The organism is Candidatus Nomurabacteria bacterium (assembly GCA_023898625.1).
Taxonomy (GTDB): Bacteria; Patescibacteriota; Saccharimonadia; order Saccharimonadales; family JAGQNJ01; genus HK-STAS-PATE-36.
Genome location: CP060231.1, coordinates 634,385 through 749,727 on the forward strand (window position 1 = coordinate 634,385; position 115,343 = coordinate 749,727).

Annotated in this window: 108 protein-coding genes and 7 tRNA genes (2 of these 115 running past the window's edge); 92 read left to right on the top strand and 23 right to left on the bottom strand. The window is 40.3% G+C overall.

The features are described from left to right. Positions 1 to 708, bottom strand: the 5' portion of a protein-coding gene (locus H6793_03215; protein ID USN95317.1) for an EamA family transporter. 231 nt of this gene lie to the left of the window's left edge; 708 of the gene's 939 nt are visible here — the first part of the coding sequence; it begins with the start codon at positions 706 to 708; its stop codon lies off the left edge, out of view. Positions 709 to 793: 85 nt separating this feature from the next. Between H6793_03215 and sbcB the strand changes: the two genes are divergently transcribed. Continuing rightward, on the top strand, positions 794 to 2,227 hold the full coding sequence (gene sbcB, locus H6793_03220) for an exodeoxyribonuclease I (GenBank protein USN95318.1): 1,434 nt from the start codon (positions 794 to 796) through the stop codon (positions 2,225 to 2,227). A 238-nt stretch (positions 2,228 to 2,465) separates the two neighbouring features. Here sbcB and H6793_03225 read toward each other — a convergent pair whose 3' ends face one another. Continuing rightward, positions 2,466 to 2,957 carry a hypothetical protein gene (locus H6793_03225; GenBank protein USN95319.1) on the bottom strand — a complete coding sequence of 164 codons (492 nt, stop codon included), beginning with the start codon at positions 2,955 to 2,957 and terminating at the stop codon, positions 2,466 to 2,468. Between the two features lie 196 nt (positions 2,958 to 3,153). Between H6793_03225 and H6793_03230 the strand changes: the two genes are divergently transcribed. The 3 genes from H6793_03230 to uvrA all read left to right on the top strand — a co-directional run bounded on the left by H6793_03230 (position 3,154) and on the right by uvrA (position 8,866). Next, complete coding sequence (locus H6793_03230) at positions 3,154 to 4,998, top strand: hypothetical protein (protein USN95320.1); 1,845 nt, start codon at positions 3,154 to 3,156, stop codon at positions 4,996 to 4,998. Between the two features lie 294 nt (positions 4,999 to 5,292). Next, entirely contained in the window at positions 5,293 to 6,012 is a 720-nt protein-coding gene (locus H6793_03235; protein ID USN95321.1) for a hypothetical protein, read from the top strand. 43 nt (positions 6,013 to 6,055) lie between these two features. After that, positions 6,056 to 8,866, top strand: a complete 2,811-nt coding sequence (gene uvrA, locus H6793_03240) for an excinuclease ABC subunit UvrA (protein USN95322.1) — start codon at positions 6,056 to 6,058, stop codon at positions 8,864 to 8,866. Here the strand turns inward: uvrA and H6793_03245 are convergent. Then, positions 8,863 to 9,516, bottom strand: coding sequence for a VTT domain-containing protein (locus H6793_03245; GenBank protein USN95323.1), 654 nt, complete (start codon positions 9,514 to 9,516; stop codon positions 8,863 to 8,865). The two genes, uvrA and H6793_03245, sit on opposite strands and share 4 nt — an antisense overlap. 89 nt (positions 9,517 to 9,605) lie before the next feature. Here H6793_03245 and H6793_03250 point away from each other — a divergent pair, with 89 nt between their 5' ends. Both H6793_03250 and H6793_03255 read left to right on the top strand, forming a co-directional pair. After that, positions 9,606 to 12,227: a hypothetical protein gene (locus tag H6793_03250; GenBank protein USN95324.1), complete on the top strand. Its 2,622-nt coding sequence runs from the start codon at positions 9,606 to 9,608 to the stop codon at positions 12,225 to 12,227. A 182-nt stretch (positions 12,228 to 12,409) separates the two neighbouring features. After that, positions 12,410 to 13,066, top strand: a complete 657-nt coding sequence (locus H6793_03255; GenBank protein USN95325.1) for a 50S ribosomal protein L25 — start codon at positions 12,410 to 12,412, stop codon at positions 13,064 to 13,066. Positions 13,067 to 13,171: 105 nt separating this feature from the next. On the opposite strand, the gene H6793_03260 is transcribed toward H6793_03255, so the two are convergent. Next, positions 13,172 to 14,950 carry an ABC transporter ATP-binding protein gene (locus tag H6793_03260; protein USN95326.1) on the bottom strand — a complete coding sequence of 593 codons (1,779 nt, stop codon included), beginning with the start codon at positions 14,948 to 14,950 and terminating at the stop codon, positions 13,172 to 13,174. A gap of 232 nt (positions 14,951 to 15,182) precedes the next feature. On the opposite strand from H6793_03260, the gene H6793_03265 reads away from it, so the two are divergent. Next, positions 15,183 to 16,070 carry a rhodanese-related sulfurtransferase gene (locus tag H6793_03265; protein USN95327.1) on the top strand — a complete coding sequence of 296 codons (888 nt, stop codon included), beginning with the start codon at positions 15,183 to 15,185 and terminating at the stop codon, positions 16,068 to 16,070. Between the two features lie 136 nt (positions 16,071 to 16,206). On the opposite strand, the gene H6793_03270 is transcribed toward H6793_03265, so the two are convergent. After that, entirely contained in the window at positions 16,207 to 16,812 is a 606-nt protein-coding gene (locus tag H6793_03270) for a hypothetical protein (GenBank protein USN95328.1), read from the bottom strand. Between the two features lie 146 nt (positions 16,813 to 16,958). On the opposite strand from H6793_03270, the gene H6793_03275 reads away from it, so the two are divergent. From H6793_03275 to H6793_03310, 8 genes are all read left to right on the top strand, one after another. Further along, complete coding sequence (locus tag H6793_03275) at positions 16,959 to 18,629, top strand: glucosaminidase domain-containing protein (GenBank protein ID USN95329.1); 1,671 nt, start codon at positions 16,959 to 16,961, stop codon at positions 18,627 to 18,629. 18 nt (positions 18,630 to 18,647) lie between these two features. After that, positions 18,648 to 20,159: an excinuclease ABC subunit UvrC gene (locus H6793_03280; protein USN95330.1), complete on the top strand. Its 1,512-nt coding sequence runs from the start codon at positions 18,648 to 18,650 to the stop codon at positions 20,157 to 20,159. Positions 20,160 to 20,181: 22 nt separating this feature from the next. After that, positions 20,182 to 21,396 (top strand): aminopeptidase P N-terminal domain-containing protein, encoded by a 1,215-nt coding sequence (locus H6793_03285; protein USN95331.1) that lies wholly within the window; start codon positions 20,182 to 20,184, stop codon positions 21,394 to 21,396. Positions 21,397 to 21,423: 27 nt separating this feature from the next. Then, positions 21,424 to 21,786 carry a phage holin family protein gene (locus tag H6793_03290; protein ID USN95332.1) on the top strand — a complete coding sequence of 121 codons (363 nt, stop codon included), beginning with the start codon at positions 21,424 to 21,426 and terminating at the stop codon, positions 21,784 to 21,786. Beyond that, positions 21,783 to 21,995, top strand: a complete 213-nt coding sequence (gene secG, locus H6793_03295) for a preprotein translocase subunit SecG (protein USN95333.1) — start codon at positions 21,783 to 21,785, stop codon at positions 21,993 to 21,995. Before H6793_03290 ends, secG begins: the two co-directional genes overlap by 4 nt. A gap of 6 nt (positions 21,996 to 22,001) precedes the next feature. After that, the gene (locus tag H6793_03300) at positions 22,002 to 23,786 is read left to right on the top strand and encodes a hypothetical protein (GenBank protein USN95334.1); all 1,785 of its coding nucleotides are present in this window, start codon (positions 22,002 to 22,004) and stop codon (positions 23,784 to 23,786) included. A 70-nt stretch (positions 23,787 to 23,856) separates the two neighbouring features. Then, positions 23,857 to 25,491 carry an FAD-binding oxidoreductase gene (locus tag H6793_03305; GenBank protein ID USN95335.1) on the top strand — a complete coding sequence of 545 codons (1,635 nt, stop codon included), beginning with the start codon at positions 23,857 to 23,859 and terminating at the stop codon, positions 25,489 to 25,491. A 53-nt stretch (positions 25,492 to 25,544) separates the two neighbouring features. Further along, a tRNA-Leu gene (locus tag H6793_03310) sits at positions 25,545 to 25,631 on the top strand. Positions 25,632 to 25,643: 12 nt separating this feature from the next. Here H6793_03310 and H6793_03315 read toward each other — a convergent pair. After that, the gene (locus tag H6793_03315) at positions 25,644 to 26,351 is read right to left on the bottom strand and encodes a hypothetical protein (protein ID USN95336.1); all 708 of its coding nucleotides are present in this window, start codon (positions 26,349 to 26,351) and stop codon (positions 25,644 to 25,646) included. A 131-nt stretch (positions 26,352 to 26,482) separates the two neighbouring features. Between H6793_03315 and H6793_03320 the strand changes: the two genes are divergently transcribed. The 9 genes from H6793_03320 (at position 26,483) to H6793_03360 (ending at position 34,054) form a co-directional block, all read left to right on the top strand. Beyond that, positions 26,483 to 26,559, top strand: a tRNA-Val gene (locus H6793_03320). 37 nt (positions 26,560 to 26,596) lie between these two features. After that, a tRNA-Phe gene (locus tag H6793_03325) sits at positions 26,597 to 26,672 on the top strand. Positions 26,673 to 26,981: 309 nt separating this feature from the next. Then, positions 26,982 to 27,057 (top strand) — tRNA-Gly (locus tag H6793_03330). Positions 27,058 to 27,137: 80 nt separating this feature from the next. Further along, positions 27,138 to 27,710, top strand: a complete 573-nt coding sequence (locus tag H6793_03335) for a hypothetical protein (protein ID USN95337.1) — start codon at positions 27,138 to 27,140, stop codon at positions 27,708 to 27,710. Between the two features lie 327 nt (positions 27,711 to 28,037). Next, complete coding sequence (locus H6793_03340) at positions 28,038 to 28,616, top strand: hypothetical protein (GenBank protein USN95338.1); 579 nt, start codon at positions 28,038 to 28,040, stop codon at positions 28,614 to 28,616. Between the two features lie 283 nt (positions 28,617 to 28,899). Then, the gene (locus H6793_03345) at positions 28,900 to 29,184 is read left to right on the top strand and encodes a metal-sensitive transcriptional regulator (GenBank protein USN95339.1); all 285 of its coding nucleotides are present in this window, start codon (positions 28,900 to 28,902) and stop codon (positions 29,182 to 29,184) included. Positions 29,185 to 29,189: 5 nt separating this feature from the next. Next, positions 29,190 to 31,256, top strand: a complete 2,067-nt coding sequence (locus H6793_03350; protein ID USN95340.1) for a heavy metal translocating P-type ATPase — start codon at positions 29,190 to 29,192, stop codon at positions 31,254 to 31,256. Positions 31,257 to 31,592: 336 nt separating this feature from the next. Then, a complete protein-coding gene (locus tag H6793_03355; protein USN95341.1) occupies positions 31,593 to 33,416 on the top strand; it encodes a hypothetical protein in 1,824 nt (607 codons plus the stop codon). Between the two features lie 95 nt (positions 33,417 to 33,511). After that, positions 33,512 to 34,054 (top strand): hypothetical protein, encoded by a 543-nt coding sequence (locus H6793_03360; GenBank protein USN95342.1) that lies wholly within the window; start codon positions 33,512 to 33,514, stop codon positions 34,052 to 34,054. 238 nt (positions 34,055 to 34,292) lie between these two features. Here H6793_03360 and H6793_03365 read toward each other — a convergent pair whose 3' ends face one another. Then, positions 34,293 to 34,766: an alpha/beta hydrolase gene (locus H6793_03365; GenBank protein USN95343.1), complete on the bottom strand. Its 474-nt coding sequence runs from the start codon at positions 34,764 to 34,766 to the stop codon at positions 34,293 to 34,295. 62 nt (positions 34,767 to 34,828) lie between these two features. On the opposite strand from H6793_03365, the gene H6793_03370 reads away from it, so the two are divergent. Further along, positions 34,829 to 34,916 (top strand) — tRNA-Leu (locus tag H6793_03370). Positions 34,917 to 35,066: 150 nt separating this feature from the next. On the opposite strand, the gene H6793_03375 is transcribed toward H6793_03370, so the two are convergent. After that, on the bottom strand, positions 35,067 to 35,414 hold the full coding sequence (locus H6793_03375) for a hypothetical protein (GenBank protein ID USN95344.1): 348 nt from the start codon (positions 35,412 to 35,414) through the stop codon (positions 35,067 to 35,069). Between the two features lie 66 nt (positions 35,415 to 35,480). On the opposite strand from H6793_03375, the gene H6793_03380 reads away from it, so the two are divergent. Next, positions 35,481 to 35,557 (top strand) — tRNA-Arg (locus H6793_03380). Between the two features lie 158 nt (positions 35,558 to 35,715). Here H6793_03380 and H6793_03385 read toward each other — a convergent pair. Continuing rightward, complete coding sequence (locus tag H6793_03385; GenBank protein ID USN95345.1) at positions 35,716 to 37,368, bottom strand: S8 family serine peptidase; 1,653 nt, start codon at positions 37,366 to 37,368, stop codon at positions 35,716 to 35,718. A gap of 109 nt (positions 37,369 to 37,477) precedes the next feature. On the opposite strand from H6793_03385, the gene H6793_03390 reads away from it, so the two are divergent. The 4 genes from H6793_03390 (at position 37,478) to ligA (ending at position 42,016) form a co-directional block, all read left to right on the top strand. Then, positions 37,478 to 38,032 carry a LemA family protein gene (locus tag H6793_03390; GenBank protein USN95346.1) on the top strand — a complete coding sequence of 185 codons (555 nt, stop codon included), beginning with the start codon at positions 37,478 to 37,480 and terminating at the stop codon, positions 38,030 to 38,032. 167 nt (positions 38,033 to 38,199) lie between these two features. Next, complete coding sequence (locus tag H6793_03395) at positions 38,200 to 39,069, top strand: M48 family metallopeptidase (GenBank protein ID USN95347.1); 870 nt, start codon at positions 38,200 to 38,202, stop codon at positions 39,067 to 39,069. Positions 39,070 to 39,245: 176 nt separating this feature from the next. Continuing rightward, positions 39,246 to 39,989 carry a hypothetical protein gene (locus H6793_03400; GenBank protein ID USN95348.1) on the top strand — a complete coding sequence of 248 codons (744 nt, stop codon included), beginning with the start codon at positions 39,246 to 39,248 and terminating at the stop codon, positions 39,987 to 39,989. Then, a complete protein-coding gene (gene ligA / locus H6793_03405; GenBank protein USN95972.1) occupies positions 39,980 to 42,016 on the top strand; it encodes an NAD-dependent DNA ligase LigA in 2,037 nt (678 codons plus the stop codon). Before H6793_03400 ends, ligA begins: the two co-directional genes overlap by 10 nt. Positions 42,017 to 42,192: 176 nt before the next feature. Here ligA and H6793_03410 read toward each other — a convergent pair whose 3' ends face one another. Next, positions 42,193 to 43,227: a hypothetical protein gene (locus H6793_03410; GenBank protein USN95349.1), complete on the bottom strand. Its 1,035-nt coding sequence runs from the start codon at positions 43,225 to 43,227 to the stop codon at positions 42,193 to 42,195. A 7-nt stretch (positions 43,228 to 43,234) separates the two neighbouring features. Continuing rightward, positions 43,235 to 43,311: transfer RNA gene (locus tag H6793_03415), tRNA-Ala, on the bottom strand. A gap of 77 nt (positions 43,312 to 43,388) precedes the next feature. On the opposite strand from H6793_03415, the gene H6793_03420 reads away from it, so the two are divergent. The 15 genes from H6793_03420 to H6793_03490 all read left to right on the top strand — a co-directional run bounded on the left by H6793_03420 (position 43,389) and on the right by H6793_03490 (position 57,878). Then, positions 43,389 to 44,294, top strand: a complete 906-nt coding sequence (locus H6793_03420; GenBank protein ID USN95350.1) for a hypothetical protein — start codon at positions 43,389 to 43,391, stop codon at positions 44,292 to 44,294. 34 nt (positions 44,295 to 44,328) lie between these two features. After that, the gene (locus H6793_03425; GenBank protein ID USN95351.1) at positions 44,329 to 45,084 is read left to right on the top strand and encodes an alpha/beta hydrolase; all 756 of its coding nucleotides are present in this window, start codon (positions 44,329 to 44,331) and stop codon (positions 45,082 to 45,084) included. Further along, complete coding sequence (locus H6793_03430; GenBank protein USN95352.1) at positions 45,081 to 46,517, top strand: hypothetical protein; 1,437 nt, start codon at positions 45,081 to 45,083, stop codon at positions 46,515 to 46,517. Before H6793_03425 ends, H6793_03430 begins: the two co-directional genes overlap by 4 nt. A 39-nt stretch (positions 46,518 to 46,556) precedes the next feature. Beyond that, positions 46,557 to 47,723 (top strand): D-alanine--D-alanine ligase, encoded by a 1,167-nt coding sequence (locus H6793_03435; GenBank protein USN95353.1) that lies wholly within the window; start codon positions 46,557 to 46,559, stop codon positions 47,721 to 47,723. 12 nt (positions 47,724 to 47,735) lie between these two features. Further along, entirely contained in the window at positions 47,736 to 48,647 is a 912-nt protein-coding gene (locus tag H6793_03440) for an aminotransferase class IV (GenBank protein USN95354.1), read from the top strand. A 43-nt stretch (positions 48,648 to 48,690) separates the two neighbouring features. Then, positions 48,691 to 51,507, top strand: coding sequence for a leucine--tRNA ligase (locus H6793_03445; protein USN95355.1), 2,817 nt, complete (start codon positions 48,691 to 48,693; stop codon positions 51,505 to 51,507). 81 nt (positions 51,508 to 51,588) lie between these two features. After that, a complete protein-coding gene (locus H6793_03450) occupies positions 51,589 to 51,750 on the top strand; it encodes a hypothetical protein (GenBank protein ID USN95356.1) in 162 nt (53 codons plus the stop codon). Positions 51,751 to 51,794: 44 nt separating this feature from the next. After that, on the top strand, positions 51,795 to 52,247 hold the full coding sequence (nusB, locus tag H6793_03455) for a transcription antitermination factor NusB (GenBank protein ID USN95357.1): 453 nt from the start codon (positions 51,795 to 51,797) through the stop codon (positions 52,245 to 52,247). A 15-nt stretch (positions 52,248 to 52,262) separates the two neighbouring features. Next, positions 52,263 to 52,757 carry an NUDIX domain-containing protein gene (locus H6793_03460; protein ID USN95358.1) on the top strand — a complete coding sequence of 165 codons (495 nt, stop codon included), beginning with the start codon at positions 52,263 to 52,265 and terminating at the stop codon, positions 52,755 to 52,757. 3 nt (positions 52,758 to 52,760) lie between these two features. After that, positions 52,761 to 53,462: a ribonuclease III gene (rnc, locus tag H6793_03465; protein USN95359.1), complete on the top strand. Its 702-nt coding sequence runs from the start codon at positions 52,761 to 52,763 to the stop codon at positions 53,460 to 53,462. Between the two features lie 81 nt (positions 53,463 to 53,543). Then, positions 53,544 to 53,951, top strand: coding sequence for a 30S ribosomal protein S16 (gene rpsP, locus H6793_03470; protein ID USN95360.1), 408 nt, complete (start codon positions 53,544 to 53,546; stop codon positions 53,949 to 53,951). Between the two features lie 52 nt (positions 53,952 to 54,003). Next, a complete protein-coding gene (locus tag H6793_03475; protein ID USN95361.1) occupies positions 54,004 to 54,396 on the top strand; it encodes a KH domain-containing protein in 393 nt (130 codons plus the stop codon). Positions 54,397 to 54,453: 57 nt separating this feature from the next. Beyond that, positions 54,454 to 55,857: a metallophosphoesterase gene (locus tag H6793_03480; GenBank protein ID USN95362.1), complete on the top strand. Its 1,404-nt coding sequence runs from the start codon at positions 54,454 to 54,456 to the stop codon at positions 55,855 to 55,857. A 75-nt stretch (positions 55,858 to 55,932) separates the two neighbouring features. Beyond that, complete coding sequence (gene trmD, locus H6793_03485) at positions 55,933 to 56,541, top strand: tRNA (guanosine(37)-N1)-methyltransferase TrmD (protein USN95973.1); 609 nt, start codon at positions 55,933 to 55,935, stop codon at positions 56,539 to 56,541. 62 nt (positions 56,542 to 56,603) lie between these two features. After that, complete coding sequence (locus H6793_03490) at positions 56,604 to 57,878, top strand: D-alanyl-D-alanine carboxypeptidase (GenBank protein ID USN95363.1); 1,275 nt, start codon at positions 56,604 to 56,606, stop codon at positions 57,876 to 57,878. Positions 57,879 to 57,904: 26 nt separating this feature from the next. On the opposite strand, the gene H6793_03495 is transcribed toward H6793_03490, so the two are convergent. Next, positions 57,905 to 59,584: an FAD-binding oxidoreductase gene (locus H6793_03495; GenBank protein ID USN95364.1), complete on the bottom strand. Its 1,680-nt coding sequence runs from the start codon at positions 59,582 to 59,584 to the stop codon at positions 57,905 to 57,907. A 164-nt stretch (positions 59,585 to 59,748) separates the two neighbouring features. After that, complete coding sequence (locus tag H6793_03500) at positions 59,749 to 62,046, bottom strand: Ig-like domain-containing protein (GenBank protein ID USN95365.1); 2,298 nt, start codon at positions 62,044 to 62,046, stop codon at positions 59,749 to 59,751. 369 nt (positions 62,047 to 62,415) lie between these two features. On the opposite strand from H6793_03500, the gene H6793_03505 reads away from it, so the two are divergent. The 4 genes from H6793_03505 (at position 62,416) to H6793_03520 (ending at position 67,279) form a co-directional block, all read left to right on the top strand. After that, on the top strand, positions 62,416 to 64,575 hold the full coding sequence (locus H6793_03505) for a right-handed parallel beta-helix repeat-containing protein (GenBank protein ID USN95366.1): 2,160 nt from the start codon (positions 62,416 to 62,418) through the stop codon (positions 64,573 to 64,575). Between the two features lie 79 nt (positions 64,576 to 64,654). Then, positions 64,655 to 65,566, top strand: coding sequence for an ABC transporter ATP-binding protein (locus H6793_03510; GenBank protein USN95367.1), 912 nt, complete (start codon positions 64,655 to 64,657; stop codon positions 65,564 to 65,566). Next, a complete protein-coding gene (locus H6793_03515; protein USN95368.1) occupies positions 65,563 to 66,366 on the top strand; it encodes an ABC transporter permease subunit in 804 nt (267 codons plus the stop codon). Before H6793_03510 ends, H6793_03515 begins: the two co-directional genes overlap by 4 nt. Before the next feature lie 118 nt (positions 66,367 to 66,484). Further along, positions 66,485 to 67,279 carry a hypothetical protein gene (locus H6793_03520; GenBank protein ID USN95369.1) on the top strand — a complete coding sequence of 265 codons (795 nt, stop codon included), beginning with the start codon at positions 66,485 to 66,487 and terminating at the stop codon, positions 67,277 to 67,279. 147 nt (positions 67,280 to 67,426) lie between these two features. On the opposite strand, the gene H6793_03525 is transcribed toward H6793_03520, so the two are convergent. Then, entirely contained in the window at positions 67,427 to 67,729 is a 303-nt protein-coding gene (locus H6793_03525; protein ID USN95370.1) for a two pore domain potassium channel family protein, read from the bottom strand. A gap of 73 nt (positions 67,730 to 67,802) precedes the next feature. Between H6793_03525 and H6793_03530 the strand changes: the two genes are divergently transcribed. The 3 genes from H6793_03530 (at position 67,803) to H6793_03540 (ending at position 70,375) form a co-directional block, all read left to right on the top strand. Beyond that, positions 67,803 to 68,321 (top strand): hypothetical protein, encoded by a 519-nt coding sequence (locus H6793_03530; GenBank protein USN95371.1) that lies wholly within the window; start codon positions 67,803 to 67,805, stop codon positions 68,319 to 68,321. A gap of 161 nt (positions 68,322 to 68,482) precedes the next feature. Further along, positions 68,483 to 69,250 carry a ZIP family metal transporter gene (locus tag H6793_03535; protein ID USN95372.1) on the top strand — a complete coding sequence of 256 codons (768 nt, stop codon included), beginning with the start codon at positions 68,483 to 68,485 and terminating at the stop codon, positions 69,248 to 69,250. Positions 69,251 to 69,310: 60 nt separating this feature from the next. After that, complete coding sequence (locus tag H6793_03540; protein USN95373.1) at positions 69,311 to 70,375, top strand: DNA recombination protein RmuC; 1,065 nt, start codon at positions 69,311 to 69,313, stop codon at positions 70,373 to 70,375. A 160-nt stretch (positions 70,376 to 70,535) separates the two neighbouring features. Here the strand turns inward: H6793_03540 and H6793_03545 are convergent, their stop codons facing one another. The 3 genes from H6793_03545 to H6793_03555 are packed head-to-tail and all read right to left on the bottom strand — an operon-like array spanning position 70,536 to position 72,976. Further along, positions 70,536 to 71,912, bottom strand: coding sequence for a glycoside hydrolase (locus H6793_03545; protein ID USN95374.1), 1,377 nt, complete (start codon positions 71,910 to 71,912; stop codon positions 70,536 to 70,538). Between the two features lie 31 nt (positions 71,913 to 71,943). Continuing rightward, complete coding sequence (locus H6793_03550; protein ID USN95375.1) at positions 71,944 to 72,477, bottom strand: histidine phosphatase family protein; 534 nt, start codon at positions 72,475 to 72,477, stop codon at positions 71,944 to 71,946. 1 nt (position 72,478) lies between these two features. After that, positions 72,479 to 72,976 carry a YajQ family cyclic di-GMP-binding protein gene (locus H6793_03555; GenBank protein ID USN95376.1) on the bottom strand — a complete coding sequence of 166 codons (498 nt, stop codon included), beginning with the start codon at positions 72,974 to 72,976 and terminating at the stop codon, positions 72,479 to 72,481. A gap of 101 nt (positions 72,977 to 73,077) precedes the next feature. Here H6793_03555 and pheS point away from each other — a divergent pair, with 101 nt between their 5' ends. The 12 genes from pheS to H6793_03615 all read left to right on the top strand — a co-directional run bounded on the left by pheS (position 73,078) and on the right by H6793_03615 (position 84,075). Beyond that, positions 73,078 to 74,061, top strand: a complete 984-nt coding sequence (pheS, locus tag H6793_03560; protein USN95377.1) for a phenylalanine--tRNA ligase subunit alpha — start codon at positions 73,078 to 73,080, stop codon at positions 74,059 to 74,061. After that, complete coding sequence (locus H6793_03565) at positions 74,061 to 74,399, top strand: hypothetical protein (GenBank protein USN95378.1); 339 nt, start codon at positions 74,061 to 74,063, stop codon at positions 74,397 to 74,399. The genes pheS and H6793_03565 overlap by 1 nt, the downstream gene beginning before the upstream one ends. Further along, on the top strand, positions 74,392 to 74,706 hold the full coding sequence (locus H6793_03570) for a hypothetical protein (protein ID USN95379.1): 315 nt from the start codon (positions 74,392 to 74,394) through the stop codon (positions 74,704 to 74,706). The genes H6793_03565 and H6793_03570 overlap by 8 nt, the downstream gene beginning before the upstream one ends. Beyond that, positions 74,703 to 75,131 carry a pyridoxamine 5'-phosphate oxidase family protein gene (locus H6793_03575; protein USN95380.1) on the top strand — a complete coding sequence of 143 codons (429 nt, stop codon included), beginning with the start codon at positions 74,703 to 74,705 and terminating at the stop codon, positions 75,129 to 75,131. Before H6793_03570 ends, H6793_03575 begins: the two co-directional genes overlap by 4 nt. Then, complete coding sequence (gene pheT, locus H6793_03580; GenBank protein USN95381.1) at positions 75,121 to 77,610, top strand: phenylalanine--tRNA ligase subunit beta; 2,490 nt, start codon at positions 75,121 to 75,123, stop codon at positions 77,608 to 77,610. Before H6793_03575 ends, pheT begins: the two co-directional genes overlap by 11 nt. A gap of 171 nt (positions 77,611 to 77,781) precedes the next feature. After that, positions 77,782 to 78,483 (top strand): collagen-like protein, encoded by a 702-nt coding sequence (locus H6793_03585; GenBank protein USN95382.1) that lies wholly within the window; start codon positions 77,782 to 77,784, stop codon positions 78,481 to 78,483. A gap of 425 nt (positions 78,484 to 78,908) precedes the next feature. Beyond that, a complete protein-coding gene (locus tag H6793_03590) occupies positions 78,909 to 79,136 on the top strand; it encodes a hypothetical protein (protein ID USN95383.1) in 228 nt (75 codons plus the stop codon). A 638-nt stretch (positions 79,137 to 79,774) separates the two neighbouring features. Then, complete coding sequence (locus tag H6793_03595) at positions 79,775 to 81,544, top strand: ABC transporter ATP-binding protein (protein USN95384.1); 1,770 nt, start codon at positions 79,775 to 79,777, stop codon at positions 81,542 to 81,544. A gap of 45 nt (positions 81,545 to 81,589) precedes the next feature. Beyond that, a complete protein-coding gene (locus tag H6793_03600; protein ID USN95385.1) occupies positions 81,590 to 82,045 on the top strand; it encodes an NUDIX domain-containing protein in 456 nt (151 codons plus the stop codon). 90 nt (positions 82,046 to 82,135) lie between these two features. Next, entirely contained in the window at positions 82,136 to 82,675 is a 540-nt protein-coding gene (locus H6793_03605; GenBank protein USN95386.1) for an FKBP-type peptidyl-prolyl cis-trans isomerase, read from the top strand. A gap of 170 nt (positions 82,676 to 82,845) precedes the next feature. Further along, on the top strand, positions 82,846 to 83,094 hold the full coding sequence (locus H6793_03610; GenBank protein ID USN95387.1) for a glutaredoxin family protein: 249 nt from the start codon (positions 82,846 to 82,848) through the stop codon (positions 83,092 to 83,094). 48 nt (positions 83,095 to 83,142) lie between these two features. Further along, the gene (locus tag H6793_03615) at positions 83,143 to 84,075 is read left to right on the top strand and encodes an FAD-dependent oxidoreductase (GenBank protein ID USN95974.1); all 933 of its coding nucleotides are present in this window, start codon (positions 83,143 to 83,145) and stop codon (positions 84,073 to 84,075) included. On the opposite strand, the gene H6793_03620 is transcribed toward H6793_03615, so the two are convergent. Beyond that, on the bottom strand, positions 84,076 to 84,744 hold the full coding sequence (locus tag H6793_03620; protein ID USN95388.1) for an FAD-dependent oxidoreductase: 669 nt from the start codon (positions 84,742 to 84,744) through the stop codon (positions 84,076 to 84,078). Next, the gene (locus H6793_03625; protein ID USN95389.1) at positions 84,741 to 85,418 is read right to left on the bottom strand and encodes a glycerophosphodiester phosphodiesterase; all 678 of its coding nucleotides are present in this window, start codon (positions 85,416 to 85,418) and stop codon (positions 84,741 to 84,743) included. The genes H6793_03620 and H6793_03625 overlap by 4 nt, the downstream gene beginning before the upstream one ends. Positions 85,419 to 85,507: 89 nt before the next feature. Between H6793_03625 and H6793_03630 the strand changes: the two genes are divergently transcribed. The 15 genes from H6793_03630 (at position 85,508) to uvrB (ending at position 98,268) form a co-directional block, all read left to right on the top strand. Then, positions 85,508 to 86,038, top strand: a complete 531-nt coding sequence (locus tag H6793_03630) for an inorganic diphosphatase (protein USN95390.1) — start codon at positions 85,508 to 85,510, stop codon at positions 86,036 to 86,038. Continuing rightward, entirely contained in the window at positions 86,039 to 86,974 is a 936-nt protein-coding gene (locus tag H6793_03635; GenBank protein ID USN95391.1) for a hypothetical protein, read from the top strand. A 36-nt stretch (positions 86,975 to 87,010) separates the two neighbouring features. After that, positions 87,011 to 87,292: a hypothetical protein gene (locus tag H6793_03640; GenBank protein ID USN95392.1), complete on the top strand. Its 282-nt coding sequence runs from the start codon at positions 87,011 to 87,013 to the stop codon at positions 87,290 to 87,292. A gap of 52 nt (positions 87,293 to 87,344) precedes the next feature. Then, positions 87,345 to 87,725 (top strand): hypothetical protein, encoded by a 381-nt coding sequence (locus tag H6793_03645; protein USN95393.1) that lies wholly within the window; start codon positions 87,345 to 87,347, stop codon positions 87,723 to 87,725. A 70-nt stretch (positions 87,726 to 87,795) separates the two neighbouring features. Beyond that, positions 87,796 to 88,809 (top strand): type I glyceraldehyde-3-phosphate dehydrogenase, encoded by a 1,014-nt coding sequence (gap, locus tag H6793_03650; GenBank protein USN95394.1) that lies wholly within the window; start codon positions 87,796 to 87,798, stop codon positions 88,807 to 88,809. Between the two features lie 10 nt (positions 88,810 to 88,819). Further along, the gene (locus tag H6793_03655) at positions 88,820 to 89,485 is read left to right on the top strand and encodes a hypothetical protein (GenBank protein USN95395.1); all 666 of its coding nucleotides are present in this window, start codon (positions 88,820 to 88,822) and stop codon (positions 89,483 to 89,485) included. Beyond that, positions 89,482 to 89,925, top strand: a complete 444-nt coding sequence (locus H6793_03660; protein ID USN95396.1) for an RpiB/LacA/LacB family sugar-phosphate isomerase — start codon at positions 89,482 to 89,484, stop codon at positions 89,923 to 89,925. Before H6793_03655 ends, H6793_03660 begins: the two co-directional genes overlap by 4 nt. Positions 89,926 to 89,936: 11 nt before the next feature. Then, on the top strand, positions 89,937 to 90,566 hold the full coding sequence (locus tag H6793_03665; protein ID USN95397.1) for a hypothetical protein: 630 nt from the start codon (positions 89,937 to 89,939) through the stop codon (positions 90,564 to 90,566). A gap of 21 nt (positions 90,567 to 90,587) precedes the next feature. Next, positions 90,588 to 91,466, top strand: a complete 879-nt coding sequence (locus H6793_03670; protein USN95398.1) for a transketolase — start codon at positions 90,588 to 90,590, stop codon at positions 91,464 to 91,466. Beyond that, complete coding sequence (locus H6793_03675) at positions 91,463 to 92,455, top strand: transketolase family protein (GenBank protein ID USN95399.1); 993 nt, start codon at positions 91,463 to 91,465, stop codon at positions 92,453 to 92,455. Before H6793_03670 ends, H6793_03675 begins: the two co-directional genes overlap by 4 nt. Before the next feature lie 2 nt (positions 92,456 to 92,457). Next, positions 92,458 to 93,369 carry a class II fructose-bisphosphate aldolase gene (locus tag H6793_03680; GenBank protein USN95400.1) on the top strand — a complete coding sequence of 304 codons (912 nt, stop codon included), beginning with the start codon at positions 92,458 to 92,460 and terminating at the stop codon, positions 93,367 to 93,369. An 8-nt stretch (positions 93,370 to 93,377) separates the two neighbouring features. After that, positions 93,378 to 94,343: a carbohydrate kinase family protein gene (locus H6793_03685; protein ID USN95401.1), complete on the top strand. Its 966-nt coding sequence runs from the start codon at positions 93,378 to 93,380 to the stop codon at positions 94,341 to 94,343. Positions 94,344 to 94,399: 56 nt separating this feature from the next. Next, a complete protein-coding gene (locus H6793_03690; GenBank protein USN95402.1) occupies positions 94,400 to 95,629 on the top strand; it encodes a hypothetical protein in 1,230 nt (409 codons plus the stop codon). Between the two features lie 59 nt (positions 95,630 to 95,688). Then, positions 95,689 to 96,291, top strand: coding sequence for an LOG family protein (locus H6793_03695; protein ID USN95975.1), 603 nt, complete (start codon positions 95,689 to 95,691; stop codon positions 96,289 to 96,291). An 18-nt stretch (positions 96,292 to 96,309) separates the two neighbouring features. Beyond that, positions 96,310 to 98,268, top strand: a complete 1,959-nt coding sequence (uvrB, locus tag H6793_03700; GenBank protein ID USN95403.1) for an excinuclease ABC subunit UvrB — start codon at positions 96,310 to 96,312, stop codon at positions 98,266 to 98,268. Here the strand turns inward: uvrB and H6793_03705 are convergent. Continuing rightward, positions 98,265 to 99,206, bottom strand: coding sequence for an alpha/beta fold hydrolase (locus H6793_03705; protein USN95404.1), 942 nt, complete (start codon positions 99,204 to 99,206; stop codon positions 98,265 to 98,267). The genes uvrB and H6793_03705 overlap by 4 nt on opposite strands. A gap of 90 nt (positions 99,207 to 99,296) precedes the next feature. Between H6793_03705 and gatC the strand changes: the two genes are divergently transcribed. From gatC to H6793_03750, 9 genes are all read left to right on the top strand, one after another. Then, positions 99,297 to 99,590 (top strand): Asp-tRNA(Asn)/Glu-tRNA(Gln) amidotransferase subunit GatC, encoded by a 294-nt coding sequence (gene gatC, locus H6793_03710; protein USN95405.1) that lies wholly within the window; start codon positions 99,297 to 99,299, stop codon positions 99,588 to 99,590. 3 nt (positions 99,591 to 99,593) lie between these two features. Next, entirely contained in the window at positions 99,594 to 101,018 is a 1,425-nt protein-coding gene (gene gatA / locus H6793_03715; protein ID USN95406.1) for an Asp-tRNA(Asn)/Glu-tRNA(Gln) amidotransferase subunit GatA, read from the top strand. After that, a complete protein-coding gene (locus H6793_03720) occupies positions 101,019 to 101,426 on the top strand; it encodes a hypothetical protein (GenBank protein USN95407.1) in 408 nt (135 codons plus the stop codon). It begins immediately after the preceding gene. Beyond that, on the top strand, positions 101,423 to 102,883 hold the full coding sequence (gene gatB / locus H6793_03725; protein USN95408.1) for an Asp-tRNA(Asn)/Glu-tRNA(Gln) amidotransferase subunit GatB: 1,461 nt from the start codon (positions 101,423 to 101,425) through the stop codon (positions 102,881 to 102,883). The genes H6793_03720 and gatB overlap by 4 nt, the downstream gene beginning before the upstream one ends. Continuing rightward, a complete protein-coding gene (locus H6793_03730) occupies positions 102,880 to 103,764 on the top strand; it encodes a UTP--glucose-1-phosphate uridylyltransferase (GenBank protein USN95409.1) in 885 nt (294 codons plus the stop codon). Before gatB ends, H6793_03730 begins: the two co-directional genes overlap by 4 nt. Positions 103,765 to 103,777: 13 nt before the next feature. Continuing rightward, entirely contained in the window at positions 103,778 to 104,041 is a 264-nt protein-coding gene (locus H6793_03735) for a hypothetical protein (GenBank protein USN95410.1), read from the top strand. Continuing rightward, positions 104,041 to 104,448, top strand: coding sequence for a YtxH domain-containing protein (locus H6793_03740; protein ID USN95411.1), 408 nt, complete (start codon positions 104,041 to 104,043; stop codon positions 104,446 to 104,448). Before H6793_03735 ends, H6793_03740 begins: the two co-directional genes overlap by 1 nt. Positions 104,449 to 104,460: 12 nt before the next feature. Continuing rightward, positions 104,461 to 104,730 (top strand): hypothetical protein, encoded by a 270-nt coding sequence (locus H6793_03745; GenBank protein USN95412.1) that lies wholly within the window; start codon positions 104,461 to 104,463, stop codon positions 104,728 to 104,730. A gap of 63 nt (positions 104,731 to 104,793) precedes the next feature. Then, complete coding sequence (locus H6793_03750; protein ID USN95413.1) at positions 104,794 to 108,402, top strand: DNA polymerase III subunit alpha; 3,609 nt, start codon at positions 104,794 to 104,796, stop codon at positions 108,400 to 108,402. Positions 108,403 to 108,425: 23 nt separating this feature from the next. Here H6793_03750 and H6793_03755 read toward each other — a convergent pair whose 3' ends face one another. Next, positions 108,426 to 109,301, bottom strand: coding sequence for a CAP domain-containing protein (locus H6793_03755; GenBank protein USN95414.1), 876 nt, complete (start codon positions 109,299 to 109,301; stop codon positions 108,426 to 108,428). A 20-nt stretch (positions 109,302 to 109,321) separates the two neighbouring features. Then, positions 109,322 to 109,816: a TrmH family RNA methyltransferase gene (locus H6793_03760; GenBank protein ID USN95415.1), complete on the bottom strand. Its 495-nt coding sequence runs from the start codon at positions 109,814 to 109,816 to the stop codon at positions 109,322 to 109,324. A 68-nt stretch (positions 109,817 to 109,884) separates the two neighbouring features. Here H6793_03760 and H6793_03765 point away from each other — a divergent pair, with 68 nt between their 5' ends. Next, complete coding sequence (locus H6793_03765; GenBank protein USN95416.1) at positions 109,885 to 111,489, top strand: type II/IV secretion system protein; 1,605 nt, start codon at positions 109,885 to 109,887, stop codon at positions 111,487 to 111,489. On the opposite strand, the gene H6793_03770 is transcribed toward H6793_03765, so the two are convergent. Then, a complete protein-coding gene (locus tag H6793_03770) occupies positions 111,486 to 112,619 on the bottom strand; it encodes an NADP-dependent malic enzyme (protein USN95417.1) in 1,134 nt (377 codons plus the stop codon). The genes H6793_03765 and H6793_03770 overlap by 4 nt on opposite strands. Positions 112,620 to 112,781: 162 nt before the next feature. On the opposite strand from H6793_03770, the gene H6793_03775 reads away from it, so the two are divergent. From H6793_03775 to H6793_03785, 3 genes are all read left to right on the top strand, one after another. Next, positions 112,782 to 114,698, top strand: coding sequence for a hypothetical protein (locus H6793_03775; protein ID USN95418.1), 1,917 nt, complete (start codon positions 112,782 to 112,784; stop codon positions 114,696 to 114,698). Positions 114,699 to 114,783: 85 nt separating this feature from the next. Then, positions 114,784 to 115,236, top strand: a complete 453-nt coding sequence (rplS, locus tag H6793_03780; GenBank protein ID USN95419.1) for a 50S ribosomal protein L19 — start codon at positions 114,784 to 114,786, stop codon at positions 115,234 to 115,236. Between the two features lie 63 nt (positions 115,237 to 115,299). Further along, a protein-coding gene (locus H6793_03785) for a ribonuclease HII (protein USN95420.1) crosses the window boundary here: on the top strand, positions 115,300 to 115,343 show its 5' end (the start). Its footprint extends 517 nt past the window's final position; 44 of the gene's 561 nt are visible here — the first part of the coding sequence; it begins with the start codon at positions 115,300 to 115,302; the stop codon falls past the right edge of the window.

Genomic DNA, 115,343 nt, shown 5'->3' on the forward strand with positions numbered 1-115,343 from the left:
TATGGCAGTTACAAAAATTCCAGAATAGACGATCGGTATTATGATAGAGGGGCTAGAAGTAATACCGATCGATAACGTAAGTTGACTTGTGGATATACCCCAAATAAAAGATAGAATTGCCACAACAATCGTTTGGATAAATATGATGGCAGTTAAAGGAAGTTTTTTGCGCTCTTCGTTGGCTTTTCGGGCAAAAATTACTGATAGCGGGTAAGCAATTACAATTAATAAAATAAAGAATGTGGCAAGCGGGTAAAACTCAAGCGAGGCGTTTTCTGTCTTTATTAATGGTCCAGCAATTATTATTAGCGCCCCAAGCAGTGCTATGCTAAATCCCGCAATCTTTCTAATATCAACCTTATCCTTAGTCATTTTTAACGAAAACAGTACTAGCATAATTGGACTTAGAATTGTTAATAATGCTACGTAATTTGCGGTGCTATGATCCAGGGCTATTACTAGGCAAGCTGAAGATACGAATATGGCAATGCCCGATAAAACTGAGTATCGAAGGTTGTTTTTGTTTAGTTTATGAATATTTTTGAAAAAATATGGAAACGTTACTAACGCGCCAAAACTGTACCTCAGGGCGTTAATTGTTGCTGGATTGGTTGATTCGGTGGCGTATTTCATTAGTGGTATATTCAGAGATCCTAGTAACATTGCCAAAAATCCATACCAAAAATACTTTTTGTTTGTTTTTGCCATAAGCTATATAAATCATATAACGTTTTGGTAATTTTTGCGAGTCATATCATCAGCATCAGATATAAAAAGTGGTACACTATTCGGTATGCAGGAGACATTCTTTTTCTATGATTTAGAGACTAGTGGCATAAATCCTAGGGAACAACGGATTATGCAATTTGCTGGCCAGCGTACAGATTTGTCAATGAATCCAATCGGCGATCCGTTTAATATCCTAATAAAGTTAACAGAAGATGTCTTGCCAGATCCAGATGCAATTTTAGTAACTGGCATAACCCCTCAGCAGACTATCGATGACGGATTAACAGAAGTAGAATTTTTGAAGCTATTTCATAAAGAAATTACCTTGCCTGGAACAATATTTGTTGGCTTCAATACTGTAAGGTTTGATGACGAGTTCATGAGATACTTGCACTACCGTAACTACTACGATGCTTACCAGTGGCACTGGCAGAACGGATGTAGTAGATGGGACTTGTTAGATTTGACAAGAATGACTAGAGCATTACGCCCAGAAAACATCATGTGGCCAGTTGATTCAGAGGGTAAACCGACTAATCGGTTAGAGTTACTAACTAGTATTAACAATTTAGATCATCAAAATGCCCATGATGCATTGAGTGATGTTCGAGCCACCATTAGTGTGGCTAAAATGTTAAACGAAAGGCAACCACGACTCTTTAAGTATTTACTAAAGATGCGTGACAAAAATGAAGTAGAGCGTCTTGTAAAATCGGGCGATCGATTTGTGTATTCTAGCGGTAAATATAGTGGTGATTTTGAGAAAACAACAATAGCAGTCTATCTGGCGGATAACCCTAAATCTGGCGCATTGGTGTATGATTTGCGATTTGATCCGACTCCTTGGTTGAACATGCCTGCTAATCAGCTAGTAGAGGCCTGGAAATGGAAGAAAGACAGTCAAGAACCAAGACTGCCAATTAAAACACTGCAATATAATCGATGCCCTGCTGTTGCTCCTAGCGCTGTGTTGGATGATCAGTCAAAACAACGATTGAAATTCGATATGGACGAAATAGTCAAACATCATCAAATACTCAGTAATAACAAAAAATTTGTAATTTCAGTACTGAAGGCTTTAGAAATAATGAATAAACAGCAACAGTTGGCGTGGCAAGCAGACCAAAAGCTTGTTGATGGCCAATTGTATGATGGATTTTTTAAGCCGATAGATAAGCCCAAAATGGAACAGATTCAAAAAATAGATAGTTCATTAATTAACAATAAACCACCAGACTTTAGTGACAATAGACTTAACGCATTGTGGCTACTATATAAAGCACGAAACTTCAGCGACAAATTAGATGCTCAGGACATACAGCAGTGGGACGAGTACAGAAAGCATAAATTTTTTGATGGAGACGAGCAAAGCCGTGTAAGTAAGTACTTTTCGCGTATCGAGGAGCTTGCAAATAACAAGACACTAATTAAAAAGCAAAGGTATCTACTAGAAGATTTAAAGCTTTACGGAGAGAGTATATTACCAGACCTTAGCTAAAAAGCTGTAATTGAGTCGATTCTTTATTACGGCGCTTTGTTGAATGGGTTTTATGGTAAAACACTAACACGCTAATAGAAAGTGCTAGCCCAACAAGCAAGTACCAAAATAATGTAATTTCTAAGTTTGTGCCAGGGATATGCCCCAATACTAAGAACTCCAACATAAGTCCACTCCTTTTGAGTGTATTCTACACCTAGTTGTAAAAAAGTCAAGTATATTGTAAAACGCTAATGATTTATTTTTGGCGCTTTTGTTTAATTTGTTTTGAAATTCTCTGTAACCTCTTGCGGTTTCCAATGAACAGCCAAATACTCGTAAACATCAAGCCAGAAAACAAAACTTTAAAAAACGTTGATCGAGTGGTAGAAATAACATAACAGCTAAGCGTGAATAACAGAAAAGATATGATATCAAAAATTAATTGTACTCTAGGTTTTTCGCTAAAAATAATCTCAGACAAACGATTGCCGTGATGCCCTAGACTGTTGATGAGTCTTTCTGCCCATTCATGATTGCTGGCAAGCAGTGCCAGGCCACCTAAGAATAATGGTATGCCACCAGGACCGGGAAGCCATCCAACCAACCCCGACGCAATAATTAGAAGCACTCCAAGAATATCAACCCCAATTTTTTTTGGCAGAGATCTTTCTTTATGGAGCGCCTTCTTAATATCTTTGTGCTCAAGTTGCATGTCTATATATTTTATCAAATCAGTGGTTAATGGCATAAACTAAAGGCCACATGGTTATAAATGAAGCAAATCAAAAAGATATAAATTTTATTTGACTAGAGAAGCACAATGTATTACCATAAACACTATAAATATAAAGTGTATATTATTTACTAAGTAGCACATTAAGCAAACTATTAAATAATTAAGTTAACAAAACTTTACTAAGAGGGGTGTAATAAATAAACTAACCATGAAAAACCTTCTAACGAAACTATCTATATCAACAAACAAACTAAAAACTATAAACTACCTAATACTATCCCTACTATTCACCATAACCACCCTAATACCATTAACTACCAGCACAGCCAACGCCACACCACTACCTACTGATGTGCCAGAACATGTTTGGACTAAGGGTAATGGAGATGGAGTATTCAGAAGCCCTAGAGGCATCACCACCGACTCCGCTGGCAATGTCTATGTGGCCGATAAGGGCAACAACCGTATTCAAAAGTTTGATAGCTCCGGTACCTTCCTGGCCAAGTGGGGCAGTTATGGTTCGGCTGATGGTGAGTTTGATGGCCCTTCTGGCATCACCACCGACTCCTCCGGCAATATCTATGTAGCTGAAATGTATAACAACCGCATCCAAAAGTTCAATTCCTCCGGCACCTTCCTAGCCAAGTGGGGCGCCTCTGGCTCAGGCGATGGGGAATTTGATCGTCCTTACGATATAACAACTGACTCTTCTGGTAATGTCTATGTAGTCGAAATGTATAACCACCGCATCCAAAAGTTCGACTCTAATGGCACCTTTCTTGCCAAGTGGGGCAGTAATGGCTCAGCCGATGGTCAGTTTAGCTATCCTGACGGCATTACCACCGACTCCTCCGGTAATGTCTATGTAGCCGATGCAGGTAACAGCCGCATCCAAAAGTTTGATAGCTCCGGCACCTTCCTAGCCAAGTGGGGTAGTAGTGGCTCAGCCGATGGGGAGTTTAGCTATCCTTATGGCATCACCACCGACTCCTCTGGTAATGTCTATGTAGCAGATGCTGGCAACCACCGCATCCAAAAGTTCAACTCCTCCGGCACCTTCCTAACCAAGTGGGGTAGTAGTGGCTCAGCCGATGGGGAGTTTAGCTATCCTTATGGCATCACCACCGACTCCTCCGGCAATGTCTATGTAGCTGATTCTGGCAACAACCGTATCCAGAAGTTCGATGCTAACGGCACCTTCCTAACCAAGTGGGGCAGTAATGGTTCAGCTGACGGGGAGTTTATTATTCCATATGATATAACCACCGACTCCTTTGGCAATGTCTATGTAGCTGATACTGGCAACAACCGCATCCAAAAGTTCGACTCTAATGGCACCTTCCTAGCCAAATGGGGCACCCTTGGCTCGGCTGATGGTGAGTTTATTATTATGTATGGCGCAGGGCTACACATAGATAATTTTGACAATTTATATGTCTCCGAGTTCCTCAACAGCCGCATCCAAAAGTTTGCCTATCCTAGCGAAGAACCTGAAACCCCAGAAGAATCTTCCTCCGACTCCGACGGTATCCCCGACACCATCGAAAACTCTGCCCCCAACTCTGGCGATGCTAACAATGATGGTATAGCCGATAGTACTCAAGCTAATGTAGCTAGCTATGTTAACCCAGTAACCAATAGCTATGTAGTACTCCAAACATCCAGTGAATGTAGTATCACTACCACTACTACAACTAGTGAAGATAACCTAACTATAAAAGACTCTGGCTATAACTATCCAGTAGGACTAACTAACTTCACTACTGACTGTAATACCCCGGGCTTTACTGCTACCATAAATCTCTACTACTACAACCTAGATAGTACTAACTATGTACTAAGAAAACATAACCCTAACAATAACTCTTTCCTTACTATAGCTAACCCTACACTAACTAACCTAACTATAGACAATAAACCAGTAACCAAAGTAACCTACCAAGTTACTGACGGACAACAACTAGACATAGACAACACCACTAACGGAACCATAGTAGACCCAGTAGGCCTAGCTACACTAGCTGTAGGAAGTCCTAATACGGGGTTGAGATAGAGCAAGATAAAACCATAAAAAGCTATTCTCTGAGGACTGTCCTCATAAAGAGGGAAAATATAGTCTCTGAGGACTGTCCTCATAAAGAGGGAAAATATGGTGTAGTATGTTTTTGGTGGATTCCTGAGAGATTGGTCTCTGAGGACTGTCCTCATAAAGAGGGAGAATATGGTGTAGTATATTTTTTTGGTGGACTACTGAGAGATTGGCGATATAAATGTCAATACGGGTTTGTATTGTAGAGTAAAGTACACTATGCAGATAATCCAGAAAGCTATTATAATAATGCTTAACATGGGGAGAAAAAATACACAACGCTCAAGTTTGCGTCATGAACGTTCATTTTACCCAGAGTTTGGAGCAAGACACATTGCGACAGATTGTGATACTTTGGCTTTTTTCTTTGATGACATGAAACATGCGCTCAGGAATATACTGCCGAGTGTAGCAGTGTTTGACGAAAGAACTGGCGAGCCAAAGTTTGATAGTTTTGGGGAGCCTAGAACTAAAGATTTATTTAGATTATACGATCATGTTGATAAAACTGGCATTAGCGTACTAGAAAGACGCTTGGCTTCTGATTATGCCAAGAAACATCGAATTCGCTGGACAAAACAAGATGTTGGGAGAATTCGGGGCAGAATACAGGATGAGATCGGCAGATTAGATCTGGCAGACAGAAACTTAACGATAAACTTCAGTAACGTCGTAAGAGTCGGTGATGCAGACGCCGAAGGGGAAAATGCTCGCAAGCTTGCATTAATTCCAGATCAAGCAACTGACGAGGCAGAGTTTTTGGTTAGAGAGCACGCTATTTGTGTGGACGGGATAAGCACTAGTCTAAGCAGATTTAGATACCCATATAGTACATATATTCCACACATGACGGTGGGACGAATCTTTCGTGATGTACCAAAAGAGTCTATGAATGAGGTTGTTGAGTCTGTTCAAGAACTTTTACCTATTGAGGTAGAGCTTAACCCGATAAAATTTACACTCCAACAAGAAATATAACACTAGAAAAAATATCAATTTTAGCGTATAATTTATTGACTTTATGCATAACGAAATTGAAGTTAAAGGTGCACGAGAGCATAATCTAAAAAATATCTCACTAAAGATTCCGCGAGATAAATTAGTGGTGATTACAGGTCTGAGTGGTTCTGGAAAATCAAGCCTAGCTTTTGATACGATCTATGCCGAAGGCCAGCGTCGTTATGTTGAATCGTTAAGCTCTTATGCCAGGCAATTCTTAGGTTTAATGGAGAAGCCAGATGTTGATCAGATTACGGGGCTTAGTCCGGCAATTAGTATCGACCAAAAGTCAACTAGTAGAAATCCACGTTCGACAGTTGCAACGGTCACGGAGATTTATGATTATCTGAGATTGTTGTTCGCTAGAATTGGAACACCTCATTGCCCAATATGTGGTAAGCCGGTCACGAAGCAGACTATTCAGGCGATTGTCGACACAATTAGCTCGAATAACCGTGACCAAAGATTAATTGTGCTTGCGCCGATTGTAATTGATAAAAAAGGTGCTTTTGAACATATTCCCGAGCAATATCAACGAGCAGGTTTTGCCAGAGTGCGTGTTGATGGCGTTATCTATTCTTTAGATGAGTTCCCAGAGCTAGACAAGGCCAAGAAGCACACTATTGAGATAGTTGCAGATAGATTGATTTGTAATGACGCAAATCAAGGACGTATGAGTCAATCTATTGAGCAGGCGCTAGACATTGCAGACGGGAAGGTTAAGGTCTTCAATGCTGATACCGAGACAGAATCTACTCATACTCTGATGTATGCTTGTGTTGATCATCCTGAAGTTCTTATTCCAGAGCTAGAGCCTCGCACCTTTAGCTTTAATAGTCCGCATGGGGCGTGTTCGGTTTGTACTGGACTGGGCTCAAGGTTAGAAGTTGACCCAGACTTAGTTATTCCAAATGGTCGGCTAACATTAGCAGAAGGTGCAATAAGACCTTTTAACCGAATAAATGTTGACGCTTGGTATATGAAGAAGATACAGGCAGTTGGCGAGGAATACGATTTTAGTATCCATGTACCAACAGGTGAAATTTCTCCAGCTAATATTCAAAGGATTTTGTACGGTACTGGCAATAAAAAATATAAGATTGCGCTTGGTGGCGGACGATTTTATGAATCTGTTTTTGAGGGCGTAGTTCCAAACCTCGAGAGACGACATAAAGAAACAGAGAGTGACTTTATTCGGCGTGATATTGAAAGATTTATGCAGGAACGTCCTTGTCATGCCTGTCAGGGTAAACGACTTAAACCAGAAGTGTTAGCGGTGACCATCAACAAAAAATCAATTATGGATATATGCGAGCTATCAATTGACGATGCTTGTAACTATTTTTCTAACATTAAACTAAATGAAACGGATTTGCATATTGCACAACAAATACTCAAAGAAATTCGTTCAAGATTAGAATTCTTAAGAGATGTCGGCCTAAATTATCTTAATTTACTGCGTAGTGCAAATACGTTGTCTGGTGGTGAAGCGCAAAGAATCAGGTTGGCGACGCAAATTGGGTCGGGTTTGATGGGTGTACTGTATGTGCTTGATGAGCCATCGATTGGTTTGCATCAGCGTGATAATGAACGGTTGATAAAAACCTTGATGCATCTGCGCGATCTTGGTAATACCGTTATTGTTGTTGAGCATGATGAAGATACAATTCGCACAGCTGATTATTTAATTGATATCGGTCCCGGGGCTGGCCTTAATGGAGGGAAAATTGTCGCTCAAGGAACGCCACAAGAAGTAGCAAGTAATTCAGCAAGTATAACCGGGCAATATTTGGTTGGAAAAAAGAAGATCAATACACCAAAGAAGCGACGCCCTGGAAACGGAAAATCATTAATCATTAAGGGCGCAAAAGAAAACAATTTGAAAAATCTTCAGGTTGAAATTCCACTCGGAGAACTAGTTGTAGTGAGTGGTGTTTCTGGATCCGGAAAGTCAACCTTAATTAATGATATTCTAGCCAAAGAATTGCTTGCTAGATTGCATCGAGCCAATACGGTTGCTGGCAAGCACGACGATATAGAGGGTATTAAACAGTTAGATAAAGCAATTATTATTGATCAATCGCCAATTGGTCGAACGCCTCGGTCAAATCCAGCAACCTACACCGGTGTTTTTACTCCAATTAGGGAATTATTTGCCAGTGTTCCAGAAGCTAAATTGCGGGGTTACAACCCAGGAAGGTTCAGTTTTAATGTTAAGGGTGGGCGGTGCGAAAATTGTGCGGGAGATGGAATTATTAAGATAGAAATGCACTTTTTGCCTGATGTGTATGTGCCATGTGAAGTTTGCAAGGGCAAGCGCTACAATCGTGAGGCACTAGAAATTCATTTTAAAGGAAAAGATATTAGTGATGTTCTGGATATGACCTGTGAAGTAGCCTTAGATTTTTTCAGCAATATTCCTGCTATTGCGCGCAAGCTCCAAACGTTAGTAGATGTTGGGCTAGGTTATATTACGTTGGGACAATCAGCCACAACATTATCTGGCGGAGAGGCACAGCGTATTAAGCTTGCTAGCGAACTTTCTAGAAGGCCAACCGGCAGAACTTTGTATATTCTTGACGAGCCAACAACGGGACTACATATTGCCGATGTTGATAAATTACTAGGTGTATTGCACGCCCTTGTTGATGCTGGCAATAGCATGATTATTATTGAGCATAATTTGGATGTTGTTAAGTCTGCAGATTATTTGATTGATATGGGGCCAAATGGCGGTGCTGGCGGGGGGCAGATAATTGCCAAGGGTACACCAGAACAGGTCGCTAGGGTTAAAGAATCATATACCGGACAATTCTTAAAGCAAATACTCTAGTTGGATTTTTTTAACTTTATACTATTCAGCGCAAGTTTAACTTTTAACATAAATAATTGACGAGTTCCGGGCTTTTTAAATAAATGAGCCATAGATGCCAGGAGACTAATAGCGATAATACCAATAAGAACAATATCTATATATTCTTGTATCCAGGGCATTCTGTTGCCCAAAAAGTAGCCAAATAAAGTTACGCCACCACCCCATAGAACTCCTCCAATAATATTGAAGGCTAAGAACCGTTGCCTGGACATATTACCCATACCAGCAACTACTGGCGCAAAAGTTCGTACCATGGGCACAAAGCGAGCCAGTATAATCGTCTTGCCTCCGTGTTTTTCATAAAACCTTTCGGCTCGCTCAATATGCTCTTTTTGAAACAATATACTGTCTTTCTTTTTGAGCAACTTTTTTCCGGTGCTATGTCCAATCGAGTAGCCAACATTATCGCCTAATATTGCACAAACAATAACCACTATTAGCAACCAGCCTATTGGTAAGCTACCTTGTGATGCTAAGATACCGGCACCAAGGAGCAAGGTATCGCCGGGCAGAAAGAATCCAATCAATAGTCCAGACTCTGCAAATACTGTCGCCCCAATAGCAATTAGGCCACTACCCAAAATTGCACCATCAATGTCTAAAGCCATATATATAAGGTTATCTTTTTATCATGATTTAGTCTAGTAATAACATGCATTACTCCACACGTATCTCTCCCCATGCTAATATATACCTAATGTCAGAAAATCATTTATCTCGCCAAGGTGCTCAATTCCTCCATCAGCAATACAGTACACTACATCAATCAGACCCAGTCAATCAAGAACAAATAAGAAGAGCTAGAAGACTAAGCCATGATCTAGAGGATTCCTTTCTACCAGAAGATATAACTGAGTCTGAAGCTGTAAGTACTATTCCAGCTCACGAACTAGATTCAGAAGTACACACCAAGCCTATAGATAAAATAGATGACTGGATGAAAGTACTAGAACGTACTCATCAAGGTCATCGTGATGACCCAAGAGTACTAGAACGTATTAAGAATAGTTACCATAGACAATATGTTATCAAGCCAGAGCAAGTTCCAGAGTCTGCCTTTGCACTAGAAGCTCAAATAGCCAGGAATATGGGTTATGGTGATATACCAATAACCGATGAGTTCAGACAAGCTAAAACAAAAGAAATTATCTCTAACCAAGAAGAAAGCCTAGATCGTTGGGTAGACTATCTTTCCAGTCCTGATGCTGTCTACCCAATGTGGCTTAAGTACTGGGCATTTACTAGCATTACTAAAATGGGCAAACTAGAAAAGAACACAACAACTGATGAACATGGAGTAGAACACGAAACAACTCGCTTTGCTAGACGAACAGAAGATACTGTATCTCCATTCCCACCACTCAACCCCAGAGCTCTAGCTTTAACCCTTTCAGCTATTGAAGCTAAGGCTAGCCAAAGAGGAATACCTAAGAAAGAAAGACAGCCAATCGACAATACTAGTACTAAGCTAAACGACAGTGACTTTGCTCAACTAGTATCTTCTGAAAGCTTCTCTAAGTTGTATGCTCAGTTCTTATCTGAACTACCAGCCTATTCAACTGAAGGACTTAGAGAAACCAGAGGACAATGGGTTAAGTATGATCAAGGTAGTGATGCCCAACCCTTAGTAGATAGCCTAGAAGGTCACCCCCTAGAGTGGTGCACAGCAGGTATAGAAACTGCCAGGAATCAACTATCTACAGGTGACTTCTATGTTTACTATTCTATTGACCAAGACGGTAACCCAACAATACCTAGAGTAGCTATTAGGATGCAAGATAGCTCTATAGCCGAAGTAAGAGGCATAGCCCCCGACCAAGAAATAGATCCATTCATTGCTGATGTGGTAAGCGAAAAGATGCAAGAATTCCCAGACGGTGAACAATACCAAAAGAAAGCTAGCGATATGAAGCGACTCACCGAAATCGATGAACGTAAGGCCGGTGGTAGTGAACTAACAACAGAGGACCTAAGATTCCTCTACGAAATAGACAATCCAATTAATGGCTTTGGCTATGAAAAAGACCCAAGAATCGAACAACTACTACAAGACAGAGACACTCGCGCTGATCTTTCAATGCTTCTTGACATACCACCACAACAAATTAGCTTAACCCGGGAAGAAGCCCTCAGTGGAACACCAGAACAACCAATCGTTTACCATTATGGAGGCCTTGATCTCTATAGCCTGACCAGTGCCGAAGGACTAACCCTACCAAACAGTGTTGGTGGATACCTTGATCTCCACAGCCTGACCAGCGCCGAAGGACTAACTCTGCCAAACAGTGTTGGTGGAAGCCTTGATCTCTATAGCCTGACCAGCGCCGAAGGACTAACCCTACCAAACAGTGTTGGTGGAAACCTTGATCTCCACAGCCTGACCAGCGCCGAAGGACTAACTCTACCAAACAGTATTGGTGGAGGTCTTAATCTCTCTGGCCTGACCAGCGCCGAAGGACTAACCTTGCCAAATAGTATTGGTGGAGGTCTTAATCTCTCTGGCCTGACCAGCGCCGAAGGACTAACCCTGCCAAATAGTATTGGTGGAGGTCTTAATCTCTCTGGCCTGACCAGCGCCGAAGGACTAACCCTGCCAAACAATATTGGTGGAGGTCTTAATCTCTCTGGCCTGACCAGCGCCGAAGGACTAACTCTGCCAAACAGTGTTGGTGGAAGCCTTGATCTCTATAGCCTGACCAGCGCCGAAGGACTAACCCTACCAAACAGTATTGGCGGAAGCCTTAATCTCTCTAGCCTGACCAGCGCCGAAGGATTAACCTTGCCAAACAGTATTGGTGGAAGCCTTGATCTCTATAGCCTGACCAACGCCGAAGGACTAACCTTGCCAAGCAGTATTGGCGGAGGCCTTTACTTCCATAGGCTGACCAGCGCCGAAGGACTAACCTTGCCAAGCAGTATTGGTGGAAGCCTTAGTCTTTATAGCCTGACCACCGCTGAAGGATTAAACTTACCAAACAGTATTGGTGGAGACCTTAGTCTTTATAGCCTGACCACCGCTGAAGGATTAACCTTACCAAACAGTGTTGGTGGAAGCCTTGATCTCTCTGGCCTGACCAGCGCCGAAGGACTAACCCTACCAAACAGTATTGGTGGAAGTCTTTATCTCACTAACCTGACCAGCGCCGAAGGACTAACCCTGCCAAGCAGTGTTGGTGGAGACCTTGATCTCTATAGACTGACCAGAGCCGAAGGACTAACCCTACCAAACAATATTGGTGGATACCTATATTTGAAGAGTCTGACCTACACTGAAAATGAATCTCTCCGCCAAGCCAGACCAGACCTAAGGATTATCTAGAAGACGTATTTCTTAAGGTATCAATATCCTTAAAGTCCTCATTGTTCTTCTTAATGCTTAAGTTGTAATAATTCAATCACCAAGTTATAGCTTTTCATAAGTATTATATATAGAAAAGTACGTATAGAAAAACACAAGCAATTAGGGTATAATAACTGATACATAAAAGAACGGAGGGATTGATGAGTTCAGACACTATCGCGCTAACTTTAGGTGAGCGGAAAGTGGTGGGTAAACAAGTAAGAGCCTTACGACGTGAAGGTAGGGTGCCGGCAGTAATCCACAATCATGGCAAAGATTCGATTATTGTTGATGCTCCATTTATTGAAATAACTAAAGTTTATGAGAAGGCTGGCAAGCATCATCCTGTCGACCTGACCGTAGGCAAGGATAAGTATCTAGCAATCATTCGTGATGTTGATCTTGATCCACGCAAGAATGACTTAAGGCATGTTGTGTTTAATGCGGTTAGACAAAACGAGAAAGTTCAGACAGAGGTGCCATTAAGATTTGAAGGCGATAGCGAGGCAGAAAAAGCTGGCTTAATGCTACTTCATCAACTAGAGAATATAGAGATTGAAGCTACCCCGAGAAACATCCCAGACGAAATAGTGGTTAATGTTGAAAAACTAGCAGAAGTTGGTGATAAAATATCGGTTGGCGATATTAAGCCTCCTGAAAATGTAGATATCATTACTGATTCTGAACACCCAATTGTAGCTGTGATTGAAACGCCGGCACAACAATCTGAAGAATCTGAGGCTGACGAATCTTCTGAGCAAACCGAAGCTGGTGAAGAAACTCCAGAACAAGGTAAGTCTGCCGAAGACGACACTTAGATCAAGAAGAATATCATTAACAAATAAGAACCTACGGAGCTTACCGTAGGTTCTTAAAGGTTAGTGACGAGCAAGAGTTATGAAATGTATGGCGAGCTATTTGAGTTAATCTTCGATGAACCCACCAGACTGACGACCCCATAGCTCGGCATATTTACCATTTTTATTGATGAGTTCGTTGTGGGAGCCTTCCTCGATAATCTTGCCGTTATCAAGCACAATTATGCGATCCATTTTTTGAATAGTACTTAATCTATGAGCTACTACTATGGCAGTTTTATTTTGCATTAACTTCCAAAGAGCATCCTGAATCAACGCTTCGCTTTCGCTATCAAGGGCGCTAGTTGCTTCATCTAAAACAATAATAGGTGCATTTTTAATCATTGTGCGAGCAATGGCTACGCGCTGACGTTGGCCACCGCTAAGTTTAACGCCACGTTCACCAACTAATGTCTGATATTTATCTGGCAAATCTTTGATGAATTCGTGTGCATAGGCCATTTTAGCGACAGCTTCTATCTCTTTTTGGTCTGCTTCTGGGTTACCATAGGCGATGTTGTCTGCAAGAGTTCGATGAAACAATAAAGGTTCCTGAGGGACATAAGCAATGTGACTATGCAGGTCGTCCTGTTTGATACGAGCAATATTTTGACCATCAATAGTTATCTCTCCTGAATCTATGTCGCTAAATCTGAGTAGTAGTCGAACAAGAGTGGACTTTCCAGACCCAGAATGACCTACTAGCCCGACCTTTTCGCCGTGTTTTATTTTTAAATTAAGGCCATTAAAGATTGCGCTATCTGAACCATCATGAGTGAAGGCAACATCATTAAAGTTAATACTACCAGAAGTAATCTTTACTGGTTCAGGTTTAATCGGATCTAAAATCTCTGGGGTTTGGCTAAGGATATCAACCATCTCGGAAGCATCACCAAAAGCTCGATTATAGTTACGCAGGCCGTTATTACTAAATGCAAATAGCTGATCGATTATAGTTGAAGTGTAGCTAAATATTAAAAACACGGTAGCAACGTTGGCGTTAAACGTTACTACCCCGATCACAGCTACTAAAAGTGCCGTGAGCGACATCGTTCGACTGATCAGTGCAAAGATGTTCATTTGAACTTGATGCATGCTCGCAAAACGGCTCATATGGTTTTTGGAATTAGTCGTTGCCTTATGAAAGCGCTTTCTTTCAAAATTTGGCCGGGCAAAACTTTTTATTGCCATAATGTTAGTAATGGCATCTGCCAAGAAACCAGTTTGTTTACTTTCGGCTTTAGCAGATTTTGAACTAAGCTTACGTACTGGTCTTGAGATTAGTAGCGCTCCAACTATGAATACTATCGTTCCCGCGAGTAATGCAATAACATATTGTGGAGATTTAGGCCACAAAATAACACTAACCGTAACCAAGCCAATTATCAGAGGATATGTTCCGAATATGGTGGTGTCAGCGGTGCGAATATAACCGCCTAGTAGTTTGTTGTTTGCGGAAACTAGCGAACCTCCAAAATGATTAGCGTGAAAATTCGAGCTTTGCTTTACTAGATGGTCAAAAACTTCTTCAGCGATATTTTGTTGAACGCTAATTTCGAGACGCCACATAAAGTAATCTACGACACGCCAAATGATAGCACCGGTAAAGATTAAAAGCCCATAAATTAGTAAATCTGCGCCAAAACTACCCAATACGTCATTAGGTGTAAAATTGCGAGCACTTAGTTTATCTAGTACATTGGCAAGTATTATTGGTGGCAAATAGGCATTTATGACAATCGTTAGAGGCACAGAAACTATAAGCCCTATTAGGTATAGCGGGTACGCAGTGGCTTTATGCCAATAATATTTAGCAACTGGGTTAATTCTTGATTTTTTCTTCATAAGCAGTCTCCTACTGCTGGGATTAATTTGTTATTAAATTTTGTTGTGGTTCACAAAGAATGAGTGTATTTTTCTCTATTCGTTGCAGGTGACGAAAGAGAATGTATAGACTGATTGTGGTTTCATCATGATTGTTGTCGCCACCTTTCCTTTATTCGATAATGATTTGTACACTATACCATAAGCTAGTCAGAAGTGACAAGTGAATATTTTTCTTGTAAAATAGTAAGCCGTGAATAAGGTTATTTTATACTACAAGTTTGTTCCAGTAGCTGATCCGGCCATGACTGTTAGGTGGCAAAGAGAGCTTTGTAATAGATTAGACTTGAAGGGGCGAGTTATTGTTAGTAAACATGGCATTAACGGTACACTTGGTGGAAATATTGAGAACTTGCGTGAATATAAACGTGAAATGAACAGATCCGTATTATTTAAGGGGATTATGTATAAATGGAGTGACGGAACTGGACGTGATTTTCCTCGTTTGAGTGTTAAGGAAAAATCTGAGTTGGTTGCTTTTGGGGTACCAGACGAAATTAAAGTTGATGAAAAGGGCGTAATTGGCGGAGGTAAACACCTCAAGCCGGAGCAAGTTAATGAACTTGTTAAGGAACGTGGAGATGATGTTGTGTTTTTTGATGGACGAAATGCTTACGAGGCCGAAATTGGCGTGTTTAAGAACGCGATTGTTCCTGATGTTAAGACAAGTCGAGATTTTTTGTCCGAAATTGAGAGCGATAAATACAAAGAAATTAAGGATAAACCAGTAATAACATATTGTACTGGAGGAATTCGTTGTGAGGCGCTCAGTGCTTTAATGATAAATCGTGGCTTTAAAGAGGTCTATCAGATTGATGGTGGTATTGTAAAATACGGTGAAAAATATGGAGATGAAGGATTATGGGATGGCAAGTTACATATTTTTGACGACCGTATGATACATCAATTTAGTGACAAAGCTAAAGATATTGGCGAATGTGTTCATTGTAAAGGCAAAACTAGTCGATATATAAATTGTGATAATGTTTCTTGTAACCGACTGGTGTTAGTGTGTAGATCTTGTAATAAAAAAACAAAATGCAAAGATTGCCAAGAGGTGGCTAGCGTAGCCGTAGTATAAAGTTTGAATATCGAGGGTAAAGCGAAGACTGTAAGGTTTAAGTGCGGAGAAATATTTTGCTGGCGACAAGCGCTAGAGCAAAAGGGTTTTCCTCAACGTCTCAGACGCTCACAGCCTTCGCTTGTTCTCTCCTTATCTAGTTGGTGCTGACCTTCTCCTTTTCGGGAGAAGTCCGGATCGGCCTGCGACGCCTACTGACAGACATCGGCCGGTCGATCCCGAAGAAGAACTCCAGGATGGCCTCGTTAGCAACGCCAGCGATGACGACCACCGGGATGGTGATCATCTGGAACATATTGGCGCTTTCTGGCCAAAGTGCTCCATTGGTGGTGTTGCTGACCCACATGGTGGCGCCACCCATGTCAGACGCAATGTCCAACAAGAAGATAGCACCCGCCATCACCAGAGCGCCGATGTGCTGTGGTTTCAGCTGACGAAACTGAAGGTTCGTCTTGCTGAAGTTCCACAAGGCAATCTGGATGCCACTACAGATAGCACTGATCATGAAGCCCAACATGGTAGCGTGGGCCCAGTCGATGTGCCACCCGAGCAGCGGCAAGTTTAGGTTGAACGAACCCGTCATGTAGGGCTCGAACGCACCCTGGAAATAGTTCGCCCCAGAGGCGATGTCCAGGTACAGGAGACCCGGTCCCAAGACGATACAGATGAAAGCCTTCCAGGTGACGGCGATCGTGGCATTGATGCCACGGACGAACTGGGAGTTATTGCCGTATGCAGGCATGGGAATCTCAACTTTCTTTTGGGAGGGAACAAATTGTTAAGGTCCTTAGACCTCATTCCACCAGTGTTGGTAGAATGTTACATAATACAACAGTATTGACAAAAAGTCAATACGAAGTGTATAATACATGACTTTAAGGACGATATATGTCAGTAGATAATATAAATGATATCAGGCCATTTGAGGTAGATGTGTATAACCCCGGAATTCATGAACTTTCTGGTGAGTATCAAAACACCCAATCAGGCTTTAGGCGTGTGATAGCTATTGGCGTGGTGGCGCTTGCTGGTTTGGGGTTGTTCGCCAAAGGCTATTCAAACAATCATCAGGACGAGTCACAACAGAGAGATCCGCAAATAACTTTTCCAGAACAAGCCACGGCCGAAGTCGCCAACATTAACACAAGCCTAGATTCTGTTCAGCTTGGTCAAGCCTATGCCCTAGATTCTTTAATCCAAAATATTAAAACAAACGACGCTGTGTATGCTACCACGGATAGCGACAGAACAAAGAATATGCCCAATGGTTATGTAAAATTTCTGTTACCAAACGAGGAAAAAGGCATAAAAGTTCCTTTTACGGTAGCAGAACGTACCGCAGATATCGAAAGATATACATCTCCAGAGCTTTCGGCGGTACTCTTAGCAACCGCAAAAATATACCAAGACTTAATTTTCACTAAGTATCCTCAATTAGCTGGTGAAATGCTAAGGATTCGCGATCTTAATTCGCCGTTTCATAAGAATCACTCAACTGGAACACAAGCAGATATTTCTAGTATGCTAGGTTGGCAAGTTGCGCAATATTCTAATGGTTCTTTTGCGGATCAGCAATTTTCTACCAGATTTAATAGAGAGTTTACGATTGATCTAATGACGGAGATGTCAAGGTTTACAATTAATGGTCAGCCTGTCATAAGGCGAATTGTATACAGCGATGAAGCTATAAACAACGCAGTAAATGATAGGGTTGGCAGAAGGTTTGCGGTATTTGCAAAGTGGCACAAAGATCACGCTCATCTTGACCTTAATAGCAGTGTGGCACAGTTGCCTGCATGGAGGCCGGATACGAGTCAAATTCCCTGGAACGAACAGCAGGATTTACGAATCGGAGGCATGGCTCAGCCAATCAGCCCGGAGCAATCTATCCATGAACACGGTGACTTTATTAAGTGGGTAGCATCTATATCAAAACCAGACACCAATGAGTCAGAAACAAACTTGCCACACCCAGATGTAATGCCACTTAATCCAGGCGCAGAGGAACTTATAGATTCACTTGATATTTCATCAGAACATAAAGATTATCTTAAGCGGATGGTTCCAGTTATTGCGACAGCAACCAAAGCTGGTGCAAAATTTAACCCAGCCGGGGCTTTAGCTCATTCTGCTACAGAGTCAGGTTGGGGAGTTAGCGATTTGAGCAAAAAAGCAAATAATTATTTTGGCCTTAAGGCCGGTAAGTACTGGACGGGAAAAACCATCAACCTCAAAACACTAGAAGAATACACAGAGGGCAACCTAACAACTATTAAAGATAACTTTCGAGATTACGACGATCCTCTATCTGGTGTAATGGACTATGCGCGATTTATTGAGAGTCGACCATGGTATGCTGATGCAATCGCCAACAACCAAACACCAAAGGGATATTTTGATGGGTTATTTCACGAGATCGACAACAACGGAAATATATTAAAGCGCCAGGGCGAGGGTGCAATTAGTTATGGAACATCTAGGGGTTACGTAGAAAGAGCGGTAGAATTTACAAGGCAATACAACCTGGAAGAAATTATGAATGCTCAGCTTGGTTCATAAGAAGTTATAATATAGTTTGTGAACGAAAAGTTACAGGCTAAGATTAAGAAATTACCCAGAGAGCCAGGGGTCTACTTTCACAAGGATAAGATCGGGCAAATAATCTATGTGGGTAAAGCATCGAATTTGCGTAATCGAGTTAGACAATATTTTCAGGCTAGTCGTAGTCGTGATCCAAAAACAGAATTACTGGTGGGTGAAATTTCCGACACCGATTGGCAAGTGGTTGATAGTGAAGTTGAAGCTTTGTTTTTAGAGGCTGAGATGATCCGGCGCTACATGCCTAAGTACAATATTCTGCTACGTGACGATAAGTCGATGACCTATTTACGCATAAACTTTAAGGATAAATATCCAAGTGTATCATTTACTCGTCGCCCGATTGATGATGGTGCAGAATATTACGGTCCATACTTAAGCGCGCTAGCACTGAAAAGGGCTTTAAAATACCTACGTCGAGCATTTCCTTACTCTACGCATACAGTGTTGCCAAAACGAGCTTGCTTGCAATATCACTTAGGGTTATGCCCAGGACCAGAAACCGGTAGTCTAGATGAAAGGGTTTATAAATCAAATCTGAAGCAATTGGTTAGAGTGCTAAAAGGACAGCGTACTAAATTGCTCAAAGAACTCGAACAAGACATGAAGAAACATGCTTTAAATCAAGAATTTGAAAAGGCTGGCGTTATCAGGAATCAGATATTTGCCCTAAAAAACGTTGGGCAACAAGTTATTTTTGGCGATAAAGAATTTTTAGATATATCTAAAGATCATGCCTTGGTTGAGTTAACTAAACTACTCGGTCTTAATAAACCGCCACGACGCATCGAGGGATATGATATTAGTCATATGTCCGGAACTGACACCGTAGCAAGTATGGTTGTTTTTGTTAATGGTGCGTCTGATAAAAGTAGCTATCGAAAATTTAAATCACGAATCGCTGGTAACGATGATTTTAAGCATATGCACGAGGTTATAAGTAGACGCTTTAGTGAGAAAAATATAAAGCAATGGGGTATGCCAGATTTGCTTCTGATTGATGGAGGAAAGGGGCAGTTGGCTTCGGCAATAAAAGCGTTACGTGAAAAAAATATACAGATACCAGTTATAGGTTTGGCAAAAAAGTATGAAGAGGTGGTTGTGGATAATGACTGGCCACATGTAAGCCTGAACCAAGATGAAGTTACAAGTTTGAACGGATTTGCGCGGGTAAGTGATAAGTTTACGTTGATAGATCTGCCTAATAATTCAAATCTGGTTAAGCTACTTCAAAGAGTTCGAGATGAATCTCATCGTTTTGCGGTTAGTTATCATTCAGTACTAAAACAAGGTCGGCAAACTAAAAGTATGCTTGATGAAGTTCCAGGTATTGGCTCGATAACTAAAAAGAAACTACTACAAAAATTCGGTAGCTATAAATCAGTTACAGAGGCAAGCCAACAGGATCTCGCTCGCGCCATCGGGGACAAAAAAGCAACTGTTTTAAAAACTTACATTGATAGTTATAAAAATGATAGTGCGAAAAAGTGATTCTGGCTTATACTAAATAGAAGTGAAAAGTTTTAGCTCAGAGTTTTTTAAGCAAAATAGGCTTGCTTTGCGTCAAAGTATCGGTGATGAATCACCGATAATATTATCGGCTAACGGCGTGATACAGCGAGCTGGAGATAGCGGATATCCATTTAGGCAGGATAGTAATTTTTGGTATCTAACGGGTCTATCTGTTCCTGATGTGACCTTAGTGATTACACAAAAAACCGAGTTTCTGATTCTTCCGGAGAGAGACCCGATTTTGGATTATTTTGAAGGGGCTATTGCCGTAGACGCACTAAGGAAAACTTCTGGTATTGACCAAATTATGTCGCATCACGAGGGTTGGGAACATCTAAGATTGGTTATAACAAAGAGTAAGTGTTTGTACACCGCTATAGTAAAAGGTTTCGATGCTCGACATAGTATTTATATCAACCCTAGTAAACCTCGATTAATTAGTCGATTAAAAAGACTGAGTGCAGATGTAGAAATTAAGGATATTAGAAAGAACCTCACTCACCTAAGGATGGTTAAGCAGTCTGTCGAGATTGGCGCCATTGAAAATTCTATCCAAGTTACTATAGGTGCTTTTAGCGAGATATTTAGAGATGGTTGGTACGAGAAAAATAATAGTGAAGCATTGATTTCGGCGCGTTTGGGTTTTGAATTTGCAAAAAGAGATGGTGAGCACGCCTATCCGCCAATAGTAGCCTCCGGAAAATCGGCCTGTACTTTGCATTACGACAAAAACAACCAGCCTATTGGTGATAATGATTCACTATTGGTTGATGCGGGTGCTGAAGTTGGGATGTATGCTTCAGATATAACAAGGGTCTATTCTCCAAAAAAGATGTCGTTATTGCAAAATGAAGTCTACGAAGCCGTCAAAGATATACAAGAGTACGTTATTAGCGAGCTTAAACCCGGTGTGGATATTAAAGAAATCGATAAGCAGGTAGAGAAAAAGATCGGGCAGTTCTTAAAATTAAAGAAATTAATAACTAAGCAAGAGCCTGCGCAAATCCGAAAGTTTTATCCTCATGCCGTTTCACATCATCTTGGGTTGGATGTCCATGATGTCGCCGATTATTCACAGCCACTTGCAGAAGGTAATGTAATAACCGTAGAGCCCGGAATCTATATTCCAGAGTATGGCATTGGTGTACGCATCGAAGATGATATATTAATAACAAAAAATGGTGCAAAGAATCTGAGCGCTGACTTGCCATCGTAGTCCGGTCGAAGTAAAATAGGCATAAGCATGAAAAACCCAATTATTAGATTTATGATTAGATGGGGTGTTTGCACACTTGGGTTATGGATATCTGCTAGCCTGCTTGGTGATAATATATCGTATCAAGATAAATTGAGCGTAGTGATTGTAGCTGGTTTGGTCTTAGCGCTTGTGAATATGGTTATAAAACCAGTGGTAGTAATGCTTTCTCTGCCGGCATTGTTATTCACTCTAGGCTTGTTTATGGTTGTTATTAACGGATTGATGGTTGTTTTGGTAAGCAAGATTTATGGGTCATTAGAGGTTGCAAATTTTTGGAGTGCGATGTTTGCTGGTATGATAATAGGGCTAGTTAATTATTTAGTAAGCGCAGTCGTGGAGGAAAAATGACTATTTACAACTATATAACAATCATTTCAGCTGTATTAATGACCATCCTGATATTGATTCAAACCAGGGGTGCATCATTGGGTGCTGGTTTTGGTGGTGGTACAGAGGTCAACACTGTTCGTCGTGGAACAGATAAGACCATATTTCAGATTACTATTGTGATGGCTTTTATATTTGCCTCGTCAATAATTGCAGGAGTTATTGCCTAGTAATCTATGGTTGATCGATATACTAAGTTACGCTGGCGAAGGCGCTTCAAGAGGAGTCAGCGTCAGGTTGAAAACTTTTCGATTCAAGCCGAACAAGGTGTTGATAAATATTTCTTCGGGCGCCTACCAAGATTATCTAATGTACGTCGTTTCGTTACAGGATGGGTATTATTAATCTTCTTGCTAGGAGTTGGTCTAGTGTTTCAGGTACGCGCCCTATCGCCATATTATCAAACAGTACAGTCAGCAGAAGGCGGTATATTTACAGAAGGGATAGTTGGTCATTTTACAACCGCAAACCCACTGTACGCTACTAGCTCCGTAGATAGCTCTGTTTCGCGATTAATCTTTTCTGGATTGATGCAATATAATGGACACGATCAGTTGATTGGTGATCTAGCTAGTGAAGTTACCTCCGATGAAAGGGCGACCGTATTTACCGCTAAGCTAAAAGACAATATTTATTGGCACGATGGTAAGCCAGTCACCGCAGATGACGTCGTGTTCACCTATCAATTAATTCAAAACCCAGATGCTAAATCTCCTCTTCAGAGTAACTGGAAGAGCGTGAAAATCGAGAAAGTCGATGATAGAACAGTGCGTTTTACGTTACCGCATGCTTTAGCTTCATTTAAGAATTTACTAACAAATGGGATTATACCCAAACACAAATTAGAAAAAGTTCATCCATCTCAACTTCGTACAGACGCATTTAACGTAACCTCACCGATTGGCAGTGGTCCATTTAAGTGGGATAGCATTCAGATTAGCGGACAAACTCCAGAGGAAAGAGAAGAGCAAATTGGACTGAGCGCCAATCTTGAATACTACGGAGGTGAGCCTGACCTAGATAAATTTATAGTAAAAGCTGTGAATAATAAAGATCTTCTTGTGAAGCGGTTTAATGATCAGCAAGTAGATGCCATGGTTGGCATTGACAAAATGCCAGATAATATTGATAAAGATGCAGTTGTTAAAGAAAATAGTATTCCATTAGATGCTCAGGTTATGGTATTTTTCAAATCAAGCAATGATGTGTTGGGTGATAAGGCTGTTCGACAGGCTCTAACGAAAGCCACAAACAGAGCCGAGATACTTAATGGCTTAGGCTATCCAGTTAAGCCATCTGAAGGTCCGTTATTGCACTCTCATTTAGGTTTTGCGAAGGATGTTACACAATTTGGGTACAATTTAGAAGAGGCCAATGCGATTCTTGATCAGAATGGTTGGGTAAAAAATCAAGAAGGAGTTCGCGAAAAATCCGGGAAAAAGTTATCGTTTAGTCTTAGTTCCCAAAACAATAGCGAATATGCTTATACCTCACAAATACTTCAAAGACAGTGGCGTGAGGTTGGAGCCGATGTAAAAGTTGATTTAGAGAGTGATACTGATTTACAGTCTACAATCGCTTCACATAATTACGACTCTTTGCTTTACGGTATTTCTGTAGGTAACGATCCAGATGTCTACGCATATTGGCATAGCTCTCAGGCAGACGTTCGCTCTTCTTCACGGTTGAATTTTTCTGAGTTTAAATCGGCTCTAGCAGATAGTGCGCTAGATGCTGGCCGTACGCGAACTGATCCAAACCTGCGAGCTGTGAAGTACCGTTCGTTTCTGACGGCATGGCGTGATGAGGCTCCAGCAATCGCCTTGTATCAACCAAGATTCTTGTATATATCTAGAGGTGTAGTTTATGGGTTTGATAACAGGGTATTAAACACAGCTGTTGATAGATTTTGGAATGTGCAAAACTGGCGTGTTAGGACAGAAAAAGTCACAATTCAGTAAAAACTAATATTTATTAGTAAGGTGCTTGTGGTATTATATTCTTATTGAATAAAAACAAGGATAGGGATAAATGAATAAGATTGCTCACTATTTGCAACAGCACCTTGTTGGTGAAGTTTTGTCATCTGGGGATGTGCGACGACACTTCTCTACGGATGCAAGCGTATTTACATTGACGCCAACGGTGGTTGCATATCCACGTAACGAAAACGATATTCGAAAGGTATCACGATTTACGTGGCAGTTAGCCGAGCGAGGTCGAGTTATTCCGGTTACGGCTCGCGGAAAGGGGAGTGATCAATCTGGTGCAGCCATCGGTAATGGCATTATGCTGGTATTCCCCGCACACATGAACAGGATCTTAGAATATGATGGCAAGAGTGGTGATGTTACTGTTGAGACTGGCATTAATTACGGAAGATTGCAACAAACTTTGTATACTCACGGACGATTCTTGCCACCATATCCATCTTCCCTAGATTACTCAACTATTGGTGGAGCAATTGCCAACAATGCGTCTGGCGAAAAGTCTGTTAAATATGGAACAACGCGTGATTACGTTAGAAGCATGCGTGTAGTTTTAGCTAATGGCGAGGTCATCGAAACAAGGCGTCTTTCTAAAAGAGAACTTAACAAAAAAATGGGTTTATCGAGTTTTGAAGGAGAAATTTACCGTAATCTAGACAAGTTAATAGAAGAAAACAAAGAAATCATTAAACAGATTAATATAAATGTATCAAAAAACTCTGCTGGGTATGACATTGCTAGCGTAAAGCATAAGGGATCTTTTGATTTAACCCCTTTGATAGTTGGGTCACAGGGAACGTTAGGTATAGTGAGTGAGGCTACCTTAAAAACAGCCCCATATAATCCACATACTTCGCTGATAGCTGGATTTTTTGAAGATATCAACTCTGCTAAGAATTCCGTAATTGATTTGATGAAGCAATCAGAGAAGCCCAGTGCAATAGAAATGATTGATCAAAATTTGCTTAATTTTCTTGATGAAAATTATCCAAACCAGCTAAAAGGAATAGTAAATAAGCCATTCCATAAAATAGTTTTGCTGATTGAATTTGATACTCACAATGAACGGGCTCGAAAGAAGTCTGCCAAAAGGGCTATAAAGATTCTAAACAAATATCATGCAGAGTATCAATTAGAAACCGAACCTGATGAAAGAGAAAAGTTGTGGAAGATACGCCACAGTGTTGCAACAGCTATTTCTCATAATTACGACCATAAAAAAGCTTTGCCAATTGTAGAAGATGGCATAGTTCCAATTGCTAAATTTTCAGAATATATCGACGGAGTTTACAAAATATTTGAAAAGCACAAACTAAAAATAGCATTGTGGGGTCATGCGGGCGATGCTAATTTACATATGCAACCCTTTTTGGACTTGAGCCAAATTGGCGATCGCCAGAAAGTGTTTAGGATTATCGACGATTACTACAATCTTGTAATTGATTTAGGCGGTAGTACAAGCGGAGAGCATGGCGATGGACGTCTTAGGGCTCCATATTTACCAAAGCTTTATGGGCAACAGGTGTATGAGTTGTTTAGAAAGATTAAGGCAATTTTTGACCCATACAATACCCTTAACCCGGGTGTCAAGATTGATGTATCTATAGAGGATATTAAACCGTTATTGCGCGATGAATATTCCCTAAACCATTTGTTTGACCATTTACCTAGATCATAACGTTAAAGTAGTTATTTTGATATAATGAAATTTATCCTCATTTGAGTTTGTATGTGCGAGTGGCGGAATCGGTAGACGCGCTAGCTTGAGGGGCTAGTGGGAGCAATCCTATGGAGGTTCAAGTCCTCTCTCGCACACCAATCAAAAGGTTTCTAGAATAATTGCTCAATATCTGTCTTTACTTTTTCTAATGTAGTTTTGTAGTTATACTCATAGTTAGAGTATTTTGTTAATAATCTGCCGATGGCGAGAATGTCGGCTCCATGATCGATAGCCTCCTTTGGTGACATGGTTGTTGGGTGTTGATCAATGGGTTGGTTGTTGTATCTGATACCAGTGGCTATCACGGTAAAGTTGCCTATATTCTTGACTCGTTCTATCATTCCAACATTGCACATAATATCTGTTATTTGCTTGCGATGAGGAAGATATTCATTGGCCATAATAACCTCTTCTAGGAAGGGAACAATCAAATCATCATGATAATTTGGCATTGGTATAAATATACTCGAGTCATGATCCGTGGCATTAACCGCAGAAATTAAGGATTGATGACCAGAAAGGGCGGAAACGCTCAACTTTTTGACACCTCGACTAAATACGCTATTTGCAACCTGAGGTATTTGATCAGAATCCAAGACATAATTTGTATCTAGCCAGGTTTCTATGTCGTGATCTCGTAGCATTCTATGAATTGACCAAGGTCTATCAAATTGCATTAGTTCTAAGCCTAACTTGAAGGCGCGTGTTTCTTTGCCAATGTCGCTTGCAATTTTGCCCAGATTTTGGATGTCTGATTTTGCATCAATAACTACTATAATTTTATTTGCTATAGGATCAAGAGCCTCAAAGTTCCTCATGTCTGATTTATATCAGACGTTATCTTGATTGTAAAAATATTGTGTTATATATCACAGATAACTAGTTGTGCATGACAGAGCATTAAATACTACCAATATAATCATTTTCTGGTATAATCGTTCGGAGATGTGGGCGCTTAGCTCAGCTGGCTAGAGCACTTCGTTTACACCGAAGGGGTCGGGGGTTCGAGTCCCTCAGCGCCCACCACATTAAGCACCTTTCAGTGATGATTAAACTATCATGTGGCTCTTTAGCTCAGTTGGTAGAGCAGAGGCCTGAAGAGCCTTGTGTCCCCAGTTCGAGTCTGGGAGGAGCCACCAAAATCTATATGATTTTTTGGAGATACCCAGACGAGAACTGGGATCTGCGGAGCAGACAGTTCGGTCATGACGAACACGCGCAGATGCTTGCATCGAGCATGTGATGAAATGGACCGCAAGGTCGCCCTGGGAGGAGCCACCAAAATCTATATGATTTTTTGGAGATACCCAGACGAGAACTGGGATCTGCAGAGAAGACAGTTCGGTCATGACGAGCACGCGCAGATTCTTGCATCGAGCATGTGAGGAAATGGACCGCAAGGTCGCCCTGGGAGGAGTCACCAAATCTGGTATAATATATGTCAATATGCGGGTGTAGCTCAGTTGATAGAGCGCTTCCTTGCCAAGGAAGAGGCCACGAGTTTGAGTCTCGTCACCCGCACCAATCAGACTCAAATGATTTTCAAGCAGTATTGTTTCTAACAAATGAGTCGTGCGAGGCTCATTTTTGTTAAGATATATATAATGAAGATGCTTATTATTGAGGGAATAGCGACAAGCGGCAAATCCAGTCTAATAAAGAAATTGACCGAGCTGCTAGGCGAGAAAAGGCTACTCATATTCGGTGAACCAGCTACCCATATTCCAATTATGGAAAAAACAGACGAGCTGCACGTTGAGTTTTTCAAATCGCTCATAGACGATGCTGTCAAAGCTGATGCTGACCTTGTGATATTTGATAGGCTACACTACACGCAGGCATATCGAGCAAAAGCAAGCTTAGTTGAATACGCTGAAATTGATGATTTACTGTCAAAACAAGATACGCTTGTGGCATATTTGCGGGTAGATGAGAGTGCAATTGCCGAACGGGTCAGACTTGCTACTGAACATCGTGATAGGACGTGGGGCGATTATGTACTTACTAAGGGCAAGACTTTTGATGAAATTGCCGAGTATTATGTCGCTCAACAGAGTAGTCAGCTTCAACTACTTAGTCAGACTAAGCTCGCTTATAAAGTATTCAACACTACTCAACACAACTACCAAACCATAGCTGAACAGATTATCAACGACTGGTACAAAAAGCCTGCCTGAAAATGCTTGGCGAAACTGTTCTCATAAATTAGGTATATAGACGGCGGAGTGTAGAATGGCAGGATAAAGAGTGACCCCGCCCTGTACTTGGGCATAATAATAGGCATAGCTGTTCAATGGTTTGAGACTCTTTAATGGTCATATGCTAAGTTGTCGTCTAATCGGGATTATTCGGCTCAGTGTTTGAGCTTATAGTCCTCTTGAGCAAATGTAGCTGACGTTTGAAGTGTGTCAACTATGTTGCACTAAATCAGAACAAAAAGATTTTGTAACAGTCTAGTTTGAACATTCAGACTCATTTCGGGTCTTTTTTGTTATCATTAGATAATGATGCAACTAAAACAAGTGATATATAAGAAACCGCCAAAAAACGGGAAGTTTTATATTGTTGCTATTGATGGTCGTGGTGGTGCCAGTAAGACTACGCTAACCGAATATATAGAAACACTTCTGCCCGATTTTAGTGTATTGAATGGTGATGAGTACTTTGAGCCTGACGATAATACAATCGCATTCGGCTCATTTAATGATGAGCGTTTTGAGAAGGAAGTGTTATCACAATTGCGAGAAGAAAAATCTGAGTTTATTTATCATCCATATCGGTGGGGCGACAAAGAGCCAATGTCTGATAAAAACCTAAAGATAACAGCAGGAATTATTGTTGAAAGAAGTGGCAGTTTTGCCTTCAACCTAAATTTCGATTTTAAGATTTGGGTTGAAACACCAGCTAAACTTGCACTACAGAGAGGCCAGGAGCGTGATGAGATGCCACTTGAACAAGGCTATCGTTCTTGGAAAGAAGTATGGCAGCCACAGGAAGACGCTCACTTCAATAAGGTCAAACCATTGGAAACCGCAGATATAGTGATTGATGGAACAAGATCATTCGAAGAGCAAGTCGCCTGATAAATTAAACAAGTTAACAAGATTTTTGAGCTTTTGGTCGTTGACTGCCTTAATTGATGATGTTTGAAATGCATCAACTATGTTTCCACAAAATAGAACGCTTAGAACAGTGGATAGAACAGCTTGTCGCCAAAACCGGTGTGAAGCTCATCTAATCCTCAAGGCGGTAACCGAATAGCAGTTTTCATTACGATAGACGGGGTACTACTCCAGTATTTGGACTCTCTTTTTGGAGCCCAACGACATGCTTGCATGATACCCCCAGGGGGTATATCATAGAGTTATGATTAAAGATTTAAAACAACGCGCATTACATCGGTCGAAGATAATAGAAGGTCAAATTAAGGGTCTGCAAAAAATGATTGAGAATGATGAGTATTGCATGGATATATTAACTCAGAATTTGGCTATCCAAAAATCACTCGCATCACTAAATAAACTTGTACTTGAAAATCATGTCCGTACTCATATTAAAAGTGGGCTTCAATCAACTTCTGAAAAAGAACAAGAAACTGCAATAGATGAACTTTTGTTGCTTTATGAACTTAACAATATTCGCGGGAAATAACTGTAATGAACCACCATCATGATCACCAGAACAACACCAAGCACGATAATCATTCTTGTCACAACCTTGGCTCAGAACCAAATAGCCATTATAATCACGATAAGCATGCTGGTCATTCAGTAGCGATGTTCAAGGATAAATTTTGGATTTCGGTGTTATTAACACTGCCAGTGCTTTTGTATACGCCAATGATTCAAATGTGGTTTGGGTTTACGGCGCCTGAGTTTACTGGATCTACTTACGTTCCTTTGGTGTTTAGTACAATTATATTCTTCTATGGTGGGATGGTTTTTATTAAGAGTGCTGTTATTGAGCTAAAGAACAGAGCACCAGGCATGATGACTTTGGTTAGTTTGGCAATATTGGTTTCTTATTTTTATAGTGTGGTAGCTCAGTTGTTTATGAATAAAGAGGGGTTCTTTTGGGAGTTAGCTACTCTAATAACAATAATGCTACTCGGTCATTGGCTAGAAATGGCCTCAGTTGCAAGGGCGCAAGATTCACTCGATTCTATAGCTAAATTATTGCCAGATGAAGCAGAAAAAATAGTGCGAGGCAGAACTCAAATAGTAAAAGTCGCTAGCCTTACAATTGGAGATAATATTTTGGTAAAGCCCGGCACAAATATCCCTGTTGATGGACGTGTTATTGAGGGGCAGTCTTCTGTTGATGAGTCTGCTATTTCTGGAGAAAGCAAACCGGTTCTTAAAACCAAAGATCAAACAGTGATTGCAGGAACTACAAATCAAGATGGTTCGCTGACCGTAGAGGTGACGGCTTTGGGAGGGGATACTGCTTTGGCCGGAATTATGCAGTTAGTAGCAGAAGCTCAAAATTCTAAGTCTCAGGTTCAGGTGTTGGCGGACAAAGCGGCCTTTTACCTTACGATAATAGCTATTTTTGCCAGTACGTTAACCTTTTTTTATTGGCTTATAGCTCAAGACGTAACCTTTGCGTTAGAAAGAGCGGTAACCGTTTTGATTATTGCTTGTCCTCACGCACTTGGGTTAGCTATTCCGTTGGTTGTATCAATTTCTTCGGCTTTGGCAGTCAAAAACGGGTTGTTAATAAGAAAGCGCATTGCTTTTGAAACAGCAAGGAAGATAGATTGGGTGGTATTCGATAAAACCGGCACCCTAACAAAAGGCGAACATGAAGTTACTAGCATCGTGCAAGGCAGAGGTTACACAGAAGAAGATATTCTGCAGTTAATTGCTAGTTTAGAACATAACAGCGAGCACATTATTGGTCGAGCATTGGTTAACGAGGCCAAAAAACGTCAAGTTAAGTTGCATAAAGTAACCAATTTCTTGGCTCTGCCAGGAGTTGGTGTACAAGGGGTGTTGCAAAAGAAATCCTACAAAGTGGTGAGCGGGCGATATTTATTAGATGAAAATATAGCTCTACCTTCGGATGTTAAAAAAGGGGTTGATCGATATCTTTTACAAGGTCAGACAGCAGTGTATTTATTGAACAAAAATAAACTTGTGCTAGGTGCCATAACTTTGGCAGATGCAATTCGCGAGCAATCTAGGCAGGCAATTAATCTACTTCATCAGCGAGGGATAAAGATAGCTATGATTACAGGGGATAGTCAAGTTGTAGCCGACCATGTAGCAAAAGACCTTAAGGTGGATGAATATATTGCAGAAGTAAAACCCAAAGAAAAGGCTAAAAATATTCAGAATTTACAATCTAGTGGAACCAAAGTGGCGTTTGTTGGTGATGGAATTAACGATGCCCCAGCGTTAGCCACTGCGGATATTGGGATAGCAATTGGGGCGGGTACGGATGTGGCTATCCAATCAGCAGATATTATTTTGGTAAATAGCAATCCTTTAGATGTGGCTAAGGCTATTGAATTGTCTCAACAAACCCATAAAAAGATGGTACAAAATTTAGTTTGGGCAACTGGATATAACGTACTTGCTTTGCCTTTGGCATCAGGTGTGTTTTATGGCTTGGGTGTAACATTATCACCAGCCGTCGGTGCAGTATTGATGTCGCTATCAACAATAGTCGTAGCATTCAACGCCCAGTTACTTCGCAAAACGAAACTCGAGAAATTTTAAGGAGTCGTAAATCATCTGTTGTAAATAACACTTTTCCGAACTATTGCTTATTGTCGCACGTTTCGCTACCATAAAACCATTAGCGTAATTTAACAAGTAGTTGACGTGGAAACATCAATATAAAACTAAAGATAAGATCTATCTAATAAGTTAAAAGTTCTTGTTAGTACTTATATAACTTCTTTTTTATTTAAATTCTTATTAATTATCTCTAGCCATAAGCTAAAGATAATCTATATACATAAGAATAAGTTAATAACAAAAAGGATAATTACTAAATAAGAATTTAAATAAACACATTAATAGACATACATACAAACAAGGAGAATAAAACAAATGGTCAAAAACAATCGTTATCATACTAGATATACTAATAGTAACAATACAAACAATAGAGCAAGCATTATACCCCTAGCTAAAGAACTAGGCTTTGCTCTATTTTTACTAGCTACAGTACTAATCTTTAGCCCTAAGTCAGCTGATGCTGCTACCTTTAACGTAGCTACTGGGTCTAGCGCGACAAATGCTGACTCCATCTGTCAGCTAGAAGAAGCCATTACTAACATCAACGACGGCACCAGAACAAATGCAGACTGTATAGAAACCGGAGCCTACGGCACAGACGATACCATCAACTTACCAGTTGGAACTATTGATGGTTCACTATCTGGTTCGGGTCTTATGCTAAGCAAATCAGCAAAGATCATTGGTCAAGGCAGAGGAGTGTCAGTCATTGATAAACTTACACTTAATTTAGGTGGTAGTGGCACAGCTTCTTTTGAACTAAGTGATTTTAGTATGACCCTTGGTAGCAGTAATATTATAGGAATACAATCCTACCAGACTGTATCAACAACAATAGATAATATAGAAGTAGATAATGAAGGCCTAGGTATGGCGAGTGTATATTCTGCTGATAGCAATCTAACTATTCGCGACAGCTATTTTCATGATGGCGCTATGACTGGATCTGGAATGCCATTAGTTGTTGCTACTTCAAATGAATCAAATTCAAGTGTAGATATCGATCGCACGACCTTTGCGTCTGGGCCAGCAGGCCTTATGCTTCATGCTGGCTCAGGATTTACGCTAAATGCTACCATCAAAAACTCTACTTTTACAGATTTGCATGGTGATGGAAATCAATTCTATACGGTAGCTAGTGGTATTGCCGCTGCCCCTGATAATAGTACTGGCACTCAAGTTAACTACACTACCACTAACAATACTTTCAGTAATATAACTAATACTGTTACTGGATCATATCCAGCAACGGCTATTCTTGATGTCGCGGAAGGAGATAGCACCATCACCCACACCGCGCAGAACGACCTTTACGCGGTAGGTGATGGTACTGCCAATACAGTGAACTATTATAGATATGCCGGTTCAGGTTCTGGTGGCTCTGGCACCTTCAACACCACCAGCAACGGCGGTAACGTCTCAAGTGACAATAGCTTCAGTAGCTATCTAACTCAGCCTTCTGACAAACACAGCCAAACTAACCTAGCTTCCTTCCTTGGAGTCCTAACAGACAATGGCGGATCAGTACCAACCCTAGCACTATCTGAAGGTTCCCCAGCTATTAATGCTGGTACAACTGTATCTGGTATGACAACAGATGCTAGAGGAGTAACTCGCCCTCAAGGCGGAGCCTTTGATGCAGGAGCCTACGAACTAGCAATGTCTAATCCAGACCCAGATCCTGAATCAGGTAGCTCAGCAGTCATCAACAATCCTAATGGCTCTGGTACTATATCACTAACTGGTAACCCTACTATCCCTAAACGTCCAACCTTCTCTGGAACAACTACACCTAACTCTACTGTCTCAGTAACTGTACACTCAGACCCAGTAGTCTGTACTGCTACAGCAGATAGTTCTGGTAACTGGAGCTGTACTCTACCTAGTGATCTAGCACCCGGTACTCATACTGTAACCATACAAATCACTAAACCAGATAGTTCCACGGAAACCTTAGGGCCATACAGTGTAGTAGTAACTGAAGGACAAGCTACAACCATAACCAGCAATGACAAACTAGCCAATACCGGACAAAACACTATTGCTGTAGCCCTAGTAGGTAGCCTATTAGTCTTAGCTACTAGTACCCTAGCTATCCTTAAGAAATTCAAAAGACAGAAGAAGTTTGTAGGGTAGAGAACAGGAGAAATAAGCTCATACTCAGATTAGACTAGTAATTTATTAATTATTATGCTAATATAGACGTTTGTTTTGAATAAAATAAGGAGACTATGAGCAAAAATCTAGACCCAAATCAATTTGAAAATATTGAGTATATACCTGATTCATCACAGGCCGAATCACTGTATTTTCCGGCTTTCCCAGCTGTAGAGTCTGGCAAATTAGACATACATTCTTTGGATCCTCATAACCCGCAGTTTGCTGGAATGATGGTTCGCAATGGGCTTATTCCGGATCAAGCTGGGTCATTGGTGTTGCCAGGCGACGGGTTTGGTGCGTATGATTTAGTAAAAGGGTATTTAGACGGAGACGAGTTGCGTGTTTTTCCTGCAGATAAATCTGCTGTTGATAAAGAGAGTCGAAGAATTAATTCGTCAATCGGGTTAGTTATATTATCGAACTTTAACGACGGGACTATTCGTCCAGTTGCTGAAGTGGTTGACGTGTCAAGGACAGACTGGAATCGTGGATATCGAAGTATGGGCACCTGTGCGTTGAGGCCGTTTGGTATTAATTCACAGATTTTCGGAGTTGAAGACTTGTGCAAGAACGACGGCACAATAATTGCAAAATTACCAAAAAGATATTTCTAGCCAGCCTGTCTATCTGATAAAATACCATGGTAGCTCTCTGGTATTTTGGCGCGTTGGCCGAGAAGTTAGGTACAGGTCTGCAAAACCTGTTAGACGGGAGCGTTACCCGTACGCGCCTCCAAATTATGTCGTTAAGACTTTTAGTAGTTCGGGGAATGTTGGGTCCCAAAAATGATATTTGTCATTAAATATATGAGCAGTTGCGCTAGGGATATCTGCTTGGAATTTAGCAATCTCATTAAATGGGTACTATAGGGTCGTTTTTGCTGTGAAAAAGATGTATGTTATCGCTACTTTTAATAATCTTTTTAGCTGATTTAATTTTAAAACTACCCATTTCTTCTTTTGATTCGTCGTTATAACCAGGAGCTATGAGTATAATACGTTTGGCTTTATTTTTTAGCGGATTCTTCTGTAGATATTTTACTAGGAACATTCCGCCTAAACTGTGACCAACTAGTTGAAAATCTGACGATAGCAAACTTAGCATCTTTTCGAAGTAAGTAGACCATTCTAAGAATTTTGCATTTGCTGAATTCGGCATTGTCGGAGTTAAAACGTCGTAGGTAGGAAGTTCGCCTGCTATCCAGCTTCGCCAGTTTTGATTATAAATTAGATTAGCATAGTCAAGTTTGTGCTGTTTCAAATATTTCAGATAAGCGCTGTAAGTAGAGAAGCTGTTGCCTCCGTGAATTATCAAGATTTGTTTCACATTTTTAGTATATCAGATGTTATAATAATGAAATGCACTTGACGCGAAGGTCTTTTGCTAATGGGCGAGTGGCGGAATTGGTATACGCGACGGACTTAAAATCCGTTGGCTGAATAAGCCTTGAGAGTTCGAGTCTCTCCTCGCCCACCAAATTGGTACTAAAATGGGTTCTAGCCTGGACGTAAAAACTCACCGAAGAGAAACTTAATTAATATGGCGGCGAGTTGTGTCGGAAACACGTGCGACACAGATTGTCGTACATTAGTTTTATGAAAAATAGCTCATGACATAGCCAAAAACTCATAACCTAACGTCTTCGGACTGCATAGATCTGGCGTAGCTACGCTGGCGATGACAATTTGAGCACACAACTTCACACTTTGCTAACTCATTCTTTAAGCCAGTACGATTGTTATTAGTAATAAACTTATTTATTAATGCTTCCTTGTCTTTTATGTGATCGAAATCCATCACGTAGTAAGGGTAGTTGATGCCACAATCTGTGCATGGCGTAGTCTGTTTCATTTGCCGAATATAGTCTTTGAGTTCATCTCTGCGCTTTTTATTGCTTTGAATATACTTCTTTTTGTTCGTAAGATAATGAAGCTTACTGTATGCTCTCTGTTTTTCTGAGTCCTTATACGGCATATTTTGGATTATAACCAAGTTTAGCGGTTATATCCATATTTATTTATGTTACAATTATTGCGATAAGCCCCCGTAGCTCAGTGGATTAGAGCAAGACGGTTCTAACGTTTAGGTCGTAGGTTCGAGTCCTACCGGGGGTACCATAAAAGAACTAAAATTTGAATTGTGGCGCGAAAGCACCGTTTTTTCTTTGACTTCGCGGAGCGCAAGCCAAATGTTCTTGGGGCATAATTTTAAGGTAGCCTTAGCTACGCCTTTTAGGGTTGTCTATGAAGATCGATGTATTCTGTATTATCAGCTATTATTTTGTAACACTTGTTACGTAGTTTGCGTATTGATCATTATGCACACTAACTTGCCAGGTTCCATTGGGCGCACTATTGCTTGGGGCAAATATATATTGTGTTCCGCCTCTAGTTAGATAGCTTTTGGGTCTAAGCCAGTATGTTCCATTATTTTGAATTGTAGCACCACAAGATTGAGTAGCAAAAATCCGACAACCTATCAGTATGATTTCGTCGCTACCTAGACTACCAGAAGCTGATCGCCAAATATGGCCAACGGCAGGCTGGTTTGGTGAATCTATTTGATCACCCAAAAGATTGTCCTGCATTAAGGCTAAGTTTAAAAGGGTAGCTTTGTGTGCATTTATTCTACCAAACCCGTACTCATCAGTTTTATTGGTATTAAACATTAACGGAACTGTATCAGCACTTTCGGTTAGAATTGACTCTACTTGTTTTGGTGTAAGGCCGGGATTTTGGGCGACTAATATTGACACCAATCCACTCACTAGTGGCGCCGAAAATGACGTACCACTACCTGAAGCGTAGGAATTTGTGGATCCATTGTTGTATACAGGCAAAGGTCCTACAGAACTACCAGGGGCAATGACATCTAATTGAGGGCCATAGCCTGAATAATCAGCGCGTTGATCTGTATTAGTGGACGAGCCAACTGCAATCACCTCTGGGTAAAGGGCTGGATAGGTCATCCTTCCTGGTGCAGAAAGTGCATTACAAAAAGTTTGATTATTCATTGCGCAATTACCGCTCGCACCAACCACAGTGATATTATTGCTAATTGCTCTCTGGATGGCACTTAGTAGTGTTTGGTCAAATTGATCAGAACCTAGGCTAAGATTAATAACATTAACATGCATATCTGTGGCATAGTCAATGGCCGAAACAACGCTGTTTGTATAAGCTTCACCATCGTCACTGAAGATTTGTAACGGAAGAATTTTAACATTTTGATCGATACCACTGTTGCCGATGTTATTGTTTGTAGTTGCGCCGATTACACCTGCAACCATTGTGCCGTGATGTACTGCATCTCCAGATGTATTGGTTGTTCCAGCTTGAGGACTGTTATCATTATTAATAAAATCGTATCCACGATAATCGTCGATATACCCATTGTTATCATCGTCACAATTATTGGTTGATTTGTCCTGCGCGGAGCCAGTCCAGCAGTTGTCACCATCTTGAGTTTGACCCGATTCACCGAGATTGGAGCGCCAGCGATTTACTAAATCTTCGTGATTAAGTTCAAATCCAGAGTCAATTACGGCCACAGTCTTCGTGTTGTCGCCAATCGATAGATCCCAAGCTCTGTTGACTTGTATTTTTGATAGCGCCCAATTAGAACCGTAGTATGGGTCGTTTGCGTCACTCATTAAATAGTAAGGTATTTGTGGGGCATTTGGGTTACTTCTGAGCGTTGTGGATGTTGCGATAAGTTTGGGTTTGGGTGTATTTGTATGTGTTACAGTTGCTGGATTGTTTTGTTCAGAATTAGTTGAGCTACCTGTTGTTGGTTGAGATGTTGTGTTTATGGGAGTAGCGGTTGGTGTTTGAGGTGGTGGGCTATGATCTTTTGTTTTTAAAAAGACCACAAAAGATAGTGCTAATAACAGAAAAACAACACAGGTAAATTTTATGGTTTTTTTCATTTTTAGTGATCCTATAAATAGTATAAACCATAAGCTAGATTATCTATAATGGTTGCAACAAACTATTAACAGCGTGATACAATATATTTATGATAAATAAAGGAATCAGATGATGGTGTTAATAATAATTGGCGTAATAGTAGTTATCGGCATAGTGGTTGCACTTATTTATAATGGTTTAGTTAGATCAAAGGTTCGAGTTGACGAAGCCTGGAGTGATATTACCGTTCAGCTCAAAAGACGAACTGATTTAATCCCAAACCTTGTTGAAACCGTTAAGGGATATGCAAAACATGAGAAGAGTGTATTTGAAGAAGTAACCAAAGCTCGCACTGCTATCATGGATGCTAAAGGGGTTAAAGATACCGCACATGCTGATAACATGTTTGAGGGTGCGCTGAAGAGTTTGTTTGCCGTAGCAGAAGCATACCCAGACCTAAAGGCGAATGAAAATTACAAACAATTACAAGAAGAGCTTGTTGACACAGAGGATAAAATTCAGGCGTCTCGACGGTTTTACAATGGAGCCGTGCGAGATTTGAATACTAAAATTCAAGTTTTCCCGACAAACATTTTCGCTGGAATGCTAGGGTTTAGTGCTCGTGAGTTTTTTGAAGTTGAAGATCGTAAATCTATAGAAGAACCAGTCCAAGTAAAACTTTAGTTAAAGACTTAGGAATTTTGCCTATTTGGCTGAACAAAATTTAACAGAATAGGTTTGGCTTGTAGTACTTGTATTGTTATACGAAAAGAGTTGTTTAGCTAGATAGTTTGTTTTTTTAGGTTCTTCATTTTGTGACTTCAAAAACTAAAATAGGTATAATAGTTTCTATGTATAGTGAGATTTCTGCAAATAAACGAAAAACCGTATTTATGATGTTTTTCTTTATTGTGTTGATTTCTGGGTTGGCCTGGGCAATAACTAGCTTGCTTCAGTTAGATCAATATGTGACATATTATGTTGTGATAGGGGCATTAGTGTATGTACTGGTGAGTTATTATTCTAGTTCCAAGATGATGTTGAGTATCAATGGAGCAAAACCAATTTCAAAAAAAGATAACCCAAGAGTCTATAGAATTGTTGAAAACCTTGCGATAACAGAAGGCTTACCGATGCCTAAAGTCTATGTCATTAACGATCCTGCACTGAATGCTTTTGCGACTGGACATAATCCAAATTCTGCATCTGTGGCTGTAACCACGGGATTGTTAGAAGTTTTGAATGATGCGGAGCTAGAAGGCGTGATGGCGCATGAAATGGGGCATGTAAAGAACTATGATATTCGCGTATCGTTGGTAGCTTTTGCGCTTGTAGCAGTCATCGGCATCATGTCAGACATAATACTGAGATTGAGTTGGTTTGCCGATGATGAAGATAATCAATTTACTATTTTGTTTGGGCTTATTGGTGCATTGCTGGCGCCACTGGTGGCTGGGTTGATACAGTTAGCGGTTTCTCGCAAACGAGAGTACTTGGCCGATGCAACAGGTGCGTTAACAACCAGGTATCCTCAAGGACTAGCCAGTGCACTCAAAAAAATTGGATCTGATGGTGGGATTATGAAAAAACAAAATAGCTCAACTGCTCATCTTTTTTTTGCAAATCCACTAAAAAAAGGTAGCCTGAGTGGTTTGTTCAGTACGCATCCACCCATTGAGGAGCGTATAAAGCGGCTGAACAACATGGAGGATGCAGTTTAATGAGTCCAACAAGAAGACGAAAAAAACCACAATATAAACCCTTTCGTCTAAGAACGAAGATAAAGCCCCCAATCTCTAAAGACCTGCCTTCAGTTAGGAAATTGATTTTTGACACGTGCCTGCATATGTGGCGATATAGAAAAGTGTTTGTAGGGGTAATATTAATATACATCGTTTTGAACCTAGTACTTGTTAAGAGTCTGTCTTCTGCTTTAGACATTCCAGCCTTAAAACAAGAATTGAAAGAAAGTTCTGTGGCAAGTGGCGCAACGCTGAATGCTGTGCTTTTAGGCGTTGTTGTTAGTTCAGGCTCAAATGGATCAACCGAAGTTTCCAGCTTATATCAAACAATTATCACAGTAGTATTTATGCTTTCGTTCATTTGGCTGTTTCGCGAAACACATGAGCACAAGCTAAAGAGAATTCAATTAAAGATAAAGCAACCATTTTATGAAGGAATGACACCGATCATTCCTTTTATACTAACATTAATACTGATTGGTCTACAGTTGTTGCCGATGATGATTGGTGTTGGGGTTTTTAGTTCGGTTCAAATAAATGGTCTCGCAGTAACGGGCATAGAGACATTCTTGTGGGCGCTATTGGCAATTTTGTTGTCGATTTTGACGTTCTATTTAGTCAGTGCCTCAATGTTTGGGTTGATTATCGTAACCTTACCTGGCGAAACTCCCATAAGCGCTTATAAAAGTGCAAAAAAAGTTGTAGCTTTTAGGCGTTGGGTAATTATGAGAAAGTTACTGTTGTACTTGCTAGTGGTCGGTTTAATATACGCTGGCGTAATGTTTGCAAGCATTATCATTTTTCCCGTAGCCACAGAATGGATATTGTTGATTCTTTCCTCGATCATCTTACCTCTATCGATAGGTTGCGTGTATAAACTATATAGGGCATTACTATGAGTGGCCAAAATAAAGTCGATGCTAAAAAAAGATCTGAGCAACTAAAAGAGCTTCTTAAAGAGTATGCTCACCAGTACTATAATCTTGACAATCCAACGGTTGACGATGGTATTTATGATGGATTAATTCGTGAATTAAAACAAATTGAACAAAATTACCCAGAACTAATCACGGCAGATAGTCCAACTCAGAGGGTTGCTGGTAGGCCACTTGATAAATTTGTTAAAGTTCAACACAGTCAACCAATGATTTCACTGAATGATGTTTTTTCAAAATCTGATGTTGAGGCGTGGGTAAAGCGAGTTGATAAATTGCTTCCTGAAACACAACACCAGTTTTTTTGTGATACAAAAAAGGACGGTTTGGCCTGTGCAATTGTCTATGAAGATGGTGTTTTGGTTCGAGCCATAACTCGTGGTGATACCCGGATTGGCGAAGATGTAACCCAAAATGTACGAACAATAAAAAATGTCCCTTTGTCGTTGCGTGCACAAAAAGGGTGTGAAGCCTTTCTGCGGGGCAGAACCGAAGTGCGTGGTGAAATTGTGATGTTTAAAGAAGATTTTGATAATCTCAACCAAGAGCGCAAAAATAAAGGTTTGCCAATTTTTGCAAATCCAAGAAATCTAAGTGCCGGCACTATACGACAACTTGACCCAAAACTTGTTGCTGAAAGACCACTGCATTTTGTTGGATATGATTTACTGCGAGAAGACCCAGATCAAGTAGCTACGAACATTCAAGCATATCAGATATTAGAAGAATTAGGGTTCTATGTCAGTAAAGAAGCTACAGTTTTTGATGATTTAGATGATGTTATGGAATTTGTAGATAAGTGGGACAAAGTTCGTGATGACTTGCCGTATATAATTGACGGCTTGGTTATTAAGCTTAATAATCGTCGGCAGTATAAGAAAGTTGGTGTTGTTGGGAAAAATCCAAGAGGTGCTGTAGCCTATAAGTTTCCCGCAGAACAAGCAACAACAGTTGTTAAGGATATTGTAATTAGTATTGGTAGGACTGGTGCCGCAACTCCAGTTGCCGTATTCAATCCTGTATTGGTTGCCGGCACAACCGTACGTCACGCTAGTTTACATAATGCTGACGAGATAAAGCGCAAAGATGTTCGAGTTGGTGATACGGTAGTAGTATACAAAGCTGGCGATATTATTCCACAGGTCGAGAGAGTCATTCTTGAGTTGCGCCCAACAAATAGTGATGTTTTTGATTTTGAAAAGGAGCTAGCTCAACAGTATCCTGAGTTAGAATTTGAACGCCCTAAAAATGATGTTGTCTATCGAGCAAAAGGGCTAACTGGGCAGATAATATTGAGTCGATCAATTGAGCATTTTGCCAGCAAGTCGGCCATGGATATTGATTCTCTGGGCGAAAAAAATGTAGAACTATTAGTAAAAAATAAGCTGGTTGAAGATGTTGCAGATTTATACGGTCTGACCATTGATGATGTTGTTAAACTTGAACGTTTTGCTGAGGTTTCTGCTCAAAAATTGATAGATGGCATAAATTCCAAGAAAAACCCAAGTTTACCGCGATTTATTTATGGCCTAGGCATTCGGCATGTGGGGGTTCAGACTGCTATTGATTTAGCAAATCACTTTGTTGAGTTCGACAAATTATTGAATGCAAGTATTGATGAACTTGTGTCGATAAATGGTATCGGTATTGTAGTAGCAGAATCTATCGTTGCTTGGTTTTCGGACGACAATAATCAAAATCTCATTGCAAAATTTAATAGCCTTGGGGTAGCGCCCCAAAAAGCCACAAAAGTTAGTGGAAAATTACTTGGTAAAAGCTTTGTGATTACTGGAACCTTAAAATCTATGGGCAGAGAAATTATGGCAGAAAGAATACGAGCCGAAGGAGGAATATTCCAATCTAGCGTTGGTAAAGATACAACCTACCTAGTGACAGGTGATGGTGTAGGCGCATCAAAGTTAACCAAGGCTAAAAAGCTAGGCACTATAATTCTAACCGAGCCGGATTTACTAAAGATGCTTGACAAATAGCAACCATAAGCTGTATAACGATAGTATTCGTGCGTATGCGCGACGTGTAAAATAAACAATAAAACAAAACTACCCGTCGCGGGTGGGCACGCACGATAAATAAACAACTGAAATCTCGGTTGTTTATTTATTTGAATGCACTAATTCAGCCGATCTATGAGTTATGTAAGTAAGATCTAATCTGTTTGGTTTAGTGCTTGATGGACTAAAGCGGTGTGCAAAAATATGTCATCACCCATGGCATGGTGTCCGCCCTCAATTGGCATTGATTGAAAACGTTGATCTCCGAACGTTTTACCCAATCGAGATGATAGCGCCTTCATAATTCCATTGATTGACAATTCGCTTTCAGTCCCCCATATAAGAGTTGAGTTAGTTTCAGGACATCGACGTATAACAGAAGTTAAGTTTTGTTCGAATTTTCCTGATGCAATACCCTTTGAAATAGCTACGTTACTTAACCGAAGTAGCCCTAAGGTGTAGCCGATTAATCCACCCTGTTTACGACTAGCTATTTTACGAGCATCTTCATATGCTGGCATTTCAGAAGCTTTTACATATCTTTTTAGCTCTGAGTTTGATGACAAGAAGTCACTACCTAGCTTTCCAAGTGATCTAGGAAGGACAGATGCAGGCTCTATAGGTATTAAGTTTGGAGTTTGAATATCGAAACCGTTGGCTAATGAGGCAGTGCTTACGGCCTTGTCGGCTCCATACGAATACCCTACTTGGTCTGCAGTATTGATCTTTTGAGTATGAGCATAGAATAGTATAGGTTCAATAGTATCTCTAAAAATGCCTTTCGATACACGGTCACGATCAGATTTATATAATTTTCCTCCTTTAGCAAGGGGGTGGGCAGGGTTGCTAGAGGCAATGATTCTTGTATTTGGTAATGCTGTCGATAACGCCATGAGGCGAGCTTGCATATTCTCATCTATCGAATTACCCATCGGTAGGTGATAAATCATTGTAGATTCCGCCTCTACGGGGATAATGTCTATAAGTTTAATCGGGAATCCGTACTGAGGAGATACGGTTGTTTCATGCATATGTGCGTGCGATCTGCTAGATTGAAAATCACTATACATTGAGTTCCAATCTGGGAATGATCGAAGTTTCTCTGCTGTTTCTGTAACTACGTCCAAGGTTGTATCGTCAAACTCGTAGTATTGACTAAGTCGTTCGGTATTTTGCATAAAATCCTCCATATTAGTTTGGTGGAGCATAAGGGATTCGAACCCTTGACCTCATCCATGCCATGGATGCGCGCTAGCCAACTGCGCCAATGCCCCAACTTTTTGTAAATTGATTTTACAATATTTCGTACCGTATTGGTAGAGTAAAGCAAGACTGGTACAATACTTACATCATGAAACATATCTCAAAAGAAGATCGTGAAACCTATATAAAGACGATATTAATAGTTGGTTCCGTGTTGTTAATTTTCTTGGTATGGCTGTGGTGGTCAAGAATATACACTAGTAAAAGTAATGTATTTAATGCAATGCTTTCCAATAATCTTTCAACAAGAGGGGTCACCAAAACTACCCAGCAAGATAATTCTAATGGAAAGCTAACTCAAACGTCACAAGCACAATTTGGGGCGCAGTATTTAGTTGAAACTAAAACTGACATTACTCAGCCATCGGATGGCGGTGATATTAAAGTTTCAACCCAGTCATTTTCAACACCAAACGAGGATTATGTTAGGTACGCCTCTATCGATATGCCTCAAGTAAAAAATCAACCAAAAAAAGATTTCTCGTCTCTAGTTTCTGTATGGGGCAAGACACTGAAAGCAGAAGGAGGGGGTGGAGCTTTTACGGAATCAATCTATGGCGTTATTCCGTTCGGGAATTTGCCATCAGAACAGCGCAATGAACTCCTGAATATAATACATAGTCAAGGTGTCTACAAAACAGACTTCTCAAAAACCGAGATTAAAAAAGAAGGTGGTCGAACGGTCTATATATATGATGTAAGTATCAATCTAAAAAGTTACGCAACGTTCTTGAAAGCATATGATAAGATGTTGGGATTAAAGCAAATGGACTCCGTTAATCCAGCTGATTATGAAAAAGCAGATCCAATCAAAGTAAAATTGACTGTTGATAAGCTAAGTAGGACATTATCTAAGATCGACTATCAAGATGAGAATAGTGACGAAACAATTGCTGGATATGGCATAGCTAAATATGTGAAATTACCAGAAAATGCCATCAGTCGGCAAGAGTTAGAAGGTAAGCTTCAAAAGTTATTGCAAGCTATTCAGTAGTCAAAGATATATAGCTAAAGTATAATTATCTAGTATGCAAGTAATTGTCAATTCCCTCTTGGTTAATTATAGGATTATTGGGAAAGAAAAAGAAACTATTACTATGCTTCATGGTTGGGGTGATTCGTTAAGTACATTTGATCGTATCGCAACAACACTGAGTAATAAATACACAGTAATCTTGCTTGATCTGCCTGGTTTTGGTGGTACCCAGCCCCCGAGTCAACCATGGGGGCTGGATGAATATGCAAAATTTGTAGCTGATTTTTCGCAAAAAGTGGGGTGCCAGAACTTGAGGGCAGTTGTTGGCCATTCCAACGGTGGCGCAATTGCACTACGGGGCCTCGGTAGCGGTGTGATACGTGCGGATAAACTTGTGCTTCTGGCATCTGCAGGAATTCGTAACCAGTATAAGGGCCGAAAGAGGGGTCTGCGCCTGGCTGCCAAGACAGCAAAGCTGATGACGAAACCTCTACCCAAACAAATACAAGCAAGATTGAAGAAAAAGGCGTACGGGGCAATTGGCTCAGATTTATTTGTGGCTGAACATCTTCAAGACACTTTTAAGCGCATCATTACTGACGACACACAGGCTGATGCGGCAAAAGTTCGCATTCCTTGTCTGCTTATATATGGTTCAGAAGATACCGCAACACCTCCTGAATACGGAGAGATTTATCATAAGGCAATCGGTGGTAGTAATCTGCATATTATTTCTGGCGCAGGTCATTTTCTGCACCACACCCATACTGAGCAGGTTTCTAAACTGGTAGAGGAGTTTCTAAAATGAGAGGAACGCTGAGTATATTTAGCCCAAAATTTGCCAAAGTAATTGTCTATATGTTACAGAGTACTGAATACCAAGTGGCGCCATATTTGCGTTGGTTTTGGCGGACGGTTAATTTTGGCCAGGTGATGAAACGGCGTGAGCTAGAGTATACGAAGGTAGCTAGGTTGGTACTACTCGCTCTGCGCTGCGGTATTGCTGTACAGATTATTTTAGGATTGATGATGCTGTGTCTGGGTCTTGCTCGTGGCGTTAATGGGGCTTGGCCTTTAGGAGCAGCTCTGATTATTTCCTATCCTGTTGTATGGGCGCACCTGATAGTTATTCCGCTAGTTTTGGGTGATTGGTTGGTGATACGGCCAAAAAACCGCAAGCTTATCGAGCAGTCTAGACACATCTTTGCCAATCATCCAGGTATAAAGATTGCTGTAGCTGGCAGCTATGGCAAGACGACTATGAAAGAGCTGTTGGGTACTGTTCTTGGCGAGGGGAAAAAGGTTGCCATCACGCCGGCCAACAAGAATGTTGCTAGCTCACATGCTAGGTTTGCGATGGGGCTGGACGGAGATGAGGACGTGCTGGTGGTTGAGTTCGGCGAAGGACGGCCAGGTGATGTCGCTGGGTTTTCGAAGACGGTTCAGCCCAACGTAGGTGTGATTACAGGTATTGCGCCAGCGCATTTGGATCAGTATCCTTCTCTGGATGCGGCCGCACAAGATATATTCTCCCTTGCAGATTACCTGCACGACGACAATGTGTATGTAAACGCTGAATCTTCGACGGCCCAGAAGTTCCTAAAAGACACGCATATTCTGTACTCGCATGGAGGGGTAGGTGAATGGAAAGTGTCTGACATCCATGTAGATTTTGCGGGTACTCGGTTTCGCATGACCAAGAAGGGGAAGAGTTTGCAGCTAAAAAGTGGGCTGCTTGGTAGGCACCAGGTTGGACCCTTGGCTGCGGTGGTCGCTATTGCTGACTCTGTTGGACTGAATGCAAAACAGATTGAGGAGGGTGTTGCCAAGACAAAGTCGTTTGAGCACCGAATGCATGCCCGAAGTCTGCGTGGTGCTTGGATAATCGACGACAGCTATAACGGTAATATTGACGGTATTCGGGCTGGTCTCGCGCTATTGAGTGAACTGCCAGCCAAACGCAAAATTTACGTCACTCCGGGGTTAGTCGATCAGGGTGTCGAGACTGAGCGTGTACATAGAGAGATGGGTGAACTGATTGCACGTACAAACCCAGACAAAGTTGTGCTAATGAAGAACTCGGTTACGGCACACATCCTTAGAGGGTTGGAAAGTAAGGGCTTCAAGAAAGAAGTTGTGATAGAGGATAATCCCTTGGAATACTACACCAATCTAGAGCACTTCATTGCGGCTGGCGATGTGGTGTTGATGCAAAACGACTGGACTGACAACTACCAATAATTGCAATTGACGTATACAATTGTATGCTACAATTGCAGTATGAAAACTATCGCGGTATTTTTTGGCGGACGTTCCACCGAGCACGATGTTTCGGTAGTGACGGCCCTCGCAAGTATCATTAAACCCCTAGAACTCAGCAAACAATACAAAGTAGAACCGGTGTATATCGCCAAGGACGGCGCTTGGTATTGGGGCGAGAAGCTCAAAGACATTAACCTATTTAGTAGCGGTGAATTGAATGAATTTCTACACAAAGCTCAACCGGCCAGTGTGCAGTTTGATGGCAGTATGACACTCGTCAAAGCCTCTGGTATTGCTGGTCGCAAGAAGCTACAAAAGATTGATATTGCATTTCCGGCGATGCATGGCACCTATGGTGAAGACGGCAGCTTGATGGGATTGTTTCGGATGGCGAATATTCCTTTTGTTGGTTGTGATATGGATGCTGCGGTGTTGTGCATGGACAAGGTTTTGGCCAAGCAAGTAGCCGAGACGAATGGAGTTCCAGTCGCTAAGTACGAGTATCTATACCGAGATACTTTTGCGAGAAAGACGAAAGACACGCTCGACGGCATCGAAAAATCTTTGCGCTATCCGATGTTTGTGAAGCCGGCACATCTTGGTTCGAGTATTGGCATATCTCGTGTGACAAATACCCAAGAGCTACAGAATGCCATAGAAGTGGCATCACATTATGACGATAAGGTAATCGTTGAGGAAGAAGTACCAAACTTGATAGAAGTGACGTTGCCAATTATGGGCAATGAAGAACTACGGGTAGCATCGTTAGAGCGCCCGTTAACAAAGCCAGAGGACTTCTTTGACTTTGAAACAAAATATATGCAAGGCGGCAAAAAGGGCGGTAAAAAAGGTGGCGCCAAAGGGTCACAGGGCTACAGTGAAGTGCCAGCCAAGTTGGACCAGAAGTTGTACGATAAGGCCGAAGAGCTTGGGCGACAAGTTTACAGATCGCTTGGTTGTCAGGGAATTGCCCGTATCGATATGTTGATTGACGGTAAATCAGGAGTTGTCTACTTCAACGAGGCCAATCCACTACCTGGTGGACTGTATGAACATAACTGGCAAGCCTCTGGCGTGAGCAGTGTGGAACTTGTACTAACACTTGTACGCTTTGCCGAAGAGCGTTGGCAGCGCCAGCAACAATACGCCACCGTATTTAATACAAATTATCTTAATCAGTTTTGATTATGCAACAATATGAATAACACTAAAGTTTTTTTCAGTAAAGACATTGTGGAATTTAACCAAGCAAGCTTGAGTATTGCTAGTTCGGCAGTGCTTTATGGGTTGAGTGTTTATACTGTCTTTCCGATAAATCTTACTTCAAAGGGATTGATGGCTTTTAGGTTGAAAGATCATTTTCGTAGACTCCAAGAATCTTCTAAAATCATTGGAATTGATGACTTCTTGAAAGAATGGGATTATCCAAAATTTGAAGATGCCGTCAAGCAGTTAGCTAGTGCTAATATGATTGATGAGGATGTTTTTGTGCGCGCAACCGTACATGTTGTTGATGCGGTGCCAGGCACTAAGTCAAGAGGCCTAAAAACAATCCTAACTATGTTTATTTATCCTGCGCACCCAATTTTGCCCCAAAAGAATGCTCGATTAAAGACCAGTGTTTGGCGACGCGTTCCGGACTTTGCCATTCCGGCTAGGGCAAAAGTGAACGGAGCATACATAAACTCAGTACTCGCTAAGCAAGATGCAATAGATAGCGGTTATGATGATTGTGTATTCTTGGATACACAAGGTCATGTCTGTGAACTTTCGGCCGCTAATATTTTTCTAGTTAGAGAAGGGATTATAATTACCCCAAGCAGAACTAGTGATTTGCTTGAAGGAATAAATAGGCGTACCATCATTGAGTTAGCGGAAGCTCAGAGCATAAAAGTTGAACAACGAACTGTTGATCTAACGGAGCTGTATATTGCCGATGAGGTATTTGCGTGCGGAACCTCCGCATTTGTATCAAGTATATCTGAGGTAGACGCGCGCAAAATTGGAGATGGCAATACTGGCGCATTAACCACTAAGCTCGCACAGTTGCATTATGATCTCTTGCATGGCAAGGGTGCATTGGCTACCAAATATTTAACTAAAGTTTAAGATTTTCAGACTAACTAGTTAAGTCGTGATATAATTACCCCTGATGCAACGCTATAATCCAAAAGAAATTGAACCCAAGTGGCAAAAAATTTGGGATGATAAACAAATTTATAAAGCCGATCTTAATAGTAGCAAACATAAGTACATTGCTATGAGCATGTTTAATTACCCCAGTGGGGCGGGTATTCACATTGGCCATGCCATGAATTACACGATTAGCGATGTTATGGCGCGGTATAAACGTCAGAAAGGTTATGAAAGCTATCATCCAGTTGGCTGGGATGCTTTTGGTTTGCCGGCCGAGAATTACGCCATCAAAACCGGTATTAGTCCACAGGAATCAATGAAGCAGATTATCCCAAGCTATCACAAGCAGTACAAAGCTATGGGCTGGAGTAACGACTGGAGTAAAGAGATTGCCACGCACGAGCCTACTTACTACAAGTGGACACAGTGGATTTTTGCACAGATGTACAAAAACGACCTCGCTTATCAAGAAGCACGCATGCAATGGTGGTGTACCAAGTGCCAGACAGTCCTTGCTAACGAACAAGTGATTGACGGAAAATGTTGGCGCCACGATGGAGCCGATGACCCGATTGTCGAGAAAAAGGAGGTCAAGCAGTGGTTCTTCAAGATTACCGACTATGCCGATGAACTGCTTGAGGCAACCGATGCACTTGATTGGTCAGAAGTAGTAAAAACAGCTCAGAAAAACTGGATTGGCAAAAGTAAAGGTGCCGAGGTTGATTTCTTGCTACATAAGGTTTCTAACCCACATGCCCAAATGGCTCGAAGCTATATCATGGGTCAGCAAAATATCACCGAAGATGACATATTTGAGATTGGCGGTACAGTGGATAATCGAACAGAAGCAGGACATCTATGTGTTGAGTTTCCCGTGTCAAAAGCAGATGATTTTGAGCGTCTAATAACAGACAATATGGAGACGGGCTTCTGGAATGAGTATCTGACAAACGAAAAAGTCGTATTCATTTTCAAACATAAAGACGGTTATATCGAAAGATTTGAATTCAACGATAGTAACGCAAGTCAGATTTGTGCGCTTGGCAATAAGTTCAATAACCTTCCAGAGCCAGCTCCCAATGAGACTCCATGGCAATGGTTAGCAAACAATAGTTGGTATAGCTCTATAGTGCCCAAAGTCAGGGTTTTCACAACTCGGCCGGATACAATCTTTGGGGCAACTTTCTTGGTTTTGGCACCAGAGCATGAGCTTGTAGAGCAACTTACTACAAAAGAGCAAAAAGTCAAAGTAGATGATTACATAAAACAGGCCACCAAAAAGACAGAAGTTGAACGCCAGGCCAGCAAGGAAAAAACAGGCGTCTTTACAGGTTCTTACGCTATTAATCCAGCAAGTGGCGAGAAGATCCCCGTTTGGGTGGCAGATTATGTGTTGGTTGGCTACGGCACTGGGGCAATTATGGCGGTTCCTGCCCACGACGAACGCGATAGAGAATTTGCCCAGGATCACGAACTTCCTCTTGTCCAGGTAGTAGACATCGGTGAAGTAGATGATGCTACGGCTGAGGGTGTGATGATTAACTCTGGTAAGTATGATGGGATGAGTTCTGCTGAGGCGCGGGAAAAGATTATTGCCGACCTAGAGAAGCAGGGTCTAGCAAAAGAAAAGACAACCTTTAAAATTCGTGATTGGAGTGTCAGTCGTCAACGTTACTGGGGTGCACCGATACCGATTATCAATTGCGAGAAGTGTGGGCAAGTACTTGTCCCAGACGAAGATTTGCCAGTAGTTTTGCCGGAGCTCGATGACTATGCACCGAGCGGTGATGGTCGCAGTGCTCTGGCCAGGGCAACAGATTGGCTTGAAGTTGATTGTCCAAAATGTGGCGGAAAGGGCGAGCGGGAAACCGATACACTTGATACTTACATTTGTAGTAGCTGGTACTACTTACGATACTTTGATCCAGCGAACAAAACCAAAGTCTTCGATAGCTCCATAGTTAATAAATGGATGCCGATTGATTTTTACAATGGTGGTGATCATGCTACCGCACATATGATCTATGCTCGTTTTATAACAAGATTTTTCCATAAAATTGGACTTTTAGATAATCCCGAACCATTCAAGAAGTTTTTGTTTAATGGTAAAGTCATGGCTAGTGATGGTCAAATGTTTAGTAAGTCAAAGGGCAACGGAGTTGATCCCCTTGAAATTATTAACCAAGGTTATGGTGCAGATGCGCTTAGAACATACCTAATGTTTGCGGCGCCATTAGATCTTTGGATTCGCTGGGATCCACAAGGGGTGCCAGGCGCATACCGCTTTTTGAATAGGGTATGGAATCTTTCCCAAGAATTTATTGAGGCAAAAGAAGAGGGTGACCGAAATAATCGAGCTCTTAAAATTATTCACCCTGCAATCAAAAAGGTAACAGAAGATTTAGAAGATCAAAAGTACAATACTGCAATAGCTTCAATGATGAAAGCAACCAACCAGTTATATGAAGTGAAGGCAAAATATGGTGTAAAAAAGAACGGTGATTGGCAGATGGCAATTGAGTCTTTGGCGATGCTTATCGCGCCTTTTGCCCCCCATACTGCTGATGAAATCTGGAATCAGTTAGGACATCAAGATAGTATTAATATTGATCATTGGCCGGAGTGGGACGATAGCTTTATGGTCCAAGATGTAGTTGATGTAGTTGTCCAAGTAAACGGTAAATTACGTGGCAAGGTTCAGATAAGTTCAGGCAGTTCTCAGGATGAGGTTATAACCTTAGTACATGCCGATAGTAAGCTTATGCAGTATATCGGTGCAGAGGTGAAAAAAGTTGTTTACGTGCCAGATAGGCTTGTTAATTTTGTAGTCTGAGAGGGCTTGAGGGTTGAGTTGAAAGTTGCTATAATATCTTTTGATATTCAACATAATACGTTAAGGAGTAATTAACTTTATATGGGTAAGCCCAAAAAACGAACTACACCACGTCGAACAGGCAACCGACGTAGCCATCTTGTCGTAAAGTTGGCACGTACAGTCAATGCCTCGTCGCCTGTTAAGGCATATACCACTCGGCGTGAATCAGGCAAAAATACTGCAAAATCTGTTAAAGCCTAGTAATTATAGGTTATAATAGTAGACATTAAAGGATTTTTAACAATATGGCTTCGAACCGTCACCTTGGCCGAATAATCGCTCTGCAAACCCTATATGAACGGGATTTTCGCGCTGATTGTGGTGATAAGTCACTCAAATTGAGTGAAATACTAGACAGGAATATCAATCGCTACAGCAGTACGGTTGACGACGTTGATTTTGTCAGGGTTTTGGTTAACGGCGTCGAAGAGCAAGGTCAGTATATAGACAGCCTGCTGCAACCAATTGCACCAGATTGGCCATTGGATCAGATTGCTCGTGTTGATCGAATAATCTTGCGTCTTGGCGCATACGAGTTACTGTTTCAGGAAGATGCTGTACCATCAAGGGTGTCGATAAACGAAGCTGTAGAACTTGCTAAATCCTTTGGAGGGGAGAACTCCTCAAAGTTCATCAATGGCGTATTAGGTACGCTCATTAAACAAAAAGAAGCAGATACTTTACCCAAAAATAAGTAACATTAAGGATACGATATGAAACGACCAAAGCCATTTGAAGGTTTTAAAAAATTTGTACATACACGCAGAAAACCGGTTATCAAAGAGGTTCTTAGGGAACCAACAGCCGGGGGTATTGTTTATCGTAAAGAATCCGGTAATGTAGAAATACTATTAATACAAGATGCCAAAGATCGTTGGACAATCCCTAAGGGACATATTGAAGAAGGTGAACAAGCTAAAGATACCGCCGAACGAGAAATTCAAGAAGAAACAGGGCTAAAGAAAGTACGAGTCCTTGATTGGTTAGGGAAGATAAACTTTAGGTATCGTCGCCAACAGAGTTTAGTATTGATGACTACCGATATATTTTTAGTTGAGGCTCAAGGTGATACAAACGCATTAAAGCCAGAAGATTGGATGAATGGTATTAAGTGGTTTTCAACACAAGAAGCATTGGATAAGATTGAGTATGAGGATATTGAGAAAATAATTCTTTTAGGATTAAATAAAATCAGAAAGGCTACCTAAGATATGCAAGATACCGCCAAATTTGTTGATTTCGCTAAAAGTAAACTAAAAGTTGAGTTTAATGATATAGAGCTTCTGATTACGGCACTAACCCATAGGTCTTACGTAAATGAACATCGCAAAACGGCTAAAGTTCATAATGAACGTCTTGAATTTTTGGGTGATGCAGTATTGGAGTTGGTGGTAACCGAGTTTTTGTACAAAAATCATCAAGAACCCGAAGGTATATTAACAAATTGGCGAAGCGCTTTAGTTAGGACGGAGAGTATTAGCGAAGCTGCAAAAAATAATGATTTTGAACCCTTATTGAGGTTGAGTCGTGGCGAAAAGCATGGGACTGATCGTGCGCGAGCACAGATTTTAGCTAATTCATACGAGGCTGTGATTGGCGCAATCTATCTTGATCAAGGATATAATGTTGCAAAGGAATTTATAGACAGAACTTTAATCGTAACATTCGATGATATTTTAAAATCAGGCTCATGGATGGATCCAAAATCACACTTTCAAGAAAAAGCTCAAAGTGAAGAAGCATTTACTCCAGTATATAAAGTTCTTGAAGAGGATGGACCAGATCATGATAAAACCTTTGTTGTGGGAGTATTTGTTGGGGATGAACTGCGTGGCAAGGGAAAGGGGCCAAGCAAGCAGTCTGCTCAACAGCAAGCCGCTCAAAATGCCCTAAAGTATTACGAAAACAAGTAGTGAATTTTGCAGTATGATTGACAACAGAGGTGATTAACTGTAAAATAGGGTGGTTAATAATAAAGAAGGGATGAAGCAATAATGCTCGTTATACGTTTACAGCGTACTGGCCGAAAAGGTCACGCACAATTCCGTGTGGTCGTTCAAGATTCACGCAGGACCCCAACAAGTGGACGCGTAGTAGCCAAGATTGGTCACTATGATCCACACACAAAACAAATAGTTATTAATAAAGAACAAGCGCAGTATTATCTGGATCATGGTGCTCAGCCAACAGATAGAGTTGCATTACTTCTAAAGAAAGAAGGGGTTAAGTTACCTAAGTGGGTAACTTTACCAGCCAAGCAAGAAGGCAAAATTCGTAATCCAGAAAAGTTGCGTAAAAATCAACCAAAAGAAGAGACTGCACCCGAACAACCTAAAGAGGATACAGAAGATGCCACTGTATCTGATAGCGAGTCGACCGAATCCGAACAAGCTGAAGCATAAAACAAAGTTTGCTATAATATAGAGGCATTAATATAAAGTATAGGAGATTCTGATGAGTACCATCGACCAGCAATTTGTTGAATATATCGTAAAATCTGTGGTTGGAAACCCTGACGCAGTTGTAGTTGAGCGAACTGTGGATGAACGGGGGGTTTTATTGGAGCTTACTGTGGCACCCGAAGATTTGGGGCGCGTTATTGGCAAAAGGGGTTCTGGCGCACAGGCGCTTCGTACTTTGCTCAGAGCTTTAGGAACAAAGAACGACGCTCGATACAATCTTAAGATTGTTGACGACGGACAATCAGCATCTGATGTAAAGTCTGGTGTTCAAGAATCCGAAGAGCCAACAAATAACACTACTGATTCATCAGATACTGAAGAAGAAAACTCAAGGGTTGCACAGACTCGAAAAGAGCTCGAAGATCTTGACGACCTTGACATCTAATCATATAGAAGATTGCAAAAAATATGACCAATATGTTATGTTTAAAGCATAACTATTATGAGTCATAAAAAAACTAGCAGATTTTCAATATACACAAAACAAACTGTAAACACACTTCGAAGAAACTCTAAGTTTGTCGTAATATTAATTTTGGCTGGTATAGGCACAGCAATATTAGTTGCTACTAAAGCGGGTACATTCTCTATTGCATTACAGCCAGAGCTTGGCAGTACAAGTGGGTGTGCCGAAAAGATCACAGATAATTCTGCCACAGAACCTTCGAGCAATAATGCTGTTAGATTTGGTACTGGATCTGGATGTGTGGTGGTGCCACCCCCACCCCCACCATCTGACAATAATAAATTTACGTTTGCAGTTGTTCCAGATACACAAAATGAGATTGGATTCCCCGGGAATTATTATAATTTTACTAATAGGTGGAATTGGTTAATAAATAACCGACAGTCGCTTAATCTTAAATATATATTTCAGGTAGGTGATGTTAATAACTGGACCGGCAAAATTTGCGAGACGTCTACAAAAAACCCCAATTGCTCAGGAATAACAAATTTTGATCAATCTAGTGAAGGCTTAAAGATACTAGAAAATGCTGGTATGCCATACTTGATTACGCCCGGCAATCATGATACTGCTGCCGTAAGGGCCGACGGCAAGGCCTGTAGTGATACTTCTGGAGGCTATAGAGCCTCATGCCCTGGGTCTAATGCTTCAATTCAAGTTAGAAACATGAGCGCCTGGGAGAAAGCATATCCAAAATCAAGATTTCCGGGCATTGTGACGTTGTGTGATGAGTTTAACGCTAATAGAGACAGGCTAATGACAAAGGGCGCACCTGCCGGAATGTCATCGTCAAGCCTTGATCACCCACAATGGATGAGTAACTATTGCGCGTCTCACAATAATACAGATAATGCTTATCGTACTTTTACTGCAGGGGGACTGAATTGGCTAGCAATTAATTATGAATTTTATCCTCGTCAGGTTGTTCAAGAATGGATGAGGATAGTAATAGAGAATCACCCGCATCACAACATTATTCTGGTTTCTCATATGTTCTTAAGTAGCAACTCTAAGACATTAAGTACCGGATCATCTGGGTATACTGCAGTTGAAGGTACTCCAAAAAGAGTCTTCGATTACGTAATAAGTAAGTATCCAAATGTGAAGTTCACCTTTTCTGGACATACAACCGGCAATAATGGATGCGCGAAGCTTACGGGCGTTAATGGAAATACTATCTATTCATATTTAAATGATCGACAAGATGGTTTAGGAAACGTGGTTAGGTTACTTGAAATCACCCCAGATGCGGGAAACGGCAAGGGTAAAGTAGATAGCAGGATGTACTCGCCAAAAAATGAGAAGAATAACTACCCCCCACAACTAGATATGAGTGATTTTAAGAATTGCTCAACTACCGATATACAGTGGACTAGGTGAATGGAGTAGGGTTATTTATTCGATTGCTGTATAATATATTCCGTGAAAATACAAGTAATTACGCTATTCCCAAAGATGTTTGATGAGGTTTTTGGGTCTTCTATGTTATGGAAGGCGCAAAAAGAGGGAATAGTAGAATACCATACTATTAATCTTCGAGATTTCGGATTAGGCCCTCGCCAGCAAGTTGACGACACACCGTATGGTGGAGGTGATGGGATGTTATTAATGGTCGAACCATTAATTAAAGCTATAAGACACGCCAAAAAACAAGACAAGTCCGCAAGAACATTACTTATGACCCCACGTGGTGAGATTTGGAGGCAATCCTTAGCAAAACGACATGCTGATGATAGTCGTGGATTGATAATTGTTTGTGGTCGCTATGAGGGATACGACGAAAGGGTTGTGTCGGTAGTTGATGAGCTTGTTTGTATCGGAAATTATGTTTTAACCGGTGGTGAGATACCAGCGATGGCGGTGATTGATAGTGTTGTTAGGCTAATTCCAGGAGTCTTAGGGGGTGAAACCTCTGCACAGATAGAGAGTTTTAGTGATGATAAGACCATTGAATATCCTCAGTATACTCGCCCGGAAGTATTTGAAGAAATGAGTGTTCCTAAGGTTTTGTTAAGTGGAAATCATGCCAAAATTAAAACATGGCGCTCAGAAAATTCTAAATAATAAATGAGACTATTGCATCTAGCCGGAATACTTAAGCAGTAAGGTATAATAGGTATACAAATATGTCTCAATATTACTCAAGTAGTCGTTATTACTCGCAGCCAAGGAAGCAAAAAAATAAGCTTAGGAAAAACATTGGCACTAAGGTTATCTGTGTTAGTTTTGTGGCGCTAACCATCCTTGGTAGCTTACTGTATTTTTGGCCGGTTCCAAAAATTGAAGCACAACCTGCAATTGTAAATTATCAGATAGAGCAACCAGCTACAATTAATTGGCCAAATGCAAAACAATCCGCAATAGGTATTGCTGATTATGGAATTGTGAAAGAATCAGACAACCAACAACCATTACCAACAGCAAGCATGGCAAAAATATTCACAGCATTAATGGTAGTTAAGGCTAAACCTTTGAAGGTCGGAGAGGAAGGTCCAAAAATCGAAATCAATACCGCTGATGTTAATTTAATGAATGAGTATATTAATAAGCTAGGTTCGTATTTTCCGGTTCATAATGGACAGGTTTTAACTGAAGAAGAGGCACTAAAAGCACTATTAATTGTGTCAGCCAATAATATCGCTGATAAATTAGCTATATGGGCGTATGGATCAAGCGAGGCTTATGTTCAACAAGCAAACGAATATTTTAAAGAACAAGGATTAACAGGCACACATATTTCCGATGCTAGCGGATTTTCTCCGCAGACTGTTAGTACTGCAAGTGATATGGTGTTAGCAACTCAAATGTTAATGAACGATCCCGTATTATCTAGTATTGTCAGTATGAAAGATACCGTAATATCTGGTACAACAGTACATAACACCAATGGTTTGCTAGGTAGTGACGGTGTTGTCGGTGTGAAAACTGGTAATACTGATGAAGCTAAAGGTTGTTTTGTAATTGCTCGTAATGTTAAATTGGCAGAGGATAAAGAAGTTACATTGCTGGCAGTAGTTATGGGTGCAAACACTGTGCCAGAGGCGATGTTGTCTGCCAAACAGCTAACAGTGCAGGCTCAAAGCAGTATAAAATATCGTAATATTCTTCCAAAAGGAACTATTGTTACCAAATACCAGACACCGTGGGGTGAGAGCGTAGATGTAGTAACCAGTCAAGATGTTGAGATGGTTGCATGGCCAGGAGCAGAAATAAAACCAAAGTTAAAGATTAGATCGTTATCTGCAAATGAAACCGGGATGAAAGAGATAGGCGTTCTATATACAGCAATAGGAAATCAAAAGCACGAAACTCCTGTTCAGCTATCAAAAGAACTGAACAATCCCCCAGTAGGTTGGAGGCTCGCTGGAAGATATGCATCTAAGGTGTTCGGATCATCATAAACAATCCTAATAGTATTCGATAGATTTTATGAGTCAAAATTTTTTCTGAAGTGTTGGGTCGTATATTGCCAAGTTGCATCGGTTTTCTTGTGGGGATTAAAGATGTTATCTGGATCAAAAATTGCTTTTAATTCTTTAAAGTAGCCTAAAACTTCCTTGCCGTACATCTGTTCTAACCATGGGCCTCGAATCAAGCCATCATTATGTTCTCCACTTAAAGATCCATGATATTTCAGGACTAGCTGATTAACTTCTTCCATGGCTGGCAAAATTTTGTTACGGTCACTATCTTGTGCTATATCCATTAATGGGATGATATGAAAATTCCCATCACCCATATGTCCGGCAATAGTAGCGAATAGGCGATATTTTTTAATAATCTTACGCATCTGTGGCAAAAATTTGGCTAAGTATTCTGGTCTAACGACTAAGTCATCTATAAATGGGGCAGTGTGCTTATCTTTAACCTTGCTTCGTAGGATCTGAAAACTGTATCTTCGCATAATCCAAAATTTTTCGCCCTGACGTTCGTAGGGTGCTTCTTCGAACCCACTGATTCCATAGTATTTGGCGTTTTGTTCAAGTTCTTTGCGTAGTGCATGGATCTTCTCTTTAATTTCTTCTGGATCGTCACCCTTAATAGAAGCCATCAGTATAAGTCGTGGCACTCCCTTGATGAGTAGTAACGCGTCTGGTATTAAGCTGATTAACAGGTGAAGAAATTTTTTAACTCCCAAAAATTTAAGGAAGTATGGCATAAATCGTATAGATAAGATTAGTGTGTTATCATCGAAAGATTCAAATCTAGAAGGTTTTTTATCAACTACGACTTTAATTAGTTCACCTAAACGACGTAAGTCCTTTACAAAGATAACCAATAATCCCTCATCGCTACGTGCGTGCGTTAACCTAAACTCAATATCAGTCACAAAACCCAAAGTTCCTTGCCCACCAACTATAGCCTTAGTAAGGTCAAATATGCCTGTTTCGCGATCCCAAACATCCCATAAGCAGTAGCCAGTGGCATTCTTGCTAACATTCGGTTTCGCTTGTTTGATTGAATCATAATGCCCATCAACTAATTTAAAAACTTTTCGGTATACTTCTCCCTCAAAATCCTTCTGTTTCATTTTAGCTTCAAGCTGTTTTTTGTTTAAGGGTTTAACCTCACGTTTGATGCCGTCTGCAAATACAAAATCAATCTTGTTAACAAAATTAGCAGTCTGCCCGAATTCAATAGATTTTTCTCCGCCAGAGTTGTTGTTAACCATACCGCCAACCGTACAAAGGTCTCTAGATGCGGGGTAAGTTGGCATTAAGACACCTTTTGCTTTGGCTTGGGCGTCAAAATCCTTGAACATTACGCCAGGTTGAAGACTAGCCGAATCTTTACCAATATCATGTATTTCTGTCAGATGTCTCTTAAAGTCAACAATAACTGAATCGTTAATAGCACCCCCAGACATATCAGTTCCGGAGCTCCTTGCTGTTAAAGATAAACCTTTTTGTTCTGATTTGAGGTGTTTCGTGGTCGTTACTATTCTCTCTACGTCCTTGGCGTGTTTTGGCGCAACGACTAACTCAGGGCGTACTTCGAGCATTGAAGCATCATGGCTATATTGATCAAGCAACTCAGTCGCGTCTTCAATCTCGCCCTCAAATCCAGTTTGTTTTAGTTGTTCTATGAATTTTTGTATATCAGACATTTTTGGCCTTTCCAGTAAATACTATCATATTTTTGGGTAGATTGACATCGGATATTTATATTAAATATTGCAGAATCGGACAAATGTTAATTTTACATTAGTCAATTAATGTTGAATTGCCCGAATGGTATTGGGTGATTCAAGGGTAAATAAACTGTTTCGAACTATAGCACTTCTGCTGTACAGAATATGAACGAACAACTTGTTTTTAAGCTTAATGAAGCAGGCCCTGAGACGTTTCCAGTAGCATCACTAGCAGTTACCGAGTAGTTGTAGACTCTTTCAGCTTCCAAAGCTCCTGAATCTGTGAAGACAGTGGCAGTTGTTTGACCTATTGGTGAAGCGTCTCTAAGAACTTGATAGGTAATTGCACTGTCATCATTATCTGAAGAAGCATCCCACATGACATTCATGACATATCTTAGCTTTGTCCAGTCGAACTGTAGATTTGTTCGTAGACTTGTCGGTACAGTAGGTACTTCTGTGTCTTTGACAGGCTCAATTGGTTGAGTAGGTTCAGCTTGATTTGTAACTTTAACATTGATTATTTTTTCAGTATAGACATTTCCTGGATCACCTTGTTTTCTTACTCTTGCAACTATCTTATGCGCGCCATTACTGAATTTGGTTGTATTCCATTCCCATAGAAATGGATCTGACTTATCAGTGGTCTGCCATTGATTGTCTATCCTAAATGATACTTCTTGGATAGGGAAGGTTGCAGTGACTTTTATTGTAGTATTGCCTGTTACTGTTGACCCTTCATTTGGTCCAGACACAGTTACGTTAGGTTCCGGTGTTGTTGGAGTGGTTGTGGGTGGAGTTGTGATAGGAGTCGTACAATTTTCGCCCGTATTTAATGGTACACAGGTTTCATTTGTTACTAATACCCGATCGATCTTAACACCATTCTCGATGCCTGTGATTGTAATTTTTCGTGTACCCGCGCTAAGAGTGACTGTAGCTTTGTTGTTTAAGTCACCGTTTTTGTAATCTACCCATGTCCATGTGTTAGCTTTCAAGCCACCATCACCCATTTTTATAGCCGTACCATTGTCAACTTGAGCTTGAATGGCGTTATTGACTGCATCTGGTGCGTTAAGTCGTACCCAGAGTTTATAGGTGCCATTTGCTGGTATTGTAATATCCTGTGTTAACGTACCAAATGACGACGAAGTTGTTGTGGTTGTTGTAGAGGGCTTATCTAGATCTTTAACGCGCATTACTCTTTGATCTTCACCAAGTATTTTATCGAACCTTGCAAGCTGACCTTTTGCTAATGTCCAAGGTCCTTTACGGCTATTTAGACATGAATCAAAATATGTATAGGAGATAACATCTTTATGATTCGCGAAGCTCCAATCCCAAAACGCTTGCATGTTATCTGCGGCAACTTTCTCCTGGCTATCTGTAGTAGTTTTAAGAATCATATTTTCTGGCTTACAGTCTGAATTAGTCCATAGTTTTCCGTCAGGTACTTTCTTTTGCCAACTTCCACCTGATATTGTTCTAAGTCCCCATTCTGCTGTACCGTATGGGATTTTTTTCTTATCTGCCCATGATGAAAAGTTTTTCCAGCCTGTGTCGGCCAACATACTCAGACCTTCTTTTTCAACATACGGATCAACTATATATGCATCCCAGATACCGTTTACCCACCAGTCGTTGTAATTACGTCCAGAAGCTGGATCCCATGTCCAGGTCATCAATACAGGCATAAATGCAATATTTTTTGTACCTAATGCATTTATACGATCACGTACATGTTTTTGCATATTTCTCCAGCCAGCTGCTCCGGCGGGATCGTCTATTCCATTACTTCCACCACCACCTTCGGGTTCATGGTGTACAGTAAACCAAACAGGACCACCTAGAGAGTCAAGTTGCTTTAGCATATTATCTAGTTCAGCATCATGTTGTCCAGACGCCACAGAAGCCCATCCTGGAGTCTTGACAGAAACATGAGGTAATCGGTTTGCTACTAGGTCGCTTTTGGCTGTCGATATCATACTTGGGCTATTCCACCCCCAAAATGTTCGTCGAATTGCTAGTGATTTACCCGCTACATTTTCATGTTTTGACGGGTCACCATTGCCGTCTACTGCTGAACCCCAGTATGCCTTACCTGTAACTAGAGGGTTCGGATCCCCCGGAAAGCGCTGAATAGATGCAGGTTTTGTGATGGCAGTTTGTGTATTAAAAACAACATATTTACCGCCAGAAGCAGTAGCATCACTTGATACCGTTGCTCCACCTGATTTTTTTGCAACTTCAGCCTCAAAATTTGATGTTGCTGCGTGAGCACCAAATATCCAAATTGTACCGATAAGAGCTATCGCGCCAACTACAATCAGTATCTTAATATTCCTCGGTATCCTAGAAATAAAACTACTATTATTTGAGGACCGCTTTTTTGCTATTGTCGACCGTTTAGTTTTTATTTTTCTCTTTTGTGTAGCCATATGACTTCCTTTTTATGTATATCTTTTGGTTTTTTATGTATTACATTTTAATATTAACAATACAAAGAGTCTAAGTCAAAAGGATAGAATTGATATATACTTAAAGGACTATCTTGTATTTAGCTATGACAGCTATGTACTAGACGATCTATTAGCAGAATCTATCAATTTTTCGTGGGCTTACAGACACTTATGGTAGAAACATGGTGTATGTCCTGAATTTAGGATTTGTAAACAGTGAGGGCAAGATTTCAACTATATTTATGACTTCTGATGCTAACTTATTGCAATAACAAACATATTTTGATGTGCGGTTAACGTAGTGTATATTTAAAGCATAAGAGGGTAATTTAGGAACGATAACAATACATGAAGCGAATTAAGGAATTTAGATGGGGGAACCTAAAGAACTTGAGACAATCTAAGTATTTTGTCATTTTGGTAGTGGGCGTGATAGGGGTGGCTACGCTGCTGGTATCAAGTGCCTCGACATTCAGTATTGCACTAAATGTTGAGAATGGAGTTCTTTCTGGATGCGTGGAGCCTATTGCCGATAGTTCAGCTACGGGATCTGGCAATAATGTAGTACGTTTTGGTACTGGATCAAAGTGTACCACACCACCACAACCTCCGGTTAGTGGTGAATACGGAGCACAACTACCGATTAATTATAACTTGTCATCATTAACCGGGTCGATTAAGTATGTTGCTCCAAATGGTAATGATAGTGGGAGTGGTAATGTCGATTCACCGTATTTAACACTAGGTAAAGCGATTGGCGCGGTTAGTTCTGGCGGTACGGTTGTGATGCGAGGTGGGGTATATAGGGGTAACGTTAATGTCGGAGTATCAAAGACAGTAAAAATAATCGCCTATCCTGGTGAGATTCCAGAACTACGTGGTTCAGTCGCAGTACCTAGTTCGACTGCTAGCAACAGTGGCTGGAACACCGAAGGCAACTACAAATGGCGTTCATATAACCCGCGACCAGTTACCGGTGGAAGTGGCTTTGATTTCCCAAATAGTAACATGGGCTTAGCTGGTGATTACTCTGCTCGATATCCCGACCAGGCATGGATTGGCAATGACTCACTTGACCAAGTAACTAATAAAGGCGATCTGGGTGATGGGAAGTTCTGGGTTGACCGTTCAAATAAAAGGTTATATTTGACTGCAAATGATGCTAGTAAATCTAATATAGAGTCATCACGATCTGCGCCTAGCTCCGGTGATAGAGATAGAGCTATCCAAATAAAAAGCCCTAATGTTCGCGTAGAAGGCATAAAAGTAGCGCGTTATTCAAATACGGCTGACGATTATGGCGTTGTAATTGTAGACAGTGGCTCTCATGGTACTGTTTTGAAGAACATTGTAATAACCGATTCAGCATTACTAACACTGACAGTTAATATTGCGGATTCAGTTGTTGTTGAAAATGCCACCTTTACACGCTCAAACTGGATGGGGGTTAGTGCTGTACAAACAGATAATTTAACATTAAAATCAGTGAAAATTACTGATATGAACTACCTACGTGAGTTTACCGTAGATCCGCAAACAGGGGGCATGAAAGCCTCAAAAACTAGAAGAACAAAGGTAGATAATAGTTACATTGCAAATAACTACTCACCAGGCTTGTGGTATGACGACAGCAATACCGATGCTGTAATTGCTAATTCTTATATTCTAGATAACGAAGGTAATGGTGTTTTTTGGGAGATTGCAGACGGACTGCTTATGGTAAATAATTTCATTCGACAGAAGTCTAAAAAGGCAGCCTTTGCAGATGCCGGATCTTCGGGTGTAAAAATGATTAACAACACTATAATAGGCGGAACTAACCCAGTAGCAATTTATACAGACGGCAGGTCAGCACCAAAATGCGCCAGCTCTCTATATCCATATTCAGCATGTGTTGGAGAAGTGTGGTCAAGCAATAGACTAAGTGAACTCAACCCAAATCCACCTCCAGAGTTACTAGCCAGAAAAGATGGCGGAGGTGCGACAAGATTTGGTCGCCGACAGTCATTAGACTGGATGCCAAGAATAGATATAATGATCAATAACGTTATGGCCTACCCTAATACGTCAGGCGATAGTCCATATATTTGCGCCAAGACTCCTCTATGCTTCATGTTATCCCATAGTTCGGGTGCAAAAGCTCCTATTGAAACTATCCTACATAAGGCTAATAAGCCATGGAGTGGCATACCAGAAACAGTAATGAATGGTAACGTATACGCCACCAATGAATCTGGAAAAACCTTAATATACATCAGAGAAGGCACAAAATATACCGACCTCAGTGTCTTCCGTAACGCTATGGCCTCTGCGCCAGTTAGTATAGGTGGCATGGAAGCAAATGGTCTTCAGGGTACAGAATATGTTAATACAAACGGTTCACCAACTCAGAAATTGATTGATCGTTACTCCAATGCCGTCGCGGTTCCATCAGACAGCAGTATCAATCAGTATATATCCGCTGGAACCAAACGCTACGGCACATCATTAGATGTTTCAAAATACTAAAAAACAACGTTTTGAAAATTGTTATCAGTATATTTGCATAAATATTCTAGTATGATTTGGTGTGATATACTGGCATAAAATGCAATCAAATACCAGGCCATTAAACGTATTAAACGTATCTAAATTCTACGGTTCAAGTAAAGGGATTGCAAATATTTCACTTGAGTTGAGCTCAGGTGAAATATTTGGTTTTTTAGGTCCAAACGGCGCCGGAAAAACTACAACAATTAGAACTATCATGAATTTTATTAAACCTACGAGTGGTTCAATTAAAATATTCGGTTTAGATAGTGTTAGCGATAGTGATCAAATAAAACAAATGGTGGGTTATTTATCTGGCGAATTAGCACTTTATGATGATATGACTGGCCGTCAGTTACTTGAATATCTTGGTGCGCTTAATGCTGATACAGTTGACCAAGAGTACGTTAATTATATGAAGGAGATGTTCGATGCTAATCTTGATAAAAAATTACGAGAACTATCGAAGGGCAATCGACAGAAAATAGGTATCATTCAGGCTTTCATGCATAAACCAAAATTATTAATTTTAGACGAGCCGACTTCTGGGTTGGATCCATTGATGCAAGAAAAATTTTTTGAGTTGTTAATTTCCGTAAAGAAGCAAGGTAGTACCGTATTTTTTTCTTCTCATAATATTGCTGAAGTGCAACGAGTTAGTGATAGGGTTGGGTTTATAAAAGACGGAGAACTCATAGGTATAGAAGAAGTTAGTAAGTTACGTGGGTTGGACGTTCACCAGCTAAAAGTCCGTTTTGGTGAGAAGGTTTCAAAAAAATCCTTTGAAAACATTGAAGGAATCGAACAATTTAATCTTTCTGGTATTGAGGGATGGTTTGAAGTGCGAGGGAGTGTCGATCCCTTCATAAAGGAGCTTGCTAGGCATAATGTAGTTAGTATTGAGCGTCAAGAAACAGCGCTAGAAGATATCTTTATGAAGTATTATCAATCTACGAAAGGTGAATCATGAAAATATCTTCAATATTTCGCAAGACATTATTTGATCATAGAAAAGCGATAATTTTTTGGGCAACCGGAATTATTTTGATAGGTTTAATGTATGCTAAGATCTATCCTTCAGTAGGAGGTAACGCAAATTTCACAAAGGCGTTTAGTAGTGCTCCAGAAGGCTTCCAGGCATTCATAGGTAGCGCAGAGTTTTTTGCGACTCCGAACGGTTTTATTCACGCCGAATTCTTTGCTTTAACAATGCCAGTAATATTTTGTATTCTAGCGATTGTGGTAGGAAGTAGCTTGATTTCCAAAGAGGAGGAATCCAAAACAATTGAATTGATTCTGTCACGACCAATCAATAAAAGTAGAATAGTTTACGGAAAAACTCTGGGAATGATAACTTTGATCGGATGGTTGGGCATATGCATATTATTCGGCTTAATTATTGGAAGATACCTAGTTTCTGAGTTCTCCATTAATTTAGTACAAGTAGGGTTATCGGCCTTAAATTTGGTTCTCTTGTCGTTAGTATTCGGTATGTTGGCATTAATGTTCAGTTGTGTATTTGGTGGTAGAGGTATTTCTGCAGGATTAGCAGGAGTCTATTTTATATTGAGCTATATGATTGGTACTTTTGGAGACATTATTAATTGGCTGAAGCCACTCAAACCAGCTTCGTTATTTACGTATTATGATACACAAAGCATTTTGCAAGGCACAATTCATTGGTGGCATCTTTTAGTTTTATTAAGTCTAATTATTAGTATGTACGGATTATCGATTGTTTGGTTTACCAGACGAGACATAAGGTACTAGTCTATAGTCAATATAAGAGTGTATTGCGCTAAGTGTTTGAGAGTAGCTATGCATGACTATATAAAAATTGCATAATATCATAAAGTATGGAATAATACTCGAATTACGGAGAAAAAGTATGATACATCCAGTTTTCAATCAGTTACACGACATAAATACGGCTGAGGTTTGTAGTGAAATATTCAAAGAGCGCGAATATATATTTGTAACTAACGAAGAATCCAACCGGAAGTATGATTGCGATAGTTTTCCGCCAACTCCAGCATATTTTGGTTCAGTGATTTTTGCTTATATTGACAAACTAAACACTGGTATGATGGGGATTCGTCAACAAATGATAATGTTAGGTTCTGGTATGGTTACTACCGATGAAATTGCAGATATGTACTCAAAAAATGTTGGAGAGGTAAGTAATCTGTCTGGTATTCTAGATGGAATAGACTATGGAGTTGATGAACATACAGGTGAGTCTATAACCTATAAGGAGTGGTATGTACGAAAGACGTTACAGAAGGGGAATAAGTTGTTGGCTGCTCATATTATTGCCAGGACTGTAAGTGAGGGTGAACTAATAGGAGCTACTGTATTGCCCAGGATTGTTTCAGAAGATTTACCACTTTTGGCTCGCGATACAGTTATAGCTATGCGTTCCGATATTAATGAACTTAAGAAGAGTGGCTTCTCAAGATTAAGCGATTATCAAATTGATGAAATGCTGAAGTTATTTTCTACTAACGATCCGATATTAAAGGGTCTTGGCCACGTTGCCGCATGTTCTCTTTTGCCAGATGCAGGGTTGATCTCTTCACGACTTGGGGATACTCAAGAGATTAGTGGCTCTCATTCGTCATCTACGAATCCTAATAGAGCAGCCCGACGTGCCAATAAGCACAATAAGAGACGATTGAAATAGTGGTTACCACGATTGTTGCATATTTTGTATGTAGTTTTATGTATCTCGGATACATTAGCTTTATGCACTACTCTATACCAAAATAGTCGAATCTTAAACAACTCATTTTTTTGAGGTCGACAGAAAGTATGGATTAAAATTTAATGGTCAGTCTTTATTTCGTTTTTCTATTCTACGATTTAGTGCGCTACGTAGTAAGAAGTTTGCCACTCCTGCGAGCATACCGATTCCAATAAGTACATAGAAGATGGTGAATATTTTGCCGGCGTCAGTTTTTGGAGTAATATCTCCATAACCTACGGTTGTCAGGGTAATCACGCTAAAATAGATCGCGTCAAGCCATTTTAATTGCTCTATGTGATGATAAAAGACCGTTCCGGTGCCCAGAGCTACAACTCCAGTTATTAAAACTGGCAACACGTTCTTTGTATTATTTGATTTTTGTTCCACACCTAAATTTTAGAGCATAAATTATGAATTTCATAATAGAAATACCACATAGGTTTTCGTATAATTTAAAAAGATGTTAAAACGAACAGCCATAGTAAAGGCAGAGCCATCAACAAAGGAAAATCTAAAATTAGCTGGAATATTTATATTCTTAATTATCTCAGCTACTTTAATGGGGGCTATGGGTAACGTTAATGCCATTGAGTGGATTCGTTGGTTTATGGGTGGATTGCTGATTATTTTTGGAGGTATGAAATTACTCGGCATAGAAGTTTTTGTTAAGGTATTTCCATTGTATGATTTGATTGCTAAACGAATCAAGCCGTATAAGTATGTGTATCCCTTAATGCAAGTATTTTTGGGATTACTGTTTTTGGCTGGATTAATGTCGGTATTTAGAAATCTTCTTGTAATTGTTATGGGGCTTTCAGGTTTAATAGGGATGATTAGAATAGTTTCACAAAGGGGTCCGATAAGACTATCGTATTTGGGGTCAATTTTAAGGTTAAGGTATTCAACCGTATCAATTATAGAAAACACATTAATGGTCTGTTTATCATTTGTAATGTTGATTGCAGAATTACTGGCATAGTGCGAATGTGATATTAATCATATTGCAAATATTGAAATCCAGGCTTATGCTTGATATTAGGAAGTGTGAGGCTTCCCACAGACCCTGACAAGACTGTCGGGGTCCATGTTTTTTATACTTGGTCTGCAATATCTATCGGCTTCTGATAAAATATAGTAAATATGAATACGTTATCGTATATAGTTATCTTTTCTATTATTGGCAGTATTGTTTCGTTAATTGGTGGTGTCTTATTATTGAGTAATCAAAAATCTGCCCATAAGCTAGCATTATATGCCACACCTTTTGCAGGTGGCGCGTTATTAGCAGCGGTTTTTGTTGATTTGCTCCCTGAGGGGATTGAGTATGAGTCGGCATCAACCGTATTGATAGCTACAATGACCGGAATGATAATCTTTTTCTTAGCAGAAGGGGGGCTAAGATGGTTTCATCATCATCACGAACATGAGCATGGCCACGGACGACAGTCATCGCCAGGCTTGATAGTTGTCGGCGATACAGTTCATAACGCCTTAGATGGTGTAGCTATTGCGGCCAGCTTTATGATTAGTATACCCACCGGTGTTGTGACTACCTTGGCGGTTGCAGCACACGAAATTCCTCAGGAGATTGGTGACTTTGGTCTACTGTTAGCAAAAGGCTATTCCCGCAAGAAAGTTTTATTGGCAAATTTGTTAAGCGCATTTGCAACACTCGTGGGAGCAATACTAACATATGTTTTGGGCTCTAGTGATGCTTTGCCAGTTGGTGCATTGCTGGGTCTTAGTGCGGGATTTTTATTATATATATCTGCCAGCGATGTTATTCCTACTATTCACGAATCAAAAGGCAGTCACAATTCTTTCCTTAACCAAGCATTATTATTCTTAGGGGGTGTTGTTTTAGTATCGGTGTTTACAGTTTTAGCGCACAATATCGCTTCTGTATGATTGCATAAGTAAGTTCACACAATATAGGAAAATATAGATATCCATTATACAATGTCATTAATGGGAATAGCGTACATGGTGGTGATTTTGTTGCTGATCGTGGGATTTGGTTTAGTTATTTATGTCATGAATTTAAAGATTAAGGAGCTTAAACAAGAATCAACCACACAACTACTTAAACAAGATATTACAAATCTTAACAATTCAGTACAACAGATTAATGATGGGTTAAAATCCCACTTAACTTCTAGGTTAGATAGAAGCCAAGATCAAATCACCAAACAATATGAGGCCAGTAACAAAATAATTAGAGACGTTACTCAGAAACTAGAAAAATTAGAAAACACCAATCGTAATGTAGGTGAAATCGCTACAGAGTTAAAGACTCTACAAAATGTGCTACAAAACCCAAAACAACGTGGTGTTTTAGGAGAATACTATCTTGCACAGATACTAGAGAATGTTTTGCCTTCCGGGGCATTTGAACTACAGTACAAAATTGCTGAGGGGTTGGTGGTCGATGCGGTAATAAAAATGGATAACAAGTTGTTGCCGATTGATAGTAAATTTCCTCTTGAAAATTACAACAGAATGATCGAGGCTGATGCGAGCAAACAAGAATCTCTGAGCCGAGCCTTCAAAGAAGATGTAAAAAAACGCATTGATGAAACTTCAAAATACATAAAACCCACCAAGCATACCCTAGATCAAGCTTTAATGTTTATCCCAAGCGAGGCCATATATTATGATTTATTAGCAAACAAGATTGGTGCCGGTGGTGTTAGTAGCAGAAATATGATGCAATATGCGTTAGAAAAGAAAGTTACTATCGTCGGTCCAAGTACTCTTTCTGCAATGCTTCAGACAATAGGCCAGGGATTAAGAAATATCGAAATTCATAAAGATACTGAAAAAATTCGTCAAAATATTGAGCAACTGCAAAAACATCTAATGGCTTATAATGCATACTATGTTAAGCTGGGTAATTCTCTGGGTGCAACAGTTAGCCATTATAATAACGCTAGCAAAGAACTAGGGAAGATTGATAAGGATATTGTTAAAATTGGTGGTGGCGAGGAAGTGATTGAAGTAGAACTGTTAGACAAGCCAAAAGAAATAGAATAATTGTCCTATTGATTAGCGGTAGTCATTCTGCGATAATCACTTGCTATGAAAGATATATTTGAAGTGCCAGAATCTGAATTTGACCCGTATCTGGATAAACTAGTCATGACTACCGCAATTGGCTGTTTGTCAACGTCACTTAGTATGTATAACGATGCTATTAGGAATGGGTTATCCCCTGAGGAGGCTTACTCTTTGGCTTTATCGCCAATGGAGTCATATCGCGAGCTAGCAAATCAATAGTAAGCGAAGCTGTCCACGAAAAATTCTTAGCACCAGCCGAATCGCCATTTATTGGTGAAAAATATTCGTTGATTCCAGATTTCGCCACTAAATCAATTGTCTTTGATTGCAAATTGTTTGCTTCTGCCTGGTAGCCGTAGCGTCTCAGTCCATCTATAATTAACCAATTGGTATTGATCCATGTAGGACCCTGCCAATAGGTTTTTTCTTTAAACCAAGATGAATTTACTGGAACCGATGGCACGGGATAGTCGGTATTGAATAGGTGCTTAGAGCCTAGTAGCTTGACGAGTTCTTTGGCGCGCTCTTTAGAAATCACACCAGAATAAAGCGATAGCACTGAACCGATAGTGCTGATTTTTATCAGTTGGTTAGAAATTGTGTCTTTGCTGTAGTATTGTCCGGTATATGGATCCCATAGTTGCTCAAGTGAATTTTCTGTATTTTGCATTTTGCCTAGGAGTTTTTCTGGTAGGGGCTTATTTATAGTCTTGGCTATTTCGCGGAGTAGCCCATTAGCCCTAATAAACATACTATTAAAGCTAATATCGGCAATGGCAATGCCGGTAGGATTTTTTTTGCTAGTAACTTTATAATGGTGGCGACGAAGTTTTCTCTGCAAAGAATATAGCAACAATCCATCAATTGTACTTAGTCGTTCGCCTGGTAAGGCTAACTTGCGGTCAGATCTTAGGTGCGTAAGAATAGTATCTGATTTTGTTAACCGCACAAGCTTAATCCATAGTGGCATACCATGGGCATGTATTTCTGACATCCAAGGCGGAGTATTGTCTAATCCAGACTCCCATGGATGCACAAGACTAATCAGGCCAGACCCATCAAAATCACGTTCGCTGTAAAGCCATTTGTGAAAAGCAAGTAGACCAGGGAACATCTTTTTATACCACAATTGACGTTCATTTTTTGATAGCATTTCACCAACCCTAACAACTGCTTCTGCAAGCATCGGCGGTTGAGTTATTCCGCTAGTTGCATAATCATCAGGAGATTGTGGCGATAGATCACTTTGCCAGAAACTAGCGCTTTGCTTTCCGACGAAATCACGAGATAAAATCATGTTTGGGATCATTCCATTGTGCCATTGGCCTCGCAGAAGACTAAGCAGTTCTTGTTGTGCACGAGCTACGTCGTAATGACGCTGGCCAATAGCAATAAAGCAACTATCCCAAAGCCATTGATGGGGATACAACCCGGGCGCAGGTATGGTATGGCTTCCACGATCGTTGTCAACAAGAACATCTATGCATTGTTGATACAGTTCATCATTTGACATTATATTACTAGTATAACCTGCTTATGATTTATTAGTAACAGTATTGCCACCCAGGCTTCCACTGTCCTTTAGGACGCCAATTTTCTTTAATTACTTGATCCCACGATTTTCTGTTGATGATAACTTCCATTGCTAGCTGTGTTGCTTCGTGGCCAATAATTGCTATGTAGTCATCTTTATGAAAATATTGCATATCTTGCAAAAAAGACTTAATGCGTTCTTCTACCTCTTTGTATGATTCTCCGTTTGGATACGGCGTATCTATGAATTTATGCATTTCCTTTTTGAATTTCTTGTCTTGGCCATCAAATTTACCATAGTTTGCCTCGCGTAGACGCCAATCGTATCGCAGTGGATGAGTGTCACTAAAGCCAATTTTGGCTGATTCAATAGCTCGTTGCAGGTCAGAGCAATAGACGACACTAAATGACTGATCATCGATTAACTTTGGCAGTGCTTTGGCTTGATTGATTCCTTCAGGTGATAATTTTCCCGGAAGCCAGCCAGTAGCCCGATGTTCTTTATTGTCAATTGTAGTACTGTGAGCAAAAAATACTATTTTCATACTACTTGAAGTTTGTAAAATTAATTGGGAAAGGTAAATCTTTGGATCTGATTGTTTGCATTGCTGTTTGGAGCTCATCTTTCTTTGAGCTCATAACTCGTACTGTTTCACCTTGAACCTGAGCTTTTACTTTAGGGATCTCATCTCGTAACAGTTTAGTTATCTGCTTTGCTTTCTCTTGATTCAGACCCTGGACAAAAGGAAAGTTTTTAGTTGATTTTAAATTGGCAACTATAGGTTCTTGGCTAGCATCTAATACTTTTTGATCAATATTACGACTGGCAAGTTTTTTGCGAACTATATCAATTATAGCCTCTAGCTGATAGTCACTATTGCCAGTAATTTTGAACCCAGTTTTATTAGTATCTAACCACTCAATTCTCGCTGGAGTGCCCTTAAAGTCATACCGATTAGAAATTTCTCTTTGAACCTGATCAAGTACATTGTTCATCTCTGCTTTATCGAATTCACTAACCACATCAAAGCTAAATTGTGCCATTGGTTCCAACCTTTCTTTATATAAAACTATCAAAAAGTGTTAAGGGTATTCAAATTATAAGTCTTATATAGGGTAGTTAGCAATGATATAATAGTTTGCAAATGACCTATCAAAACAAGCAGATTGCAGATGTAGCTCAAAAACTTCAAAAAGAATTTGAAGAGCTTGATGATAAATCAAAAATTTTAAAGTCAAACCAACTTAAAGCCTTGTATACTCAGATACCTCTACTTGACCCCAGCGAAAGATCAACCTTTGGTAAGGAACTGAATCAACTTAAGGGTCAATTGCAAGCGCAGGTAGAAAAAACAACTCAGCACAATGTTGTGATTGAACCAATAGATGTTACTGCGCCATTTGCCGAGAACACACCGGTAAATTTGCGCCCAAGACTACTTACTCAAGATAAAGGCAGTAAACACCCTTTAACAGTTGAAACAGAACACATTATAGATATATTTACCCGAATGGGATTCGAAGCCGTCGAATCACGTCAATTAGATGACGAGTTTCATATGTTCAGTAGTTTGAACTTTCCAGAAGGACACCCAGCACGAGATGATTACGACACATTCATCACAACCGATGGTTTAATTGCCCCAGCACACACTAGTACTATGCAAAATCGGGTATTAAGAAGTAAAACCCCACCAATAAGATATGTAATTCCGGGGCGTGTTTTTCGTAACGAAGACCTTGATGCAACACACGAACATACCTTCTATCAGCTTGAAGGAGTTTACGTTGATAAGGACATTAATGTCGGGCATCTAATCGCTACATTAAAAACCTTTTTAGAAGAATACTTTCAAGAAGAAATCGAAGTCCGAACTCAACCTTTCTATTTTCCGTTTACGGAACCCAGTTTTGAATATGCGATAAAGAGGCCAGGCAAAGATTGGTTGGAAATTTTAGGTTGTGGTTTGATTCACCCCAATGTACTGACTCAAGGTGGTATTGACCCAAAGAAATATAGTGGCTTTGCCTGGGGTTTTGGGATCGACAGACTAGTGATGATGAAATATGGGATTGAAGACGTTCGTCACTTCGAATCGGCAAAATTGGATTTTTTGAGGCAGTTTTGATGAAGATAGTTAAAAAGATATCAATATCAGAATTAAAAACTATGGCAGAAAAAATGGACGGAAACTTAGTTAAAGCAGATGTTGACGTTGCCAAACAGATTGTAATAGTAGATATGCCTATGCACTTTGAGGGAGAGCAAGAGTTACTTGAGAAGGGCTCTAGGCAAAAAGATCTTTGGGGTATCAATTTGTTTCCAAAAAAGTTTGGCACTGATGAATTTATAGCTTTTGAATCAATGATAAATATCAAACCACGTAGTAATCAGAGTATGACCATACAATCAGAAGAAATATGCAATCAAATCATAGACATTATCGAGGGGGTTGTCTATGAGTAATTATCATACGGATGCTTTAAAAAATGCTGATATTTTTACGGTTATGGGATCAATTTATGCAGAAGTAGCACGATATGACTCGGCTATTGCGTCTAATAAGATTGATCAAGCAAAACAGGCTATCGTTCGAGCTAACGAGCTTATCGAATATTCACAACAATTAGAGCAAATCAATAGGGCGCAAAAGCTTGAGATACAAAAGTTTTATGATGTGTTTTTACTGCGTGCACAAAAGTTTAAAATGAGTAATTTAGATAATTATTTATTGCCATTTGCTTTGGCTTCACGAAGGAGGTTGGTTGTATGAATCTGCAGACAGTTAGTGAGTTTTTAGATACTCAAGAAACATGTGTCTTATCGACTGTTAGTAGTGAAGGCTGGCCAATGTCGGCGACAGTTGGATTTTCTCATGATAGTGAATTTGCGATATTAATTGGCACTGATAATACAACTCGCAAGTACAAAAATTTAATTAGCAACTCAAAAGTGTCTATTGTGGTGGGTGTAACTTCGCCAAAGACCGTCCAGATTCAAGGTGTTGCTAAAGAGGTCAATGCTGATGATATAGCCAATAGACTGGAGCTACATTTTAATAAATTGCCTTCTGCAAAAACTTTCTATGACACACCAGGTCAACGATATTTTATCATCACTCCTACCTGGTTAAGGATGACGGATTATTCACAAAAGCCATCAATTTTTGAAGCAGAGGAGTTTAATTATGAAGATTAGTGTTAACTGGATCAAAGAATTTACCGACATTAAGTTATCCGTAGATGAACTGGTCGCTAAGATTGGCTCTCAGCTCGGTGAAGTGGAGGAAGTAATCAATCTGGGTGAGCGATACCAAGGGATTATCGTAGCAAAAGTTGTTGCTTGCGAAAAACACCCAAATGCCGATAGGCTTAACGTTTGTTTGTTGGATGATGGAGGGGTAACTAAGGGTGTCAAAAGAAACAAGGATGGATTTGTTCAGGTTGTATGCGGTGCGCCTAATGTCAGAAAAGGTATTTCTGTGGCTTGGTTGCCTCCAGGCGTAATAGTGCCTAGTTCGTATACCAATGAACAGTTTAGACTCGAAGCTCGGGAACTGCGAGGTGTGCTTAGTAACGGCATGATTGCAAGTGGTCAAGAGTTGGCGATTAATAACGATCATTCCGGAATACTTATACTCGATAAACCCGCAAAACCAGGTGAACTATTTGCTGATATATATCAATTAAATGACTATATAATTGATGTTGAAAATAAGATGTTTACTCATCGACCAGATTGTTTTGGTCAACTTGGCATAGCCCGTGAAATAGCTGGAATATCTGGAATAAAGTTTATTAGCCCTGATTGGTACCTGAGCGAGATGGATAGCTTAAAGCCAGAATCTTCTGCAAATCTACAGGTTAGTATTGATAACAAATTACCAGATACAGTACCCCGTTTTATGCTTTTGCCTATGAGTGATGTTAAGGTTAATCAGGCGCCGATAATGATTCAGAGCTTTTTGAGTCGTGTTGGCATTAATCCAGTTAATAATATAGTTGATATCACAAATTTTGTGATGGCCCTAACAGCACAGCCGATGCATGCCTATGATTTCGATAAATTAACTGCACTAGATAATGCAAAAGTTGCAAATTTTGTAATCAGAAAGTCAAAAAAGGGCGAAAAGATCGCTTTACTAAACGGCAAAACTGTCGAACCTACAGAAGATTCAATTATGATTGCCACAAAAAGTTCTTCAATTGGTATTGGGGGTGTAATGGGTGGGTCTTCAACAGAGGTTGATTATAATACAAAGAATATTGTACTCGAATGCGCTAGCTTTGATATGTATGCCATAAGACGTTCTAGTATGTCAAACGGCTTGTTTACTGATGCAGTTACCAGATTTAGTAAAGGTCAGAGCCAAAGACAAAATGATCGAATTATGGCATATGCAACAGCGTGGGTTAAAAAATTAGCTGGAGGAAAGGTTGCCGGCAAACTCCAAGACGATTTAGAAAACTTTGGCAAAATCAAACCAGTCACAGTTAGTGTAGAATTTATAAACCAGAGACTAGGATCCACGTTTTCTGCTAAGCAAATTATTAAACTGCTTAGTAATGTCGAATTTCTAGTTGAAGAAAAGGGTGGCAATTTGTATGTCACAGTACCGTTTTGGCGAACAGATATTGAAATTGCCGAAGATATTGTTGAGGAAGTTGGACGACTGCACGGATATGACAACCTACCAAAGAACCTACCTTATAGGGATATTACGCCCGCTAGTAATAATTCAATACTTCAAATTAAGTCTAAAGCTAGGAACATATTATCCTCTGCTGGTGCGAATGAAGTATTAACATATAGTTTTGTTCACGGAAGATTACTGGATGCGGTGGGGCAGGATAAAAATATTGCTTATAAAATAAACAATGCATTAAGCCCTCAACTACAATATTATCGATTGAGTTTATTGCCGAGTTTACTTGAAAAGGTCCATCCAAATATTAAGTCTGGCCATAGTGAATTTGCGATGTTCGAAATAAACAAAACTCACGATAAATCTAATATACATGAAGATGGTTTACCGATTGAAGAGGAACGTTTAGCGTTGGTTTTTGTAGCAGACACTAAAACCGCCAAAGAATATCAAGGGAGTGCCTTTTATCAGGCTAAGATATATTTACAGTCATTACTTAAATCTTTCGGCTTTGAGGATTTGGTTTTTCAGCCTGCGTCATCACACAAGCCTAAAACAGAAACGGGCAAGCAAATTCTAGCACCATTTGAGCTGACTCGTACGGCATATTGTAAAACGAAAGATGGCGTACTGCTAGGGGTTATTGGAGAGATTAACCACAAAGTTAAAGCTAATATGAAGTTACCAGAATTCATAGCTGGTTTTGAAGTAAATCTAAAAATGCTAGATGCATACAAGGGGTCTTTGGCCTACAAACCATTGCCGAGGTTCCCTAAGACTCAACAAGATATCACCCTTAAGGTGTCGCTTGATATTCCGCATGCAACTATTGAACAAAGTTTATTAACAGAGCTATCAAAAATATCAAAAGAGCACGGTTATGTGACAGAAATATCTACCATTGATATTTATAAGAAAGATAATAGCAAGAATGTAACTTTTAGGATTCAACTACACCATCCAGAACGTACTTTGACTACACAAGAGGTTAATAAAGTTATAGATACCGTGGCGGGTTTGGGTCAAAAATAGTTTTTTTGGATCGCAAAATGTAATTTATATATAAATGACTACATGTTGGTGCTGAATTTTTTAGTTGAAGTCGCTCTGCTGACATGCTTTTCATTGACCTCTCCTAAATCGGCATGCTAACATAAAGCTAATACTTAATTCTAAGAGGGCTCATCAATATAGTAATTACTTATGGCAAGGTTACCAATACCAGGACAAGATAGAGGTGTATGGGGTGATATCCTTAACGAGTATTTATCTGTATCCCATGAATCAGACGGTACGTTAAAATCGAGCGCAATACCTCCAGGATCAGGTGCAACTGGAGCTACTGGCCCCATTGGTTCCGTGGGCGCCACAGGATCAACTGGACTTCAGGGTGCAACTGGAGCAACAGGCCCTGGCTCTATTGGCGCAACAGGTCCAATGGGTTCAACGGGTCCAATTGGGGTAGCTGGCGCAACAGGACCAACGGGTCCAGGTGTTATAACTGGTGGTACTACTGGACAAGTTCTGGCTAAAGCTTCAAATGCAGACAATGACACTACCTGGGTGAACATTGCAGACAATGCCGTCACTTCAGTTAATGGTGATACTGGCCCAATCGTTAACTTAAATGCAACAGATGTAGGAGCAGCTCCAACTTCACATTCTCATGATGCCACAGACATCACTTCAGGGACAGTGGCTACAACTCGGCTCGGGTCAGGTACGGCGGACTCGACGAAGTTCCTGCGTGGCGACCAGACGTGGGCGGCACCGATGATGCGGGAACTGCCCCTCTCGTCGGGGTATCTCATCGCTCTCCCCGCTGGTGGCGTTGGCTCCTTCGGATTGTCAGCGTCGGCTGGTCGGTTCTGGTTGATCCCGATGTGGTTGCCCGCTGGAACCTAGGACCGTGTCGGTGTCGCCACCACCGGAGCGGGGACCACCACATGGCGACTCGGTGCCTACAAGGCCAACCCGTCGACGCTCATGCCCGACGGCACGGCGCTGATACAAGAGTTCGGCACCATCGACCTGAGCGTCACGCCCGGAGAGTTGTCTGTGTCCACATCGTTCACGGTGCCCACCTCTGGGCTCTACTGGATGGCCGTGCTGGTCGATTCGTACACGTCGGCCCCATCGGCGGTGGGATGGCAAGGTCAATACACGGTCCCGCCGGTCCCGTGGATGCCTGTGACCGTGCACCAGATCGCTCTTGGGCGATCGTTGTGGCTTCGGATGGCCTACTCGGTCCCGACGGGTGCGGTTCCGGCGACGTGTCCGACCACAGCGTGGAGCGATCTGGGACCCCAGGTCAGATTGAGGGTGGCGTGATGAACGAGTCCATCTTCTCGAACGGTCGCCTCGTCGAGCAGACCGTCGACAACGGCGACGGCACCGGCACCCGCACCACCTTCGACGCCGACGGCAACGTCGACACGGTCGAACAACTCACCGGGCTACCCATCCCCGAACCAGTTCCACCTACACAAGCAGAACAGATAGCAGAGTTACAGGCTACCGTTGCCAAGCTTAAGGACGCTTTGAAAAAACGTGACTAATATCTAGGCTTACTAACAGAGATGCGAATCATAAAGTATGCTATTGACATTTCGGTAAGTAGTTATTATAATCAACTTAGTTTGGTTGAGTCTTATGGATTCCCAGGCAGGACTTTGACAGATGTATATAGGTAGGCAACAGTATTAGTGCATAACTATTTTTGTGTATTATTACTGTTGTCTAAATAATAGACTAATTTCGTGTCGGCGCCAGGATGGGGATGGCACCGGCCTGCAGAGAAGGTGAGTTGAGCGAGAAATCGTTCCTCCTGCCACCACAAGGGGCAAGGCAGTATCATGCAAACCTGGGCGGGTTTCGTGATGCCTTCTCCACACCCTACGCCTTCTTGGCTTATCCCAGTAGGTCGAGGAGGTTACCCGGACCTTCGTTGTGTGCTAAGCATCGCTTCGCATGGCGGAGGTCCGGGACCAATTGGTCTATTAGTAGTGTCGAGCACTAAGGTTGAGTTTATTAGAGCATTTTTGCTCCTCACTTCTTCGCTCCATTAATTACTAATATACATCTGTCCTTTCATCAGAGCATGTATTTATATACATTCTGTGATGAGAGAATAAGTCATAAAATGTCCTACAATCAATGTCGTATATTTAGGCTTTTGCATGTAAACTACTAACTGATGAAACATCTAATTAAAATTCTAAAGTATACATCTAGCCTTAGATGGTATTACATAATTATCAGTATACTTAGTGTTCTTTTTGCGGTAACCGGCTTAATTACTCCTTTGCTTTCAGGTAAAGCGATAGACTTGCTAAAATCTGGATCTACAGATACTAGAGCATTACTTTTAATTGTTGTGGCTATTTTTGTTTTAGATGTATTTTCTACGATAATATCTAACATTTCTGGATATATGGGTGACGTAATGTCAACCAAGCTACAACGAATATTAAGCACGCGTTACTACGAGCATTTGCTAGAGTTACCACAAAGTTACTATGACAAAGAGCTTTCTGGCAAGATTATAAATCGTTTAAATCGTTCCATTGCCCAAATTAGCAACTTTATGCAGATGTGGAGCAACAACTTTTTGCAGTTTGTATTCAGTACAGTGTTGGCTTTGGCGATTATTGCATATTTTAGTTGGCCAATAGCGTTATTGTTAGCCAGCCTGTATCCGATTTATATATTCATGACAATTAAAACAAGTGGAAAGTGGCTGAAATACCAAGCAAAGCTTAATAAAAATTGGGACATTGCAACTGGTAGGTTTGCAGAAAGCATTGGACAAATTAAGGTTGTTAAAAGTTTTGTCAGGGAGGACGGCGAACTTTCTTATTTTGATAAATATTACAAAAAAATAGTCAATATTGTATATCCGCAATCAAGGCATTGGCACGTGAGAGATGTACAAAGAAGACTTATCTTAAATGTGATATTTTTCTGCGTTTACGCTTTGATATTTTATCAAGCTGTTAATGGCCAATTTACGCCTGGGCAAGCAGTTACGCTAATTTTATATGCTATGCAAATCAGAATTCCGATATTTACGGTGAGTTTCTTAGTGGACAGCACTCAAAAAGCTGTTGCTGATAGCAAGGATTATTTTGAAGTTATGAACGTAACGCCTGACATAAAAGACTTATCAACAGCAAAAGACCTGGTGGTGAGCAAGGGTGAAATAAGCTTTAGCAATGTAACTTTCGCCTATGACGAAAAACCAGTAATTAAAAATGTGACTTTTGATGTGCTTCCGGATACTAAAATTGCTTTGGTGGGCGAAAGTGGAGAAGGTAAAACCACCATCACAAATTTATTGATGAGATTATACGAAACAAATAAAGGAGAGATATTGATTGATGGTCAAAATATCGCAGACGTAAAGCAGGCCAGTCTACGTAAACAAATTGGCGCGGTGTTTCAAGAACCAGCCCTGTTTAGTGGAACAATTAAAGAGAACATTGCTTATGCGAATCCAAAAGCCAGCATTAAAGATATAATAAACGCTTCTAAAGACGCAAATGCACATGATTTTATTTCAAAACTTGAACATGGCTATGATAGCGAAATTGGCGAGCGAGGCCTTAAGTTATCGGGTGGCCAGAAACAGCGGATCGCTATAGCCAGAGCCTTGCTAAAAAATGCTCCAATATTAATACTTGACGAGGCTACCAGTAGTCTAGATAGCAAAAGTGAACAAATGGTTCAAGAAGCATTAAAGCGCTTAATGAAAGGTAGGACAACCCTGATTGTGGCGCATAGATTGAGTACTATTCAGCACGTTGATACTATAATTACATTAAAGAACGGCAAGATAGATGAAATTGGCTCTCCAGAAAAGCTGGCAATTTCAGGCGGAATCTATTCCCAGCTTCTAAACTTACAAAATACTGCCGTGGAGTCCTCGCGAAAAGAACGCTTAAGCAAGTTTGATATCGCAAGCTAGCGTGGAAAATTTTCTACGTACAATTATTTAATATATACTGTCTTTATGAGTAGAAAATCGGTGCGCGCAATAGTCATTAAAGATAATAAATTATTAGTCATGTTTCGTAATAAATTTGGAGTGAAGTACGTGACTTTAATTGGAGGATCGGTTGAAATGGGCGAATCTCTTGAGCAAGCAGTTGTTCGTGAGCTTCAAGAAGAAACCTCCTTGCGTGTTGCTAATCCAAGGCTGGTAATGATTGATCACGCAGATTTTTATGGTGATCAGTACGTGTTTTACTGTGATTATGTATCTGGTGAGCCACAGCTAACACCAGATTCACCAGAAGCATCGATTCATAAGCTTGGCAAAAACTTATACGAACCAGGCTGGTTGCCTTTGAGTGAGTTACCTAAGGTGCCTTTTCTATCCAAAGAACTTCAGGAAGCGATCATTAGCGCAACAACTTCAGGCTGGGCAAACGAAGTCGTCGAGTTTTCTAGTCAAAGAAATGTCTAGTATTGTAAATGTTACGTTATTTTGTTGAGTTAGTATTTTGATTTCATATAATATTTTGCGTATACTTGAAAAGACAAAAAGGAGGTACCAGTGGGGCAAACAACACAACGAGCTTTCGCGCTTAGCCTAGCAATTTTATTCTTAATAACTACTATAGGTTTTAGTGCGTATGTAATGTGGGAAATGTTTAATCAAAAGGACACAACAAACACAGCAAATCAGCAACAGCAACAACAATCAACTAATACATCACAGGAGCCGAAAGATTATATGCAAGGATTTGAACCAATGGGTGATACTCGAGTCACCGAACTTAAGACCACAGACATTAAAGTAGGTACAGGAACCGAAGCTGTTGAAACATCAACTGTTAAGGTTGAATATACTGGGGCGTTAACCAAAGATGGGTCAATCTTTGATTCTACTGATAAGCGTGGTGGTGAGCCTGCAGAATTTGCTTTGAGTGGAGTTGTGCCTGGATTTAGACAAGGTATTGTGGGTATGAAAGTTGGTGGCGAGCGTCAGATATTGATACCAGCAAGTCTTGGTTATGGAGCTGAGGGAAATCCACCAGCTATCCCAGCTGATTCTGACCTTGTATTCAATGTGAAGCTTGTAGAAGTAAAATAGCAAAAAACACAACATATAGCGTCTTGACGTTAACCATAGGCACTATATATAATACTGTTTGTACCATAAAAACGAACTTTAAATAAAAACTAAACATGACATAATCGCCGTATGGGAGCCTTCTTTGAGAGCAGAAGGGGTGGTTTTGTCACCTAACTAGGAGGGTCATCATGGCTAAAAATATTACAATCTATACAACTAATACATGCGGTTATTGCTCAATGGTTAAGAAATTCTTAACCGCCAAAGGCCAAACCTACGAAGAAGTAAATCTTGATCAAGATCCAGCTCGTCAACAAGAGGCCTTAGCTTTGAGTGGAGCATTGACTGTGCCTGTAACAGTTGTTACGAAAGAAGATGATTCTAAAGAAGTAGTTGTTGGCTACAATCTGTCAAAATTGGCACCAGCATTAACATAAATAAAACATTTAGTATGTATAAATTAGGTGACTGAAAGCTAGGGAGTTATTGATATGGCAAATGATGTAATAGACGTAGTAATGATTGGGGCTGGCCCAGCCTCCTTGAGTGCATCAATTTACACCACACGTGAGGATATTAAGACGGTTCTTTACGAGAAGGGCGTAATTGGTGGATTGGCGGCGATTACCGATTGGGTGGATAATTATCCTGGGTTTCCTAAGGGTTTAGCAGGGTTGGACTTAGCTGAAGATTTGCGCAAGCAGGCAGAACGATTTGGGGCAGATATTCGACTAGGAGAAGTATCAAAAATTATCCTTAACGAGGACGGTACAAAAACACTAACCACGACAGATGGTGATATTAAAGCAAAAGCTGTTTTGATTGGCACAGGCAGTGATTATAAAAAACTTGGAATACCAGGAGAGCAAGAATTCTACGGACGAGGTGTTCATTACTGTGCAACTTGTGATGGGGCATTTTATCGCGACAAGCATTTAGTAGTTGTTGGGGGCGGAAATTCAGCCGTACAAGAAGCGCTGTTCTTAACAAAGTTTGCCAGCAAGATTGATATGTTGGTGCGAAGTGATTTGCGAGCATCAGATGTGCTTATAAAAGAGCTAGAGGCAAATGACAAAATTACAATTCATAAAGACACAACTACCGATGAAATTGTCGGACAAGACAATAAAGTCGTTAAAGTGATTGGCACTAGGGATGGTCAGAAAGTTGAGTTCCCTACCGATGGAGTCTTTGTGTTTATTGGCTTGCTACCAAACACAGGCTTTTTGAAAGACTCTTCGATAGATTTAGATGAAGTAAGATTAGTCAAAACCGATCAACATCTTCAGACAAACATGAAGGGGGTTTTTGCTGCCGGTGATGTTAGAAGTGGGGCAACAATGCAGATTGCATCGGCGGTTGGCGAGGGTGCAACGGCAGCTCTTAGAATTCGTGAATATCTAGACGATAAATTGTAGTTAGTATCCGTCAAAAATATCTGTAACAACCTGATTACTGTTTAAGCCAGACTCTTTTAGTATGCTATTGATTTGTTCAATAAATGTTGGTGAGCCGGATATGTATACTAGGCAATTTGGCTTTTCTCTAATTAGTGCCAACATCCTTGTTTGTAGCTCATTTAACTTTGATTTCCCGACAAAGTATTCCGTATGAAATTTATCAAAGAGTTGCTTGTCAATGATTTCGTTTTTTGATCTTACTGCTTGTAGTATAGAGATATCACGTTTTTGGTTTGTGTCAGACAACCATTTGATAATACTACGCACCGGAGTGTAGCCTATGCCACTACTCACAAAAATAACCGACTTTAGTTTGTTGATCGGCAGAACAAAGTCACCTATTGGTTGACTATAGTTGATTACGTCGTCTAGTTTTATGTTAAGTAAGGCGCGCTTAAATGTAGAGCAATGGACATCCCTGATTCGTATTGTAATTGCTAGATTATCTTCTGTTGGTGATGAAAAGATTGTAAATTTGCGATGTTCACCACGGTCATCTGGCTGGCTATGTGGTAGGTATATTTCAGTGTATTGCCCCGGGACATTGTCTACTGGTTTTTGGGCTGAAAACCAGTAGGTATATATATCATCAGCTGTTTTGTTGGTTTTTAATAACTTGGCTCTCATTTCGTTTTGAGGTGTCTGAGTTTGTTTGGATAGTCTGTGCAAACAGCAACATCACGATATACAAATTTGAACAATTGAGCAATCCACGATTTGTTTAGTGTATAGGTGTAGATTTCGAGCTTTTTGTATTTTGCCAATAAGAACGTTGCGGGGTTCATTATTCCATAATGTAGCCCAACACCACTTGCATTCATCTTGCTCGCTATGTTTAAAATCTCGAATGGACTATGATGTTCTAGAACATAGCAGAAACTTTCTTGATTGTAATTCTTTATTGCCCGAATTGCACGATGATCAAACGAAGCAAATCTAATATCAATATCAGAATATTTACTAATAATTGAAAAAATCTTTTTTGGATCAATATATTCTTTTAGCTCAATTATTACACCTTTACCAGTCAATAACCGCAATGCATCGTCTAGAGTCGGCAGTTTTGGGCATTGTTCTTGCAGTTCCTCTAGTGTTGAACTTTTAATTTTTAAGTCAACACCGTAGGTGCGCAGTAGGTCTGCGTCATGACACAACACAATTTTGCCGTTATGGGTTTGACGAATATCAAATTCAATAAAGTCAGCGCCAGAATTTAGGCCTTTTTTAATACTTTCTAATGTGTTCTCAAGCGCAAGGCCGGCAGCCCCACGATGACCGATAATTTTCATCTTACCAATCATTGTACTATAATACCTACTATGACTAAACAGGTTGCAGGTTAGGGTGTAGATCTCTAGACACGTGGCCACAAAATGAACAAGGAGGAATAATGGCAGATTTTAACAAGATATTAGATGCTGGCGATGTAGATGGCGGAGTAATTAATACGGTGATCGAGATCCCAAAGTGGTCTACGCTCAAGATTGAGTGGAACCGCAAGTTGGCTATCTTTGAACTTGATCGTGTGGAGCCAAGTATTTTTGCTAAGCCTGTGAACTATGGGTTTATTCCACAAACTCTAGACGAAGATGGTGACGAGCTTGATACTTTGGTACTGACCAACGATCCAATTCCGACAGGTGTTTTCCTAAAAGCCAGAGTAGTTGCCGTACTGCGTTTTGTGGATGATGGCGAGGTGGACGACAAGATTATTTGTGTGCCAGAGGACGACCGCAACACCGACAATGCCATTACCTCACTAGATGACTTGCACCAGCAGTGGCGCAAGAAGATTGAACACCACTTCAACCATTACAAAGATCTCAAAAAGCCTGGCTCTACAGTGGTAAAGAGTTGGGGCGACGCTGAAGAAGCCAAGCAGATAATCAAAGAATGCCAAACCCGCTGGGGCGGGCAGTAGATGAAGGCATTTATTTTTGATCCCCTTTGGAAAACATTGATAACTGAAACATTATCAAAAAGTTTATTAGATAATGACGTAGAAGTCGTGGTTGTTAGTGATCTCACCCCGATTCAGCAGAATAAAGCGTTGTATGAAGGTGACGAGGATAGGATATTGTGCGTTAACCCTGACTATGTTAAATGGAATCTTACTGTTGATGACTACAAGAACATACCAAATCTGAAGGCGATATTAGGAGCAGCTACATCTTTTTCTTGGATTAATACAAGCTTCGCAGATCAAAACAATATTCCTATCGTAAACATTCGTAATTTCTCCACACAGGCGGTCGCTGAATGGGCAATTACAATGATGTTTAATGTTGCAAGAAAGATACCGTTACTGATTAAAAATGGCTTTCCTCTGGATTTTGATAAGGACTTCATGAAATACAAAGGACAAGAATTAAATGGTAGAACGGCTGCCATTATTGGCTTGGGACACAATGGTCTTGCGATTGCTGAAAGGTTAACTGGTCTAGGGATGAATGTAGTTTATTGGTCGAAGCACTCCAGGGACTCTAGGTATGAATATCTAGAGCTTGATGAACTGTTTAAACGAGCGGATGTGATTTTCCCTACATTTGCGCATAATCAAGAATCGGATAATTTGATTACTGATGAATTACTGGATCTGATGAAGAAAAATGCTATTGTAGTTGACATAATTAAACTTACGAATAGAAACAAAATCCTTCACCTGGTAGAAAATGATACAATTTTTGGATATGCATTCGAGGCAGAGCCAAGAACATTCACTAAATATGTCGGTAATGTTTGGGCTGCTCCTGAATACGCCTGGGTTACAGAAGGATCATTCAATAATGTAATGACTAAATGGGTGGAAAATATGATAAATGCTTCTAAGAACGAATTTCCAAATAGGGTAAATTGATTCTAGTGACATGGTAATTTTAAGGAGAGTGACAATATGCAAGTTGTAATCATAGGACTAGATGGGACTGACAAAGACGCGCTTGCCCGCAGGCAGGCAGCTCGGCAAGACCACATTAAGATGGGTGATGAGCTCTTGGCGTCCGGCAACTTATGGTACGGAGCGGCACTACTGCACGATGATGGTTCAATGAAAGGTTCTATGTATGTAATGAACTTTAACTCAGAAGATGAGTTACAGAAATATCTCAAGAAAGAGCCCTATATTGTTGGGGATGTATGGCGAGAAGTTACCCATTCACAAATCAAATACCCGTGATCCCTGGCAGTTCAATAGGCCACAGCAGTGGTTCGAGAAAAGGAGTTAAGGTGTGTTTCAAGACAAACTCTTTTGGCTTGGCCTCATTGCAGATGTGATTTACTTTCACGGTGGCGACGAACACCTACTGAACTTTTGGATGAATCAATTTGATATTTCAGCTATCTTTGAAGGAAAGGTGGTGGCGACAAACTCTGCAAGTTCTGATATGCTAAGTGTTGCCTTCTGGACTTGTGATTGGCGTGAAGTTCACGAAGGCTTCGGTATCCTGCCTATCAAGTTCATACCGCATTATCAATCGAATTTTGGCGATGACGACCCTCGTGGACCGATTGATTGGCAGAAAGCCTATGATCAACTAGCTAACTATGGCGACGCTAACTTGCCTATACTTGCTCTAAGAGAGGGTGAATTCAAGGTATTTGATAGATAAAGATAGACTTTTGATAGGATATTGCTTGTGGTAAAATATCAGTAATGTTAGATATTAAAAGTGGGGGTAAATGATGAAGATTAAAGTAGCGATTAACGGTTTTGGGCGTATAGGCCGGAATGCCTTTAAGATAGCCTTTGATAGGTCGGATATAGACATCGTTGCGATCAATGATTTGACTAAAACTGAAACTTTAGCATACCTGCTTAAACATGACACAAACTATGGAGCCTATGAACGAAATGTATCTTTTGATGAACACAATTTAATAGTTGATGGTTATAAGATACCGGTTACCGCAGAGAAAGACCCAAAGGCTTTGCCTTGGAAGGAGCTTGAGGTTGATGTGGTTATTGAATCAACCGGAAGGTTTACCAAAAGCGAAGACGCCAAGATGCACATTACTGCTGGGGCAAAAAAAGTCGTAATTTCTGGCCCAACTAAAAGTGGTGATATTGACACAATTGTTTTGGGTGCAAACGATGAAAAACTTTCCAAAAGCACAGACATCATTAGTAATGCTAGCTGTACTACAAATTCACTCGCTGCAATTATGTCAATCATGGATGAGATCTTCGGGGTTGAAAAGGCCATGCTAACAACAGTTCATAGTTATACAGCAAGCCAGGTTTTACAAGATGGACCCGCTAAAGATCTGCGGGAATCTCGTGCTGCAGCCGAAAATATTGTACCAACAACAACAGGTGCTGCAATTGCTACTACCTTAGCTGTACCTGAGCTGAAGGGTAAGTTTGACGGGATGAGTGTGCGAGTTCCAACATCAGTAGTTTCATTAAGTGATGTAACAATGGTTCTAAAAAAGAACTCAACAAAAGAACAGATCAACGAAGCACTAAAAAATGCAATTAAAGAGCCATTTTATCAGGGTATATTGGATGTTAGTGATGAGCCGTTAGTAAGTAGCGACTATATTGGTAATAGTCATTCTGGCATTGTTGACCTTCAGCTAACGAACGTAGTTGGAGGAAACTTAGCTAAGGTGGTAATTTGGTACGACAACGAATGGGGTTATAGCAATCGCTTAGTAGAGGTTGTAGCTGACGTCGGCAAGCAATTACACTAAAAAGGATAGTATGGGTATCAGTAATACGCAACTAACTTCTAAATATCCAAAAAATGTTTCTAATAATGCTGACAACAACAATCAACAGGCTCCTCCTAGTCCATCTATCGAAAAATCAGAGGGGCCAAATATATCACCAGTTTCGTTAGATAATAAACAAACACCATCTGTGGACATTAAAAATATAAATAGGGCAAAGAACCAATTTTGTATTGTTTTGATAATATGGATGTTGTCACTCCCGGTTACAATAGTTTTAAACATACTATCTCGAATTATCTTTCAGAATACACCAGATTTAATACTTGTTTTCATTAATATTGTTACATTAATTTTGAGATTCATTTTGTTGCTAGGGTGGATAGCTGTGATTATTTTAGGCGTAAAATGGAATAATCTTAGAAAAAATATGAAGGACTTCAAAGATCCTTCTGTCTCAGATCGAAGCACATTCAATCTATGGTTTCTTTTGAGTCTTGTTGCGTGGTTATTTTCATGGCCAATTATGTTGTTGATTGCTATGTTTACTTTAGTGTTACCAGGTAATTCTGGTCATTCAATAGGACTTCAATTTAAATTGTTATTTACTCTAGAGCTTGTCTTATTTATATATGGATTATTTGGTTGGTTGATACCACTATTTGTATGGATGTATAATGGAAAGAAGAAAATATGAAGATATTTGTTGGGGCAGATCATAACGGGTTTAGGCTTAAGGAACATATTGAGCATTATTTACGTAGTTTAAATTACGATGTAAAGGATGTTAGTGGTAATAAGTTTGACCAAGACGATGACTACCCTATTCACTCCGCAAAGGTTGCGTCTAGTGTTTTAGCTACACCTGATAGTGTAGGAATACTACTTTGTGGTAGCGGACAAGGTGTTTGTATGAGCGCAAATCGTTTTAAGGGCATCAGGGCTAGTTTAGTTTGGAATGAAGCAGAGGCGAGATCGTCTCGTAACGATGATGATGCCAATATATTATGTTTGCCAGCGCGTGAATTTTCAAGGCTAGACGATGCGAAACAAATAGTCGATATTTGGCTTAACACTCCATTTGGTGGCGCGGTTCGATATACTAGGAGAATAAAGCAAATGGATCAACTAACATAAAGGAACGTTCTATGCCGATTATATGTCCAACAGTTCTAGCAAGTGATGCACATGATTACCAGACACAAATCAATAAAGTTTCCTCTTTTGCATCGCGTATTCAAATTGACTTAACGGACGGTGTATTCGCTAAGTCGCCAACCATCGCACTAGAGCAAGTTTGGGTGCCAGAAGGTTTGAAGGCCGATCTTCACCTAATGTATAAAACTCCAGCAGATTTCTTAGATGAAGCCATAAAGTTGAAGCCACATATGATAATAGTGCATGCTGAAGCGGATGGTAATTTTATAAAAATTGCTGATAAAATTCATAACGCAGGAATCAAGGTAGGCGTGGCAATTTTGCCAAAGACATCAACACATACCATAAAGCCATCTTTATCTGTAATAGATCATGTGTTGATATTTAGCGGAGATTTAGGCAAGTTTGGAGGGGTTGCAGACTTAGATTTATTAAAGAAAATTGTTCAGCTAAAAGAATGGAAAGAAGATTTAGAATTCGGCTGGGATGGTGGTATTAATGAATCTAATGCTAAGCAATTGGTAATTGGCGGTGTTAGGGTATTGAATGTTGGTGGATACATACAAAATTCTCCTACACCAAAGCAAAACTATGATAAACTGGTCAACCTTACAGCTTAAGCATGTTACAATATCAAATATATGGGTGGCCAACAAACATACTCAATCCAACAACTGAACCAAATCTCTAACTCAATCCGAGAAGATATTATCAGAATGCTTGAGCATGCAGGTAGTGGACACAGCGCTGGGCCACTTGACCTTGCAGATATATTTACGGCATTGTATTTTGATATTTTAAAGCATAATCCTAAAAAACCAGATTGGGACGAACGTGATATCTTATTGTTGAGTAATGGGCATTGTGTTCCGGTGCAATACGCAACGATGGCACACGCCGGTTATTTTGAAAAGAAGGAACTGCTAACACTAAGACAATTTGGGTCAAGACTGCAGGGACATCCCGAAAGAACTAGATTACCAGGACTAGAGAACACTAGTGGACCACTAGGTTGTGGTTTGAGCCAGGCTTGTGGTATGTCTTTGGCTATGCAGATGGATCATGACACTCATCGTTGGATATATGTGGTGATGGGTGACGGAGAGCTCAATGAAGGTAATATTTGGGAAGCTGGCATGCTAGCAAGTAAGTATAACTTACATAATATTATTGGCATTATTGATCGCAACAATATCCAAATTGATGGACCAACCGAAGATGTCATGCCTTTAGAAGACTTACGGGCTAAATGGGAAAGTTTTGGCTGGCATGTGCAAGAAATAGATGGGCATAATATCGAGGCAGTCATTGACGCTTGTTCGATGGCACGTGCAATAACCGAAAAACCGAGTATCATCATTGCCCATACTATTCCTGGCAAAGGAGTTGATTTTATGGAGTATAACTTTAAATGGCATGGTGGTGCCCCAGGACAAGGTGTGCCGAATAAAGAACAAGCAAAAGAGGCACTTAAAGAATTACGCTCATTGGGCGGAAAGATTACAGGGGAACATCAATGAGCACACTAGACTATCATCTTGTTCATAAAAACTGGATCAAGTCAAAGGTTGAGTTTGAGCCAAACCGTAAAGGCTTTGGGCGTGGATTACTTGAAGCTGGCAAGCACCACGATGATGTAGTGGCTTGCTGTGCAGATCTAACAGAATCAACACAAATGCATCTATTTAAAGAGGCGTTTCCTGAACGCTTTGTTGAAATTGGGGTAGCAGAGCAAAATCTAGTAACCGTTGGTTCTGGTTTGGCGTCTATGGGTAAGATTCCTTACGTTAGCAGTTATGCTACCTTTAGCCCAGGGAGAAATTGGGAACAAATAAGAACAACAATTTGCCTTAACGATCAACCAGTGCGCATTATTGGTTCTCATGCTGGGGTTAGTGTTGGTCCTGATGGTGCGACTCACCAGATGCTTGAAGATATTGCGATTATGCGAGCTTTGCCAAATATGACAGTGATTGCGCCAAGTGACAGTATAGAAGCTGAAAAGGCCACGATTGCTCTGGCTAAATACAAAAAACCAGCTTATATGCGATTAGCACGAGAAGCTGTACCAATAATATCTACCAAAGATACGCCATTTGAGATTGGCAAAGCTTATGTGTACGACGAGGGTGCAGACATTACAATTATTGCTACCGGAACAATGACGTATCATGCATTAGTTGCGTCAGAGATACTCTACAAAGAAGGTATCGAAGCGGAGGTAATCCATTGCCCAACAGTTAAGCCGTTAGACGCTATAACTATCATTAAGAGTGTCAAAAAGACAAGATGTGCTATCACTGTTGAGGAGCATCAAATAACCGGAGGCCTAGGTGGTGCAGTAGCCGAATTTTTATCAGAACATCTGCCTGTTCCACTCAGAAGAGTTGGTGTACATGATAGATTTGGCGAGTCTGGTAAACCAGATGAATTATTCGAACATCTTGGATTAACCGCAAAACATATTGCACTAGTCGCTCATCAAACATATCAAAGCAGGAGGAAATAATAGTGTCATTAACTTTAAGACAAATGCGACAAAATTGTGCTGAAGCACGGGATTTGATGGAGAGGTCACGGAGTAAAAAGTTTGCCGTAGGTGCCTTTAACCTTGATAACCAAGAAACGCTGATTGCGGTAGCAAGAGCAGCAAAAAAAATGAAAGCGCCGGTATTGGTAGAAGTTAGCAAGGGTGAGGTTGATGCCTTGGGGCTAGACAACGTGCGCGATATGGTAGATAACTACAAGGCGGAATATAACATTGAGATGTATATTAATCTTGATCATAGTCCAAGTGTCGAAGATGCTCTCGACGGAATAGAGGCGGGGTTTGAATTTATCCATATTGATGTATCACAGGCAAACCATGACGCTAGTGATGAAGAAATTATCAGCGCTACAAAAGAGGTTGTTAATTACGCTAGACTAACTGGTGCTTTAGTCGAGAGTGAACCTCATTATTTTGGGGGTAGTTCGAATTTGCATACCGAAAAGATTGATTATGCGGAAATAAAAAAGACTTTTAGTACACCCCTTGGAGCAAGATCATTTGTTAACGCAACCGGAATCGATACTTTTGCCGTAGCGATAGGCAATCTTCACGGCAAGTATCCAGTACCTAAAAAGTTAGACCTCGAGTTATTAAAGCAAATTCGTAAAGAACTTGAATGTAATATCAGCTTACATGGTGGAAGTGGAACGCCCGGACACTATTTTGAAGACGCATCACGAATCGGTGTTAGCAAAATAAACATAAACTCGGATATGCGCGTAGCCTATCGGAATACACTAGAAAGAGTCTTGGCAGAAAACAAAGACGAGTATGCCGTAGTTAAGTTAATGGGCAAGGTTATTGGTGCAGTACAAAAAGTCGTTGAATCGAAGATTGAGGTATTCGGGTCGGCTGGGAAGGCAAGGGTATAGGTAGTAATTTGAAGAAAGTACACATTGTATCGATTGGTGCAGCTGTTCAAGATGTTTTTTTGCAAGGCAAGATATTCAAGCCAGTTAAAGAAGAAGACGGAGATTTGGTCAATGAATTTGATCTTGGAACAAAAAATGAGATTGAGGGAGTAGTTCATAGCGTTGGTGGTGGTGCAACCAATGCTAGCGTGACATTTTCTCGGCTAGGATTAAATAGCTGGTATATGGGTAGAGTAGGAGACGATATAGCCGGTCGAGTGGTGCTAGAAACCTTGGCGCATGATCACGTAAACACAAGCCTTGTATGGTTTGCTAAGGACACTGGTACTGGTTATTCAACATTACTGCTGGCTCCATCTGGGGAGCGGACCATCTTAACTTATCGTGGCGCTTCATCGGAGTATAACTTGACTTCTACTCGATTTAAATCGGTAAAGCCAGATTGGTTTTATGTTAGCTCGTTATCAGGTGATATGGATGCATTGGAAGGAATAGTGAATTATGCTAAAAAAAAGAAAATAAAAATTGCTATTAATCCTGGCAAGGGAGAGCTGAAGCAACATGCTCGATTTAAAAAAATGCTACCTTTCTTTGAAATATTGAGTGTTAACAAGGAAGAAATGGAGCAATTATTTGGTACTGCAGATTTATTTACATTAATGAAACGAGCCAATAAAGACGTACCGATAGTTGTAGTTACTGATGGGGCAAAAGGTTCGTACGTAATACACGACTCTAAAATATACAAGGCTGGAATGTATAAAGATGTCAAAGTGATTGATAGAACAGGTGCTGGCGATGCGTTCTGTAGTGGTTTTGTGGCCATGGTGGCTATGAACCAGACAATAGAGACGGCTATTACATACGGAAGCGCAAATTCAACTAGTGTAGTTGGACATATCGGAGCAAAAGCCGGTATCTTGAAGTCTAATAAATACTTAGATGAAATGAAAATTCAAATCATTGCAGTTTAGATTTTCGTTTTTGCGGACTTAACTTGCTTATGGTAATCTAGTTACAGATGTCCAAAATGCTATCACAACTATTAGGCGCGAAAGAGCCAATGTTTACAATGAGCCTTAGGCAACTTGAACAAGCAAGCGGAAATCCTAGCGCTGATGTTCGATTAACTGCTGAAATTATTGGTAGCATTCGCATGAAGACTTCAGAGCTTGGTCTTGACCCAGATGATACATCGCCTCGTGAGCTACACTCTGCGTTATTAGCTAAGATTGATGACCACAATAAGAGGTTAGTAAGAAGAATTGGTGGCGATGATCCAAATGATGCGGTTAAACTAATGCCATTAATGCGACGAGCATGGGAAAAGGTAGATGTTGACAAAACATGTTGGGTACTTAAAAAGTCAGTAGCTAAAGCAATGCTCAAGAAAACTCCACCAACCCAAATAATGAAACATCTTGGGTATCGATCAATAGACAGCATGATCAAACACGAAAATCTTGGTGAGGTATATGGCGCTTTGCGGTTTGCTGAGACTCCAGAATGGTTGAATAAGTTCAACGAACAATACAAGACACTAAAACCAACAGATTTTGAATCTCGAAAGATTGAAGTTATCGAAATGGACATTGAACGCTGGGGCGACATCGCGGCGCCGTTTATTCACAAAAAACGCCACAACATTACTCATCTTAAAGAACTAGGCGTAATATTAATGCTTCCGATTACAGCTAAAGCTAACCTGAGAGGTATAGCTATATTTACCTTGCCTCTTCTTTTTCATTATTTACAAGAAATCCGATTATATTCGGCTTTCTTTAAATTAAAGCAAGTTGAACCAAATTTTGGCAAAGTGATTGTTGATACGTTGATCGCTGATCCAAGCAGTGGTGCAATTATGAGTGGCAATAAAATACACTGGCGAGTTATACAACGATATTTTGGTAAGCTCGAAAAGGAAAAACATCCTGAAATATTTGAGCCACATGTTCAGCCGGAGGATTTACATTGGCGCCGTGCCGAGGATATGTTATATGATCTTGATCCAGACTTGGGTTTTTGGCGTGATATGGATTATGTGGGTATTCTAGATACAGATAAACGACCAGTAACCTTAAATATGTTGGATGTAGCGGCCAGTTACGTGAATGATTCACCGTATTCCAAGAGAGCAATTTATCACTTTAGAGAATCTTTATGGAATGAAATATTTATACGGTACATGGGCCAGAAGAACCTTGAAGAACAGGTTTTAGCTCAGCTTGACAATGACGTAATTAAGCCGGAAGCCTTATGAGCTACTTATTTAGACCAGATCCACATCCTTCTGTAAAGACTACGGATGACGGAAGCCACCTGAGTTTTACGATTTGTGTATCTGGCGCAGCTGATGGCGATACGGTAGATCAGTCTGCTGATCTCGCAGAATTGTTGGGAAAATCTATTGCTAAACATGGTCATATTCTGACAACCGGCGCAACAGTAGGCTTGCCATCTTATGCCGCCAAAGGTGCTAAATTAGCAGGAGGCATGAGCATCGGCTTTTCGCCTGCCTCATCACTAAGAGAACATCTGAAAAAATATAGGTTACCTTTTGAATATTTTGATTTTATAAATTTTACAGGTATGCAGTATGTTGGGAGGGATTTATATTTAGTTCAATCTAGCGACGCTTTAATTACCGTTGGTGGCCGTTTTGGAAGTTTGCACGAATTTATTTCTGGTCTTGAAGCAGGCAAACCGTGTGGGGTGCTGATGGGTAGTGGTGGCGCAGCTGATATCATTCCGGAACTTATGAAATCACTCTCTCCACCTAAAAAGAGTTTGGTAATATTTGATACAGATCCGAATTCTTTAGTAGGCAAAATAGAAGACGTACTTGAAGAGCAGTACAGCGATATTTATGAGGCATATAATAAGAACATAAGTTTCGGTAGAAGTAAACAGGCAGGTGGTTAGCTGTTATAATGGTTTGTAGTGAATAAATTTAAACTATCGTCAAGCTATAAACCAACCGGAGATCAACCAGAAGCCATCAAGAAACTAGTAAAGGGCTTGAATAATGGCATAAAAGAGCAAGTCCTTCTTGGAGTGACTGGTTCCGGGAAGACTTTTACGATGGCTAATGTAGTGGAGCAGTTACAAAGACCAACACTTGTATTAAGTCATAACAAAACCCTTGCAGCTCAGCTTTATAATGAGTTTAAGAACTTCTTTCCTGATAATGCAGTTCATTATTTTGTTAGCTATTTTGATTATTATCAACCAGAGGCGTACATTGCTCGTAGTGATACCTATATCGAGAAAGACAGCCAGATAAATGAAGAAATTGATCGTTTGCGACACGCTGCTACCGACTCTTTACTGTCTCGCAACGATGTTTTGATTGTAGCAAGTGTCAGTTGTATTTACGGTATTGGATCGGTAGATGATTATGGGGGATTATCTCAGGTGGTTAAAGTGGGAGAAAGACGTGTTCGCGACAAGCTCATCAGGCAATTAACTGATATACAGTATCAACGCAATGATATTGATTTCCATAGAGGGACGTTTAGGGTGAGAGGGGATGTAGTAGATATCTTTCCTGCTAGTGAAGAAGTTGCTTACCGTATTGATTTTTTTGGAGATGAGGTCGAGTCAATTCATAAGTTGGATCCACTGACAGGCGACATTTTGGCTAAACCACAGAAAGTAGCTATATATCCAAGCTCTCATTATGTTACATCTAAAGATAAGCTCAAAGTAGCCTTAGGTAAAATTCGTAATGAATTAGATGAACGGCTAAGATATTTTAAGAGCAATGGCCAGCTACTGGAGGCTCAACGGCTTGAGCAACGAACGAATTTTGATTTAGAGATGCTTGAAGAAACTGGTTTTGTGAAAGGCATTGAGAACTATAGTAGATATTTAACAAACCGTGAATCGGGGGAACAACCGGCAACGTTATTAGATTACTTTCCGGATGATTTTCTGATGTTGGTTGACGAATCTCATATGACCTTACCTCAGGTTCGGGGGATGTACAATGGCGATCGTGCTCGCAAAGAGGTATTGGTAGAACATGGATTTAGGTTACCCAGTGCCCTTGATAATAGACCCTTAACTTTCATAGAATTTGAAAGGCATATCAACCAAGTTATTTATGTTAGCGCCACCCCGGCAGATTACGAACTTGAGCGAAGCGAAAAACCTATCGAGCAAGTTATTCGTCCAACTGGATTACTAGATCCAAAAGTAGAGGTTCGTCCGGTGGCTGGGCAAGTTGATGATTTGATTGCGGAAATTCGTGATACGATTACTAACGGACATAGAGTGTTAGTAACAACCCTAACCAAACGAATGGCAGAAGATCTAACAGATTACTTGCAAGAAATAAATATTAAAGTAACATATCTGCATAGCGAAGTCGATACTCTTGAAAGAACAGACATATTGCGCGATTTAAGGCTTGGCGTTTATGATGTTTTGATTGGGATAAATCTACTCCGTGAAGGTATTGACTTGCCAGAAGTAAGTCTTGTAGCAATTCTCGATGCCGATAAAGAAGGATTCTTAAGAAGTGAACCGGCTTTGGTGCAAACTATTGGTCGTGCGGCTCGTCATCAAGAAGGGCGAGTTATTATGTATGCAGATGTTGTAACTAGGAGCATGAAGTTGGCACTTGACGAAACTAATCGTCGGCGTCAAATTCAAGAAAGATACAATAAAGCTCACAATATTACCCCAAAAAGTGTATCTAAAGCGATTGATGAGCGTATTTCACAAGAAGAAAAGTCTCAAAAGCCAAAACTTGATCTGAAAAAGATTCCAAAAGACGAGTATGCTCAATTGATTCGCGAACTAACAGGTCAAATGGATATCGCCTCGGCTAACCTGGAATTCGAAAAGGCGGCCGACCTTCGTGATCTAATTGCGGAGATTAAAGCTAAACTCTAGGCTACAAGTGGGCGCTCGGTTATATCTGAAGATTCTCTTAATAAGTCTGCGTATTCACGAGCAATTAGTGAAGGGTGAGTGATTGGCGAGGCATGACCAACATCGTCAACAACCCTAAAGTTGTCAGTGCTATTGGCGACCTGTGAAACGACTTCTTTGAGATCAAAAAGTTCATCATTTCTTGCCTGTAATATTGCCAATTTGACAGAAGGGTCTAGTTGGCTAATGATATTGCGGATATCGCATTTACCGACGATTATCATCTCGCCCAAGGTAAGTATTGGATTTCTAACAATATGTTTTAAGCAGTGTAGGGCATCACCCGGCGATGGCTTAAACTCGTCTAGCTCAAGAATATCAGAAGCTAGACGCCCTAACAATTTTGGAACTCCAGGCGCTAGCGTTCTTGGCGAATGCTCAATCAATCCAGCCGAACTAAATAGTGTTAAGCGTTCAACTAATTGCGGTTTGTGGTGAGCGATGTGTGTACCAATATATCCACCCATTGAATGACCGAAAAGATTTACCTTCTCATCCAAGCCATGATCAGGCAATGCGCCGATGGCGCCTCTAACAATTTTGGACGATAATGCCATAGGGTTGAATAGATGCGATGGATGCAATGAAGCTCCTATTTTTTGAGTGCGTGAAGGTTTACATCTTAAAGTAATCAATCCTTGTTGTTCAGCCATGGCTTTAGCTAATCCTCTGTAGGCTGGCTCGGAGCCCGCAAAGCCGTAGACGATTACATTAACCGTATCATCAACAGGGTTATCCGGTATTTCAAGAATATATCGACTATCAGTGCCAGCAATTGGAACTTCACCTTCAATAGTCTGAGAACTAAAAACACCCTCTTGTAGTAGAGGGTGTAAATCCAATTCAGGGTTTGGTTGATAGTAATCTGATGTTATTTGTCTTTCATCTATCGCTAACATAAGCACTTCCTGGTAGCTTATGCTTTTATCTTAGACCTATAATTTGATATTGACAAGAACTTTTTATCGATTTTTGTTATACTTTAGTAAATGGCAGAGATAACAGTTGATGATGTATTAAAATTGGCAAGGCTTTCAAAAATCCAACTTACCACCGAAGAGCTGAATGAATTTAGTAAAGAACTCCAACAAATTATTAAGTATGTCGAACAATTGTCTAGTGTGGATATAGACGGATTAGAGCCAACTTCACAGGTTACCGGATTGACTAATGTAACAAGAGAAGACGAACTTATTGATTACGGAGTTTCAGTTGATGATTTATTAAAGAATGTACCTAACCTAGAGAATAATCAAATTAAAGTGAAGCGAGTGATTGAATAGATTATGAGCAAACAATGGTTGTCTATTGCTGAAATTGCTAAGCGAGTTCAGTCTCAGGAATTGAGTGCACTTGAATTAGTTGAGGATTCATTAAAGCGCATAGATAGAGCTAAAGAATATCAAACAATCGTAGCGCCTATAGTATCTCGGTCAAAAAAACGAGCTAAAGAAATTGATAATGCCATAAAAAAGGGGGAAAAAGTCGGTAGATTAGCGGGTGTACCCTTTATTGCAAAGGATAATTTCTTAGTTTTTGGTGCTAAAACTACTGCATCAAGCAATATGCTAAAAAACTTTGATGCTCCTTATCAATCGACTGCAATTGAGAAGCTTGAGGCGGAAGGAGCGATCTGTGTTGCTAAAGCTAATCTTGACGCCTTTGCTCATGGGTCTAGTACTGAAAACAGCGATTTTTTTACGACAAAAAATCCTCATGATAAACAACGAGTTCCTGGAGGTTCTTCAGGGGGATCTGCTTCGGCTGTGGCGCTAGACCTAGCGCCCTTTGCTTTGGGAACAGATACAGGGGGTTCGATTCGTTTGCCAGCTAGTTTTTGTGGAGTTGTAGGCTATAAACCAACATATGGTTTGGTTTCCCGTAGTGGGGTGATTGCGATGGCTAGTAGTACCGATGTCATTGGTCCAATTACTAGAACGGTTGAAGATTCAGCATTAGTGCTAGATGTTATGGCTGGCAAAGATAATCTAGATAGCACAACCATTGAACGTGATAAAAATTCATATGCTGACCTAGTTAAACAAGAAAAACTTCGAATAGGAGTGGTTAAGGAGTTTTTTGAAGATGGTCTAGATGAGAAAATCAAGAAGAATATCAAAGAGGCTATTTTAAAGATCGAGAAGCAGGGTCACAAGATAGTCGAGGTCAGCTTGCCTTCAATATCATTATCACTAGCTTGTTACTATATTTTATGCCCAGCCGAAGTATCAAGTAATTTGAGTCGTTATGATGGTTTGCGCTTTGGTCATCATGCTGAAGGGGCAAAATCATTAAACGAAAGTTACGAGTTGTCTCGTTCTCAAGGATTTGGAAAAGAAGCAAAAAGAAGAATTATGATAGGAACATATGTTCTAAGTAGCGGATACTATGATGCATACTATAAAAAGGCGCAGACTGTACGTACTAAGTTGATTGGTGAATTCAATAGTGCATTAAAAGAGGTTGATGTATTGGTTGGCCCAACTGCGCCTAGGGTGGCCTTTAAGATTGGCGAGAATATTGATGATCCGTTGGCGATGTATCTGACAGATATAATGACAGTAAGTGCTAACCTTGTAGGTGTTCCAGCAATTAGCTTGCCATCGGGGAGTGTTGATGGTTTACCAGTAGGACTCCAGGTTATGTCTGCACAGAATACCGATCGTCAATTATTATCTTTTGCAAATCAAATAGAAGGAGTAATTAAATAAATGAGTTTTGAAATGCTGGTAGCGGTGTTGATTGGTGTATTCGTGGTGCTTGTAATAGCCTTTTTGGTAGTTAAGTTTGCGCCAAAACGGACCAAAAAATCTAATTTCCAGACAAAATGGAAGAACATTATCAAATACTGTGCCCATAAAGAAACTTGGCCTTCAGCACTTTCCCATGCTGATGAACTACTCGAGGAAGCATTATCCAGACGCCGATACAAGGGTAAAAATATGGGCGAGAAACTAGTATCTGCTCAAAAAAAGTTTTCAGATAATGATGGGGTGTGGGCTGCTCATAAGTTGGCAGTTAAAGCAAGTGCGCATCCGAAGATGAGGTTGAAGGAAAAAGATGTCAAGGTGGCGCTAGCAAGCATTAGACAAGCATTGAAAGATCTCGAGGTTTTATGAATTCTGTCTTACAACCTTACCTAATTAAAGGGTATCTACCAACAATTGGTATTGAGTGCCACGTTCAACTAAAGACTAAAACCAAGCTTTTTGCGGGCGTTAGCAATGATGCACGAGACGCCCAACCAAATACACTTATTAGCCATATTTGCTTAGGCATGCCAGGTGCCTTGCCGGTTTTGAATAAGTCTGCTGTTGATTTGGCTATGAGGGCGGGTTTCGCCTTGAATACTATCCCTCAATCGTTTAGTAAGTTTGATCGCAAGCACTATTTTTACCCAGATTTGCCCAAAGGGTACCAAATTACTCAATTTGATCAACCAATCATTTTAGGTGGCCACGTTGATATAGAAGTAGACAGTAGGAAGCATATAATCGGTATCACTCGGGCGCATCTCGAGGAGGATGCTGGGAAGAACTCTCATCCTGAAGGCAAGGATTATTCTTTGGTTGATTTAAATAGAGCAGGAACTCCATTACTGGAGATTGTATCTGAGCCAGAAATTCATTCAGCAACAGAAGCAAAAGCTTACGTTAAAGAGCTTCATTTAGCAATGAGGTATGCAGATGTTTCAGATGCCGATTTATATCAAGGCAATATGCGCTTTGATGTTAATGTTTCAGTTAGTAAAGATGACACATTGGGCACTCGTACTGAAACAAAAAACCTAAACTCCTTTAAGAGTGTTTATAAAGCTGTGGAGTATGAGATAAATAGACAGATCGAGATTCTCGAAAAAGGTGACGTGGTTATTCAGGAAACCAGGGGATGGAATGATGCTAAGCAAAAAACATATTCTCAACGCTCTAAGGAAGAGGCTTATGACTATAGGTATTTCCCAGAACCAGATTTGCCACCAGTAGTACTAACAAAAGAACAGATTGAGTCTGTAAAACAAGGTATGAATTTTACTCCAAACCAACTAAGGCAAAGGCTTAAGAAACTAAATTTATCTGGCTCAACAAGTGAAACTATTGTTGATAATCTTGTTCCTGGCAGGTTCATGTATCAAATTATGGATATGGCAAATTTAGAACAGGCCAAAAAAATCGCCAATTGGCTAGCATCTGATGTTCAGGCTATGGTTGTCGCTGGGACCATTACCTGGGAGGATATTAAGCTTGACGAACAGTCATTTATTGCGCTGTGTACTTTGGTTGAGTCAAATCAGATAAGTTCAACTAGTGCGAAGGTAATTATTGAGGATCTTGTAAAAAATGGTGGTGATCCATTGAAAATTGCTAAGGATAGAGATTTGCTACAGGTTTCTGATGAAGATGAGTTAGTGGAGCTTGTAAAAACGGTACTGGATAAGAATACTAAGGCCGTACAAGATTTAAAGTCTGGGCAGGATAAAGTTATGGGATTTCTAGTCGGACAGGTAATGAAAGAATCAAGAGGCAAAGCGAATCCTGGTCTTGCAAAGCAACTTATTTCAAAGGAGCTAGAACAATGACCCATAACCAACCAGTAAAAAAAGCGGTCATCGCGGCTGCCGGTTTTGGTACAAGGTTCTTACCGCAAACAAAAGCCATGCCCAAAGAAATGCTCCCAATTATCGATAAGCCGGTTATTCAGATGATTGTAGAGGAGGCTGTCCAGGCTGGAGTTACTGAAATTATTATTGTAACCGGAAGCACAAAGCGAGCTATTGAAGATCATTTTGATCGAGCCGTTGAACTAGAAGACGAACTGATCGCTAAGGGTAAAACTAAGGAAGCAGAGCAGATAAAGCAAATAGCAGAAATGGCTAACTTTGTGTATATACGACAAAAAGGAGAGCCACGCGGAAATGCTCGACCAGTACTAAATGCCTCCCGCCTGCTTGGCGACGAACCATTCTTTGTATTTTTTGCAGACGATTTCTTTAGATCAGAGGTGCCTCGTGCTGTTCAGCTCCTAAAAACCTATCAAAAAACAGGAAAATCCGTGATTTCAGTGATTGAGGTTGACAGAACAGACGCCGATAAATACGGCATGGTTAGGCTGGGATCAAAGATCGATGAGTCTACATATGAAGTTGAGCAGTTAGTCGAAAAACCTGGTATTGATAATACACCGTCAAATATTGCTTCTGTAGGCGGGTATTTATTAACGCCAGATATTTTGCCAATTTTACAAGAAGAAAAGGTTAGTGCTCGAGGCGAGATTGAATTATCCGAAGGAATTAATCAGTTGTGCTCCAAAAATTTAGTGGCTTGCAGGCAAATAGAAGGCGTATATCATGATACTGGCAATAAATTAAAGTATCTTGAGGCACTGGTTGATACGGCACTGTCACACACAACAATATCTGATGAGTTTCGAAGGTATCTTGTAAAACGTCTAGAAGAGTAGTATTATCCTTAGTATGGACGCATACGAAATATTGGTTGTTATACTCTCGGTAACTTTAGCTATTTTACTTGTTTTATGTATTATTATTGCCGTTTATGTAATCAAGTTAATGAAAAAGATCCAGATTATTACCGACAAGGCAAATGAGGTTATGGATGATGTAGAAGTTGTCAGTAGCTATTTTAGAAAGACAGCTGGCCCAGTTGCAATTACGGGAATATTTAGCAATATTGTTTCGAAAGTAGCAGAAATGACTAATAAGAAAGGATCAAAATAATGTCTAGTAATAATGGAAGTAAATTTGCTGTGGGCGCTATGTTGGGCGTAGTAGTAGGTTTAGTGGCGGGCATACTTACGGCTCCTAAGAGTGGAAAAGAAACCAGAAAAGACCTCAAAGACACTGCAACAAAAGTCTTTGCTGAGGCAGAAAAGAGACTAAAAGTTTTATATAGTGAACTAGACGTTCTGATTACAAAAGGAAAATCTAAAGCCGGTGATTTGTCAGGCAGAAGCAAGGAAGAACTTGACAAAGCTTTAGATGTCGCTCAAAAAGCTCAAGTAAAGGCCAAAGAGGTAATTAGTGCAGTTCGTGGTGGCGAAACCACCAATCCAGAACTAGAAAAAGCGATTAAGGAAGTAACTTCAGCAAAGAATCAGCTTAAAAAGTACCTTCAATCATCATAACAAAACAACTACATGAAAAAACAAAAATCAGCCTTAAACAACAAGGATGCTCAAGTTGCTTCTAGAGCTCTAGAGGTTTTGTTTACGACACAGTATGTTAGTCGTCGACAATTATATAAAGAGAATTTTCTTAGAGGGATGTTCTTTAGTGCCGGAACCATCATTGGTGCTGCAATAATTGTGGCACTGACAGCCTGGCTGTTATCATTGTTCAACGAAGTTCCAATTATCGGCCCAGCTGTCAATACGGTGCAACAATCAATCGAAAAAAGTCAGCAGTAATACGTTGTAATACAAGCCTTAGATATCGCTTAGTTCTGAACTTTTTATTATACTAAAGGTTGCATGGGAAATAAGATTGTTGCTAGTGATTATGTTCATTTACATAATCATACACAGTATAGTTTACTTGATGGCTTAACAAAGCTGCCAGAATTATTGGATTTTGTCTGTGACTCTGGTATGCAAGCCATCGCCATGACCGATCATGGCACTCTTTCGGGTGCGATCGAATTCTATAAATTAGCACAAGCAAAACAAATCAAACCGATAATTGGCATAGAAACATATGTTGCTTCGCGAAAACATACTGACAAAGACCCGGTAAAAGATAAGCAGAGATATCATTTGATTTTGCTGGCAATGAACAATACTGGCTATCAAAATTTAATGAAGCTTAGTACTATTGCAAATCTCGACGGGTATTACTATTTCCCACGGATTGATCATGATTTACTTGAACAATATAGCGAAGGGGTCATCGCATTAAGTGCGTGTATGGGGGGTGAGCTTGGCGACGCATTGAAGAATGGACAATACAAAACAGCCAAACAGATTGCTACGTGGTACCAGAAAACTTTCAAAGATCGGTATTATTTGGAGATCCAGGATCACGGACATCCAGATAATCCACTATATAACGAAGAGCAGGGAGAGATTAATAAGCAAGTTCTTCAAATCGGTAAAGAATTGAACATCAAAGTGGTGGTCACCTGTGATGCTCACTATCTGAAACACGAAGACCAAGACGCTCATGAGGTATTGTTGTGTGTTGGCACGGGATCATTATTATCTGACGAAAAACGTATGTCATTGAAGGAGTTTCCGCTTCATGTTACTGACCCTAAAGAAATTATTAAAAGGTGGGGAACAGAACATCCTGAGGTAATTATAAATACCAAAGAAATTGCCGATCGTTGCAGTGTTTCGATAAAGCTTGGCGATATTTTGATACCAAAATTTCCTGTCCCCAAAAAAGAAACCGAAAAGACCTATCTGCACAAGTTAGTTTACCAAGGTTTAGCTTGGAGGTACGGGAATCAATCTTTTGAAAAATCAAAAGAGTTAGGAGTATCCAAGGCTCAGAAAACCTTACCTGACAATATTGCCGAAAGAGCTTCATATGAATTGAAGGTCATAGATACAATGGGTTTCAATGGGTATTTCTTAATAATTTCCGATTTTATTAATTGGGGGAAAAACCAAGGTATTGTTTTTGGTCCAGGTCGTGGAAGCGCGGCAGGATCGATTATTGCCTATGCCTTGCGCATCACTGAGCTTGACCCGATGCAATACGATTTGCTGTTTGAGCGGTTTTTAAACCCAGATCGTATTTCTATGCCAGATATCGATATAGATATCCAAGATACTCGCAGAGATGAGGTTATACAATATTGTGTTGAGAAATATGGCTCGGAAAGGGTGGCGAATATTGTTACTTTTGGTCGTATGGCTGCGCGAAATGCTGTACGTGACACCGCAAGGGTACTAAATGTTCCATATGCTGATGCCGACAGGCTAGCTAAGATGATTCCACCTCCAGTTCAGGGGCGACACATACCTCTAAAAAAATCTCTGGAAGATAATTTTGAACTAAAATCAGAATATCAAAATAACCCAGTCGCCAAGCAAGTCTTTGATTTTGCCACTCAACTTGAAGGAACAATAAGATCTCATGGAGTTCATGCGGCGGGCGTTGTAATTGCACCTGATGATATAGTGAAGTATGCCCCACTTGAGAGGGCGCAAAAGGGGGTGATATCTACTCAATACTCAATGGGGCCAATCGAGGAGCTGGGGTTGCTCAAAATGGATTTCTTAGGACTTTCAAACTTATCGATAATAAAAAACGCACTGAGAATTATAAAAAAGGTTCATGGTAAAGATATTGATATCGACAATCTGCCTTTAGACGACGATAAAACATACAAACTATTACAAGCCGGCGATACAACAGGAGTATTTCAGTTGGAGTCAGCGGGTATGAAGCGTTATTTAAAAGAACTAAAGCCTTCGCAGTTTGAAGATGTTGTAGCGATGGTTGCTTTGTATCGACCGGGACCTATGCAGTTTATTGATGAATTTATCGGACGAAAACGTGGAACAATGAAGATACAATATCCTCACCCTTCTATGGAAAATGCATTAAAAAACACCTATGGAGTCTTAGTTTATCAAGAACAGGTTATGCAGATAAGCAAAGAGGTTTGTGGCTTTAGTGGTGGTGAGGCTGACACATTAAGAAAGGCTATTGGCAAGAAGAATGCTGAACTGATGGCCAAAATGAAAGATAAAATGATTGTTGGTGGCCAAAACCAATCTGGAATCAGTAAATCTGTAATGGAGAAGTTCTGGAAGCAATTAGAAGATTTCGCTGCATACTGTTTTAATAAATCTCACGCTGCTTGCTATGGGCTCATTGCCTATCAAACTGCATACTTAAAGGCACATTATCCTTCGGCCTTCATGGCGGCATTGATGACTAGTGCTTACGGTGATACTGATCGATTAGCCATAGAGATTAAAGAGTGTAGCAATATGGGTATAGAGGTTTTGCAACCAGACGTTAATGAATCGTTCTTAGAATTTGCTGTTGTTCCAGAGTCATTGCAAATCCGATTTGGGATGAGTGCTATAAAGAATGTTGGTACGAATGCGGTGGAAGAGATATTAAGAGTCCGACAACAAAACAGAAACTTCAAAACAATCGATGATTTTTTTGCAAATGTAAACCCAAGTATAGTTAATAGAAAAAATATAGAGAGCTTAATTAAGGCTGGCGCATTCGATAGTTTGGCAGATAGATTGCAGTTACTTGATAACCTTGATTTGATTATGGCTTTTGCTTCAAAGATTCAAAAAGAACAAAATAGTGGCCAAACCGATCTATTCGGTAACTTAGATGGTGAATCGGCTAGACCAGAATTAACACTTGGTCCAATTGTTGGTTCCTATAATTCTAATGATAAATTATTTTGGGAGCGAGAGTTATTGGGCTTATATATTTCTCAGCACCCACTTGATGCATACAAAAACATTCTTGCCGAAACTACAGTTGATATTAAACAGATCAAGCCAAGTCACGACTCTAAAGTAGTCGCAATAGGAGGATCGGTAATTGATGCCAGAGAGATTGTAACCAAAAGTGGCCAAAAGATGGCATTTATTCAGCTGACTAACGGAGAGAAAGAAATTGAGCTAATAGTTTTCCCTAGCGTGTTTCAGCAAACTATTGGAATATGGAACAAAGATACTGTTGTTATTGTAAAAGGAAAGGTTTCGGCAAAAGATAAGTCTGGAGTAATAGGTGACGACGTCAAAATAATTGTTGATGAGGCCAGGCAGGTTACGTTAGAGCAAGCCGAGGCATACCAACCCACCGGGCGCAAGAAACGTACTCCTAAAGAGTCACGGATTAAAATGAAAGAGGTGAAAAGAACAATTAAACCGGAACAAAAATTATACATTAGACTTCACGATGCATCGGATAATGCTAAGCTTATTGAATTGAAAGAGATTGTCTCCTTACACAAAGGCGATTCTGAGGTTATTTTAGTTCTCGGTAAAGAGTCTAAAAAACAGGCCATAAAACTACCATTTAAAATAAACATTTCGGATGAAGTTATGGAACAATTAAAATATTTGGTTGGGGAAGAGAATATTGCAATAAAGTAGGTATATCTAGCCTAGGACCATAGTTATAAAATTTGCCCTGCCGAACGTAGCATAATGACCCCTAATGCAATCAAACAGATTACCGCACTATCGAGTAAGGGGTGTTTTATTATGAACTTCTCTCCCTTTTTTATTTTTTTTCTAAGGCTACTACCATGCGCCCCTGCGAGATACATTACAGACACGCCTATAATCGCTCCTACTAAATAGATGCCCCATGTCGATCCAGTGTATTTATTGGCATTTAATACTGACTTACTATCGCCTAAAATATGAGTCTGATTGGATTGAGTACTACTAACTGAGCCAGGAGGCAACGGATCAGCATACATCGCAACTACTACTGTTGAATGACCACTTTCGTTAAAGTTGTTACTATCAGCAATACCAAAACCTACTTCCGTAAAATCCTTATCAAGGAGATTGCGCTTATGTGACTCACTTTTCATCCAGCCATCTATTGTTGAGGCGCTGTCATTGAATCCGTATGCTAGATTTTCTCCAGCTTTTTGGTATTGATAATTTTCATTTGCAATAAACACCCAAGGGTCTTTACCTTCTGGCGTTTTGTGCGACCAGTAGTTTCGGTTAACCATATCCTCTGCTTTGTTTTGTGCGGCGTTTTGCAGTTGAGGATTAATTGTTAGAGCGTTCTCACCCGTAAGTTGACGTTGTGTATTAGTTGCACTTAGTAACTGCTGGGGAGTTATGTTTGAGTACGCGCCTAATACGGCTTGGTTGCTTTTTTGGAAAGGACTAAACAATACAATGATTAAAAAACCAATACTTGCAAAAAGCGGAATAAATGGGTAGTAATGCTTTAAATATTCTTTGGTGTGACGATGATTTGGTTTTAAGTTATTGTGTTTTTTTGTTTTTGGCGACTTGGCGCGACTCATGGTTTAACTATACAACAAGCTTAAGCTTCTCGCAAGACAAATAGAGCAATAGCAGTAGCTTGGGCTACATTAAAGGACTCTTTTTGACCATACATGGCAATCTCAACAATATCGTCACATTGGTTTAATAGGTCGTGAGGGATGCCGTCAACTTCAGTGCCAAGTAGCAGGGCACATTTAGTTGGCGGTTGGTAGTCATTTAGTTTTATGCTATTACTAGACTGCTCTAGTCCAATGATTGTATACCGATCATTTTTTAGCTTTCTTAGTAGTTGCTGGAGGTTATCTTCATAGCTCCAAGAAATGGAATTTTCTGCTCCAAGGGCTGTTTTCTTGATTTGATTAGTAAGCTTTTGGCTGATATGTGGCAAACGTTGATCAGAGTCAATGGTAGGGTACGGCGTAATCCCAGTCAGGTAAAAATGACTAACTCCAAATCCATCTGCAGTACGTAACAAAGATCCAACATTGTGGGTACTTCTAATGTCGTTTGCTATTATTACAATGTCACGCATTCACATAGTGTATCATTTGTGTTTAAATAGAGACATATGAATGTGGTTCAGATTGGTGGGTATGAACAATGAGTCAAGATGCTCGATTTGATGATGAACAGTCAACTTTAAAACGTGCTCGCATATTGGGATTGCCATATATCGATACCTCTCAAATTACCAATAAAATTCTGTATAAGGATGTCTTATCCAAAGATGAGCTTTACAGATTACGAATTATCCCTATTCAAGCAGACTCAAATTCAATTACTTTTGGTATCACTAATACAACATCTCAAACTACAATATCTAGCTTCAAGCAACGATTTTTAGACCAACAAACAAATTTTGCGTTAATTTCTGATAGTGGATACAGAGAATATATGCGTCTATATGATCCTCCACGGAAGGTAGAATACGAGGATATTAGTATTACTAACGCCGGAACCGAGGATCTTATTCAGAGGGTTTCTCAAATGCTTGAACAGGTACGCGCTGATGACATGTTGGCTTATCTAGTACATCAAGCTCATAAATTACAGGCATCCGATATTCACACTGAAAACCAGCGAGGATATGTACGGATTCGATTCCGAATCGACGGTGTACTCCACCCAATAGCAAGAATGACTCCAGAGAAATATCGAATTTTAGTTTCTGCTATTGCTAGCTCGGCAAACTTATCGACCCAGGCGCCAGATGCTCAACAAGGTCATATTGCCCAAAGAGTTAGGATGGCAGATGGTGCGGATGTGGATGTTAACTTACGAGTCGAAACCGTTCCAACAATCCATGGCATGGATATAGTTATGAGGCTGTTTAACTTAAGCCAAGATATGTATAATCTCGATAAATTAGGACTTAATCCCGAGGAAAGAAAAATAGTAGACGATATTATTGCCAAACCAACTGGCCTTGTTCTTGTTGTTGGGCCCACCGGCTCTGGAAAAACCACAACTCTTTATTCGATGCTCAATTCCCTTAATAATGATAGCCGAAAGATTATTACTATCGAAGATCCGGTTGAGTATCAGTTTGAGGGATTAACTCAGATTCCAGTCAATAGCAAAGGTACACAAGAAGTAAATTTTGCCGAAAAATTGCGGGCTGTATTACGTCTTGACCCTGATATCGTAATGGTTGGTGAGGTGCGAGATATGGATACTGCTAAAACTGCATTGCAAGCCTCCTTAACAGGTCACCTAGTGCTATCTACCTTCCATGCTGGTTCAGCCTCTGCAGCTCTAACTAGACTGGTTGATGTTATTGGCGCTAACCCGTTATTTGCATCTGCAATTCGGTTAGTTATGGCGCAAAGACTAGTTAGAAAGTTAGACGACAATACTAAACAGGCCTACACGCCTTCTGATAAAGAGAAAGACTATATATCTAGGGCTTTATCAGATTTGCCTGAAGACTTTGAAAAGCCAAATCTAAGTGCGCTACAACTTTACAAACCAGGTTCGTCTGCAGATAATCCTTATGGCTTTACAGGACAACTCGCCCTAAGAGAGCAGTTTATTATGACCGGTGAAATTTTAAAATTAATGCAAAACAGTAGCTCTGGCGCAACGACACAACAAATTGAAGAGGCAGCCATAAAGAGTGGCATGAAGACAATGCGTCATGACGCAATTCTTAAGGTTTGTGCGGGGCAAACTACGCTTGACGAAGTGATTCGTGTGCTTGGTTAAACAATAACCTTGGCAATTTCTGGCACTAACCGTTTATCAAGAACTGATGGAATAATTTCGTCAGGTGTTGGGTTTTCAACCAGACCGGCAATTGTTTTAGCTACAGCAAGCTTATGCTCGTCTGTAATTTTTTGTACTTTATTATCTAGTGCTCCCCGAAAAATACCAGGGAAAGCTAGGGCATTGTTGACTTGATTAGGGAAGTCACTTCGTCCAGTAGCGACAACTGATGCCCCGGCAGATTTAGCCTCGTCTGGCATAATTTCTGGGGTTGGATTAGCCATTGCAAAAATAATCGGATCGTTGGCCATGGTTTTTATATGTTCAGCGCTTAGTAAGCCACCTTTGGATACGCCAATAAATATATCAGCATTTTTTAGTGCATCCTCTAAGCTTCCGTTAACATTATTTTTGTTAGTAAATTCAAGCAGTTTTTTCTTTTCGTCATTAAGGTCGGTACGCTCTTTGCTGATGATACCTTTGCTGTCTACGGCTAAAATTTCGGGGTTGGCGTATAATTTAATAAGTTTAATTATTGCCGTACCAGCTGCGCCCGCTCCTACAACAACGATACGTGAGTTATCTAAATTTTTGTTGGTGATTTTAATAGCGTTTATCAGTCCTGCAAGTACTACAATTGCTGTACCGTGTTGATCATCATGAAAAACCGGGATAGATAGTTCCGTTTTTAGTCTATCTTCTACCTCAAAGCAAAGTGGGGCAGAAATATCTTCAAGATTAATTCCGCCAAAGCTAGGGGCAATTGCTTTAACTGTGGCGACTATCTCGTCTGCCGAGTGAACATCCAAAACAATTGGCAGAGCATCAATGTTTGCAAAATGCTTAAACAACATAGCCTTGCCCTCCATAACTGGTAGAGCGCCCTCGGGGCCAATATTGCCAAGCCCTAAAACAGCCGAACCGTCACTAACTACAGCCACTGTATTATTAGTCCATGTATATTCAGCTGTCTGTTCTGGATGGAGGGCAAGATGGCTACTTACCGCTCCTACTCCAGGGGTGTAGTATGTACTAAGTTGATCTTTAGTATCTAAACCATCTTTAAGTTCGATTGAAATCTTACCCTTTAGTTGTTTGTGTAGTTGCAGTGCTTTTTCTGAATAGTCCATGACCTATATTGTAACTCCTTAGGATAAATTTGTGTATCTATTAACACAATAGAGTCCTCAATAATATTAGCAACCCTAATAGTATGAGTTTATTAAATATCAGCAAATGAATTTAATTGTAAAAATGAATTATGTATCTCTCCCCATGCTAATATATACCTAATGTCAGAAAATCATTTATCTCGCCAAGGTGCTCAATTCCTCCATCAGCAATACAGTACACTACATCAATCAGACCCAGTCAATCAAGAACAAATAAGAAGAGCTAGAAGACTAAGCCATGATCTAGAGGATTCCTTTCTACCAGAAGATATAACTGAGTCTGAAGCTGTAAGTACTATTCCAGCTCACGAACTAGATTCAGAAGTACACACCAAGCCTATAGATAAAATAGATGACTGGATGAAAGTACTAGAACGTACTCATCAAGGTCATCGTGATGACCCAAGAGTACTAGAACGTATTAAGAATAGTTACCATAGACAATATGTTATCAAGCCAGAGCAAGTTCCAGAGTCTGCCTTTGCACTAGAAGCTCAAATAGCCAGGAATATGGGTTATGGTGATATACCAATAACCGATGAGTTCAGACAAGCTAAAACAAAAGAAATTATCTCTAACCAAGAAGAAAGCCTAGATCGTTGGGTAGACTATCTTTCCAGTCCTGATGCTGTCTACCCAATGTGGCTTAAGTACTGGGCATTTACTAGCATTACTAAAATGGGCAAACTAGAAAAGAACACAACAACTGATGAACATGGAGTAGAACACGAAACAACTCGCTTTGCTAGACGAACAGAAGATACTGTATCTCCATTCCCACCACTCAACCCCAGAGCTCTAGCTTTAACCCTTTCAGCTATTGAAGCTAAGGCTAGCCAAAGAGGAATACCTAAGAAAGAAAGACAGCCAATCGACAATACTAGTACTAAGCTAAACGACAGTGACTTTGCTCAACTAGTATCTTCTGAAAGCTTCTCTAAGTTGTATGCTCAGTTCTTATCTGAACTACCAGCCTATTCAACTGAAGGACTTAGAGAAACCAGAGGACAATGGGTTAAGTATGATCAAGGTAGTGATGCCCAACCCTTAGTAGATAGCCTAGAAGGTCACCCCCTAGAGTGGTGCACAGCAGGTATAGAAACTGCCAGGAATCAACTATCTACAGGTGACTTCTATGTTTACTATTCTATTGACCAAGACGGTAACCCAACAATACCTAGAGTAGCTATTAGGATGCAAGATAGCTCTATAGCCGAAGTAAGAGGCATAGCCCCCGACCAAGAAATAGATCCATTCATTGCTGATGTGGTAAGCGAAAAGATGCAAGAATTCCCAGACGGTGAACAATACCAAAAGAAAGCTAGCGATATGAAGCGACTCACCGAAATCGATGAACGTAAGGCCGGTGGTAGTGAACTAACAACAGAGGACCTAAGATTCCTCTACGAAATAGACAATCCAATTAATGGCTTTGGCTATGAAAAAGACCCAAGAATCGAACAACTACTACAAGACAGAGACACTCGCATGGATCTTTCTAACATTCTAGGTGTACCACCACAACAAATTAGCTTAACCCAAGAAGAAGCCCTTAGTGGAACACCAGAACAACCAATCGTTTACCATTATGGAAACCTTGATCTATCTAGCCTGACCAGCGCCGAAGGACTAACTTTGCCAAGTAGTATTAGTGGAAACCTTGATCTCTATAACCTAACCAACGCCGAAGGACTAACTTTGACAAACAGTGTTGGTGGAGACCTTATTCTCTCTAACCTGACCAGCGCCGAAGGACTAACCTTGCCAAATAGTGTTGGTGGAGGTCTTTATCTCTATAACCTAACCAGCGCCGAAGGACTAACTCTGCCAAACAGTATTGGTGAAGACCTTATTCTCTCTAACCTGACCAGCGCCGAAGGACTAACTCTGCCAAACAATATTGGTGGAGGTCTTAATCTCTCTGGCCTGACCAGCGCCGAAGGACTAACCTTGCCAAATAGTATTGGTGGAGACGTCTATTTGTACAATCTAGCTAGCACTGAAAAGAAGCTCTCCGCCAAGCCAGACCAGACCTAAATATTATCTAGAATACGTATCTCTTAAGGTGTAATATCGGTAATAGTGTTGATGTGAGTAAATAAATAGTGTACAATAAGGTCTTATGCAATCAGTAATTCAGAAAATTGAAGAAAAATATAAGAAACATCAAGTAGTTGATGTACGTTCTGGCGATACAGTACGTGTTCATCAAAAGATTAAAGAAGGCAACAAAGAACGAATTCAGGTTTTTGAAGGCTTGGTAATCCGAACAGATCGAAAAAATAGCCATACCTCACGAATTACTGTTCGTCGGGCAAGTGGTGGTATTGGCGTAGAGAAAAGCTATCTTCTTCATTCGCCGTTAGTAGTAAAGGTAGAGGTTGTTAAAAGAAGTAAAGTTCGCAGAAATTACTTAACCTATATGCGCAAGCTAACAGGTAAATCTGCTCGTTTAACTGGCGTAGATTTTGACAAAGAGGCCGTCAATAAAATTGAAGAAAAACCCGCCGAACAACCTAAGACTGAAGACAAACAAGATTCTAATTCAACTGATAATACAGAAGCAAAAGACTAAATAAACCTAAATTGCCATAAATCAAGATCACCGATATGGTGATCTTTTGATAGTATATATGTGATGATTGGAATAGATGAAGTCGGCAGGGGTGCATGGGCAGGGCC

What these genes read in the sequence shown, in the direction of transcription:
- H6793_03665 (USN95397.1), top strand. Translation starts at nt 89,937, where the DNA reads ATGCCGATTATATGTCCAACAGTTCTAGCAAGTGATGCACATGATTAC.
- H6793_03555 (USN95376.1), bottom strand. Translation starts at nt 72,976, where the DNA reads ATGGCACAATTTAGCTTTGATGTGGTTAGTGAATTCGATAAAGCAGAG.
- H6793_03250 (USN95324.1), top strand. Translation starts at nt 9,606, where the DNA reads ATGTCAGAAAATCATTTATCTCGCCAAGGTGCTCAATTCCTCCATCAG.
- pheT (USN95381.1), top strand. Translation starts at nt 75,121, where the DNA reads ATGAAGATTAGTGTTAACTGGATCAAAGAATTTACCGACATTAAGTTA.
- gatC (USN95405.1), top strand. Translation starts at nt 99,297, where the DNA reads ATGGCAGAGATAACAGTTGATGATGTATTAAAATTGGCAAGGCTTTCA.
- H6793_03270 (USN95328.1), bottom strand. Translation starts at nt 16,812, where the DNA reads ATGCCTGCATACGGCAATAACTCCCAGTTCGTCCGTGGCATCAATGCC.
- H6793_03765 (USN95416.1), top strand. Translation starts at nt 109,885, where the DNA reads ATGAGTCAAGATGCTCGATTTGATGATGAACAGTCAACTTTAAAACGT.
- H6793_03430 (USN95352.1), top strand. Translation starts at nt 45,081, where the DNA reads ATGAGAGGAACGCTGAGTATATTTAGCCCAAAATTTGCCAAAGTAATT.
- H6793_03260 (USN95326.1), bottom strand. Translation starts at nt 14,950, where the DNA reads ATGAAGAAAAAATCAAGAATTAACCCAGTTGCTAAATATTATTGGCAT.
- H6793_03530 (USN95371.1), top strand. Translation starts at nt 67,803, where the DNA reads ATGTTAAAACGAACAGCCATAGTAAAGGCAGAGCCATCAACAAAGGAA.
- H6793_03350 (USN95340.1), top strand. Translation starts at nt 29,190, where the DNA reads ATGAACCACCATCATGATCACCAGAACAACACCAAGCACGATAATCAT.
- H6793_03290 (USN95332.1), top strand. Translation starts at nt 21,424, where the DNA reads ATGAAAAACCCAATTATTAGATTTATGATTAGATGGGGTGTTTGCACA.
- pheS (USN95377.1), top strand. Translation starts at nt 73,078, where the DNA reads ATGACCTATCAAAACAAGCAGATTGCAGATGTAGCTCAAAAACTTCAA.
- H6793_03460 (USN95358.1), top strand. Translation starts at nt 52,263, where the DNA reads ATGAAACGACCAAAGCCATTTGAAGGTTTTAAAAAATTTGTACATACA.
- H6793_03360 (USN95342.1), top strand. Translation starts at nt 33,512, where the DNA reads ATGAGCAAAAATCTAGACCCAAATCAATTTGAAAATATTGAGTATATA.
- H6793_03590 (USN95383.1), top strand. Translation starts at nt 78,909, where the DNA reads ATGAACGAGTCCATCTTCTCGAACGGTCGCCTCGTCGAGCAGACCGTC.
- H6793_03635 (USN95391.1), top strand. Translation starts at nt 86,039, where the DNA reads ATGAAGGCATTTATTTTTGATCCCCTTTGGAAAACATTGATAACTGAA.
- H6793_03550 (USN95375.1), bottom strand. Translation starts at nt 72,477, where the DNA reads ATGAAAATAGTATTTTTTGCTCACAGTACTACAATTGACAATAAAGAA.
- H6793_03435 (USN95353.1), top strand. Translation starts at nt 46,557, where the DNA reads ATGAAAACTATCGCGGTATTTTTTGGCGGACGTTCCACCGAGCACGAT.
- H6793_03225 (USN95319.1), bottom strand. Translation starts at nt 2,957, where the DNA reads ATGCCATTAACCACTGATTTGATAAAATATATAGACATGCAACTTGAG.
- H6793_03335 (USN95337.1), top strand. Translation starts at nt 27,138, where the DNA reads ATGAAGATGCTTATTATTGAGGGAATAGCGACAAGCGGCAAATCCAGT.
- H6793_03520 (USN95369.1), top strand. Translation starts at nt 66,485, where the DNA reads ATGATACATCCAGTTTTCAATCAGTTACACGACATAAATACGGCTGAG.
- H6793_03595 (USN95384.1), top strand. Translation starts at nt 79,775, where the DNA reads ATGAAACATCTAATTAAAATTCTAAAGTATACATCTAGCCTTAGATGG.
- H6793_03655 (USN95395.1), top strand. Translation starts at nt 88,820, where the DNA reads ATGGGTATCAGTAATACGCAACTAACTTCTAAATATCCAAAAAATGTT.
- H6793_03500 (USN95365.1), bottom strand. Translation starts at nt 62,046, where the DNA reads ATGGCTACACAAAAGAGAAAAATAAAAACTAAACGGTCGACAATAGCA.
- H6793_03395 (USN95347.1), top strand. Translation starts at nt 38,200, where the DNA reads ATGTATAGTGAGATTTCTGCAAATAAACGAAAAACCGTATTTATGATG.
- H6793_03690 (USN95402.1), top strand. Translation starts at nt 94,400, where the DNA reads ATGCTATCACAACTATTAGGCGCGAAAGAGCCAATGTTTACAATGAGC.
- H6793_03640 (USN95392.1), top strand. Translation starts at nt 87,011, where the DNA reads ATGCAAGTTGTAATCATAGGACTAGATGGGACTGACAAAGACGCGCTT.
- uvrA (USN95322.1), top strand. Translation starts at nt 6,056, where the DNA reads ATGCATAACGAAATTGAAGTTAAAGGTGCACGAGAGCATAATCTAAAA.
- H6793_03425 (USN95351.1), top strand. Translation starts at nt 44,329, where the DNA reads ATGCAAGTAATTGTCAATTCCCTCTTGGTTAATTATAGGATTATTGGG.
- H6793_03390 (USN95346.1), top strand. Translation starts at nt 37,478, where the DNA reads ATGATGGTGTTAATAATAATTGGCGTAATAGTAGTTATCGGCATAGTG.
- H6793_03355 (USN95341.1), top strand. Translation starts at nt 31,593, where the DNA reads ATGGTCAAAAACAATCGTTATCATACTAGATATACTAATAGTAACAAT.
- nusB (USN95357.1), top strand. Translation starts at nt 51,795, where the DNA reads ATGGCTTCGAACCGTCACCTTGGCCGAATAATCGCTCTGCAAACCCTA.
- H6793_03505 (USN95366.1), top strand. Translation starts at nt 62,416, where the DNA reads ATGAAGCGAATTAAGGAATTTAGATGGGGGAACCTAAAGAACTTGAGA.
- H6793_03385 (USN95345.1), bottom strand. Translation starts at nt 37,368, where the DNA reads ATGAAAAAAACCATAAAATTTACCTGTGTTGTTTTTCTGTTATTAGCA.
- gatA (USN95406.1), top strand. Translation starts at nt 99,594, where the DNA reads ATGAGCAAACAATGGTTGTCTATTGCTGAAATTGCTAAGCGAGTTCAG.
- H6793_03570 (USN95379.1), top strand. Translation starts at nt 74,392, where the DNA reads ATGAGTAATTATCATACGGATGCTTTAAAAAATGCTGATATTTTTACG.
- H6793_03235 (USN95321.1), top strand. Translation starts at nt 5,293, where the DNA reads ATGGGGAGAAAAAATACACAACGCTCAAGTTTGCGTCATGAACGTTCA.
- H6793_03230 (USN95320.1), top strand. Translation starts at nt 3,154, where the DNA reads ATGAAAAACCTTCTAACGAAACTATCTATATCAACAAACAAACTAAAA.
- H6793_03750 (USN95413.1), top strand. Translation starts at nt 104,794, where the DNA reads ATGGGAAATAAGATTGTTGCTAGTGATTATGTTCATTTACATAATCAT.
- H6793_03610 (USN95387.1), top strand. Translation starts at nt 82,846, where the DNA reads ATGGCTAAAAATATTACAATCTATACAACTAATACATGCGGTTATTGC.
- H6793_03535 (USN95372.1), top strand. Translation starts at nt 68,483, where the DNA reads ATGAATACGTTATCGTATATAGTTATCTTTTCTATTATTGGCAGTATT.
- rpsP (USN95360.1), top strand. Translation starts at nt 53,544, where the DNA reads ATGCTCGTTATACGTTTACAGCGTACTGGCCGAAAAGGTCACGCACAA.
- H6793_03515 (USN95368.1), top strand. Translation starts at nt 65,563, where the DNA reads ATGAAAATATCTTCAATATTTCGCAAGACATTATTTGATCATAGAAAA.
- H6793_03245 (USN95323.1), bottom strand. Translation starts at nt 9,516, where the DNA reads ATGGCTTTAGACATTGATGGTGCAATTTTGGGTAGTGGCCTAATTGCT.
- H6793_03450 (USN95356.1), top strand. Translation starts at nt 51,589, where the DNA reads ATGGGTAAGCCCAAAAAACGAACTACACCACGTCGAACAGGCAACCGA.
- H6793_03480 (USN95362.1), top strand. Translation starts at nt 54,454, where the DNA reads ATGAGTCATAAAAAAACTAGCAGATTTTCAATATACACAAAACAAACT.
- H6793_03755 (USN95414.1), bottom strand. Translation starts at nt 109,301, where the DNA reads ATGAGTCGCGCCAAGTCGCCAAAAACAAAAAAACACAATAACTTAAAA.
- H6793_03675 (USN95399.1), top strand. Translation starts at nt 91,463, where the DNA reads ATGAGCACACTAGACTATCATCTTGTTCATAAAAACTGGATCAAGTCA.
- H6793_03705 (USN95404.1), bottom strand. Translation starts at nt 99,206, where the DNA reads ATGTTAGCGATAGATGAAAGACAAATAACATCAGATTACTATCAACCA.
- H6793_03545 (USN95374.1), bottom strand. Translation starts at nt 71,912, where the DNA reads ATGTCAAATGATGAACTGTATCAACAATGCATAGATGTTCTTGTTGAC.
- H6793_03670 (USN95398.1), top strand. Translation starts at nt 90,588, where the DNA reads ATGGGTGGCCAACAAACATACTCAATCCAACAACTGAACCAAATCTCT.
- secG (USN95333.1), top strand. Translation starts at nt 21,783, where the DNA reads ATGACTATTTACAACTATATAACAATCATTTCAGCTGTATTAATGACC.
- H6793_03510 (USN95367.1), top strand. Translation starts at nt 64,655, where the DNA reads ATGCAATCAAATACCAGGCCATTAAACGTATTAAACGTATCTAAATTC.
- H6793_03760 (USN95415.1), bottom strand. Translation starts at nt 109,816, where the DNA reads ATGCGTGACATTGTAATAATAGCAAACGACATTAGAAGTACCCACAAT.
- H6793_03735 (USN95410.1), top strand. Translation starts at nt 103,778, where the DNA reads ATGGACGCATACGAAATATTGGTTGTTATACTCTCGGTAACTTTAGCT.
- H6793_03565 (USN95378.1), top strand. Translation starts at nt 74,061, where the DNA reads ATGAAGATAGTTAAAAAGATATCAATATCAGAATTAAAAACTATGGCA.
- H6793_03770 (USN95417.1), bottom strand. Translation starts at nt 112,619, where the DNA reads ATGGACTATTCAGAAAAAGCACTGCAACTACACAAACAACTAAAGGGT.
- H6793_03410 (USN95349.1), bottom strand. Translation starts at nt 43,227, where the DNA reads ATGGAGGATTTTATGCAAAATACCGAACGACTTAGTCAATACTACGAG.
- gatB (USN95408.1), top strand. Translation starts at nt 101,423, where the DNA reads ATGAATTCTGTCTTACAACCTTACCTAATTAAAGGGTATCTACCAACA.
- H6793_03300 (USN95334.1), top strand. Translation starts at nt 22,002, where the DNA reads ATGGTTGATCGATATACTAAGTTACGCTGGCGAAGGCGCTTCAAGAGG.
- H6793_03585 (USN95382.1), top strand. Translation starts at nt 77,782, where the DNA reads ATGGCAAGGTTACCAATACCAGGACAAGATAGAGGTGTATGGGGTGAT.
- H6793_03255 (USN95325.1), top strand. Translation starts at nt 12,410, where the DNA reads ATGAGTTCAGACACTATCGCGCTAACTTTAGGTGAGCGGAAAGTGGTG.
- H6793_03600 (USN95385.1), top strand. Translation starts at nt 81,590, where the DNA reads ATGAGTAGAAAATCGGTGCGCGCAATAGTCATTAAAGATAATAAATTA.
- H6793_03345 (USN95339.1), top strand. Translation starts at nt 28,900, where the DNA reads ATGATTAAAGATTTAAAACAACGCGCATTACATCGGTCGAAGATAATA.
- H6793_03620 (USN95388.1), bottom strand. Translation starts at nt 84,744, where the DNA reads ATGAGAGCCAAGTTATTAAAAACCAACAAAACAGCTGATGATATATAT.
- H6793_03625 (USN95389.1), bottom strand. Translation starts at nt 85,418, where the DNA reads ATGATTGGTAAGATGAAAATTATCGGTCATCGTGGGGCTGCCGGCCTT.
- H6793_03445 (USN95355.1), top strand. Translation starts at nt 48,691, where the DNA reads ATGCAACGCTATAATCCAAAAGAAATTGAACCCAAGTGGCAAAAAATT.
- H6793_03775 (USN95418.1), top strand. Translation starts at nt 112,782, where the DNA reads ATGTCAGAAAATCATTTATCTCGCCAAGGTGCTCAATTCCTCCATCAG.
- gap (USN95394.1), top strand. Translation starts at nt 87,796, where the DNA reads ATGATGAAGATTAAAGTAGCGATTAACGGTTTTGGGCGTATAGGCCGG.
- rplS (USN95419.1), top strand. Translation starts at nt 114,784, where the DNA reads ATGCAATCAGTAATTCAGAAAATTGAAGAAAAATATAAGAAACATCAA.
- H6793_03630 (USN95390.1), top strand. Translation starts at nt 85,508, where the DNA reads ATGGCAGATTTTAACAAGATATTAGATGCTGGCGATGTAGATGGCGGA.
- H6793_03575 (USN95380.1), top strand. Translation starts at nt 74,703, where the DNA reads ATGAATCTGCAGACAGTTAGTGAGTTTTTAGATACTCAAGAAACATGT.
- rnc (USN95359.1), top strand. Translation starts at nt 52,761, where the DNA reads ATGCAAGATACCGCCAAATTTGTTGATTTCGCTAAAAGTAAACTAAAA.
- H6793_03475 (USN95361.1), top strand. Translation starts at nt 54,004, where the DNA reads ATGAGTACCATCGACCAGCAATTTGTTGAATATATCGTAAAATCTGTG.
- H6793_03745 (USN95412.1), top strand. Translation starts at nt 104,461, where the DNA reads ATGAAAAAACAAAAATCAGCCTTAAACAACAAGGATGCTCAAGTTGCT.
- H6793_03740 (USN95411.1), top strand. Translation starts at nt 104,041, where the DNA reads ATGTCTAGTAATAATGGAAGTAAATTTGCTGTGGGCGCTATGTTGGGC.
- H6793_03495 (USN95364.1), bottom strand. Translation starts at nt 59,584, where the DNA reads ATGTCTGATATACAAAAATTCATAGAACAACTAAAACAAACTGGATTT.
- H6793_03490 (USN95363.1), top strand. Translation starts at nt 56,604, where the DNA reads ATGTCTCAATATTACTCAAGTAGTCGTTATTACTCGCAGCCAAGGAAG.
- H6793_03275 (USN95329.1), top strand. Translation starts at nt 16,959, where the DNA reads ATGTCAGTAGATAATATAAATGATATCAGGCCATTTGAGGTAGATGTG.
- trmD (USN95973.1), top strand. Translation starts at nt 55,933, where the DNA reads ATGTTTGATGAGGTTTTTGGGTCTTCTATGTTATGGAAGGCGCAAAAA.
- H6793_03315 (USN95336.1), bottom strand. Translation starts at nt 26,351, where the DNA reads ATGAGGAACTTTGAGGCTCTTGATCCTATAGCAAATAAAATTATAGTA.
- H6793_03660 (USN95396.1), top strand. Translation starts at nt 89,482, where the DNA reads ATGAAGATATTTGTTGGGGCAGATCATAACGGGTTTAGGCTTAAGGAA.
- H6793_03305 (USN95335.1), top strand. Translation starts at nt 23,857, where the DNA reads ATGAATAAGATTGCTCACTATTTGCAACAGCACCTTGTTGGTGAAGTT.
- H6793_03720 (USN95407.1), top strand. Translation starts at nt 101,019, where the DNA reads ATGAGTTTTGAAATGCTGGTAGCGGTGTTGATTGGTGTATTCGTGGTG.
- H6793_03540 (USN95373.1), top strand. Translation starts at nt 69,311, where the DNA reads ATGGGAATAGCGTACATGGTGGTGATTTTGTTGCTGATCGTGGGATTT.
- H6793_03375 (USN95344.1), bottom strand. Translation starts at nt 35,414, where the DNA reads ATGCCGTATAAGGACTCAGAAAAACAGAGAGCATACAGTAAGCTTCAT.
- H6793_03340 (USN95338.1), top strand. Translation starts at nt 28,038, where the DNA reads ATGATGCAACTAAAACAAGTGATATATAAGAAACCGCCAAAAAACGGG.
- H6793_03420 (USN95350.1), top strand. Translation starts at nt 43,389, where the DNA reads ATGAAACATATCTCAAAAGAAGATCGTGAAACCTATATAAAGACGATA.
- H6793_03730 (USN95409.1), top strand. Translation starts at nt 102,880, where the DNA reads ATGACCCATAACCAACCAGTAAAAAAAGCGGTCATCGCGGCTGCCGGT.
- H6793_03440 (USN95354.1), top strand. Translation starts at nt 47,736, where the DNA reads ATGAATAACACTAAAGTTTTTTTCAGTAAAGACATTGTGGAATTTAAC.
- sbcB (USN95318.1), top strand. Translation starts at nt 794, where the DNA reads ATGCAGGAGACATTCTTTTTCTATGATTTAGAGACTAGTGGCATAAAT.